Origin of the sequence: Pseudoalteromonas sp. NC201 (assembly GCF_002850255.1) — a bacterium.
In the GTDB taxonomy this organism is placed as follows: Bacteria; Pseudomonadota; Gammaproteobacteria; order Enterobacterales; family Alteromonadaceae; genus Pseudoalteromonas.
Genome location: NZ_CP022522.1, coordinates 804,557 through 919,899 on the forward strand (window position 1 = coordinate 804,557; position 115,343 = coordinate 919,899).

The 115,343-nt window shown below is 45.1% G+C and carries 47 protein-coding genes (2 of these 47 running past the window's edge); 29 read left to right on the forward strand and 18 right to left on the reverse strand.

The window, feature by feature from the left end; genetic code table 11:
• The 4 genes from parE to PNC201_RS03510 form a co-directional block, all read left to right on the forward strand.
• A protein-coding gene (parE, locus tag PNC201_RS03495; protein ID WP_010607699.1) for a DNA topoisomerase IV subunit B crosses the window boundary here: on the forward strand, positions 1-115 show its 3' portion. The gene continues 1,775 nt to the left of window position 1, outside the view; the window shows 115 of its 1,890 coding nt (coding positions 1,776-1,890); the start codon falls outside the window, past its left edge; it ends in the stop codon at positions 113-115.
• Position 116: 1 nt separating this feature from the next.
• Positions 117-1,226 (forward strand): PQQ-dependent sugar dehydrogenase, encoded by a 1,110-nt coding sequence (locus tag PNC201_RS03500; RefSeq protein ID WP_102056183.1) that lies wholly within the window; start codon positions 117-119, stop codon positions 1,224-1,226.
• 8 nt (positions 1,227-1,234) lie between these two features.
• Positions 1,235-3,538, forward strand: a complete 2,304-nt coding sequence (gene parC, locus PNC201_RS03505) for a DNA topoisomerase IV subunit A (protein WP_102056184.1) — start codon at positions 1,235-1,237, stop codon at positions 3,536-3,538.
• A 345-nt stretch (positions 3,539-3,883) separates the two neighbouring features.
• A complete protein-coding gene (locus PNC201_RS03510) occupies positions 3,884-4,447 on the forward strand; it encodes a phosphoribosyltransferase (protein ID WP_010607696.1) in 564 nt (187 codons plus the stop codon).
• A 58-nt stretch (positions 4,448-4,505) separates the two neighbouring features.
• Here the strand turns inward: PNC201_RS03510 and PNC201_RS03515 are convergent, their stop codons facing one another.
• Positions 4,506-5,162: a Crp/Fnr family transcriptional regulator gene (locus tag PNC201_RS03515; RefSeq protein WP_010607695.1), complete on the reverse strand. Its 657-nt coding sequence runs from the start codon at positions 5,160-5,162 to the stop codon at positions 4,506-4,508.
• A gap of 284 nt (positions 5,163-5,446) precedes the next feature.
• Between PNC201_RS03515 and PNC201_RS03520 the strand changes: the two genes are divergently transcribed.
• Positions 5,447-5,665 (forward strand): YgjV family protein, encoded by a 219-nt coding sequence (locus PNC201_RS03520; protein ID WP_010379202.1) that lies wholly within the window; start codon positions 5,447-5,449, stop codon positions 5,663-5,665.
• Here PNC201_RS03520 and PNC201_RS03525 read toward each other — a convergent pair.
• Complete coding sequence (locus tag PNC201_RS03525; protein ID WP_102056185.1) at positions 5,656-7,296, reverse strand: amidohydrolase; 1,641 nt, start codon at positions 7,294-7,296, stop codon at positions 5,656-5,658. The genes PNC201_RS03520 and PNC201_RS03525 overlap by 10 nt on opposite strands.
• A 108-nt stretch (positions 7,297-7,404) precedes the next feature.
• On the opposite strand from PNC201_RS03525, the gene PNC201_RS03530 reads away from it, so the two are divergent.
• Complete coding sequence (locus PNC201_RS03530; RefSeq protein WP_010607693.1) at positions 7,405-7,905, forward strand: DUF1543 domain-containing protein; 501 nt, start codon at positions 7,405-7,407, stop codon at positions 7,903-7,905.
• A 17-nt stretch (positions 7,906-7,922) separates the two neighbouring features.
• Here the strand turns inward: PNC201_RS03530 and PNC201_RS03535 are convergent, their stop codons facing one another.
• Positions 7,923-8,150, reverse strand: a complete 228-nt coding sequence (locus PNC201_RS03535; RefSeq protein WP_010379194.1) for a hypothetical protein — start codon at positions 8,148-8,150, stop codon at positions 7,923-7,925.
• Between the two features lie 220 nt (positions 8,151-8,370).
• On the opposite strand from PNC201_RS03535, the gene proB reads away from it, so the two are divergent.
• The 4 genes from proB to gltX all read left to right on the forward strand — a co-directional run bounded on the left by proB (position 8,371) and on the right by gltX (position 12,573).
• Positions 8,371-9,510: a glutamate 5-kinase gene (gene proB / locus PNC201_RS03540; protein ID WP_102056186.1), complete on the forward strand. Its 1,140-nt coding sequence runs from the start codon at positions 8,371-8,373 to the stop codon at positions 9,508-9,510.
• A gap of 71 nt (positions 9,511-9,581) precedes the next feature.
• Positions 9,582-10,550 (forward strand): GGDEF domain-containing protein, encoded by a 969-nt coding sequence (locus tag PNC201_RS03545; protein WP_102056187.1) that lies wholly within the window; start codon positions 9,582-9,584, stop codon positions 10,548-10,550.
• An 86-nt stretch (positions 10,551-10,636) separates the two neighbouring features.
• Positions 10,637-11,002 (forward strand): glutaredoxin family protein, encoded by a 366-nt coding sequence (locus PNC201_RS03550; RefSeq protein WP_026000901.1) that lies wholly within the window; start codon positions 10,637-10,639, stop codon positions 11,000-11,002.
• Between the two features lie 83 nt (positions 11,003-11,085).
• On the forward strand, positions 11,086-12,573 hold the full coding sequence (gene gltX, locus PNC201_RS03555) for a glutamate--tRNA ligase (protein WP_010607688.1): 1,488 nt from the start codon (positions 11,086-11,088) through the stop codon (positions 12,571-12,573).
• Positions 12,574-12,638: 65 nt separating this feature from the next.
• Here gltX and PNC201_RS03560 read toward each other — a convergent pair whose 3' ends face one another.
• From PNC201_RS03560 to PNC201_RS03570, 3 genes are all read right to left on the reverse strand, one after another.
• Positions 12,639-13,076 (reverse strand): MarR family winged helix-turn-helix transcriptional regulator, encoded by a 438-nt coding sequence (locus PNC201_RS03560; RefSeq protein ID WP_102056188.1) that lies wholly within the window; start codon positions 13,074-13,076, stop codon positions 12,639-12,641.
• Positions 13,063-13,551: a glutathione peroxidase gene (locus PNC201_RS03565; RefSeq protein ID WP_010379179.1), complete on the reverse strand. Its 489-nt coding sequence runs from the start codon at positions 13,549-13,551 to the stop codon at positions 13,063-13,065. The genes PNC201_RS03560 and PNC201_RS03565 overlap by 14 nt, the downstream gene beginning before the upstream one ends.
• A gap of 75 nt (positions 13,552-13,626) precedes the next feature.
• Entirely contained in the window at positions 13,627-14,484 is an 858-nt protein-coding gene (locus tag PNC201_RS03570) for a transporter substrate-binding domain-containing protein (RefSeq protein ID WP_102056189.1), read from the reverse strand.
• A 238-nt stretch (positions 14,485-14,722) separates the two neighbouring features.
• Here PNC201_RS03570 and PNC201_RS03575 point away from each other — a divergent pair, with 238 nt between their 5' ends.
• The 4 genes from PNC201_RS03575 (at position 14,723) to PNC201_RS03590 (ending at position 18,104) form a co-directional block, all read left to right on the forward strand.
• Positions 14,723-15,361 (forward strand): cytochrome b/b6 domain-containing protein, encoded by a 639-nt coding sequence (locus PNC201_RS03575; protein ID WP_102056190.1) that lies wholly within the window; start codon positions 14,723-14,725, stop codon positions 15,359-15,361.
• Between the two features lie 177 nt (positions 15,362-15,538).
• Positions 15,539-16,237: a DUF3581 family protein gene (locus PNC201_RS03580; protein ID WP_102056191.1), complete on the forward strand. Its 699-nt coding sequence runs from the start codon at positions 15,539-15,541 to the stop codon at positions 16,235-16,237.
• A gap of 132 nt (positions 16,238-16,369) precedes the next feature.
• Positions 16,370-17,320, forward strand: coding sequence for a sensor domain-containing diguanylate cyclase (locus tag PNC201_RS03585; RefSeq protein WP_102056192.1), 951 nt, complete (start codon positions 16,370-16,372; stop codon positions 17,318-17,320).
• Positions 17,321-17,471: 151 nt separating this feature from the next.
• Positions 17,472-18,104 (forward strand): GNAT family N-acetyltransferase, encoded by a 633-nt coding sequence (locus tag PNC201_RS03590; protein ID WP_102056193.1) that lies wholly within the window; start codon positions 17,472-17,474, stop codon positions 18,102-18,104.
• On the opposite strand, the gene PNC201_RS03595 is transcribed toward PNC201_RS03590, so the two are convergent.
• The gene (locus tag PNC201_RS03595; protein WP_102056194.1) at positions 18,069-18,830 is read right to left on the reverse strand and encodes an IucA/IucC family C-terminal-domain containing protein; all 762 of its coding nucleotides are present in this window, start codon (positions 18,828-18,830) and stop codon (positions 18,069-18,071) included. The two genes, PNC201_RS03590 and PNC201_RS03595, sit on opposite strands and share 36 nt — an antisense overlap.
• 320 nt (positions 18,831-19,150) lie before the next feature.
• Here PNC201_RS03595 and dapE point away from each other — a divergent pair, with 320 nt between their 5' ends.
• From dapE to PNC201_RS03635, 8 genes are all read left to right on the forward strand, one after another.
• Positions 19,151-20,347 (forward strand): succinyl-diaminopimelate desuccinylase, encoded by a 1,197-nt coding sequence (gene dapE / locus PNC201_RS03600; RefSeq protein WP_102056195.1) that lies wholly within the window; start codon positions 19,151-19,153, stop codon positions 20,345-20,347.
• Between the two features lie 266 nt (positions 20,348-20,613).
• Positions 20,614-22,230, forward strand: coding sequence for a cyclic peptide export ABC transporter (locus tag PNC201_RS03605; RefSeq protein WP_102056196.1), 1,617 nt, complete (start codon positions 20,614-20,616; stop codon positions 22,228-22,230).
• A gap of 252 nt (positions 22,231-22,482) precedes the next feature.
• Positions 22,483-22,791, forward strand: coding sequence for an MbtH family protein (locus tag PNC201_RS03610; RefSeq protein WP_442793312.1), 309 nt, complete (start codon positions 22,483-22,485; stop codon positions 22,789-22,791).
• Positions 22,788-23,528 (forward strand): thioesterase II family protein, encoded by a 741-nt coding sequence (locus PNC201_RS03615; protein ID WP_102056198.1) that lies wholly within the window; start codon positions 22,788-22,790, stop codon positions 23,526-23,528. The genes PNC201_RS03610 and PNC201_RS03615 overlap by 4 nt, the downstream gene beginning before the upstream one ends.
• Positions 23,529-23,654: 126 nt before the next feature.
• Positions 23,655-29,111, forward strand: coding sequence for a non-ribosomal peptide synthetase (locus PNC201_RS03620; RefSeq protein WP_102056199.1), 5,457 nt, complete (start codon positions 23,655-23,657; stop codon positions 29,109-29,111).
• Between the two features lie 2 nt (positions 29,112-29,113).
• Positions 29,114-33,640, forward strand: a complete 4,527-nt coding sequence (locus tag PNC201_RS03625) for a type I polyketide synthase (protein WP_102056200.1) — start codon at positions 29,114-29,116, stop codon at positions 33,638-33,640.
• A gap of 2 nt (positions 33,641-33,642) precedes the next feature.
• The gene (locus PNC201_RS03630; protein ID WP_102056201.1) at positions 33,643-37,026 is read left to right on the forward strand and encodes a non-ribosomal peptide synthetase; all 3,384 of its coding nucleotides are present in this window, start codon (positions 33,643-33,645) and stop codon (positions 37,024-37,026) included.
• A complete protein-coding gene (locus PNC201_RS03635) occupies positions 37,026-44,459 on the forward strand; it encodes a non-ribosomal peptide synthetase (RefSeq protein ID WP_102056202.1) in 7,434 nt (2,477 codons plus the stop codon). Before PNC201_RS03630 ends, PNC201_RS03635 begins: the two co-directional genes overlap by 1 nt.
• A gap of 142 nt (positions 44,460-44,601) precedes the next feature.
• On the opposite strand, the gene PNC201_RS03640 is transcribed toward PNC201_RS03635, so the two are convergent.
• The 11 genes from PNC201_RS03640 to PNC201_RS03690 all read right to left on the reverse strand — a co-directional run bounded on the left by PNC201_RS03640 (position 44,602) and on the right by PNC201_RS03690 (position 59,450).
• Entirely contained in the window at positions 44,602-46,800 is a 2,199-nt protein-coding gene (locus PNC201_RS03640; RefSeq protein WP_102056203.1) for a TonB-dependent siderophore receptor, read from the reverse strand.
• An 86-nt stretch (positions 46,801-46,886) separates the two neighbouring features.
• Positions 46,887-48,191, reverse strand: coding sequence for a lysine N(6)-hydroxylase/L-ornithine N(5)-oxygenase family protein (locus tag PNC201_RS03645; RefSeq protein ID WP_102056204.1), 1,305 nt, complete (start codon positions 48,189-48,191; stop codon positions 46,887-46,889).
• A 472-nt stretch (positions 48,192-48,663) separates the two neighbouring features.
• Entirely contained in the window at positions 48,664-49,080 is a 417-nt protein-coding gene (locus PNC201_RS03650) for an ExbD/TolR family protein (RefSeq protein ID WP_102056205.1), read from the reverse strand.
• Positions 49,080-49,802, reverse strand: a complete 723-nt coding sequence (locus tag PNC201_RS23645; RefSeq protein WP_010607668.1) for a MotA/TolQ/ExbB proton channel family protein — start codon at positions 49,800-49,802, stop codon at positions 49,080-49,082. Before PNC201_RS23645 ends, PNC201_RS03650 begins: the two co-directional genes overlap by 1 nt.
• A gap of 13 nt (positions 49,803-49,815) precedes the next feature.
• Positions 49,816-50,706: an energy transducer TonB gene (locus tag PNC201_RS23455; protein ID WP_158299102.1), complete on the reverse strand. Its 891-nt coding sequence runs from the start codon at positions 50,704-50,706 to the stop codon at positions 49,816-49,818.
• A gap of 170 nt (positions 50,707-50,876) precedes the next feature.
• The gene (locus PNC201_RS03665; protein ID WP_102056207.1) at positions 50,877-52,169 is read right to left on the reverse strand and encodes a sensor histidine kinase; all 1,293 of its coding nucleotides are present in this window, start codon (positions 52,167-52,169) and stop codon (positions 50,877-50,879) included.
• A gap of 18 nt (positions 52,170-52,187) precedes the next feature.
• Positions 52,188-53,570, reverse strand: a complete 1,383-nt coding sequence (locus PNC201_RS03670; RefSeq protein WP_102056208.1) for a sigma-54-dependent transcriptional regulator — start codon at positions 53,568-53,570, stop codon at positions 52,188-52,190.
• A 390-nt stretch (positions 53,571-53,960) separates the two neighbouring features.
• On the reverse strand, positions 53,961-54,962 hold the full coding sequence (locus tag PNC201_RS03675) for a tetratricopeptide repeat protein (protein WP_102056209.1): 1,002 nt from the start codon (positions 54,960-54,962) through the stop codon (positions 53,961-53,963).
• Positions 54,963-55,030: 68 nt separating this feature from the next.
• Positions 55,031-57,451 (reverse strand): ABC transporter permease, encoded by a 2,421-nt coding sequence (locus tag PNC201_RS03680; RefSeq protein ID WP_102056210.1) that lies wholly within the window; start codon positions 57,449-57,451, stop codon positions 55,031-55,033.
• A 10-nt stretch (positions 57,452-57,461) separates the two neighbouring features.
• Complete coding sequence (locus PNC201_RS03685) at positions 57,462-58,175, reverse strand: ABC transporter ATP-binding protein (RefSeq protein ID WP_010607661.1); 714 nt, start codon at positions 58,173-58,175, stop codon at positions 57,462-57,464.
• 9 nt (positions 58,176-58,184) lie between these two features.
• Positions 58,185-59,450: an efflux RND transporter periplasmic adaptor subunit gene (locus tag PNC201_RS03690; RefSeq protein ID WP_102056211.1), complete on the reverse strand. Its 1,266-nt coding sequence runs from the start codon at positions 59,448-59,450 to the stop codon at positions 58,185-58,187.
• 725 nt (positions 59,451-60,175) lie between these two features.
• Between PNC201_RS03690 and PNC201_RS03695 the strand changes: the two genes are divergently transcribed.
• The 7 genes from PNC201_RS03695 to PNC201_RS03725 form a co-directional block, all read left to right on the forward strand.
• Complete coding sequence (locus tag PNC201_RS03695; protein WP_158299103.1) at positions 60,176-62,470, forward strand: penicillin acylase family protein; 2,295 nt, start codon at positions 60,176-60,178, stop codon at positions 62,468-62,470.
• A gap of 61 nt (positions 62,471-62,531) precedes the next feature.
• Positions 62,532-64,253 (forward strand): cyclic peptide export ABC transporter, encoded by a 1,722-nt coding sequence (locus tag PNC201_RS03700; RefSeq protein WP_010607658.1) that lies wholly within the window; start codon positions 62,532-62,534, stop codon positions 64,251-64,253.
• Between the two features lie 9 nt (positions 64,254-64,262).
• Entirely contained in the window at positions 64,263-80,147 is a 15,885-nt protein-coding gene (locus tag PNC201_RS03705) for a non-ribosomal peptide synthetase (RefSeq protein ID WP_102056213.1), read from the forward strand.
• Positions 80,147-90,427, forward strand: coding sequence for a non-ribosomal peptide synthetase (locus PNC201_RS03710; RefSeq protein WP_102056214.1), 10,281 nt, complete (start codon positions 80,147-80,149; stop codon positions 90,425-90,427). The genes PNC201_RS03705 and PNC201_RS03710 overlap by 1 nt, the downstream gene beginning before the upstream one ends.
• Positions 90,427-101,505 (forward strand): non-ribosomal peptide synthetase, encoded by an 11,079-nt coding sequence (locus PNC201_RS03715; RefSeq protein ID WP_102056215.1) that lies wholly within the window; start codon positions 90,427-90,429, stop codon positions 101,503-101,505. Before PNC201_RS03710 ends, PNC201_RS03715 begins: the two co-directional genes overlap by 1 nt.
• Before the next feature lie 279 nt (positions 101,506-101,784).
• The gene (locus PNC201_RS03720) at positions 101,785-112,806 is read left to right on the forward strand and encodes a non-ribosomal peptide synthetase (RefSeq protein WP_102056216.1); all 11,022 of its coding nucleotides are present in this window, start codon (positions 101,785-101,787) and stop codon (positions 112,804-112,806) included.
• Between the two features lie 279 nt (positions 112,807-113,085).
• Positions 113,086-115,343, forward strand: partial view of a non-ribosomal peptide synthetase gene (locus tag PNC201_RS03725; protein WP_102056217.1) — the start only. The gene runs 5,680 nt beyond the window's last position; only the first 2,258 of its 7,938 coding nucleotides appear in the window; its start codon is at positions 113,086-113,088; its stop codon lies off the right edge, out of view.

Here is a 115,343-nt window from a genome sequence, read left to right on the forward strand (position 1 = left end):
GACATTAGATGAGCCTGAACAAACCCTCGAAATGATGGATATGCTGTTAGCTAAAAAGCGCTCTAGCGACCGTAAAATTTGGCTTGAGCAGCACGGAGATAAGGCAGAGGTTTAACATGAAAATACATAGTAAATTGACCACGATAGCGACGACGCTGGCAGTAGCGTTATTAAGCTCACCTGCGCTGGCAAATGATATGCTTTCGCGCCTTTCAGTACCTAAAGGGTATGAGCTGAGCTATTTTGCGAAAGATGTTGAAAATGCGAGACAAATGGCGGTGGGCAAAGATGGCACTGTGTATGTTGGCTCTCGTAAAGCGGGTAAAGTTCACGCACTCATTGACAACAACCGTGATGGCGTAGCCGACAAGAAAATCTTGGTTGCAGAAGGGCTGAATATGCCCTCCGGTATCGCCCTAAAAGACGGTGACTTATATGTTGCTGAAGTTGAGCGTATTGTGCGTTTTAAGCAAATCGCAAAAAACCTCAAGGCACCGGTAAAAGAAGTGGTGTTCGATGATTTGCCTGACAAACGTCACCACGGCTGGAAGTACCTGACAGTATCGCCGGAAGGCGAACTGATCATTCCAGTTGGCGTGCCTTGTAATATTTGTGCCGAAGACCCTAAGTTTGGCCGTATATTTTCACTAAATCTTGAGACGAAAAAGCTTTCGACGATTGCCAAAGGCGTGCGTAACTCAGTGGGTTTTGATTATCACCCAGTAACTGGAAAGTTATGGTTCAGCGACAACGGTCGTGACATGATGGGAGATGACATTCCACCATGTGAAATCAACCGTGTTGACGAAATTGGTCAGCATTTTGGCTTCCCCTATGTTCATGGCGGCAGCGTGCTAGACCCTGAATTTGGCGAGGGTAAATCGGTGACTGACTACGCCATGCCAGCACTTGCACTACAAGCGCACGTTGCACCGCTGGGCATTCACTTTTACCGTGGCGAGCAATTTCCAAAGGCAATGAAGCATCAGCTTTTTGTTGCTGAACATGGTTCTTGGAACCGCAGCAAAAAAGTGGGCTATCGAGTAATGCGAGCAAATGTGCAAGATGGCCAAATTAGAGGCTATGAGCCTTTCCTTACCGGCTTTATGGAAAACGAAACAACCCATGGTCGACCAGCCGCAATTGCAGAACTCGACGACGGTAGCCTGCTCGTTTCCGATGATTACGCCAATGCGATATATCGCATCAGCTACAACAACAAGTAAGGTGTAACATGACAGATCCTCAAGCCTTGTCCTTGCAAGGCATTGAACAACTTCCGATGGGGCGTTTTACTGAAGATGCCTATCTGAACTATTCCATGTATGTGATCATGGATAGGGCGTTACCACATATTGGTGACGGCCTGAAGCCTGTACAACGTCGTATTGTATATGCGATGAGTGAGCTGGGCTTATCTGCTCAAGCAAAATACAAAAAATCTGCCCGTACCGTTGGTGACGTACTGGGTAAATATCACCCTCATGGCGACAGTGCTTGTTATGAGGCCATGGTACTCATGGCGCAGCCGTTTTCTTATCGCTATCCGCTGGTGGATGGCCAAGGTAACTGGGGTGCTGCGGATGATCCTAAATCATTTGCTGCGATGCGTTATACTGAGGCGCGTTTATCTAAGTTCTCAGAAGTACTGCTGAAAGAGCTTGGCCAAGGTACGGTCGATTGGACCGCTAACTTTGATGGCACCTTAGATGAGCCGCAAGTGTTACCCGCGCGTTTACCACATATCTTGCTGAATGGGGTGACGGGTATTGCGGTGGGGATGGCAACCGATATTCCGCCGCATAACGTACGTGAAGTTGCTGAAGCTTGTTGTTTGTTATTGGATAAGCCTAAAACCGAACTAGAAGAAATTCTAGAATTGGTCAAAGCGCCAGACTATCCAACCGATGCGGAAATCATTACGCCGCAAGAAGAGATCAAAAAGCTTTACACCACAGGTCGTGGCTCAATCAAGATGCGTGCTGTGTACACCGAAGAGCAAGGCGAAGTGGTGATCACCGCGTTGCCACATCAATGTTCGGGTGCCAAGGTGCTAGAGCAAATAGCAGCACAAATGACAGCGAAGAAACTCCCTATGGTAGCGGATTTACGTGACGAATCGGATCATGAAAATCCGACGCGTATCGTCATCGTACCGCGCTCAAATCGAGTTAAGGTCGAGCCATTAATGGCGCACCTATTTGCCACGACGGATCTTGAAAAGAACTACCGTGTTAACATCAACATGATTGGTTTAGACGGGCGTCCACAAGTTAAAGACTTGCGTCAGATTTTATCTGAGTGGTTAGTATTCCGTCGTGAAACGGTGCGTAGACGTTTGCAGTATCGTTTAGACAAAGTGCTTGCGCGTTTGCATATTCTTGAAGGTTTGATGATTGCATTTTTGAATATCGATGAAGTCATCGAAATCATTCGCAACGAAGACAAACCAAAAGAAGAGTTAATAGCGCGTTTTGGTCTTTCAGATAAGCAGGCAGAAGCAATTCTAGACCTGAAATTACGCCACCTTGCAAAGCTTGAAGAAATGAAGATCCGTGGTGAGCAGGATGAGCTTGAAAAAGAGCGTGATGGATTGGAAAAAACCTTAGGCTCTGAGCGTCGTATGTCGACGTTGATGAAAAAAGAAATCCAAGAAGCTGCTGAATTGTATGGCGATGATAGACGCTCACCGGTAGTTGAGCGTGGTGAAGCCAAAGCGCTTAGCGAAAAAGATTTGATCCCATCAGAGTCTGTAACTGTTGTGCTATCTGAAAAAGGCTGGGCGCGTTTTGCGAAGGGCCATGATATCGATGCCGAAGGGCTAAGCTACCGCTCAGGAGACTGTTATAAAGCCTCTGCGAAAGGCAAGAGTAATCAGCCTGCGGTGTTCTTAGATACTTCAGGGCGAGCCTTTGCAACCGATGCGCATAGCTTACCTTCAGCCCGGAGTCAGGGTGAACCGATGACGGGACGCTTTAACTTAGCGTCAGGATGTAACTTTGAACATGTGGTCATGGGCGAAGAGAAATCGACTTATCTGATGGCGACCGATGGCGGTTACGGTTTTATCAGTGACTTTGCTGATATGGTGAGCAAAAACAAAAATGGTAAAGCGTTCGTTAGCGTGCCAAAAGGTGCGCATTTGATGGCTCCTATCCAGGTATTTGATGTTGCCACCGATATGTGTATGGCGATTTCGAGCGAAGGCAGAATGCTACTATTCCCATTACGTGATTTACCTAAGCTTGGTAAAGGTAAGGGGAATAAGATTATCTCTATCCCTAGCGCGAAAGTGCAAAGCCGCGAAGAGTTTGTCAAAGTGTTAGCGGTAGTACCTGAAGGCGTTTCTGTTACCTTACATGCAGGTAAGCGCAAGCTAACCTTAAAGCCGAGTGATTTAGAGCACTATTACGGTGAGCGAGGGCGCAGAGGTAATAAGTTACCGCGCGGATTACAGCGCGTAGATAGCTATGATCTGGAGCACAATGGTGTTGAGACACCAGAAGACAATGACGCCAGCGTAGATACCGAAGAATAACCGATACAGGCCGCCCACCGCGGCCTTATTTTTATCTGTTGAAAACCATCGCGAGGTGAACTCGCTCCCACCAGATTAACCACTCTGTGTAGGTGTCTGTTCAACCATTGAACTTTGCGTAGGAGCCGGTTCACCCGGCGATCCTTAACTTTAGAATATGGCTCCTCAAATCAAAAAATGAAAATAAAAAGACACTATTATTGCAGCATTTTATTGCGCTTTACGTTAAAATATTCGGTTATACCAATCACACAAGTGCCTATGGCTTGCAAACAATTGTAATTGGTATCAATTGGCAGCGCTTGCTGCTTGTCACCATCACACGGGCTTCCTAACGGGGTATTTATGTCAGATAAGTGCTATATCACAGCGCAACAATTGCTAGAAGATTCATTTCGCTTAGCCGCTAAAGTTTATGAAGACGGGTTTAGACCTGACTTTATTATCGGTATTTGGCGTGGTGGTGCGCCTATTGGTATCGCAGTTCAAGAATACTACGATTACAAAGGTATAGAGACTGATCATATCGCAGTACGCACTTCTTCTTACTATGGCATTGGTAAGCAATCTAAAGAAATCAAAGTTCACGGTTTGCATTACATTGTGGAAAATGCAAACGCTGACGATTCATTGCTAATCGTTGATGACGTGTTTGATTCTGGCCGCAGTATCTTTGCGTTGAAAGAAAAGCTTGCAGAGCTAATGCGCCTGAACTTGCCTCGCGATATTCGTGTTGCTTGCCCATACTACAAGCCAGCAAACAAAAAAGTACCAATGACACCAGATTATTTTATTCATGAGTCTGATGAGTGGTTGGTATTCCCTCACGAGCTGTCAGGCTTAACACCGGAAGAATTAGTGGAAGGAAAGTCTGACTTAGCAAATATTAAACACCTATTTGCAAAATAAGTTAATCAGTACTCAAGGGCGAGAAAGTACTCGCCCTAGTTATTCTAACCGCGAAAAATTAAGCTTGCGCGAAGCTATCAACAAAATCCTCAAGCGCGTCAACATCGACTGGCTTTAAGCCTTCACTACTACGTACTATCAAGCCCTTTTCTACCAATTCACTTACCACCCGACGATATGCACGCTCAGTGGTCGCAAACCTTTCGGCTTCAGCACTTACCGTTGAATAGGCACGAAGTAATGTTGGATTCGAATTCTCGGCACGTAATAAGCAGTCTTTAGCAATGTTGTAGCTCAGCGGCAACAGCAACTTGTCTAAGTTTATCTTTTGGTTTTCAGTAAACTTAGCAGCGATGGTTTGCGCGGTATATAGGCTCAGCTCTGGCTGCTCAAGCAGTAATTTTCGCCAATATTTTAGCTCAATGAGGTGATAGGTTACATCGCTCAAGCAAGTCACGGTATAAATACAAGGCTGATGATTCAGCGCTTCGATTTCGCCAATTAGCGTGTTGTTACAGTCCAGTTGTCCGAGTAATAGACGACGACCGTTACCGACATCATAACTAAAAGACACAGTGCCACTGGTCACCAATATGAGTTTACTCAATGGTTCATCTTGGTGGATCAAGACTTCTTTTTTGCTGTGCTGAAAACTATTACCAGCAAAAGCGAGTAACTGTTCGACCAAATTGGTTGAAAAATGATATTGAAACATCTAGATGGCTCTTCGGACAAATGTCCTATTTATTAAACTATAATGACGTTAGCATGAATTTTTCAGTTTTACGCTAACTCACACCGTTTAAGTAGTATCGGTTTTATCTCAGCGCTGTGGCGAAGAATTTAATAAACGATATTACCATTAAACCCCCACTTCCCGTGTTAGAGCTAATTTATTGGTGCTAATTTCTAGGGGCTTGTGGGTTAGCCTTTTTATTCTGCTCGATACGTAAATTCGAGCATAAACTATATGCTAACGCAACTTAGGGGAGAGGACAAATGAGTTGGGAATATTTAGGCTATTTAGCCTCTGCTTTTTTGGTCGTTTCTTTGATGATGAGCGATGTTGCTAAGTTGCGTTGGTTCAATTTAATGGGCTGTATTTGTTTTACCGCCTATGGTGCACTTATCCAAGCTTGGCCGGTGGCGTTAACTAATGGTCTACTGGCACTAGTTAACACCTACCACTTGGTGAAATTACAAAAAGATCAACGCTGATATTTAAGTTCACCTGCAATCCAGGTCTGCTCGACTTTAATATCATCAATTTTATCTTCGCTTACGGTAAAGTAATCTTGGTCTATTAAGATAAAATCGGCCCACTTTCCTTGTTCTAAACTTCCCAGTTTATACTCTTGAAATGCGGCATACGCAGCATCAACAGTAAATGCCTGGAGTGCTTGTTCTCTGGTTAGCTTTTCTGTTGGGCGCCAGCCATCCTTGGGTAAATCTTGATGGTCTTGTCTGGTGATAGCGGCATGCAGACCATGGAAAGGGTTTGCGAGCTCCACTGGAAAGTCAGAACCCGCCGCCACTCTACTTCCTTGCTTTAAGAATGTTTGCCATGCGTAAGCGCCGCTAAGCTGTTTGTCGTCTAGGCGCTTTTCGGCCATATGCATATCAGATGTGGCATGAACAGGCTGCATTGATGGAATAATATCTAGCGTCTTAAAGCGGGGGATATCATCCGGATGGACAATCTGTGCGTGCTCAATGCGATTTCTGAGCAGTCTACCACCTGCTTTTTTAAAAACGTGTTGATATGAATCTAGCACGATGCGATTCGCTCTATCGCCAATGGCGTGAGTGTGTGCACTGTAGCCGCTGCGTATGGCTTGGGTGATCAATGCTTCAAGCGTCGCTTGGTTTTCGAGCATTAACCCTTTGTGACCTTTGCGGTCATGATAGTCGCGAATAAGTGCCGCACCTCGACTGCCAAGTGCACCATCAGCATAGATTTTTACACTACGAATAGAGAGTTGATCTCGTGTATCTTTGATCACTCCCACGTCCAACATCTCTGCGAGTTTGGGGGAGCTTGCACTGAGCATAGCGTAGACGCGTAGCGGCATCGTGTGTTCCTTGGCGCGTGCTTGGTAAACCTGCCATGTGGTGTAGTCAATCCCGGCATCATGGGCTGAGGTAATGCCTAAACTCAGCAAGTGTTCTCCGGCTTTATTCAGCGCCTTGTTTACCTGTGCATCTGACTGAGCTGGGACATGAGTGCGAATAAGGTCTTCTGCCTTGTCGATAAAAATCCCGCTCGGCATACCGCTATTCAATGTAATGATTTCACCGCCTTCCGGCGTCTTTGTTGATTTCGAAATGTTGGCAAGCGCCATCGCTTTTGAGTTTACCCAAATAGCGTGACCATCTACTCGAGTGAGTATGACGGGCTTATCTTTTACGTATTTGTCGAGATCGGCTGCGGTTGGGAATTGTCCGCCGGGCCATAAGGTTTGATCCCAGCCTCGACCTATTATCCATTCACCTTCATGGGCTTTTGCGTAGTGGCTAAGCCGTTTTCCTACTTCTGCAATGGTTTTGCTACCGCGCACGTCGAGTGTGAGTAAATTATTGCCAAGGCCAATGATATGACCGTGCGCATCAATTAAACCAGGTAATAGGGTTTTTCCCTCACCATCAAATTTGGTTGCACTCGGGTATTGGGTACTCAGATCCTTTGCACTTGTTTTTACGACTTTACCGTCTTTAATTACCAAAGAAGAAAAGCGCTCAATTTGCTGCGATTTAGTGGGCGTATAGCCATTTACATTGTGGATTAAGGTTACTTGAGCTGTTGTTGACAGGCTAAAGCTAGCCAAAAGCGCGAGGAATGTTTTTTTCATTATATTGTCCTTCACTGAGAGTATTTATTCAGAATAATCATCTAACTCAATAAAGCCAAGTCTTTGCGTTGAGAGTATACTTGGGTTTTAAAGGAGTGGAGTGTCAAAGTGAAGTTGTTTGTTGTATACCTAGGCGGCCGTATTCAAGGTTGCCATATTGAAATGCATGATGTGCGCTTTGTCGCGGCAAATACAATTGAAGAAGCTTATCCCAAATTAAAGCAGCAATGGGTTGGTGATAAAAACTCGGTGCATATGGATAGCTACACAATCATTGAACATGCCGATGGCTATGCCATTGAACTTACCGAAGAGCGTGTTGAGCAAGCTGAGCATTTGTATTTTGTGAACTTGGGAGGATATAAGCCAGATAGTTTAGCTGAGGCGCATGACTTTGGGCTGTTCGTTGCAACGAATGCCGATGAAGCAAAAGAGAAGGCAAAAGCGTTTTTGCTTAACGGTTTTAGCCATATTCATAAAGACGATTTACATGATGTAGATGACTGTTTTGCCATCGATTTATTTGATCAAAACTTAAATATCAAGCTCACCCACAGTGGCCAATCAACACCGCTTACCCCTTTGTGGTTTGGTTATCATCCTCTATAACCAATGTGAGGGATACTTTAGCCCTCACCCTCATTGTTTTCATCGTTATCTGCTTTTATGGCTATTTTGATAGCGACAATCACGACGGCAAACATTAAAAACGGCAGTGCAGCTAGAGAGTATTCGACAATGTGGCTGTCTTTGTAGCTAGGTTGCAAAATAAAATGGCCACCCACACACATTAAGATCACTACAAACAGCAAAGGTAGCATCATAATCTCTTTGTTCTTTTTGTGTTTTTTCATTCTGAACTCAGCTAATTATTCTTTCATTGAATGGTGAACACTCTCTCACACGCGGTGCAAAAAAGCCTTGATCGAAATCAGTGCGGCGGATTATACCAATTCACTCTGAGTTAGAAATAAAATTCATTAGTTTATACCAATGCAATTGGTATTATTACTTGGGAGGGGGGAAGGTCCGTGGTATAACGAAGCTCTATCGCTGTAAAAACCAACAAATACTATGACCAAAAACAATAAACAAACCATTGTTATCAAGCTCGGCACAAGTGTCTTAACTGCAGGCAGCCAGACCTTAAACAAGCCCAGACTTGTTGAGCTGGTAAGGCAGTGTGTAACGTTGCGTCAAGCTGGTCATCAGGTCATTGTTGTATCTAGCGGTGCTGTTGCTGCTGGGCGCGGTGTATTGCAGCAACAAATTGGTCATTCACTCGCTGAAAAACAGATGTTGGCTGCGATTGGGCAAGGTCAATTAATCCATTTATGGCAGTCATTGTTTAGTATTTACGACGTTAATGTGGCACAAATGCTACTGACACGAGCCGATCTTGAGCACCGCGAACGTTATCTAACGGCACGGGACATGCTCACTAAGCTTTTAGAGCATCATGTCGTGCCGATCATCAACGAAAACGATGCGGTGGCAACGTCTGAAATCAAAGTTGGCGATAACGATAACCTCTCGGCTTACGTCGCAATTTTAGCAAATGCCGATAAATTGGTATTACTCACCGATCAGCATGGTCTTTTTACCGCAGATCCCAGAGCCAATCCAGATGCGCAGTTGATAGAGCAAGTAACACATATAAACGACGAACTTAGAGCTCTTGCTGGTGGTAGTGGCACACAACTTGGCACGGGTGGTATGGCGACTAAGTTGCAAGCCGCCGACATCGCACAACGAGCAGGCGTTGATGTCGTGATTGCAAAAGGTAGTGAATACGACATTTTACCGCAAGTACTTACGCAAACCGCACCAAGCACGACGTTTTTGAAGTTTGACGCTCCGGTTGGAGGGCGCAAGCGCTGGTTGCTGTCTGGCCCTAAATCAACCGGTAAAATAATTTGTGATAGTGGTGCAATCAATGCGGTATGTAATCAAGGAGCAAGTTTACTAGCAAAAGGTATCGTGTCGATTGAAGGGCAATTTAAACGTGGTGAGCTGGTTCAAGTGTTTTGCCAACAAGGCACGCTACAGGCACAAGGTTTAACTAGCTTAAGTAATCAAGAACTTGGTTTGGTAATTGGCCGTCATAGTAGTGAATTTGCGCAGTGTCTTGGCTTTGAAAGTGCAGAGGAGATCATCCATCGCGATAATTTGGTGCTCTTAAATCAACATAGCCAACAAGAAGTATTAAATTAGCCTATAAATTACTGTAAATTCAGAGAGCTGTTCTACACTTATCAAGAGTCAACTTTATTGAGAGGCCTTGAATGTCGATTAGCTATTCACCCTGTGGTCACGAACTTACTTTAGAGCTCTTGGCGCAAAAGAGTGAACTGGTGCTAATGCAGGCCCTTGAGCGGGTTATCTCTGATGTTTGTGGGGAAAGCTATGCATTTTATTTCAGTAAAAGCTTATCGGAAAAAGAAGTCCCAAAATCTATATTTGTGAGCCATCGCGACTTTTGTGTTGTGGTGGGACCGGTAGATGCCGTGGTAGATAAATTACAGCAGCGCCAAGATGACAAACACCTCATTCAATACCACGGCGATAGTGTTATCCCGTTTTATCACCAAGCTCAGCTCGTTGGTTTTTTATATATAGAAGGTCAAGTAAATCTCACCACTGCGACTTTAATGAAGCACTTACTCACTGTTTTTGCGCATCAAATGGCAACATTGCACTTTGCTCGTATCGATCCGCTTTCCGAGCTACTCAATCGCCAAACGTTTGATGAAAAAGTCATGGAAATAACCAATGGGGACGGGTTTACGGTATGCCGTGATGACAGTGAAGACCGCAAGTGGTATTTAGCGATGGTAGATATCGATCACTTTAAACAGGTAAACGACAATTTTGGTCATGTGATTGGCGATGAAGTGATCCTGTTGGTAGCACAAAAGATCAAAGCTAACTTTAGAGCAGAAGACTATGTGTTTCGCTACGGCGGAGAGGAGTTTGCGGCGCTATTTCAAAGTCGCAATGATGACTCTGCTGCAGTAGCACTTGAGCGCTTGAGAAGTACAATAGCTTCCAGCCGATTTCCGCAAGTAGAGCATGTTTCTGTGAGCCTAGGTTTTACTGAAGTGGTCGATACACTACAAGTTTCTGAGCAAGTTCATAAAGCCGATCTTGCGCTTTATCACTCAAAAGAAAATGGCAGAAACCAAGTTACAAACTACCTCGCTTTAGGGTTAGCTGAATCACAATACGCATGTGCAGAAATAGAGTTGTTTTAAGCTCCGCTTATATATAGCGCTTAAAGATTATGCTAAACTCCCCAACCTATTTTTTAGCGAATGTAGCAAAAGGTTTGGGAAACGTTATGCAATTTGTAAGATGGTTTTTAGGACGTCTGATTTTACTTTTTGATTTTATTTTTACCCCGCGCAGTAAAAAACGTGCCGCAGAACAACAGCAAAAGCTAGATGCTATGACGGCAAACTTAAAGTTATACCAATTTAAGGCATGTCCATTTTGCGTTAAAGTGCGCCGCGCTGCCAAGCGTGAAGGGCTTAAGCTCGAAACCCGTGATGCCAAAAATGATGAGCAATATCGCCAAGAGTTGCTAGAGCAGGGGGGTAAAGTGAAGGTGCCATGCTTGCGAATCGAAGAGCAAGGCGAAGTCACTTGGCTGTACGAATCCAATGACATTGTTGCTTATCTAGAAAAGCTGGAAAAAGCAGCTTAATTCACGCGCCTTACTATGCGCTAATCAGGCGCTATGCTAGCATAGCGCCATTAATCGACTAATCCATTTTTAAGAGAATTTTGATGACTATCCGTACTCGTGTCGCACCCTCTCCAACAGGTGATCCGCATTTAGGAACGGCTTATATTGCCTTATTCAACTATTGCTTTGCCAAGCAGCAAGGTGGTGAGTTTGTATTACGAATTGAAGATACCGATCAGGTACGTAGTACTGTTGAATCTGAGCAAGCTATCATGGACAGCCTACGTTGGTTAGGGCTTGACTGGGATCATGGTCCGGATGTGGGTGGCGAGTTTGGTCCATACCGTCAATCAGAGCGTTCTGACTTATACAAAAAGTTTGCACAGCAGCTTGTAGATGATGGTAAAGCGTTTTACTGCTTTGCGACGGCTGAAGAGCTAGACCAAATGCGTGAAGAGCAGATGGCAGAAGGCTTACGCCCTAAATATGATGGCCGTGGCTTACGTTTATCTGAAGAACAAGTAAAGGCAAACCTTGAAGCTGGCAAGCCTTACGTAATTCGCATGAAAATCCCAGAAGAAGGCACGTTTAAGTTTAACGATTACCTACGCGGTGAAATTGAGATCCCATGGGAAAACGTAGACATGCAAGTTTTGTTGAAAGCCGACGGCTTCCCAACTTACTTCCTTGCAAACGTAGTAGATGACCATCACATGGAGATTAGCCATATCTTCCGTGGTGAAGAGTGGATCAACTCTGCGCCTAAACTACTAAAATTGTACGAAGACTTCGGCTGGGAAGCACCTGTACTTGGTCACTTACCGCTACTTCGTAACCCTGATAAGTCTAAGCTGTCAAAGCGTAAAAACCCAACTTCAATTAACTACTACAAAGAAATGGGTTTCTTACCAGAAGCACTACTTAACTATTTAGGTCGTATGGGTTGGTCAATGCCGGATGAGCGTGAAAAGTTCACTTTGGCTGAGATGATTGAACACTTTGATATGAAGCGCGTATCGCTTGGTGGACCTATCTTTGATATTGACAAGCTTAACTGGTTAAACGGTCTGTGGATCCGTGAAAACCTAACCGATGCAGAACTTATCCAGCGCTTTGTCGACTGGAAGTTTAACGGTGATATGTTGGCTCGCGTACTTCCTGAAGCCAAGGCGCGTATTAACACGTTATCTGATTTGGTGGGGCTAGCAGGCCACTTTGTGGCGGGCTTACCTGAATACGATCCAGCGTTATTAACGGCTGGTAAAGCGGACGAAGAAGTGGTTCGTCAAGCTCTGCAGTTCTTTATTTGGGAATTGGAAAAGCTGCGTACGTGGAACAAGTCTGAGATCTTCTCTATTGCAAAGGCTGTGGCGACACACCATGAGTTAAAGATCAAAGAGTTCTTAGAGCCTATCTTCGTTGCTATTACAGGCAAAACCTCATCGACCTCAGTAGTAGATGCGATGGAAGTGTTAGGTTCAGACCTTTCTCGTGCGCGTTTAAGAGTGGCACTAGAGCATATTGGTGTATCTAAAAAGCAAGCGAAAAAGCTTGAAAAAGCATACCGTGAGTACCCGTCTATTGCATAATAGCGAGACCGTATTGTAAAAGCCGCTGATGTAGCGGCTTTTTTATTGTCCGAAATGTATCGTGTTTACCGCTTTCCTTGTGCCATCAACACATCAAGAGACTGCCTTAACAGTTGAATTTGCTCCATACTTAAGCCCGCTTTTGCCATCATTTGTGCTGGGATACAAGCGCATGATTGCTCGAGGATTTTACCTGCTTGAGTTAAGTGAATGAAGGTTTGTCGTTCATCATCAGGATTTTTGCTACGGGTAACGAGACCACGCTCTGCTAAGCGCTTAAGGAGCGGTGTTAGGGTGTTGCTATTGAGTTCAGCTCGTTCGCCTATTTCTTTCACGAGCTGTCCGTCCTGCTCCCATAAAATCAATAACACTATGTATTGCGGATACGTGAGCCCAACCTCTTTGAGTAACGGCTGATAGAGTCGTGTAACCTGTCTTGATGCACTATATAGCCGAAAACAGATCTGGTTATCGAGATTGAGCTGCGGGTTAGATTGACTCATTTAGTAACTTTTCAATATCTTTGGCTATTTGTTCAGGCTTGGTGATTGGGGCATAGCGCTTAACGGGTTCACCCTGCTGGTTAAATAAAAACTTAGTGAAGTTCCATTTGATTTTATTACCAAATAGCCCTGGAAGCGCGGACTTTAGGTATTGATACAGTGGGTGTGCTTTATCGCCATTAACCTCAATCTTTTCCATCATCTGAAAATCAACACCGTAGTTAATTAAGCAGCCTTCTTGAATTTGTTTTGCATCTCCGGGTTCTTGTTTACCAAACTGATTGCAGGGAAAGCCGATGATCACAAGTCCCTGATCCGCGTATTTTTGGTGTAGCTCTTGGAGTCCTTCATATTGTGGTGTTAATCCACACTCACTAGCCGTGTTAACAATAAGCACAGCTTTGCCTTGTAAGTCGGTAAAATGATATGCCTGACCTTGTAACGTGTTTGCTTCAAACTGATAGAGTGTCGTCATTTTTAGTCTCTTGTGATTTAATCGTGCACGATTTAATTTAGACTAAGTATGACCCTTGTGCAACCGCAGTTGAAATTATTTTGCAGGAGTATGTTGATATTTGGCGCTTAGCATCGCAAGCCGCCTGGTGATCAATGCGTGATCTTGCTTGGGGAGATATTTTAAGTGTGTGGTTAGGTAGGTACTGGTGGAATATAGTGCACGGATCATCTGGTTGGCCTTGTCGATAAATGCTCGTGTTTCTTGGGTGTGGCTACAAGCAATATGGCCTTCAAGATGAGGGAGGTTATTTGCAATCGGTAATGAGCCCACTAGATGGGCTTTGTCCTTTGGAAAGCTTTGCTGAAAAATAGCGGGGTAGGCTAATATAAAGTCGACTTTACCTGCATTAAACTGCTCCATAATGGTTTGTGCTGAGGTTTTATACGGTCTAATGGCAACATTTTTGGGCTCAAGTAGCGCTAATGCAGAGTCAATGGTATTGCCATAAGATTTGCCGACCTCTTTGATGATAGTGGTCTGTGGATAGTAAGCCATTAAACTTGCAAGCGACTTTAGCTTACCCGTGGCGTTCACAAGGCTGGCATCCATCGGGGTGTGCTGTTTGAAGTAATATAATCTATGGCTCGGATATAGGTGGATGGGGATGGTAAACAAGAAGGCTTGCTGGCGACTTGGGGTTTTTAGGCGAGACACCGCGCACACAGGCTCTTCGCTTGCTAGTAATTGGTTAAGCTTGGTTGGGGTGACAATGTTAAAGTCAAAGTAATCTCGGCCAAACTGGTTTAAAAGCAAGTTGTTGGTATCTGACTCTAAACTATGGGCTTGTCTGGTAAAAAGTCTTTGCTCATCGGCAGGTTCATTCGAGATCAGCAATATTTTTGCGTTGCAGCACGCACCAAATAACAGCAGCATTAGCAGTAAATATTTCATTATTGCTCCAACCCAGTAAAGCAAACACCAGTTTACTATAGAACATTATTACTCGGAGCTGCGAAGTTTGCTGCAAAAACATGTCTAAAAGCCTAACAAACATCAGACAGATGTATATAAATTGGACGCAAAATACGGTGCCAAATCAAGATAAGTGGTTATTTAACCTTAACTCTTTGTGCTGAGTTTTATAACCTGTCATCATTGCAATGATTTTTACCTATGGGGCAAATAAACAATGACCAAAGTGTGGGATGGATTTATCCGCGGGTTTCACTGGCTGCTCGTAGCAGGACTAGTAACCTTATATATTACCGGTGAAGAAGGCATGATGGATCTTCACTTTGTTACTGGCTATTTATTGTTAGCACTGATGGCAGCGCGATTAATTTGGGGTGTCATTGGTAGCCAAACCGCTAAATTAAGCGCGTTATTTCATTCACCTAAAGCAATTTTATCGGCCATTAAATCAAAACAAAGCCATGTAGGACATAATCCTGCGGGAAGTTTGATGGTGCTGCTATTTTTTGTGCTGATCATTGTCCAGCTTGTTTCTGGCTTGATGACAACAGATGATATTTTGGTGGAAGGCCCACTTGCACAATATGTATCTTACGACTTAGTTGAATTAGCAGGTGATATACATCACACCAATATTGAGCTGTTAATTGCGGCCATTGCACTGCATATATTTGCTATTGTGGTGTATCGCCTAAAAGGTCAAAACCTAGTAAAGACATTAGTTACTGGTAAGCAAGAACATGCAGTCAGCACGCCTGTCATGAAATCGGGTGTTGTTGCATACCTTATCTTTATTGCACTTTCAGCTTTGTTACTCTTTACGTGGGGCGCTGAGCCATTACAAGGGTTAATGTAACTTAACTCTAAACAGAGGTTAGCGAGGTCATTGTTTTCAATAACTTCGCTAACTTTTAGTGCCAAGTCCGGTCAATGTAATATTTGTTAACAGATTATCGTAACAGATATGACCTCTATTTCAGAAAATTCTGGTAACATGGCGCAGTTTTATCATAGAGGTTAGAGAAAAGTAGCGATGTTAGAGCCGTATTATCAACAACAAGCAAATGAGATCACCATTACCAGAGAGCAGGGGAGTTTATTTGCAAAAGGAGTCGCGGACGACTACAACCCACTGCACGACATCGATGCAAAGAAGTTTTGTGTACCGGGTGATCTACTTTTCTCCTTAGTGTTAAAGCACTACGGCTTAAGCGAGAATATGGAGTTTAGCTTTGTGGGCATGGTTGATGAAACAACAACCCTTACATTGCCAGAAGGTGCTGCGCAATTTGATATTACCGCAAATGATAAAGTGATGCTGTCAGTGTCGCGCGCTGGCGAAACCAGCACGTGCCCAACGCTCATCAATAGTTTGACGAGAAATTACGTAGAATTTTCAGGCACTACCTTTCCTCATGTGATCATCCCATTGATGGGTGAGCAAGAGGTAATGATAAACCCAGCAAGGCCAATGGTGATATACGAATCTATGTCTATTCATATGGATGATATATCGGTAACGGAAGTAACATTGGAAGCGGCTAAACCTGAGTTTAGCCATGAAGGCAAACGTGGCAAAATCAACCTGCGTTTTAACTTGCTGTCGAACGGCACTAAAGTCGGTTATGGTGAAAAGCACATGTTAGTTTCTGGGATCCGTGAGTATTGTCAGCAAACCGTTGATGATTTGATTGCCTATTACAACGATAGAAAAGTAGCATTAAAGCCGTAACCTCCCAATACACGCTGACGCACCTGTCAGCGTGTTGCCCACACCGTTTTCCTTTGAAACAATAATTCATCCACTCTTCAGCTGTCCGCTATACTGTTTAGATAAAATGTAATTGAATTAAATGGTATTACTGTGCCGTATGCTGACTTGCTCAAACCAGAAGCCTCACAACAAACATTATTAAAATGGCAAAAAACAGTCGATTTGATGGCGAAGATTTTTTCGGCGCCTGCTGCGTTTGTGGTACAAAAAAAAGAAGACGGTTTTGCAGTGATGATTGCAAGTGACCAAGAAGAAAACCCGTATCCTGCAGGTGGTTTTATACCGCAAGAAACCAATATCTTTTGTAAGCATGTTGTCGCTAATAATCACAATCTATATGAGCAGCACGCCAGCGTAAACTATCAATGGGACGATAACCCTGAGGTTGCCAATGATGGCTTTGAGTCTTATTTGGGTGTACCAATCCACTGGCCCAATGGAAAATCGTTTGGCACATTGTGTGTGATGGATTTTAAGCCTACAAATTACAACGCTTCGTTGGTTGAATTTATAGAGCACTTACGCGATATGCTAGAAGACGATTTGGTGATGATTGAGCGCTATAGCAAAATCAAAGCGATAGCGATGCAAGATCCGTTGACTGAAGTACTAAATCGCCGCGCGACTGAAATACTCGGTGAACATAAGCGTGATATTGCCTTAAAACTGGGTGGTGCGCTTTACTGTGTCTTTCTTGATTTAGATGGTTTTAAACCGATAAATGACAGCTATGGTCATGAAGTTGGAGATCAGGTGTTACAAAGTTTGGCTGAAGCCTTGAAAGCCGCAAGTAGCGAAGATGATATTATTGGGCGCTATGGCGGCGATGAGTTTCTGGCTATTGTACAACGAGATAATGAAGAAGCAGTAAACGACTTTATTTTTCAAAGTGAGGCTAATTTCTATCAGGCGTTAAAAAAGAAAAAGCTCCCCAAGTGTGGTTTTTCTGCGGGATTTGCCAAGAGCGACAGTAAGTTTGAAAGCATGACCAGTTTATTCTCTCGAGCAGACAAACACATGTATCAGAAAAAAATGAACTAGCGTGCCTACAAATCGCGCTTTCCTTAAATTAATTCCCTTAGTCACCGTCTACTAAACAGAGTGCATGTAACCTCATGACTCGGTTACTAAATCTTTCAAACGGGCTTTGTCGCTTCAATGACAGTCGTTTGTGTAATTTAAGTGGAAAAGTATGTATTCAATTCACCCTTTGTGGCAGCAATTCCCTTGTGCCGACAAAACCGCGCTGCAAGGTACAGAGCTCGCCTCGTATCACAACCCGCAGATCAATAAGACAGTGCGCTTTAAGCTGATCTCAAAAGCGGATTTACCACTATTTTGTCAGTGGATGAACGATCCTCGAGTTGCACATTTTTGGCAGCAGGCGTGGTCAGAAGAAAAGCAGTGGCAGTATCTCAGCGAACGTTTAGCAGACAACTTTAGTTTGCCGCTCGTCATGTATTTTGATGAGCAGCCATTTGGCTATGTTGAAGTTTATTGGGCTGAGTTAGATAAGTTAGCGGGATATTATGAGTGGCAGCCCAAAGATAGAGGCGTCCATTTATTAGTTGGCGAGCAATCATGTAGAGGTCCCGAAAATTTTCGTGCTTGGATGACCAGTTTAAGTCACCTTATTTATTTAGGGCATGAAGATACTCAGCGTATTGTGCTAGAGCCTCGCCATGATAATACGCGGCTACTCACTCGCATTGCAGAGCTTGGTTATCATAGCCAGTTTGAGTTTGACTTTCCTCATAAGCGTGCTGCGTTAGTGATGGCTGAGAAAGCTTCATTCTATCGAGACGTTTTTCCTCAGTTTGCTTAGGTTACTTAGCGCGGCTTTTCTTTGCACCATATTGTGCTTGTGTTTGGGACAGTCGCGGCAGTAATTGCCATTTTCTCGGTCGTGGAGAAGGCAGCATTCAGGGCGGATTTGATATTTGCCACTCGGATCATGTGCGGTTATTTCGGTAAACTTAAGCGGATTCTTTAGCGCCCCTAAGTGGGCGGATGTAGTCAGTATTTGTTTATCTTCAAGCAATGTTGGATGCGCACCCACAAGCCCCATAATAATGTCGAAAAAGTCGTTCAAGCGATAAAAGCAATTACTCCATAACGTCCGCTCTTTTACGCCAAAAGCTTGGTGTAGCAGGTCGTGAAGCGGTGATAAGTGATTGAACAATAAGTCGTGATAGCGTGTTTCTGTGTCAGTGTTTTTAAGTGCTTTACCTTGATGCGGCAGCAAAATGCTGAGCTGCTCAGGGTTGTAGCTCAATTCGCAAAGCTTTAGTGGCAAGGGTGTTAGCAATAATGAATGGCTCACGATGATGCTTGGAAAAATATTGAAGGTGTAATACATATGCCACACGGAGGCTTGAGCCCTTGATTTCGTTACGCCTCTCTCTAAGCTAAAGCGAGTTATATGGTCGATAAAATGTGGTGACTCTAATAACTCAGAAAAAGTCGCTGTAGATCGTAAGGGGGTGAGGTCAACACCTTGCGCATACGTATCATAAGGAGGTTTAAAAAAAGGCACTAAATTCGGCAGCATTGAAACGAACAGCTATAGAGGTTTATGGTTAATGACGAAGCGCAACTTCATTAATTTAATACCGCCTTTTAGTCTCAAACTCCCACATTACTTTAGTGCTTATGTTTGTTTGGCTGTTATCTGCCAAAAACGGCACTAGAAAATGCAGTTAATGGTCAAATTACATGTTTTGGCGGGGTAAAAAATACCGAACACCGACAAATCAATAATCTTATGTAAAAAAATTTAGTTTAGTTTCGTCACTAGTCTGAGTGTCGTGGTTGCTGCCTAAAAGTGGTGTGCAACAAAAACAAATATTCGGCTTGGGAACTAGGCTCTACATGCAAGAACTAACTAAAAAAATAACCCAAATAAGTACCTCTATAAGTCTTCTACAGGAGTTCATCGCGGCGCCGTCTGTGACGCCTTGTGATGCCGGGTTGATCTTAACAATCGCCCAATATCTTGAGGAACTCGGGTTTGAAACCTCATGGTTTGAAGAAAATGGAGTGCGTAACCTTATAGCCAAGCAGGTTTTTTCTGAAGGTCCAAGTTTTGCATTTTCTGGTCATGTTGATGTTGTCCCCGCTGAGCAGGAGCATTGGCATTCCGATCCATTTAAAGCGACTGTCGTAAACGATGTTATTTATGGCAGGGGCGTGTCCGATATGAAAGGGGGCATTGCTGCCATGCTGAGTGCCACACGAGTCTTACTGGCTTCGAAGCAAAAGCTTAAAGGCACTTTCTATTGGTTGCTGACATCCGATGAAGAGGGGGAAGCTGAATTTGGTACCAAGCGAATCGTCGAGCGACTCAGTCAAGATGGTGTAACGATTGACGCTTGCCTTGTTGGAGAGCCTACCTCACACAATCGAGTGGGTGATGTGATCCGAAATGGTCGCCGCGGCTCAATCTCAGGTGCCATAAAAATTGAAGGGAAAGCAGGCCATGTCGCTTATCCCGAACAAACGGTCAATGCAGCACATATCGCGGGTAAAGTAGTGGCGATACTATGCAGTTTACAGTGGCAAAAAGACCAACCAGATGTCAAAACAACCCTTCAAGTCACGGGCGTCAATACGACGACTGATGTGGATAATATCGTACCTGAAGCGTGTCAGGTTAATTTCAATATTAGATACAGCCATGGGTATTGTAATCAAGAGATCATCGGCATTATCGAAAATCACTTAGCAAGATTTAAAGACAACCTGAGCCTAGATTGGTCAAGGGCATGTAACCCCTATTATACCAGTGCAGATATGGAAAATTCGTTCTTAAACTTAGTGGAAAACGCCATCGTGCGGTGTACTGCGAGATATCCCATAGTAAACACCGCTGGAGGCACGTCTGATGGGCGTTTTTTTGCCAATGGCCACACCCAAACGATTGAATGTGGTGTTAAAAACGACACGATACACCAAGCCAATGAGTGTTTACCCATAAGTGATTTACTGGAAATCGAGCAGATTTATTTAACGGTGCTCAGTGATTTTTTTGGCGCAAAGCAACACCTTAACTTGCCCGCTGGTGAATAAGTTGCACGCCGTCAGGCAGACAATACCAGTTTGACTTCATACTTGCTCAATTTGAGGGATTAAATCTGACGCGAGCTGTGTTAAAAATTTATCAGTTAGAACAACTAAATAGCAAAATTTTTGCCGGGCTAAAGACAAGATTTTCTGGCCTCAACATTTAGGTAAATTGGTATAAATCTAGTTTTTTTTAGACTTTCATTAAACAACTTTAGAAGTGCTTCGTCTTGTTGCTATCAGACTCAGTAATTGAATTATGAGGAAATCGTGTGCTTGGGTATTTAATTCGTCAATCAAAATGGTTGTTAGGTGCGGCTGTGTTCACGAGTGCAATCTGCGGTGTGTGTGCCGTATTGTTACTCACGCAAATTAATAAGGTATTGAATTCATCACAACAAGAAGCCAATCAATTTTTTGGTATTTTTGTGGCTTTGGTGGTGGCTGTGCTGTTTTTTCAGGTGGTGGCTTCAACATTGTTTGAGCGATTGAGTCAACAGGCACATGCTGTGCTGAGAAGGCATATTTCAGATAAGGTGCTGCAAGCAGATTATCGTCAACTTGAAGAAGTAGGCGGAGCCAAGGTGCAATCAGCGCTGTCTGAACACTGTTTAAAAGTTGCTGAGTTTTTCGTCCGGTTACCGGTGATCGTCGTCAATGGTATTATTGTAATTGGTTGTATGGCTTACATCGCTTGGTTATCGCTGGATGTATTTGTGATGGCGCTGGTGGTCTTGGGTTTAGGCTCTATTGGCTATCATTTGGTTCATCTCAAAGCCATCGGCTATTTAAATGGTGCAGCAAAAGAGCAAGATCGCTTGTTTGGACACTTTAGTGCTTTGGTTGATGGTGCCAAAGAGCTACGCTTGCATGCTGGTAAAAGACAGCGATTTGCAGATAACGTGCTTGGAGATTCCATTGAATCGGTTCGTAAGCAACGGACGGTGGGCATGTCTGTCTTTGTTATTTCTACCGCTTGGGGAAATTTCTTAATCTACGCATTTATTGGCGCGGTTTTGTTCGCGCTGGTAGCAGATTCAGCGCAGCGTACCCAAATACTAACGGGCTTTGCGTTGGTCTTTATATATATGATTGCGCCCTTAGAGAACTTACTAAAGGCTCTGCCCGCGGCCAATATAGCGAAAGCATCAGCTGCACGCATTGAAGCTGTTACCGCGCATTTATCCGAAGGAGCGAAAGAAAAGCACTTACCGAATGCGCCTTCCTCGTTTAAACAGCTTGAATTAAGCGGGTTAACACATCAGTTTTATCATGAACCTTCTGATGATTTATTCACACTTGGACCTATCGATTTATCGTTTAAACCGGGGGAAATTGTCTTTTTGGTTGGCGGTAATGGCAGTGGCAAAACCACGCTGGCTAAGATGTTGGTCGGATTATACAAGAGTAATACTGGTCAACTTCGCTTAGATGGCAAAACCATTAACCCTGAAGATCTAGATGAGTATAGACAGCTTTTCACCGCAATTTTCTCTGACTTTTATCTGTTTGAAGAATTGCTGGATATCCCTTCGGCTGAATTAGATGCGGCCGCAAACTCACTGTTAGAAAAGCTCCAACTTAATCGTAAAGTGCATGTTGCCAATGGTGCATTTTCAACGCGTGCGTTATCTCAAGGGCAAAGAAAGCGACTAGCCATGGTGGTAGCCCATTTAGAGCAGCGTCCGTTTTTAGTCTTTGATGAATGGGCGGCGGACCAAGATCCTATATTTAAAGAGGTGTTTTATCGCCAGTTATTACCAGAGCTTAAAGCGCAGGGTAAAACGCTGTTGGTTATCTCTCATGACGATAAGTATTTTGACTGCGCCGATCGACTGTTGCGAATGGAGCACGGCCAACTTTATCAGCGTGAAGAGGCAGCTGCATAAATAACCTGAGTGGTTAAAGTTGAGCGCAGTGCAAGCCAACACTATCACTGCGTTTAACTTGATAACCGCTTAGCGGCTAAGCATATTTAGGCCGCGATATCCCTACCCATATGCTTTCAATTATCTGCACTGGTAAAAAATCAGAATATAGACGCTTTTTTCTTTAAACAATTCGCATTTCTATTCGTCTACAGAGGCAATATCGCCAAATTTATTGGCATGTTGAGAAGGTAGCACGGAGATACATACCTCATGGCTACCCAACCTCATCAGAATGTAAACCGACTGCCTATAGTAGCAGTGCAATATTTATCAGGAGATGTCATGTCAGTGAGCTGTTTTGACCGCGAAGATGAAACCTTCATCGTGCTTATTAATCAAGAAGAACAATATTCAATTTGGCCCGAGTGGAAAGCGGTACCAGTGGGTTGGCAAGCTGTAGCTGGTGTTCAGGGCGATAAGGCCCACGTGCAAAGCTACATTAACGAGCACTGGACTGATATGCGTCCTGCTTCTTTGCGTCAGTGGATGGCTGAGCAAGCGCAACAAGGTGACGCGTGAGTACATCAAGCATTAAGCTGTTGTGCCTGCCTTGTGCTGGGGCGAGTGCCTCAATGTACTTACGTTGGAGTCGGCAATTGCCTAGCTGGATAAAGCTAGTGCCCATTGAGCTTGCAGGAAGAGGCCCTAGGTTAGATGAAGAGAAAGTCGAAAACTACCACGAGCAAGTGAGTGCGATACTTCAGTGTTATCAGCATGAGATGACCGGTGATTATGCTTTTTTTGGTCATAGCATGGGAGCTTTGCTTGCCTATGGCGTAACACTGCAGTTGCAACAGCGCAATTTACCTTTGCCTAACACTTTGATGCTATCGGCGTGTCCTGCGCCACAGTTTATTCATCCTGAGCGCTATCCAGAACCTAATGATCGGCAAGCGCTCATTGCTGAATTGCGAGCGCAGGGAGGAACGCCAGACATGCTATTTGACAATGCTGATTTATTGGAAATGACGCTTGAGGTGCTGGCCGCTGACTATCACGCATTGCGCTCGTTTACGCCACCGAGCTCTTCGCAAATAACCGTGCCGGTAACCACTTTTTATGGTCACGATGACTTAATCAGTGTTAGCGAAGTACTGGCCTGGCAGCAACACGCCCGTCAACCATTATCGCAACAAGGGTTCGCTGGTGGGCATTTTTATATTCACAGTGCCCAAGCTTCAGTGTTGTCTGCACTTGAGCAAACACTGAGTCGCCATAATACATCAGCGGCTGCTTTGGTCAGTAGTTGTGAGTAAAACCAAGCGCTGCACTTGAGGACTTGGGTTATCACACAGCATTAAACACTTGGTATTAGTCGGTTCGCTTTTTAATCTTGTCTCTAGTCGCGAGCCCATTTAGAAAAATTGAGGTAGAGCTGCAATATGCAACACAAGCCATTACAACTAAACCCGTATCTCACGGGCGAGACGCCCCACAGCATGGTTGAGCGTTTACAACACCTTGCCCAGATCCAAGCAGATAAAACCGCGCTGGTGGTCGTTAGTGACAAAGAAGGTGTGCTGGATGAGCGCTCATTTACCTATGGTGAATTAGATATACAGATTAAAAGACTAGCGGCCGAGCTGCAGCTACAGTGTCGTCAAGGTGATCGCGTGCTGTTGATGCTAGATAACAATGAACACTATGTTATCAGTTTCTTCGCATGCCTTTATGCCGGTCTCATCGCGGTTCCTTTATTTGTTCCCGAATCTTCACGTTCTCAGCATATTCAGCGCGTTGTTGGGATTGCGTTAAATTGTCAAGCAACCGCTATTTTAGCGCATTCTGCAGATCATCAGTTAGTTGAACTAGCCAAACAAGAAATGCACAACAGCGGCCTAAGTGCTGCAAGTTTACTGTTTGTTGACCAGTTAAATTATCAAGAGAATACCTGCTGGCAAGCGCATACGCCACAACCACAAGAGTTGGCATTTTTACAATATACCTCAGGCTCAACGGCAGCACCAAAGGGTGTTATGGTGAGTCACGGTAATTTGATTGCAAATGAAATTGCCATCAGCGAAGGGAGTGGGGTGATAGCAGACGAGGTTGTGGTGTCTTGGTTGCCTCTGTACCACGATATGGGATTAATGGCCGGCTTGATTTTGCCTTTATTCAATGGCTCAAAATGTGTCTTGATGTCGCCTCGCTACTTCCTTGAAAAACCAATCCGCTGGCTTGAAGCAATTGCTAGACACCGAGGTACGTCAAGCGGTGGTCCAGATTTTGGTTATCGCTTGTGTGTTGAAAGGATAAGGCCAAGCGCAATGGCGAACTTGGATCTGTCTTCTTGGCAAGTGGCCTTTAGTGGCGCAGAGCCTGTAAGGGTTGATACGCTTGATAGCTTTTTTGCACAAGCCACGCCAGCAGGTTTTAATCCTCAAGCCATATACCCGTGTTATGGATTGGCTGAAGCAACCTTATTTGTTACTGGGCCAAAAAGACAATCTGGCCTAGTGGTACAGTCATTTTCTGCTGCCTCACTTGCACAAGGTATCGCACAACAAGCTGAGCACGGCGTAAAGCAGGTAGCCTGTGGCGTACCAGCTTCACATCATAGTATACGGATCACAGACAACACGACCAAGGCGGCATTGCCGGCAGGACATGTGGGTGAAATTTGGGTATCGGGGCCGAGTATTGCTCAGGGCTATTGGCAAAACCCAGCTGCAACGGCAGACACCTTTGTAGAACATGAGCAAGCGCGTTGGCTGCGCACTGGGGACTTAGGGGTTTGGCAAGATAATCAACTATACATTGTTGGCCGCATCAAGGATTTGATCATTTCTCATGGTCGCAATATCTATCCTCAGGATATTGAAAAAATTATCGAAACGGAATTTGAGTTCGCCCGTAAAGGTCGGATCGCGGTATTTGCAGCCACGGATAACCATAGCGAAGGCGTTGGTGTAGCCCTAGAAATTGCGCGCAAGGTTCAGCGCCAAGTGAGTCCGCAGTTGTTGGTCAATCGCTTAAAGGAAATCGTTGCAGAATATTGTGATGAGTCCGTCACAGGCGTTTTGATGATGCAACCTGCAAGCTTGCCAAAAACGTCCAGTGGCAAATTACAGCGTAGCGCCTGCAAGCAAATGTGGACGCAAGCCGCTGAACTGAGTGTCGCTGCGCCACTGTCAGACGATAATGTTGATAAGGCTTATGCGATTTATGCACATAATCAGCTGGTGCGTGGTCAAACACTGGCAGATACTTTGGCCCCAGCACCTTTATCAGAACACGAGCAAGCACTGGCCGATATCTGGCAAGCCGTGCTCAATCGTAAGAGTGATTTTAGTCGTGACGCACACTTTCTAGCAGAGGGCGGTAACTCGCTAAAAGCGGTGCAGTTAATTCACGCCATTGAGCAACATTGGCAAGTGAAGTTTGACCCCACAGAAATATTTCATTGTTTGCGCTTAGGCGAGCAAGCCGATGCTATTTTGGCCGCGTCACAACGTCAACAGTTGGTGGCTAAAGAAGCTTCCAGCGTGTCATCAATAAATTCCATTATTGCCAACGAGTATGGAATTGAGCAGGCCGTTCCAATGTCTCATGCGCAAGCGAGACTATGGTTTTTATGGCAACTAGAACCCCATAGCAGTGCTTACAATATTGGTGCGCGCATCAACCTACACTCAGATATAGACGCTACGCGCTTGCAAAACGCGTTAAATACTCTGGTGGCTGAACACCAAGCCCTGCGCACACGCTTTGATACCGATGAACTTGGTACGGCAATCCAAGTGGTTGCGCAAACGGGTCATTGGCCGCTGCAACAATTTGACTTAAGTAATGTTGCAGCGTCGCAGCAAGCTTCGGCATTGGCTGAATTGGTTGCCACAGTGAGTCAATACGCATTTGATTTAACTAAAGGGGATGTCGTCAACGCGGCGCTAATTAATCTAGGTGAGCAAGGCTATCAGCTGATTATAGTGATGCATCACATCGTTTCCGATGGCGTATCGATGCAAATATTACTAGACCAACTTGCGCATATTTATTTGGGAACCTTGAGTGCGAGTAAAGTGCGAGAGGGCACAATCACCTATCAAGACTTTTCTTTGTGGCAGCGGTCGTATCTCACCTCCGATGCAGCGCAAGCACAATTAACGTGGTGGCAAGCACAGCTCGCCTGCGATGAGCAACCTATTTTGCAGTTGTGCACGGATTTCCCTCGAGTCAATAAAGCGCACTCTCCTGAAAATAATAAGCAACTGTTAGGTGCAAATCACAGTGTCGTCTTACCGGCTCAACTGGTTAAGCAACTTCGTCGCCAAGCGGCCAAACAAAACGCCAGCTTATTTATGGTGATGTTAGCCAGTTTTCATGCATTGCTTTATCGTCATACTGGGCAACATGACATTCGAGTGGGGATACCAGTTGCGAACCGCCATTTGCCTCAACTCCAAGAGTTAGTAGGCTTTTTTGTAAATACCCAAGTGATCCCTGCGAAGTTTTCGGGTCAGACTTGTTTGCAAGATATTGTGGCGCAAGTCAAAACTGCCGTCTTGGGCGCACAAGCAAATCAAGATGTTCCTTTTGAGTATCTAGTCGAAGCGCTAGCGCCGGAACGGAGCGTCGATACGCATCCGCTTTTCCAGGTAATGTTTAGCCATACGGAGCATGATACTCGTGCATGGCAGCCGTTGGTCGCAAAGGATACTAACTTATCAGCCCGCGCTTGGCAGCCGCTAGAAGTGGCGCCGCAATTTGACTTAACGCTCGAAACTTACGAGCTAGAAGAGGATCAAGTAGCGCTAGAGTTTGTTTATCCCAGAGCACTATTTTTGCCACAAACGATAGCGCGTATGGCTGAGCAATATGTTGCTCTGCTACATGCCCAGCTTGAGTCTGGCGCAACGCCACTTGCGCAGCTATGTGTGCAAACCTCGGCAGAGCAAGCGTGGTTGACTCAGGTTGCCAAAGGGCCTGCGGTTGCAACGGATGACTCTACCATTTATCAATTGTTTGAGGAGCAAGTGAAGCGCACGCCAGATGCGCCCGCACTTATCTTCAACCAACAAACCGTGAGTTATAACGCATTAAATCAACGAGCCAACCAGCTCGCGCACTATTTAAAAAGTCGAGGTATTGGGCCTGAAGATTGTGTCGGTATGGCGCTTGAGCGCGGTATTGAGATGTATGTCACCCTATTTGCGATTTGGAAAGCGGGAGCCGCCTATGTGCCACTCGATCCGACGTACCCTGAGGACAGGCTTGTTCACATGGTGAAGGATAGCGGGGTTAAGTTGGTGCTGACCAATGCTGCGCTCGTGGCGCATATTCCAAACGCTGAAAACGCCATCTCTGTGCTTGCATACGAGCATATAGCGCTTGGCGACTTTGCAACGACTAATCCTGCGATTGCATCACACTCCCAGCACTTGGCGTATGTTATTTACACCTCAGGCTCGACCGGGTTGCCCAAAGGGGTCGCCGTTACGCATGGCCCATTGTCCATGCATATTCAAAATATGGTTGACGTATATGGAGTGGATAGCGATCACACGGAGCTGCAGTTCTTTTCGATTAACTTTGATGCCGCAGGTGAGCAGTGGATGACACCACTGATCAAAGGTGGTGCGTTAGTGCTGGCGACTAAGGCGCAGCTCAATGTGGAGGCCGTCAGTGAGTTAATAAACGTGCACAAGGTGACGGCACTGCATTTACCGCCCGCCTATTTACGCCTTTTGACGCCGCATTTGCACGACTGTAAGCAAATTCGCACCTGTATTGTCGGCGGTGAAGAATTTAGCCGCACAGATTATCAAGACGCTCATCGGGCGTTTTCTGCGCCTCGGATTGTCAACGCCTATGGGCCAACTGAAACCATTATTACACCAACGGCATGGATCAGTTTACCGGGTGAGCTACATGAGGTTAGCACTGTACCAATTGGCAAGCCGATAGGTGCGCGTGAGGCCTATATTTTAGACGCCGATCTGAATCCTGTACCACAAGGAGCAAGCGGTGAACTTTACGTGGGTGGTCGTGGTGTTGCTCGTGGTTATTTGGGGCGTCCAGCCCTGACCGCAGAGCGTTTTGTTGCCAACCCATTTAGTAGCGATGGCGAAGTCTTATATCGAACGGGAGACTTGGTTCGTTGGAATCAACGCGATGAACTGGAATATTTAGGGCGCATCGATCATCAAGTCAAAATTCGTGGTTTTCGGATAGAGCTCGGTGAAGTTGAAGCGCAATTAATGGCACTTCCACACATTAAAGAAGCGGTTGTATTGGCCAAAGACGGTGATGGCCAACATGGTCATTCTGGGACACATTTGGTGGCTTATGTTGGCGCTGAGGAGAATGGCCAAGGCGTATTACCTAGCGCGCAAACACTGAAGCAAAGTTTACTGCAAAAACTACCAGACTACATGGTCCCGAGTTGTATCACCGTATTGGCAAACTTGCCTGTGACGGCCAATGGCAAAATTGACCGTCATCACTTACCCGAACCTCAGTGGGGGAGTGGTGAAAGCCATCAAGTACCAACAGGCGGCTTAGCAAATAAAGTCGCTGCGATTTGGGCGGAAGTGCTAGGTCTAGATGCGAAACAAATTGGCCTGCATGACAACTTCTTTGACTTGGGCGGTCACTCCCTATTGTTTGGTCAAATTCAGCAACGTCTTGAAGCCGAATTTAGCTGTAAATTGACCATGTTAGAACTGTTTCATATGACAACCGTAAGTGCCATGGCCACTTACTTTGAACAACGTACACCTGAAGGCGCTGCGAATGCACAGCAAGCAGTTGCCAAAGAAATGAAAAAAGCATCGGCGCGTGGTCAACGCCAGCGCCAAGCCTTCTTGAAAAAAACACGCACAAAAGTGGAAAGCTAAGCATGACTACAGAAACTTATTCAAGCACAGATATTGCCATTGTCGGCCTAGCAGGTCGTTTCCCAGGAGCTGAGAACGTAGATGCCCTGTGGGAAAACCTAAAAAACGGGGTGGAATCAATCAAAACCTTCACAGAGGCAGAATTACGTGAACTTGGGGTGTCGGAAGCGACTATTGCTGACCCCAACTTTGTCCCTCGGTGTGCGTTGTTGCCTGATCAAGACAAGTTTGACGCGTCATTTTTTGGCTATTCACCGCGTGAAGCAGAAGAGCTTGACCCGCAGCAACGTCTCTTTTTAGAAACCGCTTGGCAGGCGCTGGAAAATGCTGGCTACGATGGTGACAAGTGTGACTTTCCAATAGGTGTCTATGGCGGCTGTGGCGTAAACACTTATCTAATCTCTAATTTGATGCAAAGTGGCCGTTTTAGCGATCTTGGTAATATCTCGCAGCTACAAGCGCTGATGAACGGTAATAACAAAGATGCCATGACCATGACACTGGCCTACAAACTAAACCTAAAGGGCCCTGCGGTAACGGTACAAACGGCGTGCTCAACTTCCTTGGCTGCAGTTCACATGGCGACACGCTCATTATTGAATTATGAGTCAGATATGACCTTGGCTGGCGGCTCATGGTTGAACTTTTTGCATCAGGGCGGTTATGTATATCAACCCGGCGCAATTTTGTCTTCAGATGGTCACTGTCGTCCGTTTGACGCAGATTCTCAAGGGACGGTAATTGGTTCTGGCTCTGGTGTCGTGGTACTTAAACGCCTTGAAGATGCAATGGCTGATGGCGATACAATTTATGCCGTGATCAAGGGCTCTGCAATGAATAATGATGGTAATACTAAAGCAGGTTACACCGCACCTAGTGTGGATGGGCAGGCTGAAGTTATCGCCGCAGCACTGGAAATGGCTGATACCCCGGCAGAGAGCATTGGTTACGTTGAAGCGCATGGTACCGGCACGGTGATTGGCGACCCCATTGAAATTGCTGCGCTCACCCGCGCCTACCGAATGGATACTGAGCAAACGCAATATTGTGCCGTAGGTTCAGTCAAATCGAATGTCGGCCACCTAGATGCAGCCGCAGGGGTTACCGGGTTAATAAAGGCCGCGCTGACAGTGAAGCACGGACAAATCCCGCCGAGTTTGCACTACAAGCAAGCTAACCCAGAAATTGACTTTGCCAATAGCCCGTTCTATGTCGCGGATAAGCTGACGCCTTGGTCAAATGAAACAGGCCCACGCCGTGCTGGGGTGAGTTCATTCGGTATTGGTGGCACCAATGTGCATGTGGTCCTTGAGGAGCCACCAGTTCAACGTGCGACGCAGTCGCAGCGCAACTGGCAAATCCTACCGCTGTCGGGCCACACCAAAACTGCACTGGCCAGTCGCCGCGAGCAGTTAGCAACTTGGTTTAAGCAAGCAAGCACTCAGCCTTTGTGGCAAGACAGTGCTTACACTTTGCAAGTGGGTAGGAAAGGCCTAACCCATCGTGCCGTCGTGGTGGCGCAAAATAGTGAGCAAGCGATTGCAGCACTGGCTGACGATACCAGCACATTAAGAGCGCAAGGGCAGTTAACGGTTTCAGGTGACAGGCCCGTTACCTTTATGTTCCCAGGGCAAGGTTCGCAGCATATCAATATGGCCCGCGCACTGTATGAGTCAGAAAGCGTGTTTAGAGATGCATTTGACCGCTGTCGGGAGGGCCTGATAGCGCATGTTGGGCAAGATATTAAAGACCTTATTTTTGTTGATGAAGCGGACGTTGAGCACGGTGCGGCGCAACTAAAACAAACATCAGTCACTCAGCCGGTATTATTTGCTGTGGAATATGCATTGGCGCAGCAGTGGTTGGCGTGGGGAGTGAAGCCTAGCGCTATGATTGGCCACAGTATCGGCGAATACGTCGCCGCGTGTATTGCGGGGGTGTTTAGTTTAGAGGATGCATTATACCTGGTCGCCAAGCGGGGCGAATTTATTCAGGCGCAAGCACCAGGCTGTATGTTATCGGTGGCGCTCTCAGAAGCCGCTTTAGCTCCTTATCTTGATACCGACAATCTTGGGCATAAAGTTGAGCTGGCAGCGGTGAATAGCCCTGAAAACTGTGTTGTATCGGGCTCAGAGCAAGCGATAGCGGCACTATCAAATAGGCTCACTGAGCAAGGGGTCGTAGTACAGCCTTTACATGTTTCCCATGCGTTCCATTCGTCCTTGGTGAGTGATGCAGGTGATCAACTGGCTAAGTTGATTGCTCAGGTTCAGCGCAATGCCCCAAGCATTCCATTTGTATCGAATGTAACAGGCACTTGGATAACCGACCAACAAGCGACCGACCCTCAATATTGGGCGCAGCATTTAGCACAAGCGGTGCGCTTTAATCAAGGTCTGCGCACTATCGTCAATCTTGACAATCCAGAGTCAGAAAATGGCTTAGAACAAACTGTGCTACTCGAAGTGGGACCAAGTAATACGCTAAGTCAACTTGCTGGACGGGATGCAGAAGTAAAAGCGCAAACGAGTATTGTCACTTCGCTACCACACCCAAGAAAAGCGCAAGAGACAGAGCAACACTTTGCCTTAGCCTTGGGACGTTTATGGATTGAAGGCGTAGAGATTGATTGGGATGCCTTGTATGAGCAGACACCTCATCGCGTCGCCTTACCTGTTTACCCGTTTGAGCGAAAACGTTTTTGGATTGAAGCTGATGCAAATATTGTGGCGCAAAACAACCATAACGCCTTGGCACCAAAACCGATTGAACAGTGGTGTTACATCCCTTCATATAAGCGCTCGGTTCCTGATTTAACTCAGCCGGTTGAACTGGGTTGTACTTTGCTATTTGAAACACAGCATAAGGCCTGCGACCTGCTCCTTGATAAGCTACACACGCAGAGCGATAAGCTAATTCGGGTCAAATTAGGGCAAGCATTTCAGCAAGAATCGGATAATGAGTTTGTGATCCGCGCGGCTCAGTTGAGCGACTATCAGCAACTTATTGCAAGCGTGAATCAAATTCATGGTCCTGTATCGCATATATTCCATTTGTGGAGCTTGCCGACCAGCGAGCCTGCTGATTTAAGCCAAACTCAACAACAGGGCATGATGAGTCTAATCGCACTTGCTCAAGCACTTGAATCGCAACAGTTAGGTCAGCCGGTTAATTTGAGCGTAGTGAGCCAAGGGTTGGCCGATGTGTCGGGTAATGATGAGATTTCACCCGCTCAGTCGATGTTACTTGGCCCATGTAAAGTCATCCCGCAGGAGTTCCCACACATTCAATGTCAATTGGTTGATTTTGGTGCACAACTTCACGGTGACTGGATAGATTGGTTGTTGTCAGAGCAACATGGCGAAGCGGGCGAGGTGGTTGCTTATCGGTCTTATCATCGTTGGCTGATGGGCTTTGAAGCGACGGCCAAACCTAAGCAAAATGAAGCGATTTATCGCCAAGGTGGGGTGTACTTAATTACCGGCGGTTTAGGTGGCGTTGGTTTGGTAATGGCTGAGCATTTGGCGGAGCACTACCAGGCTAAATTAGTCTTGCTTGGTCGCAGCACGCCTTCAGAGGCACAACAGCAAAAATTAGCACAATTGCAATCTTTTGGTGCGCAGGTACTGGTTAAACAAGCGGATGTGGCGGACTTTGAACAAATGGCAGAGGTTGTCGCACAAGCACATCAGCAGTTTGGGCAGATCAATGGGGTGATCCACGCAGCAGGGAGTGGTGCAACGTCCTTAATTAGTTCGACGGATGCAGCGTTTATCGAGCAGATGTTTGCTGCCAAAGTTGTGGGAACGCAACATTTGTTGGCTTTATTTAACGAGCAGCCACTGGACTTTATGGTGTTGTGCTCATCGCTTGCTAGCATTGCAGGTGGTTTATCTAAGGCCGCCTACGCGTCAGCGAATGCCTATCTAGATGCTATTGCACAGCAATACGCTCAGCAATCGGTGCAAACAGGCGGCTATCCAATACTGGCTGTTAACTGGGACAGTTGGCGAGAAGTCGGCATGGCTGGTGATATGGATATGCCTGACGGAGTCGGTATCGCGCCTCAGCAAGGGGTTGAAGTTATGGCGCGCATACTCAGCGCACCAATATTGCCGCAAGTTGCGGTCTCAACGCTCGACCTTCCGGCACGATTAGAAGCCACCAAAGGTAACCTGTTAGATGCAGAATTGACTATGGCAGATGCGACACCTCGCAGTGGTGGCTATGAGCGTCCTGAGTTATCAACGCCATATGTTGCGCCAGAAGATGATTTACAAGTTGGTATTGCGCAAGTCTGGAGCGCCATGTTGGGGATAGAGCAAATAGGCATTCACGATAATTTGTTTGAGCTGGGCGGTGACTCCTTAATGGGGGTACAAATCATGTCGCAACTAAGCAATAAATTTGAAGTGACCTTGTCACCAGCTTCCTTTTTTAAAGATCCAACCATTTTGGGGCTTGCTCGAGTAATAGAAGCCATTCTAATACAAGAGCTACAGCAAGAGCTGGCTGAGGGAGCGAAATAAGCATGTCGATCAATGCACTATTGGCAGCGCGCAAAGGCAATATGACACTGGCGCAGAAAAAAGCCATGCTTAAACAGCTCGAGGATAAACAGCCGGTTCAGTCGAGTGCGCCAGTAATTAAAAAACTTGGCAAACTTCAAGCGCCGTTATCGGCGGCGCAGCAAAGGCTGTGGTTTGAGTGGTTGATCAACCCTGAAAATACCGCATACCACCTTGGTGGGGGGATGTGTTTAAGTGGCCATCTAGACAAAGACGCGCTGCGTGCAAGCTTAGATCACTTAGCCGAGCGCCATGCTGGGCTTCGTACTCAGTTTGTTGAAGGGGAAGGCGCCAAACCTGCGCAAGTGGTTTTGCCGACACTGCGCTTACCGCTGGAATCGGTAGAGCAACACGAATTAGCCGCTGAAGTCGCAGCACTGCAAGCACATGATACAGAGCTGAGTCGCGAACAAGCGCAGGAACAGGTTTATAAAGCAAGGTTAGCGCGCTTCGCTGCAACGCCCTTTGATTTACGGACAGGTCCTTTGATGCGAATGCAGTGGTTGCAGTTTGCTCCAGAACAGCATGTACTCTTAGTCGTGATGCACCACATAATTAGTGATGCGTGGTCGAAGAGTTTGATTATTAAAGACTTCGTTGAAATTTATCAAAAAGCGAGTCTCGCTCAACCCATCACCCATGACGCGAACCGGTTAGATTATACTGACTTTGCTCAGTGGCAAAATGATTGGCTTAACAGTGATGCTGAGCAAGTGCAGCAGCAGTGGCAATTTTGGCAGCAACAACTCACAGGTCACTTGCCTGTGGTTGAACTCGGTGTGACAAACTCAGCAAATAGTGTACCTAAGGCAGAGCAACTCGTTACTCAGTTACCCGCGCAATTGGCAGCACAAGTCACACAATTTGCGCGTGAACAAGGGGTCTCGCTATTCGTCGTGTTATTGACTGCGTATCAAGCTTTGCTGCATAGATACACAAACGAAGATGAGCTGCTGACGGCGGTTCCGGTGGCAAATCGGAACCAGTTTGCTACCCATAGTGTGGTTGGCTTTTTTGTTAATATACAGCTGATGCGCTTGCCTGTTGCTGGTGAATTAACGCTACAGCAGCTATTGCGTAACTGTGCCAAACAGGCATTAGCAATCCAAGCGCAACAAGACATCCCCATAGACTCACTGATGAAGCGTTTTCAACCTAACTTGCAGGGCGCAACGCCTTATCAAGTGATGTTCAATCACCTCAAAGATAGCAGCAGTGGTTTAGCACAATTGCATGGTGCCTCGTTGACCAATTACTTTAGTTTGACTCAGGGCATAATGTGTGACCTTGCGCTAGATACAACCGAGCTAAGTGATGGTGGCGTGCAATTACAATGGCGTGTTGATAGCAATAAACTTTCAGCGGCTTGGATCTCCACATTTGACGAGCAATATCAGTCGCTCCTGCGCACCTTTTGCCAAGCTCCAGAGACTCAAATTCGCGATCTTTTACTGATGAGTGCCGAGCGGAAGGCGGCTTTAGCGGCGCTTGAATCTGGCGGTAAAACTTCAGCAAGCTTGCTTAGCGTACCTCAAGCATTTGCGCTTCAGGCACAGAAAACCCCAGACGCGATTGCGTTAAGGTTTATGGGCGAGTCTGTCACCTATGCTGAATTACAGCAACGGGTAAATCAATTAGCACAGTATTTGGTGGCGCAAAATATCAGCCATGAGTCGAAAGTGGCATTGCTATTTGAGCGCAGCATTGAGATGGTGGTGGCGATGCTGGCTACGCTTCAAGCGGGCGCGGCTTACGTACCAATCGAGCCTCAACTGCCCGAGGCACGCTTACACTATATTATTGAGCAAAGCGCCTGTGCTTGTATCTTGAGTCATGCTTCAGTAAAAGCACAGCTGGCAGAGAATATCAGCGCTCAAGTAACATGGCTTGAGCACTTAGAGTTAAGCGCTTATCCAACCACAGCACCCAATGTGACAATCCATTTAGATAACTTAGCCTATGTGATTTATACCTCAGGCTCGACGGGCAAGCCCAAAGGGGTTGCATGTGTACATCGTGGCGTCGCAAATCGCTTGGCTTGGGGGCAAACTCGCTATCAGCTTCAAGGCAGTGATAGGGTGTTGCAAAAAACGCCATTTGGTTTTGATGTATCTATTTGGGAGTTCTTCTGGCCATTAACGCAAGGTGCAAGCCTAGTATTAGCAGCGCCAGAACAACACAAAGAACCGTCACAAATTCGGCAACTTATTGAAACAGAAGCGGTGACGGTTTGTCACTTTGTTCCCTCCATGTTGCAAGCATTTATGACGGGGATAAGCAGCTCACGCGATGCGCTGGGCGGAAAAGCCTTATGCCCAAGTTTACGCCAAGTATTTACGAGCGGTGAAATGCTTACCTTGCAAACCCAACAGCAATTTTTTAGCTACTTTGAACAAACGGCACTGCACAATCTTTATGGACCGACAGAAACGGCGATAGAGGTGACAAGCTGGCAGTGTCACCAGCAAGATGACGTAATTCCAATTGGTAAACCTATCTCTGGCATACAAGCTTATGTATTGGATGGTGCACTCAATCAAGTGCCGATAGGGGTGGCAGGAGAGTTATATCTTGCCGGTGAGTGCTTGGCGCGTGGTTACTTATCTAGACCGGATCTCAGTGCCGATCGTTTTGTCGCGAATCCATTTGCCGGTAGCAACAGCCAAGGCGCTAGAATGTATCGCACTGGCGACAAGGTAGTTTGGAATGATGAAGGTCAACTTGAGTTTTTAGGCCGCTTAGATCAGCAAGTGAAGATCCGTGGTTTGCGGATTGAATTGGGCGAAATAGAGAGCCAATTAAGGCAATTAGCCAATGTAGTTGATGCTGCGGTGTTAGTGAAAAGTAGCGCTGGTGGCGAGCAACTAGTGGCATATTTGGTGTTGGTAAATGACGCTGAGCTTGAGCCTGATACGCTTAACTCGCAACTCACTACTCAGTTGCCGCAATATATGATCCCTAGTGTGTTTGTGCAGCTTGAAAAATTGCCGCTCACCGTGAATGGCAAGCTAGACCGTAAAGCTTTACCTGAGCCATCGCTACAGCAATTTTCAACGTTTGCGGCACCACAAGGTGAAATCGAAAGTGGACTGGCCGAGATATGGCAGCAAGTACTGCAGCTTGAAAAAGTCGGACGTGACGACAACTTTTTTGCACTTGGCGGACATTCTTTACTTGCGGTGGAAACCCTGAGTCAAATCCAAGCACAATTTGGTGTAGACATTGCGGTGCGCGACGCCTTTGCGAATCCAATACTAAAAGACTTAGCTGCAATTATTTCAGCACAAACAAATCCAGAGCAAGAAGATGCCTTGCTCGACTTAGAAGCATTTCTGGAGAACCTATAATGAGCAGTGAGGTCATCCAACGCATTGCTGAGCGCTTTCATCAGTTACCTCAAGAAAAACGTCAGCTGGTATATCAAAAGGTGCAAGCCGATGGGCTGAGCATGCGTCAGTTTCCCGTTTTACCTTTTCATCACTCAGCTGAGGCTGCTGAGCTGTCTTATGCACAGCAACGTCAGTGGTTTTTATGGCATTTAGACCCAGACAGTGCAGCGTATCACATCACTGGGGGATTACAGCTTGAAGGTGAGATAAACCTGAGTGCGTTGACACGTGCTTTTCAGCTATTAATTGCTCGTCACAGTTCGCTTCGCACGCAATTTGTACAAGTTGATGCTGAGGTAAAGCAGCAGGTGCAACCAATCGAGATTGCCAATGATTTTCAGGTAGAGGTAGGAGCGGGTGATAACATTGATGCGGTGCGTCAGCAATGGTTAAACACACCGTTCAATCTCACCCAAGGCAACTTAATCCGTGTGGGGTTACTCACGCTTGCGCCAAACCAATATCAACTGGTGGTGGTACTGCATCATATTATTGCCGATGGTGGTTCCTTACAGATTTTAGTGGGAGAATTTGCCGCGCTGTATAGCCAATTGCTTAGCGCTGAAATTGCATCGGGAGATTTATCGAGCCAGCTGGCCCAATCAGCGCTACCAGCACTGAATATTGCCTATGGTGATTATGCTAAATGGCAAAAAGACTGGATGACGGCCGGTGAGCTTGAGCGTCAGTTAGCGTATTGGCAGCAAAAGCTCGGTGACGAACAGCCAGTGTTACAGCTTAAGGTGGATAATGGTTTAGCTCAACACTCAGAGCATGGCAGCGCTCGCGGTGCCTCACACGCTTGGCAATTACCACAGAGCTTAACGCAGCAGCTAGGTACTTTTGCCACCAGCCATCAGGTTTCTCATTACATGATATTGCTGACGGCATTTCAGGTATTGCTACAGCGCTATACCGGGATGGAGCAGATCCGTGTCGGTACGCCAATCGCGAATCGACAACGGGCTGAAGTCGCTAATTTGGTCGGCTTATTCGTCAATACCCAAGTGCAGGATAACCGCTTTGACAGCCGCACTTCATTGCAACAGGTTTTAGCACAGGTAAAGGCTTCCACACTTGGAGCACAAGAATATCAAGATTTACCTTTTGAGCAATTAGTTGAAGCCTTGCAACCTGAGCGAAGTAGCGAAGTGCATCCGTTATTTCAGATATTGTTTAACTATCAGTTTGGTGATTTAAGCCAGTTACAACAGTTGCCTGGGCTCAAAGTGGGTGAATTGCCCGCAACCACAGGAGAAGTGCAGTTTGAGTTGGTGTTAGATGCTCATGAAAACCGAGCAGGCGCTTGCTTGTTGACCTTTACTTACGATCAAAAGGCCATCTCCACACAACGCATTGTTCGCATGAGTCAGCACTTTGAGCGAGTGCTTGCTGCCTTGCTCACTGAGCCGACTATGGCCCTTGGTGACATTAACTTGCTAGACGATAGTGAAACGCAGCAATGGCAGCGTTGGGGGTTAAATCCACAACTAGAAGACACCACCCCAGTGCAGCAAAAGTTTAGCCGTTTGGCTGACACCCAGCCAGATGCAGTGGCAGCGGTATTTGCAGATTTAACGTTGAGCTATAAACAACTGGATGAACGTTCAAATCAGCTTGCGCAGCACCTTCAAAGCCTAAATATTGGTCGCGAAGATAGAGTCGGTGTAGCGCTACAGCGCAGTATGGATACGGTAGTGACGTTATTAGGCGTGTTAAAAACTGGCGCTGCCTTTGTGCCTATGGACCAAGATTATCCGCCAGAGCGACTGGCTTACATCGCAGAAAATAGTCAACTCACAGCCATTATCACTCACCCTGACGCACAGTCGAAATTAACCGAGGTGCTGAAAGATACGCAGATCACACACCATTTGGCTTCTCTGCCAGTCGTCAACTTAGCACAATTGCCTTGGCAAACGTTGTCAGCCCAATCGCTCGACGTGGCTATTCATCCCGAGCAATTGGCTTATATGATTTATACTTCGGGCTCAACGGGTCGCCCGAAAGGGGCTGCGATCAGCCATCGTGCACTGAGTAACTGCATGGCATGGATGGCAAGACAATACTCTCCACAACCTGAGGAAGCGGTATTGCACAAAGCCGCTTTTGGGTTTGACGTGTCTTGCTGGGAGATTTTCTTCCCTCTGAGTGAAGGGATGTCTGTGGTGGTTGCAAAACCTGGTGACCAACGCGATCCACTCGAACTGAAGCGACTTATCCAACAGCAAAGAGTCGCAATTACCTCGTTTCCTCCGGCTTTATTACAGGCCTTTATCGAGCTACCTGATGTGGCTGAATGCACCTCGCTGCGGCATATCATGTGTGGTGGTGAAGCCGTGCCTGCTGAATTATTCCGTGATACATACAAGGCACTGCCTGATGTTGTGATGAACAACCTGTATGGGCCAACAGAAACCACAATTCATGTAACCCACTGGCCTTTTATTAACGACAATAGAAGCTTGGCGCCTATTGGCCAAGGTATTTCACAAACCCATACCTATATTTTAGATGCCAGTTTAAATCCCGTGCCAGAGGGCGTTACTGGAGAGTTATACATAGGAGGCATCCAGCTGGCCAGAGGGTATTTTGCCCGACCAGATTTAACCGCCGAACGCTTTGTTGCAGACAGCGTGTTAGGTAATGGCCAAAGGATGTATCGTACTGGTGATTTGGCGCGCTGGAATCAAAACGGTGAGATTGAATACCTAGGTCGTAGCGATGACCAAGTACAGATCAGAGGGTTTAGAATAGAGCTGGGTGAAATTGCCGAGCAGTTAAGACGCTTACCTCAAGTGCGTGAAGCCAAAGTCTTAGTTAAACACTTGGCTACTGGCGATAAATTGGTCGCTTACGTAACTGGTAGTATTCAAGATGAGCAGCAATTAGCTCAAGCGCTTGGTGAAAATGTTCCGGATTATATGGTGCCCAATGCGTTTGTGGTGTTAGATAAAATGCCACTGACAGCCAATGGTAAAGTCGATAGCAAAGCTTTGCCTGAGCCGCAATGGGCCAAAGCGCAAGAATACAGCGCACCGATAGGTGAGGCTGAAACCATGGCTGCACACCTATGGGCAGATTTACTCGGCCTTGAGCGAGTGGGCAGGGATGACAACTTCTTCTCGTTAGGTGGCCACTCACTGCTGGCGATTAAGCTGGTGGAGCGTGCCCGCCAAGCTGGCTGGCAAGCACAAGTGAAAACCCTATTTAGTCAGCCAGTGCTCAAACACTTCGCTGCTGCCCTTACGCCTTACCGCCAAGATACGGCACCAGAAACCGCATGGTCAGGGATTGCGACGGATACCGCTGTTATCACCAGTGAAATGCTGCCATTGGTCAGTCTGGATAATGACCAGATAGCTAAAGTCGTCGAGCAAGTAGATGGGGGCGTACAAAATGTCCAAGATATTTATCCGCTGGCACCGCTGCAGTCGGGAATTTTATTCCATCATACTTTGCAAGAAAAAGGCGACGCTTACATTACGCCTAATCTATTACGTTTTGAAAGCCGCGCGCAGCTAAGTGCATTTGTTGATGCGCTTAACCTTGTTATTGCCCGTCATGATATTCTGCGGACAGCCATTTTTTGGCAGGGCCTGCCTGAGCCTGTGCAAGTTGTGCAGCGTCAGGCCAAAGTGGAAATCAAGTGGTTAGATTATGCCTGTGATGCGCCATTAGCTGCTGATGAAGCGGGCTTAACGGCAGCAGCAAGACGCTTAAATGAAGCCGTAGATCCAACCCACTTTAGACTAAATACACAGTGTGCACCTTTAATTGCCGCCATCGCTATTGCCGAAGTGCAAGACGAGACCTGCTGGTTGCAACTGCCGAGTCATCATTTAGTGATGGATCACACCAGCTTAGAAGTACTCGTTGAAGAAGTGCAGATGATTTTAGCGGGTAATGTAGCGCTACTGCCAGAGCCTGTGCCGTTTAGACATTTTGTGGCGCTAGCGCAGCAAAACCCAGAGGCCGAAGCGGAGCAAAATACGTTCTTTAGCGAATTATTAGGGGATATAGAAACGCCAACTGCGCCATTTGGGTTGTTAGATATTAAGGGCACAGGTGAGGACATTCTAACGCACGAAACTGCCGTGCCTGAAGCACTGGCCGCCCAAGTGCGCCACCTTGCCGTAAAGCAAAACACCAGTGCTGCGGCGGTATTCCACCTAGCTTGGGCGATGGTGCTACAAAAGCTGACCGGACTAAATGATCCGGTATTTGGCACGGTGATGTTTGGCCGTTCACAAGGTGGAGAAGGCGCCGATAGGGCTGTTGGCATGTTTATCAATACATTGCCGATCCGTTTTCGATTGCGCCAAGCAGATCTTAAATCAGGATTGCAACAAGCGCAGCAGCTGTTAACTGCGCTTATTTGCCATGAAAGTGCGAGCTTATCCAAAGCACAATCTTGCAGCAACGTAGCGAAAGGAACGCCGCTGTTTTCGACGCTGTTGAACTATCGCTATAGCCCAAATGCGCACAAACATGGTGATTCGAAAAAGCTCTATGTTACCGATGATGGCTGGCAAGTATTTGGCGGTGAGGAACGCACCAATTACCCTATTGGAGTTTCTATTGACGATGCTGGCGATGGCTTTAACATCGTAGCGCAAACACTACCGAGTGTTGAACCTGCGCAGTTGTGTGGCTATTTACTGAATGCGTTGACTCAGCTTGTCGCAGAGCCTGCACTAAGACAGCTAGGTGATTGGCAAGCGTTGACTGACAATGCGTGGCAAACTCAGCGCTTGTGGAGCGAAAACACCACCAAAGAGAACACCCAGCAAGCGATCTACCGCTTATTTGAAGCACAGGTGCAAAAACAGCCTGACGCTATTGCCGTCACATTTAAAAACAATCACGTGCGTTACGCTGAGCTTAACCAACAAGCGAATCAGCTCGCGCATTATCTACAATCACGAGGCGTGGGTATAGAGAGCCGAGTCGCTGTGGGCATGTGGCGTAGTGTTGAAACCGTGATAAGTCTGTTGGCAATCATGAAAGTGGGCGCCTCGTACGTACCACTAGATTTAGATTATCCAGCGGAGCGTTTGCAATATATTGTGGCGTCAAGTGGCGTACAGTTGCTATTGACTCATGCTGAAGGGGTAGATGCACTGCCGCCATTCCCTGAGCAGCTCACGCAGTGTGTATGGCAACAGATAGACTTAGCGCCATACAGCCAAGATAATCTCATTGTCGATGCTCACCCAGAGCAACTGGCTTATGTGATTTATACCTCAGGCTCGACGGGACGACCTAAAGGCGTGGCTATTAGTCACCGCTCACTGGTTAGCTGTATGCAGTGGATGCAGCGCGAGTATCAACTCACACGGGAAGATGCGGTGTTACATAAGGCACCATTTGGCTTTGATGTGTCTTGTTGGGAGCTATTTTTCCCACTGAGTCAAGGCGGCCGCATTGTAGTATCTGAACCCGGAGATCATAAAGATCCAGACAAATTAATTGCACTTATCAAGGCGCAACAAGTTACAACAGCAAGTTTTGTACCGACGATGCTACAAGCCTTTATTGAGCAAACTAACCCCAATGAAGAGAACTATTTACGTAACATTATGGTAGGAGGAGAGGCTGCGCCACCGGAACTTCGTCAACGTATGTTCGCCGCACTACCAAATGCTAAGGTGCATAATTTATATGGACCAACAGAAACCACAATTCATGTGACCAACTGGGAGTTTACGCAAGCGCCACGAACCACAATTCCAATCGGTCGTGCTATCTCAAACACCAGTTGCTACGTACTCGATGAATACTTGACGCCAGTTCCTCAAGGGGTAGTAGGTGAGCTCTATTTAGGTGGAGTAGGGTTGAGCCGGGGTTATCTTAACCGCCCTGACTTAACCGCAGAGCGATTTGTTGCCGATCCGATATCCGCATCAGGTGGTCGTCTTTACCGTACCGGTGATTTGGTGCGTTGGAATAAAGAAGGACTGATTGAATACATGGGCCGACTTGATCACCAAGTTAAGATCCGAGGCCTACGTATTGAACTTGAAGAAATTGAAGCTCAGCTTGCAAGTATTAGCGGTATTCAAAAAGCCGTTGTATTGGCAAAGCCTTCGCCGTCAGGCGACCGTTTAGTCGGCTATGTGCAGTCTCAACAAGTACAGTCAAGTGATGAGCTAAAAAGCATCTTAGCTAAAGTCTTACCTGACTATATGGTGCCAAACAGCATTTTGAGTCTTGAGCGCTTGCCACTTAGCCCGAATGGGAAAATTGACCGCGACGCTTTACCGGAACCGGTTTGGCAAGATAGCGGAGAGTTTGTTGCGCCAATAAACGACATGGAGCAAAGTGTGGCGCAAGTCTGGTCTGAGGTTTTAGGAATCAATTATATCAGTCGTTTTGCTAATTTCTTTACGCTTGGCGGCGATTCTATCGCATGTCTAAAAGTGGTGTCATTGATGCGCCAACGTGGTTTTGACATGGCGGTAAAACACATGTTTGAAACCGCAGATCTGAGTCAGTTAGCCTTGCAGTTGACTGAGTTGCAAGGCGCTACCGGCTCTGGAAATACACTTTGTAGCGAGCCTATTATCGCACTGAATCAAAAATCAGCTGCTGCAAGTGCGCTATTTTGCTTACATGATGGTTTTGGTAAAGTGTTGGACTACACCACTTTGGCAAGGCATCTCGATGGCAAGCGTACGGTGTACGGACTGACTTATCAGCCTGGTTCTTTAACTGGACAAGCTGCTGATTTATCTGCACTGGTGGCATCGCATCTGAGCGAAATTCGCAAAGTGCAAGCTCGCGGACCTTACCGTTTATGTGGCTGGTCTTTAGGTGGCGTGTTGGCGCACGCTATTGCCGCTGAGTTAGAACAACAAGGTGAGCAAGTAGAGCAGCTGCTTTTACTTGACCCTTACTCGCCACCTAATGCAAGTGCACAGCGCTCAACACTGGCAGAGCAAATAGGCCCAATGATGCAGCTACAAACTTTCTTCAGCTTATTACTGAGCGAAGAAAGTGGGTTTGCCTTGATGCAAGACGTTGAAATACAAAGTACGCTGGCTGAATGTTCTGCTCAACAGCAGATATCAAGTGATGACATTCAAAGGTTGATGCAGCAAGTGTTTGAGCACCCAAGGACGGAGTTTATGACGGGTTACGGACAGTTAACGGCTCAAGACTTATACCATTTATATCTGGCCTTCCAACCGCTATTTTTGGCTGCTGTCAATATTGAGACGCTGCCTGTTTACACCGGTAAGGCTGAACTATTTTGGATGAAAGGTCGAGAGCAAGCGCATAAAGCATGGTGGTACGAGTGGTTGAATAGCCAAAGTGTTTCGTCTCACGACTTGGATGTTGGACATTTCGCGGTGGTTAAAGATTGCACTATATTAGAACGTGTCTAGCGAAGTTTAAAGTTAAAGTATAAAGCGGCTCTAAGTCGCTTTATTTTTATCTTTAGGGTTGTCTTTGGAAGGTTTGTCTTTGGAAATAAAAACGGCGCTGAGTAGCGCCGTTTTTGTGAGAGTTAACTCTAGTTGCTAGCACTTACCATTGGTAAGTTGCAGTTAATGCGATGTTTCGGCGACTGCCATAGGAGCAGGATGTTTCACCACATGAAGCGATAACCTTTTTGTCAGTTAGGTTACGTACGTTCAGTGCAAAGCGCCATTGTGCCAGATCATAGCTTGCCATGGCATCAAACAGGGTGTAACCCTCAACGGTTTTAGGTGCTTTTTCACCAGTACCTTTGTTACTACCCGTGTAACGTGCGCCTAAACCTACAGTGAAGTCGTCAGTAAGTTGATAGTCACTCCAGATATTAAACTGATGCTTTGAAACTGCTTTATCCTGTTTGCCGACTTCGTCAGCAAGTCTTGGATCAAGACCACTCTCAGTGACATCCGCTTTAGGAATATAAGCGTAAGAAGCGGTTAAGTTCATTTTTTCAGTTGGTTGTACAAAGGTATCAAACTCTAAACCGCGCACAACGACGGCACCCGTTTGTTTGTAGCCAGCAGGTTCGGTTGTCCATACCCACTGAGTGAAGTCACTACGTTCAATCTCAAATACCGCTGCACTATAGCTTGAAGTTGAGTCCTTTGGTTGATAGCGCACACCGGTTTCGTATTGTTTACCTGTTTCAGGTGAGAAAGGACGAGCGGTAGCAGGGTCAACATTGGTTGTCGGTGCAAAAGATTCAGAGTAGCTAAAGTAAGGTGCTAAGCCGTTGTCAGCTAAATAAACAACCCCGGCGCGAGCACTAAATTCTCTGTCTGTACGCACTGATGTCGGGTCTACTTGACCTTCTAGCGTCTCATTTTTTAGCTTTGCTTCATCCCAACGACCAGCCAAAGAAATGATGATCTTCTCATTAATTTTGATTTGGTCTTGGATATAAATACCAAATTGCTCTAGCTTGGAAACACCCTTGATATTAGGTTCAGGTTGGATCACACTTGAGCCGTAAGTCGGGTTAAAGATATCAAGATCAGCTAACACACCGCCGTAGCGCGCTCTCACTTCAATCTCTGTATCTTGATAATCGGCACCAATGAGTAATGTGTGTTCTACGTTGCCGTGTGAAAACTGACCGATCAAATGCGTGTCGATAGTAGCGCCGCTGACTTTCTCTTTACTTGATAGTGGAGTACGGGCTAAGTAACGGAAGTTTTCTGGGTCACTTGGGTTATCAGCATTTTTTTGCGCCCATTTACCCCAAATGACGCCATAGTCAACGTCAAATTCCGCATAGCGCGCGTGTTGCTTGATTTGCCAGTTGTCATTGAAATGATATTCGCCTTTATAACCTACTACCCACTGCTCTTGGTTGTAGCGGTTGAAATCAGGCTCACCAATCAATGTTGAAAACGGGATTTGGCCGTTAGGGTTAGGTAAAATAGTACCTGTTGTTGGGTAGGCGTGCCAAGCAGCGCCAGACTCAATGTCGTAGTATTGTGAATAAAAGGTGATTTTCCCTTGGCTACTTGGTTGCCAAGTCATTGACAGTGCTAGGTAGTCGCGATCGTTTTCTAGTGGATCGGTACTCAAATCAGATTTTTTGGTTAAGCCTGTCACGCGATATAAATACTCGCTGTCGTCGTCAATTGGACCTGACATATCAACGGCTAGTTGTTTGAGGCTGTTATTGCCAAGTTTGATCTGCAGCTCATTTTGCGAAAATGGCGTTGGCATTTTACTAACTAGGTTAACGACGCCACCTGGACCATTTTGACCATATAATACTGAAGAGGGGCCTTTAAGAATTTCTATACGCTCCATACCGTAGCTTTCGGTCTGCCATAAACCCCAGTTACCACTGTTACGGATCTGTAGACCATCTTGGTAGAAACCAGGTGCATAAGCATCAAAGCCACGAATGTATAACCAATCGTATTGTGGTAAGTCACCCCAAGGTGCGGTATTTACACCTGCGGTATATGATAATGCTTCTGTTACACGCGTTGCGCCGATGGCTTCAATTTTGTCTGCGGTGACAACATTGATGGTTTGTGGCACCTCAATTATTGCAACATCGATTTTTGAGCCAGTTGCACTGCGGCGTGCATTGTAACCTTCAACCGGACCTGTTGCCGTTTCTTGGTCGGCATCAGCATTGACGGTAACCGCTTTTAGTTTGCTTGGCGAGTTACCTTCAGCATGTGCAGTTGATACCAGTGTTAAACCTAAAATGGCGGCAGCAATTGGTGATAGGGTTAACAATGGGGTTGAGCGTTGTTGTTTCACAAAGACTCCTTATTATTTTTGAGAAGCAGATTTATTTATGAGGTGATTGAGCAGAGCTTTTCTCAATCACCCGTTTTAGTTCGAGGCTAGTCCACTAGCGCCGTGTTATCAGTAACTTGAGGCGTTGATGTTTGTTTTAGTTGTTTAAGTACCTCACCAATTTCTTGGCTACGGACTGCCAAAATTGATAACAAGGTATCGCTCAGTCCATGGGAACTTTCGCATGCGCCTTGCAAGAAAATATTCGGTTTAAAGTCTTCCGTGCTTTGAATGCGGTAGTCGCGTCCCACAGTAAAGTCACCTAAGTATTTTGATAAAGGTGCCAATAGCGTTTTGTGCTGATCTCGTACATAGCCTGTTGCCAACACTACCGCATCGTAGCTACACACTTTAGTGTCGCCAGTTTTGCGGTTTGTGAGGGTTAGATGAATACCGTTTTCGTCCGCGTCAACCGCTGCGACCTCTGTGCTAGAAAGGAAGCGATGGCGATAGTGGCTGCGTACTTTTTGTTCGTAAAATACGCCGTAAATTTGTTCGATAAGGGGTAAGTCAGGACAAGCGTAATTGGTCTGGCGGTATTCTTTTAAGAAGGCTTCGCGTTCGATATCGGATTTGGAGAAAACTTTATCAGTATATTCTGCATTGAAGATTTCATTTACAAATGGACTGTCGTCCGATGGCTTAATAGAGTTTGCACGAATAACAAAATCGACTTGGTTATCATCTGCGCGGCCGTGTAAATCCATAAATATTTCGGCGGCACTTTGGCCTGCGCCAATGACGGCAATTTTCTTAGCTGTGTTATTTGCTTCAATAGCAACTTTGTAATCATTGCTGTGGAATACGCGGGTGTCGCCCGCCAGCTTTCTAAATTGTTTTGGTATATATCCACCACCACCAATACTGATGACTAGGTTATCTGTTTCAACGACTTTTTCACTGCCATCAACACCTCTGGAATGCACTTGTAGCGCAACAACTTGCTCGTTTGCTAAAATCGGTTGGACATCAAATACTGTTTCGCCATAGCTGGTTTGATCTTTAAAATGCGAAGCCGCCCATGCTAAGTAGTCGTTAAACTCATGTCGGCTTGGGAAAAATGTTTGAAGGTTGATAAAGTCTGCTAAGCGATTTTTTTGGTGTAAATAGTTAATAAACGTAAATTCACTTTTAGGATTACGAATAGTGACAAGGTCTTTCAAAAAGGAAATTTGCATGTGCGTGTTTTCGAGCATCATATTTTTATGCCATGAAAACTCTGGCTGACGTTCCATAAACAAGGCATGGTTAGCCCAATCTGTTAGGCCTTGCTCACGAAGTGCGATTGCTAGTGCAATATTAGAAGGTCCGAAGCCAATACCTACTAATGAAAAGCGAGATGTGTTGTTCATACTTAATCCTCACAGTTACGGTTAGCTACTGCTATTGTCCTAGGGCCTGCTGAGCGTCAAGACCGACAGGGCACTATTAATACCAATTAGTCTTAATAGTTGCTCAATTTGAAGGAGCAAATCTGACGCTAACCGCGTTAAAAATTTCTCATTTAGAACAACTAAATAGCAAAATTTTCGCCTTGTTATCGACAAGATTTGCTCGCCTCAAAATAGATCACTTAATTAAGCGAATTGGTATGACTATCAGAAGCTCAACTAAAATTATGTTTTGGATTAGACGAGTGAGAATTTAATTTATTTAAATATTTATGAAATTAATTCGTATTTAAACTGTCTAACGAGATCCTTCGTCGTTTAGTGCCTAATCTCTGCCCGTTGCACTGTGTTAAAAAAGCTAAGTTCTATCTATTTATCAATCTTCATAGCGCTATAACAAGGCGACACCCCGCTTAGCGCTATCTTGCTTTTATTACTTGGTTTGTGTCACAAAGTTCAGCGAGTTAACGCCCGATTGCTGCGCCAGTGCCATAACCTCGACTATTTTTTCATAGGGAACTTTGGCAGCCCCTTGTAATTGGATCGGAGGCTGCGGTGATTGTGCGGCAACTTCCACTAAACGTTGTTTAAGTTGCGCGAGCGTGATGGCTTGTTGTTGCCACTGAATATCACCATTCGCTTGTACTATCAAAGAAACGCTGTCGGGCAATATCTCTGCGCTGGTTTCTTGCAAGGCTGCTTTGGGCAGCTCTACTTCAATGGACTGAGTGATCACAGGCATGGTGATAATAAAAATGATCAGCAATACCAACATCACATCCACAAGTGGTGTCATGTTTATTTCAGCCATGACCTCTTCGTCATCTTCAAACCCTTGGCCAAACGCCATTATTTACCTCCGACCGATTTAAATACTGGGCGCTTAGCGTTTGCATTTGGTGCAGAGCCCATCAGTAAGAATGCGTGTAATTCGTGAGCAAAGTGGTTCAGGCGGTTTACAACGCGTTTGTTTCCCCGAGTGAGTGCGTTGTAACCCAGTACTGCGGGGATAGCGACGGCAAGGCCAAAAGCAGTCATAATTAATGCTTCACCCACAGGACCTGCTACTTTGTCGATACTTGCTTGGCCACTAACGCCAATGCTTATCAGGGCATGGTAAATTCCCCATACCGTGCCAAACAAGCCGATAAAAGGAGCGGTGGCACCAATGGAAGCTAGTATCGCTAAGTTACTCTGTAGTTCCGATTTACTTTCGTCAATAGAAGTTCGTAAGCTGGCAGTTAACCATTCCGCGATAGGTAAATTACCATGCAAATCTTCTTTGTGTTGCTCATGATGCGCCTTGGCATGCATGCCTTCGTTGACCAGTGAACTAAAGGGCGTTGCTTGGCCCGTTGGAGTTTCGAGTAATAAAATACCTGACTGTACATCTTGTGCGTGCCAAAACTGCTTGGAGCCAACAAGTGGCTGTTTTAATTTATAAAGCTTAATGCCTTTGATTAATATGACGCACCAAGTTGCGATTGACATAAACAGCAAACTAAACGCTACTGCTTTAATGACGATATCGCTTTGTGCCCACATGGCGGCGATTCCGTATGGGTTCTCCATGACTGTTCCTTATTTAATTTAATGCAAAATTGACAGGCTGTAGGTACCAATAACCGATCGCTTGTCCGTCTTGAGTTGCCGGTTGGTATTGCCAGTGCTTTACAGTTGCTTTTGCAGACTGATCTAGGCGACCGTGGCCACTCGACTCATGTATTTCTATCTCAGAGACGCTGCCGTCCGCTTCAATATAAATTTTTAATAAGACTGTCCCTTGTTCTTTAAATTTACGGGATAATCTTGGGTAAATAGGTGCCGGATTGTTTAATGCATTAGCGTCACTCATGTGCGGCAATACAAGTCCTGGCGGTAAACTCGGATCCTGAGAAGTGGTGGCCGCCTCAGCTGTGTTACTAACATCTTTTTGTTCTGGTTGGACTGCGGAGCTGACTGGAGCAGGCTCTACAACAGGCTCAGGCTCTACAACAGGTTCAGGCTCTACAACAGGTTCAGGCTCCACAACAGGTTCAGGCTCCACAACAGGCTCAGGCTCTACAACAGGCTCAGGCTCTACAACAGGCTCAGGCTCTACAACAGGCTCAGGCTCTACAACAGGCTCAGGCTCTACAACAGGTTCAGGCTCTACAACAGGCTCAGGCTCTACAACAGGCTCAGGCTCTACAATAGGCTCAGGCTCTACAATAGGTTCAGGCTCTACAATAGGTTCAGGCTCTACAATAGGTTCAGGTTGTTGAACTGTGGTTTCCTTTGTTTGCGCTGGTAAGTTGATAAACTTGCCCTTAATGCTCGAGTGCTGAGAAGATATTTCCACTGGCTCAGGTGTTGAGGTAGTTGTCCACGCAAAAGCAATGCCTCCGATATGAATAGCAATAACAAGGAAACATGAACTTAAGGACGCGACGTCTGGGGTTTGCTGTCGCAAAGCTTTTGTGTGTGAGGTAGGCACAACTACGTACATCCGTTACTAATTTAAATGCAAATCGTTATTACTTTATTTTGTTTGTTACAAAAATACAAGAACGATCCCGCTAATTGATGGATATTTTGTTTATGAATGATTCATCTACTGCAATAAGGTGTATACCTAAAAATAGTAATATAACGCTGTAGCAATTGTTACGATTGCAACCTTGGAAGAGAAACTATTGCAACAGCTCCTTTTTTATCGTTTCTATTTTGAATTTGTAAATCACCTAAATGGTTGAAAAGTATTTGCCGGCTAAACACTAGACCTATACCGCTGCCAGACACTTTGGTAGAAAAAAACGGAATAAAGAGGTTGTCAGTATTACTAATGCCGACACCCTCATCAATTATCTTTATACTGCAATATTTGTCGCTTTGTTCAAACTCAATGGTAATCTCTCCTGTTGTTGTACTCATGGCTTCTTGAGCGTTTTTTAAAAGATTCACAAAGACTTGTTCTAATTGGTGTGGATCAGCATATAGCTGGCATTTCGTTGGATTTAGTAGTGATATTTTGCTATCGGGAAATAGTAAAATACATTTTTCGATAAGTTCACAGATGTCGAGCGGTTGCTTATTAGGTTGAGGTAGCTTACTAATTTTCTGAAAGTTGCTAATAAATTTGTAGAGCGAAGTTGAGCGATTATGGATCACCGTAAGACCCTGCTCAAGAGCCGGTGTAGCACTTTCTAGTTTCTGAAGCTGTTTCAGTAACGTGGCACTAATAGAAGAGATCGGAGCTAAACTATTGTTAACTTCATGACTGAGTACTCGATGTAAGCGTTGCCAACTCTCTCGCTCTTTATCTATTAATAACCATTGTACGTCGCTGATAAAAAATAGATAGTTGAGCTGCTGATGATGAATGTATTTTACTACCGCAATTCGATAGGTTTTACTAACAGCACCATCTTTAATGGTAAAGCTTTGTGGCTGTCTTGTAACTTGTTCTACAGGGATTGTAGTGCAGCTTAAGTTTGCGCCTTGTTGTGACGATTGAAGGCCTAGTAACTCATTAGCTGCGGGGTTTGCAAAGGTTATGTCGTAGTTAACATCCGTGGCAATTATTCCTACATCAATGTGAGTGATCACTTTTTCCAGTAAAAGTTGGCTTTCTTTTATGGCAACATTTTGTTGTGCTAGTCTTTGTGAAAGTGTATTGAGGAGCTGTTTTATTTCTAGCATCTCATCATCTTCAGCACGGATGGCTGACCGTATGTTGTAGTCTTCGTCCACCAGTGCTTCTAGTAATACAGCAATGTTTCTAGTTTGGTTGTAATAGCTCGCTTTTATGTGGTTAGTTAAAAACAGGCAGGCTGGAAGTAGAAATAGCCCTGTCAACGCTATGATATATTTAGATACCGATAGTAAGCTTAATAAATAACAAAAGGCTAAACTCAATACTATGAGCATTCCAGTTGTGGTTTTAAGTGTGGTAGACAAGGTCAAAGCTGCTATGTTTTAAAGGTTGTACTTTTCAATTCTACGATAGTAGCCGCTTCGGCTAAGGCCTAATGATGCTGCTGTCTTTTTCACATTTCCTGCATAATGTTCAAGTCTTTCGATGATGGCTTGTCGTTCGAGTTCATCCAAAGTCAGGTTTAATGGTACCGCTGCGGTAACCGCAGCGTTTGCTGTTGTAGCTGCAGGCTCAGTAACTAAGTGCAAATGATGTGCATCTATGACACCGTTTTGACACATAAATACTGCCCGTTCAATACAATGGTTAAGTTCTCGAATATTGCCTGGCCATGAATGTGCTTTAAGTTTCTCCATGGCGCAATTCGTAAGCCTTATTGGTGCGAAGCTATACTCAGCGATGAGCTTATCTAACATATGATCTACTAAAAGAGGAATATCTTCCAGACGCTCCCTAAGTGACGGTACACGAAGTTCGATAGTGTTTAGACGATAAAATAGATCTTGGCGAAATGTTCCTTCCATTATCGCTCTGACTAAATCCATATTAGTGGCGCTAATGACTCTGACGTCAGCGTGATATACCTGTGTGCTCCCAACAGGTGTATACATTTTCTCTTCAATCACGCTAAGTATTTTAGCTTGTTGAGAAAGGGGAGTGTTCCCTATTTCATCTAAAAATAATGTGCCACATTGAGCCTGTTTGACAAGACCTTCTCGACTAGTAATTGCTCCTGTAAACGCTCCTTTTTTATGGCCAAAAAATTCACTTTCAAACACACCATCAGCGATAGCTCCCATATTTACGGAGATAAAAGGCTGCTGACTTCGTTGTGAGTCATTATGTATATAGCGAGCGAGTAGCGTTTTTCCTGTGCCGTTTTCACCGGTAAGTAAAATGCTCGATTGGCTTTCTCGTAATCGATCTATTTCTGCAATTAATTTCTGCATCGCAGGTGAGTCTGCGATTAGAGTGCAGTGATTATTACTGAGTTGCGTACGTAACTGATTGTTTTCGGCACTTAGTTTTTTGCTTAACCTTTGGCTATCGCTTAAGGCTAATTGGGTTTTAATGCTGTTTGCGAGGTGTTCGTTCTGCCAAGGTTTTTGGATAAAATCATTAGCACCTTGTTGGAGAGCCGTTATTGCTAACTCTACAGTAGCCCATCCGGTCATGACTATTACGGGGATGTCCCATTTGGCTCGAATATTAGCTAATAACTCTAGACCTTCCATACCTGAGGTGCTGTCTAAGTGATAATTAAGGTCCATGAGTATTAGATCGAAGTGCTTTGTTTCCAGTGCATTAAGTAGCTCTGTTGGGGTAGTAGCACTGAATACCTGATAGTCAAACTCAGCAAGCAGTAGTTGTACAGAGGTGATGATGTCTGGATTATCATCTGCTACAAGAATCGATTCACTCATCGTGATTTCCTAATTAACAGGCAGCAATTCGTAGAGCATATCTTGCCATTTTTGTCATTTTACTACTCCTCTGGTGGTGACAATGCAACCCGTAAGACTATCTATATCATATATTTGCTTAGCTGAAGCGGCGTTATTAGTATTTAACGCCTGCTATATTAAAACGGTAATTTGATATTACAACAACAACTGCTTCACAAACATTACGCTTGCTGCTTCGAGGTATCATGTGTATCAAGGAAAAAATCTTTATCTATATGATTTACATTATAAAAATTTAATCTTTACTCATGATCTTTGCTAGGATAAATAATAGCAATAACTCCATCTTGCTGAATTACTTGTGTTTTTTCAAGTCAATTTTTACCTTCTCTATATTACTAATGTCGCTTATTGGCTTACTTTATCGAGTGCACGGCGAATATCTCGCTTTGTTGAACTGTCATTGCTAAGTGTTAGCGCTTGTTGATAAGCACTTTTAGCTTTATTGTTGTCCTTTACTGCTCGACTTAGTTCACCTAACAGCATTAAGTATTCTATGTGCTGCTCATCTTCTACTTGTTCTTTGCTTATTAAGTGCTCCATGGCATCAACTGCTAATTGCTTATCCCCGTGTTCCTGTAATGCTAAATAAGCGGCAGACACACAAGTATCTCGCCAAGTAGGTAACAACCCAGTGGCTACATTATTAATTTGGCACCCTTTAGCGAACAGATTCTGTGCTTGTTTTTTGGCCGAAAAAGTCCAAAGCAAATTAGCGGCTCGGTTTACTAAGGCAATATCATGAGGGTAGTGCTGATTCACAAAATCAACAGTTTGTAACGCGAGGCTTTCATTTTGAGTGTTTTGAAGGTAATCCATGAGAGCCAAATAATAATAATGTTTATCCATGTCTTTCAGTCGTTCGACGATAGCTTTCGATGCTTTCTTTTCTGAGTCCCAAAAGCCGCTTTCAATAGCTAAAGCTTTTGCAGCAGCAACTAAATATTTAGGATTGTTTGGTGCTAACTCAGCAGCTCTAATTGAATGCTTATTAGATTTTTCCACCAGACCAAGTTTATTAAAGAGGTTCGATTGCTCCTTAATTTGATACCATAATTCGCCAGCTACAAAATGCACTTCGGCATTTTCTGGATGCCGCTTGATCAAGGCATTTAGCATCGCTTCTTTATCGTCGCTATCTTGTGCTACTGCAACGGATACAGCCATTATTTCCGAGTTAAGATCTTTGTTTTTTTGGGCCGCTAATGCTTCAGCGACTTGCTCATATTGTCGATTGTAAAATGCCGATTCAAGCGAAGTGGTTTGTGGGGCGGGTTGTTGTGCTTGCGACGTCGCGCAGAGCATAACAAGTGCTGTAAAGCCGACGCGTATGACAGTAGTTGTAAACATTTCCTTCTCCTTAGGGTCTGATTTTAGGACCTAGCTGACAAAGATCGTCAGCTAGGAGGTTTGCTACATCAGTCTTCACAGCGCAGTGTTTCACTCGGCTCTAATTGAATTGAGCGGCGCGCAGGAAGGTAAATGGCGCTTAACACAGCCGTGCTTGTTATTACAATTACAACCAAGGCGCTAATCGCGTAGAGATAGATATCTAACGCGATGATCTGCCAAGTGGCAAAGCTGAGTATGGCTGACAAAACTAAACCAATACTTAGACCCTTTAACATCGGTCTTGCTCCGAGTTTAACGAGCCAGCGGATGATGTTTTGATCGTTTGCACCTAATGCCCTGCGGATCCCAATTTCATGTTGGCGTTGGGTAACTGAATTGGCCGTGAGGCCATAAATACCTGTCACTCCCAATGCCAAGGCAAATAAGCCGCATTTCAAAAATAGTTGGGTTGCAGAGTGAGTGAGATCCCTTAGCATTACGAGTAATTCTTCCATACTTTTAAGTGCACTGATACGTACTTCTGAGTCTATTGCGTATAGCGTTTCATAAATCACTGAGCGAGCTTGTTGCTCTGAACCAATAAACTTGTATTCTATATTGATATTACCGCTATCTAGTTGACTTATTGGACGATAAATTGTCATTAGATTTTTAGGATCGCTAACTGGAGTGCCTTCAACACGATCTGAAACTACGCCGACAATTGTTGCCCAAGTACTAGCTGTTTCTACTTCGTCACTTATTTTAAGTTGTTTACCTATGGCCGATCCTTCAGGCCAATAAGTCTGTGCTAAAGTTTTACTGATCATTGCTGCAGGCATGGTGTTCCCTTGGTCCCTTGAATCTATATAGCGGCCTGTGAGTAGCTGGACACCTGTGAATTGAATGTTGCCTGATACACTTCTAATCACAGCTTGTGGTTTATCTTGCTCCAGCTGGTATTTTATACCTTGTTGCATGAAGGTATTTTTACCAAAGCTAGTAGTGACAACTGCATCAGACACACTTGACTGTTGCTGTAGCCTAGATGCGATATTTTGGTAGAGTGCATTGCGGCGAGGGTGGGAGTCGTAACGTTCTGCTGGCAGAGAAACTTGGGCAGACAAGATGTTTTTGGTGTTTAAGCCAATATCTAAATTGATCAGCTGATTGGCAAAAAAACTAGAGACAATACCTAGGTACATTAATACCGTAACAACAGTAATTTCGGTAGTGAGTAGCATTCTAGTAACTTTGTTTCCTTTGCTGCTAGCCGCGCCTCTGGTACCACCTCGCAAAATGGCGTTGAAGTCGCCACCTGTTACATGTAGCGCAGGTAATACACCCGTCATGATAATAGCGACAAAAATGAAGATGATAGTCGCAAAGATAGTATTCAGGTCAAGTCCCCAGTGCCACCAATAGGCCAATCCGTCAGCTAGATTCATGTTAATCCAAAACTGATTAACTTGTTGCAGTGCCCAGCCTGATAAAAGTAAAGCAATAACGCCACCAGCTACGCAGATAATAATACTTTCCCACATCATTTGGACGATAAGCCGTTTCTGCGGCGCACCAAGGGCGACTCGGATAGATATCTCTTTGGTTCTTGCATTCATGCGGGCTAACAGTAAATTCCCCACATTAATTGCTGCTAGCAGAAAAATAAATCCGGTGACTATGTTTAGAATGGTGAAAACGATAATACCATCAGCGCCATTGGTTTGCGCGGCTTGAAAAGTCGTGATGTAAATGTCATCGATTGCAGTATCACTATTTTGACGACGCATCTCATAAGTGTTTTTGGCGATGCGAGATAGTGCGTCATTAGCAACGTTTTGTGCTATATCGGGCTTTATCCGAGCGTATACATCTACATAAACTTGATCCCTGTTTTGAGTCGTAAACAAGGGCTCAGGAATCGGCAGCCATAATTTTGAAGCAACAGGGAAACCATATCCCTGAGGCATAACGCCAACGACTCGGGTATTTTTACCATTGATTTTAATTGTGGAGTCAAGAATATCCGGCGTGCCGAAGAACTTACTTTGCCAAAGGTCATAGCCTATCACGGCAACTTTTTCTGACCGAGGGGAGCTGTCATCAGGTCTAAAAGCTCGACCCATTAGCGGTTGGACGCGGGAGAATTGGAACAAGTTCCATTCGCTAAAAGTAGCATTGTGAGACTGAGCTTGACCATTAATATCCAACAGCACTGAAGTTGAATAATACATGCCATATTCACTTAGCGTTGATATTTGTGGCCGAATGGCAGCAAAGTCAACGGCATCAAACATACGGTCATAGCCCTGTTCTGTCGCTTGTAGTTTCACTATCGACTCGCCTTCGGGTAATGGTAAATCAGAAAAGACGAAGGTATGCAAAAAAGAGTAGCTGAATATACTGACCGCAAGACCGCCAGCCAATACGATGGTTGTCAAAATAGTAAAAAGCGGAGACTTTGCCAAAAGTCGAAAAGCGTATTTTATATCTAATAAATAATTCATAGTGCACACCTTAAGCGGCAGAGTTTTTTGCGCTTACGACTTGATCCGCAACGATTTTACCATCAAACATCTCAACTTGGCGGTTGGCTTGTCCAGCTGAGCGCGGGTCATGTGTCACCATAACAATCGTCGTACCTTCATTGTGTAACTTTTTTAGTAATTCTAAAACCGCATCAGTGTTTTTAGAATCAAGGTTACCAGTTGGTTCATCAGCTAAAATTAAAGCTGGCTTTCCTGCAATCGCTCGGGCAATGGCAACACGTTGCTGCTGGCCCCCTGATAGCTGACTTGGGAAATGCTTACGGCGATGTTGCATATCAACCTTTTCTAGTGCGAAGTCAATAAGATGACTAATCTGTTTTTGGTCGATGTTGTTTCGATAACTTAGTGGTAGAGCAATATTTTCCTCAACAGTCATATCGCTAATTAAATTAAAAGACTGAAATACAAATCCAATATGTTCATTACGGATGGCGGCTCGCTCATCTCGACTGATTTGGCTGACATCATGCCCACTTAGTACGTATTTACCTGCTGACGGCACATCAAGTAAGCCAATGAGCGATAGCAGTGTCGATTTACCACAACCAGAAGGGCCTGTAATTGCAATATAATCGCCAGAGTTAATAGTGAGACTGATCTGACTTAATGCATAAGTTTCAACATCTTCCGTTGAGAATTTTTTCTCGATATTGTCCAGTTGAATAATTGTTTTATTTGTCATAAGGCTTCCCTAATTGAGGATAATTTCCGCATGCTGCTCCCAAGCAGATTGGTCTGAAATGATAATTCTGTCACCTGCTTTGAGCCCAGACAGTATTTCAACGGTGTTTGTTGATACTTGGCCAAACTCAACTTTAACGCGCTGGGCTGTTTTTGAATTGTTATCTACACGATAGACATATGCTTGTGTATTTTCTGAGGCAAATACTGGGCGTTTAACAAATAGAGTGTCCTTTTTATCTGCGATCGCAATAGTTCCTTCGACACTTAAGTCCGGTCGAGCCTCAGGTGGAAGTTCTCCTTGCAAATTGACTTCCACTTTAACTGTTCCTTCAACAACATTGGGATCGATCCGTTCAACAACTCCATTAACTGTCGAAGTCCTTGTGTCTATTTTTACTTTTTGTCCTTGTTGAATATTTTGTACTTGAAGCTCTTGTACTTTTAACTCGGCCTGAAAGTCATTTAAGCGGGCTATCTTGGCTACGCCATCGCCACTAGTCAATTGTTGCCCGAGTTCCAGCTCCATCTCTTGTACAACACCATCGGAGGTCGCCACTATATCTAATGCGTCGACTTGACCTTGAACTTGTTGTAACGTCTTTCGCATTTTATTTAAGCGCGCTTTAGCACCAGCAATATGAGCTTCGAGATTCTCTTCCATTTTTTTATATTGCTGAGCTTGTAAGTTTTGACGCAGCTCAATGTTTTTCATGGTCAATTTAGTTTTCGAGTGGTCAAGTGCTGAAATAGTTGAGTTACCAGCTTTTATAAGGGCTTCTTGGGCATCCAGTACCAGTTTGGTGGATTCAAACTCGGCATCGGTCTCCAGTAGCGTTGTTTTGAGTTGGAATAATTGCGATTCTAATGCCACGCGTTCAGCCTTTTTCTCGGCAATCAATGCCTCGAGCTCCCATGTGGTTTCTTCCTTTTTTTGTATTAACTGGGGGTTTTGCAAAGAAACTAAAATGTCACCACGCTTTACGCTATCTCCAGGTTTAACCCACAGTTGTTTAACTCTGCCGTTAATATCAGTAGAAATCCAATGGATCTCTTTAGGGACTAATGCACCATAGCCTCTCACGTTAATAGTGAATTGGCCTTGCTGAACGTTAGCAAAAAGTAAACTACGATTATTGGCTATATAAGAAGCGTTGGAGTATCCGCTATTAAAGAATAAATAAAACACAATAATGACCATTGCACTGGCTGTGATAATTAACCACATTTTTTTGCTGACGTTTTTCTTACTCTTTTTATTAATAGTTATATCCATGAACTCTACCGTATATCTTCTGATGTAAGCTTGGTTAGCAGATTTAATACCAACTTCTACTTTTGTTTTATTTGTCAATTGGAATCAATTGGTTATGTATTTTTAAAAGACTTTACTTACAGCAGGCAAAAGTCCCACTTTCGATACATTTGCAATTTTTTGTTCCGGAATTGATATATCTCGCGATTAACATCTTGGGTTACATGTTTTATGAAGTAGACCACTACTGGCAAGACCACATACCCTCTAGCTGTTTTTCCTTTACTTATAAAGCTGATGTTAAAACAGATGAAAAATTAGCCATTAGTTTGTTTTGTTTCACGAATGGTTGCAAGTGTTATTTTTTTGTTTTCTTGGTTGATTTTGTGTTTTCTAAAGGTTAAGTTTGATTGTGGTTATATTTTACCCTAGTCAGCGACTTAGCCAATTTCAACAGATTAAGTCTCGCTCATTCATGAACACGATTTCGTTTTAACAGCCCGAGTGACTGGAGGCAGTCGTCACTGGGAGTTCAGGGGATCTTAGGGGTTGTTGGGTTTAGCAGTACAGGTGCTAGAAATAAATTATAATAAAAAAGGATTAGTTCGCTCGTGTTTAAGAGTTACCCATTGATTTCAAGAGTAATTTTAGTGGTCTTACTACCTTTACTCGTTATTCTGATATACGGAGTTAACCATCTTCAGGCAAGCCTCCCGCCACTCAAAGGGCAGCTAAAGGCTCCATGGTTGAGCGCTAATGTAAAAGTTTATCGTGACCAAAATGGCGTTGTTTATCTCGACGGTAGTGATGATCAAGATATTTTCTTTGCAACAGGGGTTGTCCATGCTCAAGATAGAATGTGGCAGCTTGAACTTCAAAAACGCATGGCTCAAGGACGCTTGAGCGAAGTACTCGGTCGAGATGCTCTAGGAAGTGACATTTGGATACGAAGCCTTGGAATTTATGGCGCTGCAGAGCAAGCTTGGCAAAACCTTTCTCCCGAAGCTAAAAAGTCAGTTACAGCGTATGTTGCTGGGATTAACTATTGGATTGCGCAACAGACTGTTTATCCAGCTGAGTTTACTTTACTAGATATAAAACCACAGCGATGGCGAGAAATAGATACTATTGCTTGGGTTAAAATGTTTGCGCTAAATTTGGCTGGCAATATGAATGATGAGATTCGAAACTATATTGCCGCTCAGTCTTTGCCAGAAAAGCAGCTTACTCAGTTATTTGGTGGCATCACCAGTAAGTTTAGTATTGCTCAATACTCCGAATTTAATCAACAACCTACTTTAGTCGCACTTGAAAATGTGATGCGACGTAACTCGCAGTTACAAAAACAATTTAACTTTGGTGGTCAATATGTTGGTAGTAATGCGTGGGTTATAAGTGGCAAGCATAGCAAAGATAATATGCCTATTCTGGCAAATGATCCGCACTTAGGACTGCAAATCCCCTCATATTGGTATGCACTTTCGCAACAAGGTGAGCATCTATCAGCTAAAGGAATGGGCTTGGTTGGTACCCCGTTGATTATCTTTGGTCAAAACGATCATATCAGCTGGGGGGGGACTAATATGATGGCTGATGTGCAAGACCTATATTTCGAAACTTTAAACATTAACCAAAAAGGCCTATATGAGTCAGGGAGTTCATGGCAACCACTTGGTGAACGAATTGAGATCATAGAGGTTAGAGCTGACACTCCAGAATTACTGAATAAACGTATAAAGCCAGTAAAAATCAATGTTCGAACTACTGAGCGTGGTCCCTTGATCAGTGATATCAAGCAGTCAATGATGCACCCTGTTTCCCTAAGGTGGACGGGATTAGACCCTGATGATACGTCTTATGAGGCTTTTTTTAAGCTTAACTATGCCAACAATTGGTCATCATTTGAAAATGCCCTCAGCTTTTTAGTCGCGCCAGCACTGAATATGCTTTATGCCGATACCGAAGGGAATATTGGTTACGCTGGAGCAGGACGCATACCTATAAGGGCTGTTGGTGAGGGGGTAATCCCATTGCCTGCTGGTCGGGTTAATACCGATTGGGCTGGTTATATTCCGTATCAACAAATGCCTAAGCTATATAACCCGGAAAGTGGCATTATCGTGTCAGCCAATGATGGTTTGTTATTTGATTCTTATCCATATTTTATCAGTCATGCATTTGCCCCTAGCTATCGCAGTCAGCGGATTAGCTATTTAATAAAAAATCCAGAAAGGCTGCTCACAGCAAAGGACATGATGAGCATACAAGGGGACACATTAGATCTTGAAGTGAAAAAATTGCTGCCGCTGGCGCAGCAAATTCAACCGCAGAATGAGCATCAACGTCAAGCGCTAGAGCTGCTGAAAAGTTGGTCCGGCAATATGTCAGCGGATAGTCAGGCGCCAAGCATTTTTATTGTGTGGCAGCGTGAGATAAGAAAGTTGCTATTAAAGGACGAGCTGGCTGGCTTTTGGAATCAGCAAGGGCAGCTAGATATTTTGCAGGACATTGCATCTACTTTACCGCTGACGACTGTTGTTGAGTTGCTGCAGCATCCGCAATGGTGTGTGGATAGTGCAGCAAACTCCTCTAGTGATAATTGTCAACAACTTATAAATAAAGCGTTTAAAAAAGCCTTGCAGGTGTTATCAAATCAACTAGGTGAAGACATTGCTGGATGGAATTGGGGAGAATTGCAACATACTGAATATGCTCATACTCCCTTTAGTCATATAAGAGTATTGGATGGCTTATTTGAGCGCAGGGCTCCTGCTGGCGGCTCAATACACTCGGTCAATGTTGCAGCCTCATATTACGACAAATCACAAGGGTTTGTGCAAAACTTTGGTGCCGGTATGAGGCAAATTATAGTGATGGGCGATCCTGAGCAGCACTTCTACATGAACTCAACTGGGCAGTCTGGCAACCCGATCAGTGAGCATTACGATGACATGGTTATGAAGTTTAGTCGAGTAGAGTTCGAAAGGTTTGATGCAGAACCATCGCAGCTTGCTTACGTTGAATTGATTGCGGGTGATTAGGCACGTCATGGAAATGAAAAACGACGCTATTTTCTTGGCATTAGTCTAACTAAGGATAACTATGAAGCTGTTTGATGTATTTACAAAAAAGGCGCCTAACAAGGTATTTTGTGCCATCTTTCTCGGAGCGCTGGCGGGCATCGCTTATTCACTTCTTATTCCATTGGTCCTAAAAGCGCTTCAGCCGTCGTTGGGAGGGTTGGCAACAGAGTCAGATCAATTAGAACTCTTTGGTTGGCAGGTAAGCAGTGCCAAATTTGCAATTGCGTTTGCTATTTTATGTGCCCTTATTTTTGTAACACGTTCACTTTCACAAGTATTACTGACTCGTGTTGCGCTTGAGGTCACGACGCAGATGCGTAAGGACATGTACGATCGCATCCGTAAAGCACCAATAGTGGCGTTGGAAAAAGTAGGTTCAGCTAAATTGATTGCAGCGCTAACGACTGATGTTCAGAGGATCGTGATGGGAGCGAGAGTGTTACCTGATTTATTAACAAATGGTGTAACGCTACTGGGCATGATGATCTTTCTCTACTATCTCAATAGAGATGTTTTTCTGTTTGTCGCTTACTGCATTGTATTTGGTGTGGTGACTTATCAATTACCCATGTATGTGAGCCGAGTATATATAACAAAGTCCCGCAAGCACGTTGATAATTTACAAGAAGGTATCCGCGGTATTATTAATGGTGCGAAGGAGCTCAAACTAAACAGAGCCAAAAGTGACGATTACTTTGATTATGCATTGCATCAGCAAGAAAGCCATATCCTAGCCTCCGATAAAATAGCGCAAAGCGTACTGCGAGTTGCTGTGAATTACGGTGATATTTTGAGTTTTATGGTGATTGGAATGATCAGCTTTGTCTTTGTCAATTATCACCAAATATCTTCATCTGAGTTGATTGGTGTAGTGATGGTGTTGTTGTATATCGCAGGTCCAGTATCGGTGATTTTGAACGCTATTCCCCAGATTGCGATTGCTAAAGTCTCAGTTAGGAAAGTTAACACCCTGCTAGAAACATTACCCGAAGAGCAATTTATCGAGAAAATTTCTCCACTTCCAGAATGGCAAAGTATTCGTTTTGATGACGTAAGTTTTCGATATTTGAGTGTTGATGATAAACCCGGATTTAAAGTAGGACCGTTGAGTTTCGAAATTCGCAAAGGTGAGGTTGTTTTTATTGTCGGAGGGAATGGTTCTGGGAAATCCACGCTAAGTAAATTGATGACACTGCATTATCAAGCAACAGAAGGCGATATTTACTTTGGTGACACAAAAGTAACAATGGAAAGCCTAGCTAGTTGCCGTGAAGAAGTTGCAGCCATTTACTCTGATTATCACTTATTTAAGCGTCTTTTTGGTTTGAAAGTGGATCCGGAAAGAATTACTCAATTGCTTCGTGCATTGGATCTTAATGAAAAAGTGAAGGTTGTAGATAACGCATTTTCAACGACTTCGTTATCGGATGGGCAGAGAAAGAGATTAGCACTTTTGGTTAGTGTCCTTGAAGATAAAAGCTTATACCTTTTTGATGAATGGGCAGCCGATCAAGACCCCGAGTTTAAAGAAATATTTTATACGGAAATTCTTCCGCAATTAAAGTCAGCAAATAAAGCCGTAGTAGTTATAAGCCACGATGACAGGTACTTCAAAATCGCTGATAAGGTGATCCGAATGGAGCAAGGTCAGCTATCAATCTTGCAACCAATCGCTACCGACTCCTCTCCCACAACAGAACTTAAACAACTAAGTGGCCAGTTGAACGCGATAATCCAATGAGCTAGGAAGATGATGATGGATGGACAAAAGCAAGGCTCAACCTGCTACTTAGCGTTGAGTTTAACGCAGCGCGACATTTACTTGGACCAACAACAGTATCTTGAGCACCCACTATATAATGTTGGTGGCTATATTAAGTTGGGAGCGATTGACGAAAGTCGGATTAAAGCAGCTCATGAAAAGCTAGTCATAAATCATGAAATATTTGGAATGAGAGTGCGCCAGAGTGAAAGCGGCATATCTCAGTATTTTAGTGACTCTAGACTTACTAATTTAGAAGTACTCGACTTTTCGGCTTACTCAACTCCTCTTGAGCATGCCACAGTTTGGCTGCAGCAGCGTTTTGCAGAAGCGTTTCAGCTTGAAGAGCAGCCGTTATACGATGCCTATTTGGTCAAGCTTTCCGTGAATGAATACTGGTATGTAGCGATTGCTCATCATGTCATGATGGACGGTTGGGGATTTGCAAACTGGGCTGATTTATTGAGCCAGTATTATCGTGGTCAAGACCCACAACATCAATCAAAGATGGGGCTCTGGGCTGAAATTGTCGCAGACGACGAAAATTATGTAGCAAGTTTAAAGTATCAAAGAGATAGAGAATTTTGGCTTGAACAGGGAATAACGCCTCAAGCACGAGTTTTTAACCGTACTCATAAAGAAAGCTGGCGTCAACAACATACACCGAGTAACCGAATACAACTTGATATTCCTACGCAGTTACACAAAAGCATGGTTGCTCGAGCTAAAGCATGGGGAGTGAGTGTTGCTCAATTGGTATTAGCTGGAGTAAGCATCTATTTTTCCAAAGCTTACCAATTAACGGAATTGAACATAGGGTTATCTTTTCATAACCGTAACGGTGCTAAACAAAAGCGGATGCTGGGGGCTTTTACCAGTATCAGTCCAACAACACTTAATTGCGCAGGTGAGAAGTCGTTGCTGGAGTTAGTCAAAGATATCGCAAATCGGCAGAAAAAGTGCTTTCGACATCAGCGTTTTCCCTTCGGGCACTTGGTCAATGCATTGGGTAGCTCAGGCAAAGAAAATCAACTATTTGATATTGCCTTTAACTATTTAAAATTGGATAGCTCCCTGAATTTTGAAAATGGTACCGAGTCTCTTGAGTATGTATCACATCTACATGAAATAACTCCAGTTACGGTGACTTATTGGGAGTATGGTGAGGAACTATCACCAGCGTTAATGCTTGATCATAACCTTGCTTATTTCAATGAAATTGAAGGCATTCAGTTGTTAGAAAGGCTAATGGTCGTGATGCAAGAGATCACCTTACAAAGTGCTGAAACTCCAGTTTCTGATATTGAGATTCTCTCTGCTGAAGATCAGCAAAGGTTCGCGCTGCTAAAAAATACACCGATTGACGAGTTAGATACCGAGCAAGCCTTACTACATCAGCAAATCGCTTTGCATAGCAACAACCTTGCTGCGCGGACGGCTGTGATTGCAGCAGATCAAACGATTAGCTACGCCGAACTTGAGCGTCGTGCAGATGCAATGGCCCAACACTTGTTAATGTTAGGTGTGAAAAGACAAGACCGAGTGTTAGTTTACCAGCAACGCAGTATAGCACTTATTGTCAATATACTGGCGATTATGAAGGTGGCAGCTGTCTATGTACCATGTGATATGGCCCTTCCTCTAGCGCGTCTTCAAGTTATGGTTGCTGATGCCGACCCTGTGTTGTGCTTATCCGACAATGCAGGGCTTACTAACTTAAAAAATCAAAATAACCAAAGCCTTGGTTGCACCGTCATCAACAGCGATGATCTGACGCTTGAACAATACGAATATCAGCAAGTCTCTATCCCTACTAAGTCAGACGATTTAGCTTATCTCATGTATACCTCAGGCTCCACCGGCAAACCAAAAGGGGTGATGGTTGAATATCGCCAGCTAGCAGCATTTATCCTGCCATTACAGCACAAATATTCCATGACTGCGGGTAAGCGAGTATTACAATTTGCTTCATTGAGCTTTGATACAGCAATAGAAGAAATCTTTGTCGCCTTGGTACATGGTGGAACTTTAGTGTTACGTAGTGAAACCTGCTTGGGAAGTGCTGATGCTTTTTGGCAATTTTGTCAAAAGTACGAAATTAACTTGCTTAGTTTACCGACCGCGTTTTGGCATCGACTTGCAGTCGAGCTTGATGGTCAGATACCGAGTTGTATTGAGCTTATTATTTTAGGTGGTGAAGCGTTAGCGGTAGATAAAGTCAGAAAATGGCTAAATGAAACGAATACTACAGCTAGGCTAATCAATTCCTATGGGCCCACTGAAACAACGGTTTCAGCCTGTTGTTTTGAGATTGAGAAAAATGGAGATATCCAAGATAGGGTACCAATAGGTCGTGCAGATCCCAACACTCAACTGTACATTCTAGACTCAAAGCAACGTCCGCTTCCATTTGGAGTACCTGGAGAAATATACATTGGAGGAAGTAAAGTTACTCGCGGATACTGGCAACGTCCGGATCTAACGGCACGAACGTTTTTCGCAGATCCTTGGCAAAATCAACCCGACGCAAGAATGTATAAATCCGGAGATATAGGTCGTTTTAGAAGTGATGGGAACATTGAATATTTAGGGCGTAATAATAAGCAAGTTAAAATCCGTGGTCACCGAGTTGAACTTGGAGAAATTGAAAATCATATCAAACAGATAAGTGGTGTCGACTCGGTTATCGTCGTACTCGATTCCTCAGGCTCTGAAGCTCAGCTTAATGCCTATGTTAAAGCTGTGGATAACAAAACCGAAGAATTATTGGCGCAGATTAAACGCGCATTAGCATTGGAACTACCCAGCTATATGATACCAAGTGGTTTTATGTTGCTGGAACAGTGGCCGATTTCAGCAAATGGCAAAATAGATCTGAAAGCGCTCCCACAAATCGCCTTGTGTGATGGTGTTAACTCAAAGATGAGCCTGAGCGAAATGGAGTTGCGTGTGGCTTCGATATGGTCAGAGCTGTTAAACGTTTCTATTGCCAAGTTAGCGCCAGAAAGCGACTTTTTTGCTTTGGGTGGGCATTCCTTGCTGGCGGTCAGCATGCTCTCGGGATTAAAGCGCGAGTTTAAAGTTGATATTAACTTGGCGACTTTATTCAGAGCCTCAACGATTGCCGCTTTAACTGAGCAGCTAAATGCTGCGAGTCAAGCGACTGAAAACCTCACAACAATATTGCCTCAACCTTCTGCTGAGCGTTACCCCCTGTCAATGGCCCAGTTAAGGCTGTGGTCACTGGATCAGCTACAAGGTGGTAGTTGTGAATACAACATGCTAGCTGCTTTTGAGTTTTCTGAACATATCGATATTCATAGCTTGAATAAAGCCTTGATTGCTTTGGCGACGCAGCATGAGATCCTACGTACTAACCTAGTTCAAGATGGCTCCTCTGTAGTTCAAGTTATTTCTGCTCCCCGAGATGACTACATAAGAGTGATTGATTACTCCCAGCTTACAGCGCGAGATTATCAATTAGCTCGACAAAGGTATATTCAAGAACAACAGGAATATAATTTTGAACTCGGCCGTGACACACTTTTTAACGTGGATGTATTGCTGCAAAGTGGTGTTGGTGATGACAAAGTAAAGTCAGGCACTTTAGTGATAAATTTACATCACATTATCGCTGACGGTTGGTCAGTGGAGATTTTTTGTCAAGCACTTGCAACTGCATACCAGTTAGCATTGCAGAAAAAAGAAGTAAAACTACCAGAGCTGCCAATTCAATATAAAGATTACGCATTGTGGCAACGAGATAGAGAAAATAGCGACGAATTGGCTCAGCAATATAATTATTGGCAAAGTCAGCTTGCCCACTTGCCAACAACTGCATATCTAAACGTTTCCAAACGAGCAGAGCAACGAGGTCAGCAAGGTCAATATTCTAGTCGTATTTCTGACGCTTTAAAGCGACCTTTGGAAGCGCAATTAAAAGATAATCAAATGACCCCATTTATGCTAGTTCATGGGGTTCTGGCTTTGTTATTAGCACGTCATAGCAATAGCACAGACATTGTTGTGGGTACGGCGGCTGCAAATCGTCTTACCATAGAAACTCAAGGTCTAATAGGTTTCTTTGTCAATATCTTGGTGTTGAGAACTCAGGTAGAGGATACGTTACTTACCGATTTCTTCGCCCAAATAAAAGATGTTAACAGGCAAGCGCAAGCCAACCAAGAGGCCTCTTACGAGGAACTGGTGAGACGTTTAGCTCCAGAGCAAGGGCGTAATTTATTTCAAATAATGCTGACGCAACAACAAGATTTTGAGCAGGGGATTGCTCCTGAGCAGCTGTTCTTATCTGGAACAAACTTATCCTTACTTCAGCTACATCAAAGTAAAGCAAAGTTTGATCTGCACTTAGAGTTTAGCTTTGATCACAAAACGCTATACCTTAATTGGTATTACGATCAGAACTGTTTTGACCATGCCTTAATTGAGAGCTTAGATCAACACTTTTGGCAGCTTTTGAGAAGCGTGCTAAGCAACCGTGAGGGCAGTACTGCTCAGCTTGAAATGTTAACTCAGTCCGAGCAAGACTATTTAATCCATACTTTAAACCAAGCCCAAATCCCTTACCCAATAAATCAATCAGTATCACAACGCTTTGAATCCATTGCGCTGAAATATGCGGATAAAGTGGCTGTCATTGCAAAGAATAAAAAATATAGTTATGAAGAGTTAAACCACCTAGCAAATCAGTTCGCTCACACTCTAGTTGAAAAGTATAACGTTACATCAGGAATGCTAGTTGGCTTACATGTATCTCGTAGCGTAGAAATGCTAGTTTCGATGTTGGCAATACTGAAAGTTGGAGGCGCCTATGTACCTCTTGATAGTAATCAACCACAACAGCGACTTGAGAATATTGTAACTGATGCTCAGTTGTCGCTTGTGATAACTGAACCAAGTCTTAGCAGTACACTCACATTTTTCCAAGGTACTAAGCTGCTACTCTGTGATGGTTATTTGGAAAGATTGATTGATACCGCTAAGCTGCTGAGCAAGCCCGCAATATCTACTCCTCCTGAGCAAGTAGCTTATGTTATTTACACATCTGGGTCGACAGGTAAGCCAAAAGGTGTTTTAACCTCACAGCAAGGGATTTTACGCTTAGTTTGTGACGCCGAGTATTTTCCTCTTAATTCAATGACACAGGTATTGCACTGTGCAAACATTGCTTTTGACGCAGCAACATTCGAAATTTGGGGACCGCTACTTAACGGTGGAACCTGCGTTGTTTACCCTGAAAAATTTGTCACTCCTGAGCAAATAAATCAACAGTTAGCGCTTTGGCAGATCAATACGTTGTGGTTGACCGCTGGTTTGTTCAGCCAATGGGCTCAGTCTCTTCCCGAACATCACGCTCTTGAGAATGTTATCGCGGGTGGTGATGTGTTAGATGTTGCTGCTGTAAAGTTATGTCAACAGAAGTTGCCTGAAGTTCAGCTCTGGAATGGTTATGGCCCAACAGAAAATACGACATTTACAACATGTCATTTGATTAATGAAGTAGCTCCTACCTCAATTCCTATCGGCAAGGCTTTACCTGGAGATCATGTCTATATTTTGCAGGGGGATAGACTCGCTCCTTTTGGTGCGGAAGGAGAACTATGTGTTGGTGGGCATGGACTTGCGCTCGGATACTTAAATCAGGATGAGATGACTCGTGAACGGTTTGTGGAGAATCCATTTTATTCTGAGGGTAGCACTCTTCCACGAATGATCTACCGCACGGGCGATTATGTTCGCTATATTAGCCCAGGCGTAATGGCATTTATTGGGCGTGTAGATCAGCAAGTTAAAATTCGTGGATTCCGCGTAGAGCTGGATGAAGTCCGAAGTTGTCTTAACCAATTCAACGGTGTAGCGAGTAGTTTGGTGGTGTTACAGCAAGGCGCTATTGATAAACAGCTTGTTGCATATGTTCAGCCCATCAACGACACCGATAAACAATTAGTAGAGTTACTTCGGGTACACTTGCAGCAACAATTGCCCAGTTATATGGTGCCTGAAGCTATCGTTATTGTTGCTGATTGGCCTTTAACTCAAAATGGCAAGATAGATCGTGAGCGATTACCAAAGCCAAAACCACAGATACAGACTACACAACCGCCAATAACACCTACAGAAATTGCGTTAGCTGAATTATGGGCTGATAAGCTAGGTATTGTGTGTGAAGCTGTTGGCCGAGATAGCAGCTTTTTCGGTTTGGGTGGGCACTCACTTTCTTTGATAAAAATGGCAACAGCCGTTGCTACCTACTTTAATATTGACTTCTCTGCAGCTCAAGCATATCAATTCAGCACGCTTAGCTCGTTAGCCCAGTTTATTGATAGCGCAGCCCTTGGTGTTAATAAAGCCATAATAATTGAGCCCAGAGATAGTTCAGAGCCGGCGGCTTTGTCATATGCACAACAGCGTTTGTGGTTTATTGAACAGATGCAACCTGGCAGTGCGCATTATGTGATGAGTTCAACATTACAGCTGCGAGGAGTAATAGCAGCTGACTATATAGAGCAGGCATTACAAGGCATTATTGCACGGCATGATATATTGCGAAGCCGTTTCATAAGCCATGAAGGTGAGCCTAGGCAAGTCGTGGAAAGTGAGGTCAGGTTTGTCTTACAGCATTACGATTTAACATCACTAGCGCCTGCAACACAGCAGCATAAGATACGGGCACTACAAGCAGAAGAAGGACAGCGAGGTTTTGACCTAACAGCAGGGCAATTATTTAGAGCGAGTTTGGTCAGGCAAAGTGCAACGGAAGCGGTGCTGATGATCAGTCTTCACCACATCATCGCAGATGGTTGGTCGGTAGAGATATTGCATCGAGAGTTTGCGGCACTTTATCAAGGATTGCAAAGAGGGGAGGCCGCGGTACTTCCTCCTTTAGCAATTCAGTATAGTGATTATGCTGATTGGCAGCAGCAACAGGGTAAAGAAGTACTACAACCCAGTGTCGATTACTGGTTGGAACAATTAACTGACTTACCCCAGCGCCATGACTTACCTTGTGACGGAGCACGCCCGACAAGTCAATCCTTTGCCTGCAAACAGGTTGGCACTGTGCTTTTGGCACAACAGGCAGAGCAGCTCAAAACCTTTGCACAGCAGCAAGAAATGACGCTATTTATGCTGTTACATGGCGCCTTGGGAATGCTATTGAGCCGCCACAGTAACAATCGCGATATCGTTATCGGTAGCCCAGTGGCCAATCGTTTATCATCCCAAGTAGAGCCATTAATTGGATGCTTTATTAATAATGTTGTTCTGCGGCTAGATTGTCATGGGGAGCAGTCGGTAGCTGATTTTTGTCAGCAAATCCGAGCCGTAAATCAGGATGCACAAGCACATCAGGCTGTGCCTTTTGAGAAGTTGGTTGAGCAATTGCAAACTGAGCGTAGTCAAGCGCACGCGCCGTTGTTCCAAATCATGTTGAATTTACACAGCCAACGTCAGGCGAGTTTGGATCTTGCTGACATCACTATAACTGAGTGCCAGCCAGAAGCACTCTTTAGTGAATATGATTTAACCTTTAATGCCTTTTGGCAAGACTCCGAGCTGGTTATTAATCTTGTTTATAACCAACAACTCTTTAGTGAGTCACGTGCGAATACCTTGTTGGTGCACTTAGCGCGATTGCTCATGGCTTTAGTCCACGCCCCTGTGGAGCAAAATATTGGCCTGTTGTCATTATTAACAGAGCACGAGCAAGCTGATCTTATCCGGCAAGGACAAGGACCTTGTAGTCACATTCCACAGCAGACGGTAATAACCCTGCTACAGCAGGCTGGGCAATGCCACCCAAATGCAATAGCGGTACGCTGCCTTGAGCAACAGCTTGACTATAAGCAATTGTTTGAACATGCGAAACATATTGCACAAGGGCTTCGGCAGGTTGGTGTGAAACGAGGTCAACGGGTGGGGGTTTGTTTACCACGCACCATCATGTTATTGCCCACTTTACTTGGGGTGTGGCAAGTTGGCGCAGCCTATGTTCCATTAGACCCAGAGTATCCGAGTGCACGCTTAACGCACATGATTAACGATAGCGGAGCATGCCTTGTAATTAGTGAGCCTTCGGTCTGTGAACAACTGCCAAGCACAGTGCCTTATTATGATGTTGAACAGCTACTTAGCTGTGCAGGGTCGTTAGAGTGGGAAGCGGAGCGTCTTGAAAGTGGAGCATGCGCTTATGTTATTTATACGTCAGGCTCCACAGGCCAACCTAAAGGAGTGATGGTAAGCCATCATAATGTCGTGAATTTTTTAACGGCAATGGCAGAGTTATTGAACGCGAGTTCAGATACTAAGTTACTTGCGGTGACTCCCATTAGCTTTGATATTCATGTACTAGAGTTGTTTCTACCTTTGTTAGTTGGGGGGACGGTACACTTAGCGGATAATGCGATGCGGCGGAACCCGGGAGCGTTGATTTCACGCTTACACCGAGGTGATATCAATATGATGCAGGCAACCCCCGCAAGCTGGAAAATGTTACTGGCGGAAGGGCGCTGGCAGCCCATATCAGGTTTAACAATTTTATGTGGCGGAGAAGCACTTGATAATCACCTCAGTAAAGCATTGCAGGCGCAAGGTGAGGTTTTATGGAACTTATATGGGCCGACGGAAACGACAGTTTGGTCAGCAGCCAGTAAAGTAACTTCCGAGCAGGTGACAGTTGGTCGGGCAATTGCAAACACTCAACTTTATGTGCTGAGTGATAGTTATCAACTACAACCGCATGGCTGTACTGGAGAATTATATATAGGTGGAGAGGGAGTCAGCTTAGGTTATCTCGGCCAAGAGGCGTTAACTGCGACTCGCTTTATTACAGGAATTGCCCCAGACGGCACAGCACGACCATTATATCGGACGGGAGACTTGGCCAGATTGACGGTGTCAGGTGAGTTTGAAGTGATTGGTCGGGCCGATCACCAGGTTAAAGTGCGTGGTCACCGCATTGAATTAGGGGAAATAGAGCAGCAATTATTAGCGCTACCAAGTGTTAGAGAAGCGGTGGTGCTGGTAGTGGGCGAAGAGGAGCAGAGCCGTTTAGTTGCCTATATTGTCAGTGACAAAGAAGACAGTCATGGTGACATACAGCAGCAATTGGCGACTGTCTTACCGGAATACATGGTACCAAAACAGGTCGTGACATTACCGCGTTTACCATTGACGCCAAACGGTAAAGTGGACCGCAGTGCGCTACCTAGTCCACATCAGCAAGCAACGAAACGAATAACTGCGACAAGTCAAACAGAGCGACGATTGGTACAAATATGTGCTGAATTGTTGGGGATAGAAGCGGGGGATATTGGTCTAGAACAACACTTTTTTGCGCTAGGTGGGCATTCCTTATTAAGTGTAAAGCTACAAGCTGAGATCCGCTCAACGTTTGCAGTAGAGCTAGGTTTAGGCGACATATTTGCTCAGCCAGACTTAGTTAGCCTAGCGGCAACAATAGACGCAGCGGAACACTCACAACAAACATTGATCACAAAACGAAGCAGTTCAGAGCCGGCGGCTTTGTCATATGCACAACAGCGTTTGTGGTTTATTGAACAGATGCAACCTAGCAGTGCGCATTATGTGATGAGTTCAACATTACAGCTGCGAGGAGTAATAGCAGCTGACTATATAGAGCAGGCATTACAAGGCATTATTGCACGGCATGATATATTGCGAAGCCGTTTCATAAGCCATGAAGGTGAGCCTAGGCAAGTCGTGGAAAGTGAGGTCAGGTTTGTCTTACAGCATTACGATTTAACATCACTAGCGCCTGCAACACAGCAGCATAAGATACAGGCACTACAAGCAGAAGAAGGACAGCGAGGTTTTGACCTAACAGCAGGGCAACTATTTAGAGCGAGTTTGGTCAGGCAAAGTGCAACGGAAGCGGTGCTGATGATCAGTCTTCATCACATCATCGCAGATGGTTGGTCGGTAGAGATATTGCATCGAGAGTTTGCGGCACTTTATCAAGGGTTGCAAAGAGGGGAGGCTGCGGTACTTCCTCCTTTAGCAATTCAGTATAGTGATTATGCTGATTGGCAGCAGCAACAGGGTAAAGAAGTACTACAACCCAGTGTCGATTACTGGTTGGAACAATTAACTGACTTACCCCAGCGCCATGACTTGCCTTGTGACGGAGCACGCCCGACAAGTCAATCCTTTGCCTGCAAACAGGTTGGCACTGTGCTTTTGGCACAACAGGCAGAGCAGCTCAAAACCTTTGCACAGCAGCAAGAAATGACGCTATTTATGCTGTTACATGGCGCCTTGGGAATGCTATTGAGCCGCCACAGTAACAATCGCGATATCGTTATCGGTAGCCCAGTGGCCAATCGTTTATCATCCCAAGTAGAGCCATTAATTGGATGCTTTATTAATAATGTTGTTCTGCGGCTAGATTGTCATGGGGAGCAGTCGGTAGCTGATTTTTGTCAGCAAATCCGAGCCGTAAATCAGGATGCACAAGCACATCAGGCTGTGCCTTTTGAGAAGTTGGTTGAGCAATTGCAAACTGAGCGTAGTCAAGCGCACGCGCCGTTGTTCCAAATCATGTTGAATTTACACAGCCAACGTCAGGCGAGTTTGGATCTTGCTGACATCACTATAACTGAGTGCCAGCCAGAAGCACTCTTTAGTGAATATGATTTAACCTTTAATGCCTTTTGGCAAGACTCCGAGCTGGTTATTAATCTTGTTTATAACCAACAACTCTTTAGTGAGTCACGTGCGAATACCTTGTTGGTGCACTTAGCGCGATTGCTCATGGCTTTAGTCCACGCCCCTGTGGAGCAAAATATTGGCCTGTTGTCATTATTAACAGAGCACGAGCAAGCTGATCTTATCCGGCAAGGACAAGGACCTTGTAGTCACATTCCACAGCAGACGGTAATAACCCTGCTACAGCAGGCTGGGCAATGCCACCCAAATGCAATAGCGGTACGCTGCCTTGAGCAACAGCTTGACTATAAGCAATTGTTTGAACATGCGAAACATATTGCACAAGGGCTTCGGCAGGTTGGTGTGAAACGAGGTCAACGGGTGGGGGTTTGTTTACCACGCACCATCATGTTATTGCCCACTTTACTTGGGGTGTGGCAAGTTGGCGCAGCCTATGTTCCATTAGACCCAGAGTATCCGAGTGCACGCTTAACGCACATGATTAACGATAGCGGAGCATGCCTTGTAATTAGTGAGCCTTCGGTCTGTGAACAACTGCCAAGCACAGTGCCTTATTATGATGTTGAACAGCTACTTAGCTGTGCAGGGTCGTTAGAGTGGGAAGCGGAGCGTCTTGAAAGTGGAGCATGCGCTTATGTTATTTATACGTCAGGCTCCACAGGCCAACCTAAAGGAGTGATGGTAAGCCATCATAATGTCGTGAATTTTTTAACGGCAATGGCAGAGTTATTGAACGCGAGTTCAGATACTAAGTTACTTGCGGTGACTCCCATTAGCTTTGATATTCATGTACTAGAGTTGTTTCTACCTTTGTTAGTTGGGGGGACGGTACACTTAGCGGATAATGCGATGCGGCGGGACCCGGGAGCGTTGATTTCACGCTTACACCGAGGTGATATCAATATGATGCAGGCAACCCCCGCAAGCTGGAAAATGTTACTGGCGGAAGGGCGCTGGCAGCCCATATCAGGTTTAACAATTTTATGTGGCGGAGAAGCACTTGATAATCACCTCAGTAAAGCATTGCAGGCGCAAGGTGAGGTTTTATGGAACTTATATGGGCCGACGGAAACGACAGTTTGGTCAGCAGCCAGTAAAGTAACTTCCGAGCAGGTGACAGTTGGTCGGGCAATTGCAAACACTCAACTTTATGTGCTGAGTGATAGTTATCAACTACAACCGCATGGCTGTACTGGAGAATTATATATAGGTGGAGAGGGAGTCAGCTTAGGTTATCTCGGCCAAGAGGCGTTAACTGCGACTCGCTTTATTACAGGAATTGCCCCAGACGGCACAGCACGACCATTATATCGGACGGGAGACTTGGCCAGATTGACGGTGTCAGGTGAGTTTGAAGTGATTGGTCGGGCCGATCACCAGGTTAAAGTGCGTGGTCACCGCATTGAATTAGGGGAAATAGAGCAGCAATTATTAGCGCTACCAAGTGTTAGAGAAGCGGTGGTGCTGGTAGTGGGCGAAGAGGAGCAGAGCCGTTTAGTTGCCTATATTGTCAGTGACAAAGAAGACAGTCATGGTGACATACAGCAGCAATTGGCGACTGTCTTACCGGAATACATGGTACCAAAACAGGTCGTGACATTACCGCGTTTACCATTGACGCCAAACGGTAAAGTGGACCGCAGTGCGCTACCTAGTCCACATCAGCAAGCAACGAAACGAATAACTGCGACAAGTCAAACAGAGCGACGATTGGTACAAATATGTGCTGAATTGTTGGGGATAGAAGCGGGGGATATTGGTCTAGAACAACACTTTTTTGCGCTAGGTGGGCATTCCTTATTAAGTGTAAAGCTACAAGCTGAGATCCGCTCAACGTTTGCAGTAGAGCTAGGTTTAGGCGACATATTTGCTCAGCCAGACTTAGTTAGCCTAGCGGCAACAATAGACGCAGCGGAACACTCACAACAAACATTGATCACAAAACGAAGCAGTTCAGAGCCGGCGGCTTTGTCATATGCACAACAGCGTTTGTGGTTTATTGAACAGATGCAACCTAGCAGTGCGCATTATGTGATGAGTTCAACATTACAGCTGCGAGGAGTAATAGCAGCTGACTATATAGAGCAGGCATTACAAGGCATTATTGCACGGCATGATATATTGCGAAGCCGTTTCATAAGCCATGAAGGTGAGCCTAGGCAAGTCGTGGAAAGTGAGGTCAGGTTTGTCTTACAGCATTACGATTTAACATCACTAGCGCCTGCAACACAGCAGCATAAGATACAGGCACTACAAGCAGAAGAAGGACAGCGAGGTTTTGACCTAACAGCAGGGCAACTATTTAGAGCGAGTTTGGTCAGGCAAAGTGCAACGGAAGCGGTGCTGATGATCAGTCTTCATCACATCATCGCAGATGGTTGGTCGGTAGAGATATTGCATCGAGAGTTTGCGGCACTTTATCAAGGGTTGCAAAGAGGGGAGGCTGCGGTACTTCCTCCTTTAGCAATTCAGTATAGTGATTATGCTGATTGGCAGCTGGCAAGTCAGCAGCAACAAAAGCTCAAGTCACAGCTAGACTACTGGGTTACTGAGTTAGCCGAGCGTGGTGAAGATTTAAAACTGCCTAGCGACACCGGGACAATAGAAAAACTTAGGGGTAGTACCAGCAAAGTCAGTTTTTCTTTATTGCCTTCTTTTAGCTCTGAATTAGAACTGATAGCAAAAGATCAAAAGATAACACTCAATATGCTGTTAAGTTCAGCATGGGCTATTTTGCTAGCTAAGCTTACCGGCAGCTCGTCATTACAGATAGGACTCCCTGTTGCTGGGAGGCAGCATGCGGCTTGCTTTGATCTAATTGGACTGTTCGTCAATACCGTTGTCTTGAAAGTTGAATTACAGTCGGAGATGACTATTATCGAGTTGTTTTCTCATGTGAGTGAGAAAAGCACTTCTGCTTTTGCCAATCAAGATGCTCCGTTGGAGCAAATAATTGAGCGTTTGAACCCGCCAAGAAGTTCATATCAGCATCCCGTATTCCAAACATTGTTAGCACTTCACAATAAGTATGAGGCTGCGCAGATACCTGCTCTCGAAATGAATGAACTGATACGGACGAATGGTCATTCAGAATTTGATTTAGTGCTAACTGCAGAGCAAACAGAACATGGCTTAGATTGCCATATAGAGTTTCTAAATGAGCTTTACCACTCTAGTGATGTTGCCAAATGGAGCGAGTATTTCTTAAATATCTTAAAGGCTTTTGTAACGCAACCTAATGCAACCATTGCCGAGTTATCACTTATGTCTAATGATGATAAGAGGCGTTTACTTGGTCGGCCTCAAAGCGTATTGCAAGCTACTCCAACTTTGTTGATGCCTCAGCGGTTATCGAATAATGCTGTTCGGTTCCCCGATAATATTGCCATAGTAGATAATGGCAAGGAGTATACTTATGCTTGGTTAGAATCCCACTCAAATCAGCTCGCAAATTATCTCTTACAAGAGGGAATTACAACAGAAGATCGAGTAGCAATCTGCCTGCCAAGATCGGCAATGTTTATGGTCGCTATTTTCGCGGTTATGAAAGCTGGTGCGACATATGTGCCGCTGGATAGAGCGCAGCCAAAAGCTAGGTCTCTTTATGTTTTGGCCGATAGTAAACCAAAGCTTTTGTTATTACCTGAGGGTGATGACCATGAGAGTTACAAACAAGCAGAATCCGATTATGTGATACAGAATTTAAGTGAAGATCACGCAATATTCCAAGATCATGAACCGAATGCGCCCCAAATCTGCATCGCCCCACAGCAACTGGTGTACCTAATATATACATCAGGATCCACCGGTAACCCTAAAGGCGTGATGGTGGAGCACCAAAATTTAGCTGCTTTTGTCGAAGGCTTTATAGACCGCTACCGACTCGACTCGACTAAACGCATACTGCAATTTAGTGCTGTAAATTTTGATATGTCCATTGAGGAGATATTTGGCAGCTTAATGACAGGTGGGACGTTGGTACTACGAGACGATACCTGGCTATCGAGTACGGCAACATTTTGGGCGCTTTGTGAACAGCAACGTATCAATCTAATCACTTTGCCAACGGCATTTTTCCATCAACTTATGCAGGCGCCTACTATGTCATTACCTAATATGCTGGAAACAGTCATTATTGGTGGTGAAGGGTTACAGGCTGGCTGTGTTGAGCGCTGGTTTGCACATCAAGGGAAGCTTCCAAAGTTAGTTAACTCTTATGGTCCAACTGAAACCACCGTCACTGTTTCGCACTTAGAGATAAAGCCTGATGGCTATTATGGTGAAATTTTGGCTATTGGCAAAGCGGATGCGAATAACCGTATTTATATACTCGATAATCAGCAACAACTACAGCTTCCTGGTGTAAAAGGAGAGATTTATATTGGTGGAAATCAAGTCAGCCGAGGCTATTGGAACAAAGATGAGTTAACGGCAAAGGTATTTTTTGCAGATTTGCTGGAGCAAGATCTTGGTTCAAGAATGTATCGCACTGGAGATATTGCTCGATATCGTAATGACGGAAACATTGAGTTTTTAGGTCGCAGAGACGCTCAAGTCAAATATAAAGGTTACCGTGTTGAGTTGCCTGAAGTGGAGCAAAACTTAGCTCAGCATGAGCGGTTGGATAGCGCGGTAGTGCTGCTTAATACCACTAAACAGCATCAGCACCTTGACGCTTGGTTGGTTAGTCACAGTTGCCAAGATCATAGTGACCTTATCAGTGATGTGAAAGGGTGGCTCAAGCATAGGTTGCCTCATTATATGCAGCCTAGTCGGTGGGCTGTGCTCAACGTATTGCCGTTAACAAATAATGGCAAGATTGACAAAGCTAATTTACCCACCCCCATTGCGCATAGTGATAGTCGCTATATGGCGCCGAGCAATGAACTAGAAGAGAAGCTTGTGGATATATTGCAACTGACTTTGGGGTTACAAACTTCCCCAGGAGTGCATGATAGCTTCTTCGAGCTTGGAGGTAGTTCTATTTCACTGGTCGCGTTTAAAAATGCGATAGAAAACGGTTTCGGTGTACAGCTGGAACTGCTGTTTTTATTCACGTATCCAACCGTAGCTGAGATTGCATTAGCTGTTGAACTGGCTAACAAAAACACTGGCGCAAATACCGAGGCTGAGCTTGCGGAAGATATGGAATCTGGAGAATTTTAATGGTTCAAAAAATAATAAAAAAAGCGCTAGCTGCAGGGATCGAACTTTATCTTGAAGAGCAAAAGCTAAAATTTACGGCGCCAAAAGGAGCGTTGACCTCTGAGCTAAAGAATGAAATTTCTGCACACAAAGACGATATTATCCAGTATCTACAACATAGTATCCAACGTCCTAAAGTTAGTGCTATCACTCCTCGTCCTGACAGTAAGTATCTACCTTTGTCTTTGGCGCAAGCGAGATTGTGGTTTATACACCAGCTTGGTGGTGGCGAGAGTAGCGAATATAATATTTTTGCAGCATTCGAGTTAGAAGGTGAGTTGCGAGTTGATAAGGTTAGTCAGGCTTTGGCTGAAATAATCAACCGTCACGACGTGCTCCGGTGTGGTTACGTTGAGCAGCAAAATCAAACGCTGCAGTTTTTACATCAAGACTTTGAGATACCTCTGTTTCAAGAAGACTATAGCCTGCTTTCTGCCGCAGAATATGAGACTAAACTACAACAGTTGATAACTAAAGAGTCACGTTACTCATTCGACTTGAGTGCTGAATTAGTATTGCGGGTAACGCTTGTTAAACGTCATGCCAAACAGCATTGCTTACTTTTCGCTGTTCACCATATTGCAGCAGACGGCTGGTCAGTGGAAGTGCTGTCATCAGAATTTGTGACCAGTTATCACCAGTTAGCGACTGGCCAGTCAGTGCAGTTAACTGCTTTACCAATACAGTATGCTGACTATGCCTATTGGCAAAAGCAACATTTAGATCAGCCAGTACTTGAACAGAAATTAGAGTTTTGGCATGACTATTTAGCCGAAGCTCCAGAGGTACATAGCCTACCACTCGATAGACCACGCCCTAAACAGCAAAATTTTACATCTAAACAAATGCAAGTTCCTTTGAGCAAGAAACTGAGCGAGCAGTTAGTCAAGCTGGCAAAAAGCCACAATGTGACGCTCTTTACCTTATTACAGTCTGCATTTGCTTTTGTTTTAGGCCGATTTAGTGGTAGTGATGATATTGTGATGGCGACACCTGTGGCGGGAAGAGAACGAGAGGAAGTTCAGTCCTTGATCGGCTGCTTTCTCAATACAATAGTGCTGCGTTCGGAGATCCCTGAAGATGGTGATTTTTGGCAATTTTTAGCTAAAAATAAAAGCCGAGTACAGCAGGCTTTTGGTCATCAAGAGGTACCTTTTGACCAAGTCGTAGAGGCTGTGCAGCCTTCCCGCAATTTAGCCTACAACCCTTTAGCCCAAATCAAGTTTGTACTACAAAATTATCAACAATCTCAATTTGAATTGACGGACTTGATTGTTCGCGCTTTACCGTTGCGAGAGGGAGCTGTGCGTTATGACTTGGACCTTAGCATATTTGAAGAGCAAGGAAGCCTAATCCTTGACTGGAATTATAAAAGTGAATTATTCGACCAAGTGACAGTGGAGCGGTTATCAACAGCTATGGTGCAATTGCTAACTGCGTTGCCTGAACACCAATCTAATCAATCATTACCTTCGTTGTTGAGTGAAGAAACAAGACAATCGCTCCTATCAATGGGAACAGGTGAGCAGCAAGTTACTGATACAGAACTTCCCATTGTACAGCAGATATTAATTCAGGCTCAGAGTGCACCGGAACGAATCGCAGCTCGAGCAGGTGATACGACACTAAGTTATGGCGAATTAATTGCCAAAGCGAAAAATTTAGCTGGCTGCTTATCAGAACAAGAAATAGGTCATGGTGATCATGTTGCGCTATTACTGCCTAAAAGTGTGGAGCTATTAGTCGCCCTTATCGGAGTACAGCTGGCGGGAGCCGTATATATCCCATTAGATAAATCGAGTGGTAAGACAAGGTTGGAATATGTATTAAAAGATGTTGATGCCGAACTATTGATAACCCAAAGTGCACTTCTCGAAACAGTATCTAGCGAAGGGTATGATGTAATGTTGATGGATGACTGCTTAACGCCAGACTGGCTAAGTGAGTTTACACCATCTTCGCTACCGCCAACTCAGTTAAGTGATAGTGCTTATCTAATTTATACATCAGGCTCTACTGGTCAACCCAAGGGAGTTGAAATTACTCATTTGGGATTACAGCAGTATTGCGCCTTTGCCAGTGATTTTTATTACCAAGACCATCTCGTGGGCTCTCTACTCGTTACTGAGCCGGCATTTGACATCAGTGTACCTAGTCTTTACTTACCCTTATTACATGGGGGATGTGTGACATTATTGCCACAAGATGATGTGATTTTTGCTTTGCTGAACGAATTACAGCAACTTGAGCTTGAAGGGGTATTATTGCGATTAACTCCTAGCCATTGTCAGGCCTTACTCGATGCGCTCAAGGGCCAAGTGATCACTGCCCCTTGTGTATTGGTGATAGGTGGTGAGGCCCTATCGCAAAGAGTAGCTTTAGCATTAGGTGATACGTTTCCTAACAGTTTGTTATATAACCATTACGGTCCAACAGAGACTGTCGTGGGTTGCTGCATACATGCATTCAATGATTTACCATTGTCAGGAAACGGCACTGTACCGATAGGTCTGCCAATGACCAATACTCAGTTGCTGGTATTAAACGAACAACAGCAACTTCAAGTACCCGGAGGCATCGGCGAATTGTGGATTGCAGGTACCGGTGTGGCGAAGGGATATTGGCAACGGCCAGAGTTAACCTCTAGGTGTTTTGTTGTAGATGTTTTAAAGAGCGGCTCGTCCGAACGTTACTACAAAACAGGGGATTTAGTTCGTTGGAATAGTCAAGGGCGGTTGGAGTTTATTGGTCGTAATGATCAACAAGTTAAAATTCGTGGGCATCGAGTTGAACTTGGCGAGATTGAAACGCTTTTGGAGGGCTGTGATGGTGTTCAACGATTAATCGCACACGTTAATAGAAACCAAGAAAATGAGTATCTTGTGTGTTATTTCGTGCCTCAACATGAAGATGTTGAGGCCGTGCGCAACCAGCTAGAAGGTCTTGCCGCTGCTAGGCTACCTATGTACATGAGACCGCATTGCTATATTGCGCTTGATGACTTTCCGCTAAGTCGTAATGGCAAAGTTAACCGACGGGCATTACCTGATCCCAAAACGTTGCAACAAACTTCACGACTTGCTCCGGAGAGCTTGGTTGAGATGCAGTTGCTGGATATTTGCACGCAGCTGTTATCACGAACAGATATTGCGCCTAACAGTGACTTTTTTGCAATGGGGGGGCATTCACTGTTAGCGGTTAGGTTGATCAACCATGTGAGTACACAGCTGGGTAAGAAACTACAGTTAAAAGATATTTTTAATCACCCAATTATTCGTGACTTGGCTAAGTTTATACAGAAAAGTGAAGATCTAGCGCTTGAACCAATTAAGCGACTGGAGACGGATATGGTTAAACCGCTTTCTGTAGCGCAGCAGCGGTTGTGGTTACTGTCGCAGATTGAAAGCAACCAGGCTCAGTATAATATGCCATTTGCGTTGGATATCTGCGGCCAGTTTGATGTCGATATTGCTGAGTATGCCTTGACTCAGTTACTAGAGCGTCATCAGGCATTACTTATGAATTTTGTCACAATAGATGCTCAACCACAGCTACAGTTAACGCAAGAAGCTTTTCAACTAGTATTACTAGATGTGACTGGAAAGTCTATCGCTGAGCAGCAGTATCAACTTGAGACTGTGCGATTAGAAAATGCAACCATACCATTCGATCTAAGTCGAGATTGTCTGTTGCGCGGGACTTATGTCAAGCGAGGTGAGCAGCACGGCACGTTACTCCTCACTACACATCACATCGCGACAGATGCTTGGTCGATGAATATTCTATTACGCGACTTTATTACTATTTATAAACAAAAGCTGGGTGTTGACACTGAAGCGCTTCCTGTGATCGATATTCAATACAGTGATTATGCCGCGTGGCACCATGAACAACTTGCATCGAATGAGCATAAAGCGCACCTAGATTATTGGCTTACACAGCTTGCAGATATTGATGCTGTCCATCAGTTACCCATTTATCAAGCGAGAAGTAATCAGCAAACGTTTGCTGGAAACAATCTGCAATGGCTATTGAATCAGAAACAGTTGAATGGTTTAAAGCAACTTGCGGGCAAACACAATGCGACGCTTTTTATGGTATTGCATGGTTTATTGAGTCTGTTAATTTGCCGTCATACTCAGCATTCGCAAGTGGTTATTGGAACCCCGGTTGCAAATCGTAGTCACCCGCAGTTGGATAACGTTGTGGGCTTTTTTATAAATAACCTAGTGTTAAAAGTGGAGTGCTCTCTTAAGCAGAGTTTTGGGACGTTCTTAGAACAAGTAAAGCAAGTTAACCTAGAGGCATTGTCCCGCCAAGCTACGCCATTTGAACAACTGGTCGAAATGCTAGCTCCTGAACGCAGTTTGAATTATTCCCCGTTGTTTCAAATCATGTTGATTCTGGACAATACGGCGAACGAAGCGTTACCTCTTGGCGATTTGCCGTTTTCCATGACACCACAGTTACATTCAGAATCGGTAGCTAAGTATGAATTGACTTGGCATGCACGTGAACAATCAGAGGGTCTGCAGCTTACCGTCGAATACCGTACTGAGTTGTTTCATCAGCAATATATCGAGCAGATGATGGCGCAATTTGCACAATTGGTTGATGGCGTCATCGATTCTGAACAACAAGCTTGTTATCACTACAACTTGTTACCAGAATCTCAACGTGACTATTTGTTGCAACAGCTAAATTGTACCTCGCAAGCGTTTGATAGTGAGGGGTTACTGCAACATGCCATCGAATACCAAAGTGTTACGCAGCCCGATAAAGTAGCTGTCTGTTTTAACAATGAAAACTTAACGTTTGCAGAGTTAAATGCGCAATCTGAATGTGTTGCTAAACAGTTGTATCAAAGAGGGATCCGGCCTGGAGATTTAGTTGGGATTTGTCAACCGCGCTCTTTATCTATGCTGATTAATATGTTGGCTATTTTAAAAGTTGGTGGTGCTTATTTGCCTTTAGATCCCAGCTACCCACCACAGCGGCTGAATTATATTGTTCAAGATAGCGAATTAAAGCACTTAATTTTGACGCAATCGTTACAACCATTATTCAGTAACAATGTATCAGCTGCACTTCACTTGGTTGAATACCTAGACTTACAGGCGTCGACAAACCCCGTTTCTTATACTAATCAACTCACCTCAGATAGCTTGGCATATGTGATCTATACGAGTGGCTCCACGGGCAAGCCAAAGGGCGTCAAAGTGAGCCACAGAAACGTACTTAACTTTTTTACCGCGATGAGCACATCGCTACCAAGCAACTCGTCAGATATAACCTGGTTAGCTAGCACGAGTATTAGCTTTGATATTTCTGTGCTCGAGCTATTCTGGAGCTTAGCCTCTGGAGCTAAGGTAATCATCCAGCCAGAGCGACCACAGAGTATCGCAAGTGAAAAGCTCGCACAGGTGCATTTATGCAAATCAGATATGGCATTACTCGATGCAAAAGAGTTATCTGTTGCGAAGTTTTCAAGCTATGTTGGTGATCGAGTTTCTTGCTTACATTCTGATACTGAAAACCTCGGCTTAAACTGTCGCGCCACAGAGCAAGAATATGAGCAGGCGGCGCGAAGCGGAGCTGGACTTTCGGTGCTATATCAAGGAAGCGAGCTTTCAGAACTAGCAACAAAAGTTGCGGCATTTAACACTATTCAGCAAGCGGCTAGCAGCAGAGTACTCTATCTGCCCGTTAGCGAATGCAATGAACAAACGGGAGCGCTTTGCACGCTTGAAGATATTGATATGGCTCTGGCGCAGTTAGCTCTCTTTGGCAAGATGGGCTTTAATGCAGTTGTAGTTATTTACACGTCTCAACAACATGCCTCCATCACACCGCAGCAGTTATCTTGTGTAGCAACAATTCAAGAACGCTTTATACAGCACGATTGTCAAACGAATATGTTGGCACAACGTTTTGAGAACGATTGGGATCCTGCTCAGTTAATCCTTCAACACCAAGTTTCACACTTTCAAGCGACGCCTAGCTATATACGTGAATTACTACACAGTGACTCGGGTCGAGATGCATTACAGCAGCTGGAATTGCTACTGGTTGGTGGAGAGGCTCTGAGTGATGACCTTGCTCAGCAACTTTGTGCGCTTCTGCCTGAGCGAGTGTTTAATATGTACGGGCCAACGGAATGTACGGTGTGGTCTTGTGCGGCTAAAGTGAAGCCACAAGCTGTCACGATAGGTGCCCCTGTCGCGAACACTCAAGTTTACGTTGTGGATGAATTTCAACAGCTAATGCCACATGGTGCTGTGGGTGAACTATTAATTGCTGGTGAAGGAGTGACACCAGGCTATTTAAATCGTCCGGAGCTAACGCAGCAACGATTTGTGGAAGTGTCCTTTTTAACGACACCTATTAGGGCATACAAAACCGGCGATTTGGTTCGTTGGCAGGACACGGGTGAGCTTATCTATGTTGGCCGTAACGACGATCAGGTCAAAATAAAAGGACATCGTATTGAACTTGGAGAAGTTGAACGACTAATTCGCGAGTTCGCGGGTTGTCAGCAAGTGGCGGTGGTTAAACAATGTCGCAGTCACACCGAATTATTGGTCGCATTTGTTGTGTGTTCATCCACATGCAAAGATAAACAGCAGAGCGTATCACAGTGGCGCCATATACTCGCTATGCGTGCCCCAAGTTATCTTATCCCTGACCGTATAGAGTGTGTCTCTGCTTTACCTCTAACTCCAAATGGCAAAGTGGATAAGTCAGCGCTAGCTAACTTGAATGTGGTTGCAGATATTGATTTTGTACCAGCTGAGTCGGAGAGTGAACACAGTGTGATGGAGAGTTGGCAACAAATACTCGGGCTTAACTCTGATATTTCAGTTCATGACAGCTTTTTTAATATTGGTGGTCACTCATTATTAAGTTTACGGTTAGTAAATGAATTAAACGCTAAATTCAATTCCACTTTGTCGCTTCGAGATATTTTTGAACATAATACTATCGCGGCGTTGAGTCGGTTGATTGATGAAAAGCAAACAAGTCAGCAGCACGTTATTCCGAGACGTAAAAAATCACAACAGTCATTGCCATTATCATTACAACAGCGCCGTTTATGGTTTATCGATCAGCTTCACGATGGTAAAAGTACGCACTACAACATGCATTTGCTTTTCCAAGTTGGCAAACAGTTTAACCTTGCGCTGGCTACTCAAGTTATGAATGAGTTGATAGAGCGTCACCAAGCATTACGCACGATTTACCGTACTCAGGAAGAAGAAATAACGCAAGTCGTGGTCTCACGACCTAAGTTTACTATTACCGAGCTAAATGAACAGCAGCTATGCGCCCAAAGCGCAGTCGACGAGCGACTAAAAGCATTAGCGCAACTCCCCTTCGAACTTGCTACATCCATTCCGATCAGAGCAACTTATGTTACGACAGGGCTAAGTTGTTACTTGCTAATTTGTGTCCACCATATTGCGACAGATGCTTGGTCTATGGAGGTCCTTGCTCAAGAGTTTTATTCGCTGTATCAGGCTTATCAGCAGGGGAAAGCGCATCAACTAGTTGCACCCACAGTCGATTACGCTGACTATGCATTATGGCAGCACAGTGAAGCTCAGCAGCAGCGGTTAGCGCGACAAAATCAATATTGGTTAGAGCAGCTAAGTGATATGCCCATGCTAAGTTCATTGCCACTGAATAAGCCCCGTGGGAAGTTTGCTGCACATAAAAGCCAAACCATGACTATAGAGGTCGAGGGTGAATTATTCGAATTAATGAAAAAAGCAACATCAGCGACTAATACGACAGCATTTATGTACTTACACGCTGTTTTGAGCATCGTACTATGCCGCTATAACAACAGTGATGATTATGCTATTGCAACGCCAGTGGCTAATCGACCGCACAAAGATTTTGACAGCGTGGTTGGTTTATTTGTTAACACCTTGGTGCTGCGTACTCATTATCAATCTGAGTGCTGCTTTAGTGATTACCTACAACAAGTAAAAAGTACTGATGTTGCCGCCTTAGACAATCAAGAGACGCCCTTTGAGTGGCTAGTTGAGCAGCTTACGACACAGCGCACTACGAGCTATAACCCCTTGGTGCAGGTTCTGTTTACGTATCAAAAGGCGCTAGTCTCAGATGAAAGCACCTTTACCGAACACCTTAAGCCCATCGAGTTTAGTGATCAGCAAAGTAAGTTTGAATTTTCATTGCGTGTTATAGAGCACGAGCGAAAGCTGTTATTGCAGTTTGATTATGATACGAGTCTATTTGAAGCGGTAGCGATACAAAACGTTGTGAATAGCGTAAAGCACGTACTGGCTCAAACGCTGACCAACCCTGAAGTCGCACTTGGGCAATTACAGTTAACTACGAAACAAAGTGAGCGTTCGCAGCAGTGTGGTGTTGTTAACCTTAAAGGTCGCGATACATCCTTATTAGCATTATTTTATCAGCAAGTAGCTGCTCACCCTAAGGCTATCGCTACGCGCTATAATGAGCAGGAGTTCAGTTATGAAGTGTTGGCCCAAAAAGTAGAACAGCTGGCCAACTACTTGCGTCAACAACAAGTCGGGGAAAGTAGCCGAATTGGCTTATACCTTGATCGTGGTCCTGAAATATTGGTCGCAATTCTCGCTGCTTTGAAAATTAATGCTTGTTTTGTTCCGATTGATTTGTCAAACCGAGGGGAGCGTCTCAATAGCATAGTTAACGATGCAAAGCTTGATATGGCACTCATTTCACAAGCCTATTGGGCGCGCTGGCAAAGTCAACCATGCCAGGTGACGGATCTAACACTTAGCGATTGGTTGTTTCACGAGTATAGTAGTCTGCCAAGCAGTTCAGTTTACCAAGCTCAAACCCCCGCTTATGTTATTTATACATCAGGTTCAACAGGTAAACCTAAAGGGGTTGAGGTTTCGCATCGGGCATTGCTTGATTACTGCCAGTTTGCTTTGCAGAATTATTATGACGTTGAGTTAGTAGGCTCGTTCTTGGTGACGTCTTACGGCTTTGATATTAGTTTGCCTGCATTACTTCTACCATTATTGTGCGGTGGTACGGTCGACCTAAGTGGTCACCATGATGAGGTTTTAACCGAGCTTGCCAAGCGACTTGCGCGACCAAGTACTCAGCCTTTGTTGTTGCGATTAACACCTATGCATGCCAGAGCGTTAATGTTCATTATGGGTGATGAGGTATGTCAAAGTCAGCATGTCTTTGTGATTGGCGGTGAGTTGTTTCCGGTATCGCTTTTCGCCCAATTAACTCATACCTTTCCAAATGCCACCATATACAATCATTATGGACCAAGCGAAGCCGTTGTGGGTTGTTGTATCGCGCGGCTAAATGATTTTGAGCTAGGACAGGCTGATTCGCTCCCTATTGGCTACGCTATGGAAAATACCCAGCTATATGTATTAGACAAAGCAATGCAGATAGTACCAACTGGTGTTGTAGGTGAATTGCACATTGGAGGGCGCTGTCTCGCGAATGGCTATCTTAACCAACCGGAGTTGACTACTCAGCGTTTTGTTCACAACCCATTTCAGCCTGGAGAGCGATTATACCGTACCGGTGATCTTGTTCGGCAACAGTATGACGGCAGCTTATACTATGTGGGTCGCATTGATGATCAAGTGAAACTACATGGTTTTCGTATCGAATTGGGAGAAGTAAACCAGCAGTTGCTTATGCTACCTCAGGTTAAGGCAGGTGTTACCGTAATGGCAGGAGAGGAAGAGCATAGGCGCTTAGTCTCATATGTTGTGCTTAACCAGTCCAATATAGACCCAGATATCACTTTGTCACAGATATTGCTGACGCTACAACAAAACCTTCCTAGTTACCTTTGCCCTGCGCAATTGATTGACTTGCCTGAGCTACCATTGAGTGCAAACGGTAAAATTAATGTCAAAGCGCTACCCGAGGCACCCATGCTGGACTCAAAAGAGTTTGTTGCGGCCAATACCGATCTTGAATTGCAATTGGTAGCTATCTGGCAACAGGTACTTCGACTTGAGCAACCACCGAGTATAGATTGTAACTTTTTCGCAGCTGGAGGTAACTCTCTGCTTGTCATGTCATTAAGCGCTGCTCTACAGAAGCAGTTTGCGTGCGTAACACAAATGAACCAATTATTTCAATATCAGACTATCCGCCAACAAGCAGAGTTGATTGAGCAACTATTCGCATTACAAGCAGTCGATGCAGAGAATGACGAATTTGAAGATGAGGGAGTATTATAATGGTGCTAGAAATTCTAAAGAAAGCGCGCCTACAAGGTGTCACATTATTTCTCGACGAGCAGGGACAGCTGCGTTTTAAAAAGAAGTCAGGCAAGTTAAGTGCTGAGTTAAAAGCTGAATTAACAGCAAACAAACAAGAATTAATAGCGCTACTCCGTGCCCAGCAAGAGAAATTGGTTGCTATTACCAGTATAGATCGCAGTGGTGCAATCCCAGCGTCATTTTCACAACAACGGCTGTGGTTAATCGATAAGCTAGAAGGCAGTCAACATTATAATGTTGCAGCAGCACTGGCCTGTGATGGGGTACTGGATATTGCAGCCATAGAAGCCAGTCTAACCCAAATAGTTGCCCGCCACGAGGCGTTAAGAACCTGTTTCGAAGCCCACGATGGAGTGTGTATGCAGCGGGTAATGCCAGCCCGAGCGGTGACGGTAGAAGTGGTGAATTTGGTTGATTGTGGTGAAGATGAAGTGCAGCGGCAAGTGGATGATGCGGCACGAGAAGTTTTTGACCTAAGCCAAGATTTAATGTTGCGTACAAAAATCATCAAACAGTCTCAAACACGGCATATTTTGTTGTTCACGTTGCATCACATCGCATCGGATGGTTGGTCAATGCAGCTATTAATAAAAGAGTTTAATGCATTTTACCAAGCTGCGATAACAGGCGGGGAAGCGGATGTGCCTGAATTACCGGTCCAATATGGAGATTACGCGTACTGGCAACAGCAACAGTTAACGGAGCAAAACAAAGCACAGTTGTTAAGGTATTGGCAGGCTAGGTTGTCGGGCATGCCGAGCTTACACGGATTGCCATTAGATAAGCCGCGACCAGCCAAGCAAGAATTTACCTCTGGATATGTGCGTAGTCGGATAGGCAAAGAGACATTGGCAGGGTTACAAGCGCTAACGCAAAGCGCAGGTGTCACGTTATTTATGGTACTGCAAGGTGCTTTTGCGGTGTTATTGAGCCGCTTAAGCGGTGAGTCGGACATCGTCTTAGGCGTACCGACAGCGGGGCGTAGTGAGAGTGAATTGTCGCCATTAATAGGGTTTTTTATCAATACCTTGGTGAGTCGAACACAGGTTGATTTAGCGCAGCCATTTACGGCGTTATTGGCGCAGATAAAGGCAGATACGCTGGCAGATTATCAGCATCAAGGGCTCCCTTTTGAGCTGTTGGTAGAGGCATTAAACCCAGATAGAAGCTTAGCATATAACCCCTTGTGTCAGGTTAAGTTGGTGCTACAGAACCATCGCAGCAGTGACGATGAAGGGTTGAGTTTGGGAGAGGCGAGGCTGAAACCACTCCAACAAAGTCAAGAGCAGGTACGGTTTGATTTGGATTTGACTTGCTCGGAGGGAGAAGGCGAGTTGCTATGCCATTGGCGGTATCAACAGAGCTTGTTTACAGAAGCGACGATAGCGGCGTATGCCCGTAGCTTTGAGTATCTATTGGAGAGTATCGCGAAGGGAGCCCAAGGTAGCTGCAAAAGTTTAGCCTTGTATGACGATGAAATGCGTCAAAGCTTGATAGAAGAGAGCGTAGGTGCGGCCTGTGATTATCGGCGGGGAGAAAGTGTAGTAGAGCAGTTTGCGAGACAAGCCCAGCAGACGCCGGAGAGAATAGCGGTACGGGATGAATCACACGCACTGAGCTATGGAGAGTTGTACAGTCGTGTGAATCAGTTGGCACATTACCTTCAAGAGCAGGATATAGGGGTGGGAGAGCGAGTTGCGTTGGTGATGACGCGAGATGTCACGCTCTTGGTGGCGATGCTAGGGGTGATGGCGACGGGTGCGAGCTATATCCCATTGAGCCCGGATAATCAGACGGCACGTTTAGCAGATATATTTAACGATGCGGATGTGACTCAGGTTTTGGTATCGACATGTTTATTAGAAATTTTACCGGTTTCAGGGGTAGATGTGTTAATGCTGGATGAGGATGAGTGGGGCTTATCGGGTTATGACAGCCATCCGGTGGGAGTGACACATACCTTAGCGGATAGCGCCTATGTGATTTATACGTCAGGGTCGACGGGTAAGCCAAAGGGGGTGGAGGTAAGTCACAGAGGATTAATAGATTACTGTGGCTATGGTCTAAAAGCGTACTATCAAGAGCAGTTGACAGGAAGCTATGTGTTGACGTCGCATGCATTTGATATAGGCGTTCCGAGTTTATATTTGCCTCTTTTGGTGGGAGGGTGCGTGAACTTAGCGCCTTGGGGAGAGGAGTTGGAGGGATTAGTCGAGCGGTTACGAGGGAGCTCAGAGGCGAGTTTATATCGTTTGACGCCGATGCATTGTGAGGCATTACTTGAATTGCTGAATGGGGATAAGGTCAGCGGAGCGCATGTTCTGGTGATAGGAGGGGAGACGCTAACGGAGGGGCTGGCTGCGCGGTTGCAAGATACCTTTAGTGAAAGTCAACTTTACAACCACTATGGTCCGACGGAAACGGTGGTAGGTTGTAGCTTATATGATGCAAGCGCGCATTTAAGGGCAGGGGATTCAACGCGAGAAGAGATACCGATAGGGTATGCGATGGCGAACACAGGGCTGTATGTCGTTGATGCAGGGGGTGAGCTGCAAGCGAAAGGAGGCGTAGGAGAGCTTTATGTTGGAGGGCCTTGCGTAGCGAAAGGATATGTTGGAGATCCGGACAGGACGGCGGCGTCATTTGTGTATGTTCCTTGGTTGGCGGATACGAGGTTGTATAGAACAGGAGACAGGGTACGGCGCTTGGAGTCGGGAGCGTTGGTATTTTTGGGAAGGAAGGATGAGCAAGTCAAGCTGCGGGGATATCGTATAGAGCTTGGAGAGATAAGGAGTGTTTTGGCACAGCAAGCAGCGGTGAAACAGGCGGCGGTGTTGGTGCAAGGAGAGGGTGCGGATGCGACGTTGGTGGGTTATGTTGTTGCAGAGGGAGAGGTAGTAGATGAAGGTATTTTTATAGCGGAGTTAGAGCGTGCGTTATCGGCGCGTTTAGCCAGTTATATGTGTCCGAGTCGTTGGTGTTTGCTAGATGCTTTGCCGTTGACGGCGAATGGTAAGCTGGATAGGGGTGCGCTACCGAGCGAGATTGGGGAGATAGGGCAGGAATATGAAGCGGCGGAGAATAGTGTAGAGCGAGCGCTGGTAGAGATATGGGCAGAGGTACTGCGACAACCACTAGAGGAGTTAAGTGTAACGGGTGATTTCTTTAGGTTAGGGGGAAATTCTCTGTTAGCGGTGAAGCTTAGTGCGTTAATTAAGCGGCATTTCGACATTGAAGTAACTTTGGGTGATTTATTCTCACATCCCAATATTCGTCAGTTTGGTATGTGGTTGCAAAGCCACCAGGAAATTCAAGCAAAGCACACATATGAGAAGATTAAGGCACAAGATAATTTAGACAGTGCTCCACTGACTTTTGCACAACAGCGTTTGTGGTTTATCGATGCTTTGCAAGGTGGCACATATGCCTACAATATCACTCGGGCTTTAACGTTAAGTGGTGCAGTTGATATTTCAGCATTGCAACGTGTTTTCGTTGCTTTGATTGAGCGCCATGCAATTTTCAGAACTACATATCAAGCACATGTCAATGAGCAAGCGCTGCAAATCATTCACGCGGCACACACAGTCAATTTTAACATCGAACAGGTAGATTTGACGCATTTAGAGAGTGAAGAACAAGAGACGGAAATCACTCAGAGGCTTGAAGAGCAGCAGAAGTACACATTTAACCTTGCAGATGATGTAATGCTTAAAGTGAGTCTACTGCTATGCCAAGTCGATAAGAGCATTTTAATAATTAATATGCCGCATATCGCCACTGACGGTTGGTCGATGGATATTTTGACCCGCGAATGTTGGGCGCTCTATGAAGCTTTTACTCAAGGCCAACAAAACCCACTTACAGCTTTACCCCTACAATATGCGGACTACGCTCTTTGGCAAAGTAAACAGCTAACGCCTGATACTCTAGATACGCATTGGCAGTATTGGCAGCAACAGTTAGCTGCAATGCCACAAGTCCATAGCTTACCGTTAGACTTTAAACGTCCAGCGGATAAGAACTACGTGGGAGAGCAAGTGTCAAGTCGACTCAGCAGTGAAGTAGCGAGTAAGCTTTGTCGCTTGGCAAAGCATTATGCCTTGACGCCGTTTATGCTGTCTCATGCCTTGTGTGCCTTAGTTTTATCGCGTCACAGTGGTAGTCATGACATCGTGATGGGTATGCCGATTGCCAACCGACTACAAGGCGAGTTGAATGGGGTTGTTGGTCTGTTCGTGAATACTTTAGTATTAAGAGTAAATACCAATTACAACGATCTGAGCGATTATTTTAAGCATGTGAAGAAAGTGCACCTTGAAGCCCAGCAGCATCAGGATATGCCGTTTGAAAAGTTAGTTGATAAACTAGCAAGTGAACGTTCTGCTTCACATACTCCGTTATTTCAAATTTTACTAGCAACACAAAACGACTTTTCATCGAAGCCTGTACCGCAAAATCAAGCTCTCATTGTTGAGCGACGGGAGCAAAAAGTTAAAGTAGCTAAGTTCGATTTAGATATTAATATTTGTATCAATAAAGATGAAGTGACAATCAACTGGACCTATGACACTGCAATATTTTCTCACCAGCATATCACTACTCTAGACCGACATCTGTGTAACTTACTGAGTACGTTAGCCGCTCATCATGAAGATCAAGATATTGCCATTAAGCAATTAAATATACTAGATGCTCAAGAGTTTACTCGATTACTCACTAGGGCGGCAGGTAATACAAATTACCCCGCTGCAAATTGCGGTTTACATGAATTGTTCGAACGACAGGTTGAACGACAGCCAGAAGCGTTAGCTATTACGTCAGCAGGAAGAAGTTTAAGTTATGCACAATTAAATGCGCGAGCAAATGCAATGGCTTGGTATTTAATCGAACAATATCAGCTTACGCCAGAACAAACAGTCGCTATTTGTTTACCACGTTCTGAACTACTGCTTGTGAGTGTTCTTGCGGTATTAAAAGCAGGAGGTGCTTACCTGACTATTGATCCAAGTTACCCCGATGGCAGGGTGTCTTACATCCTTAATGATTCTGAAGCATCATTATTACTCACCAGTAGTGAACTTGAAAAAAGACTTGTGGAACTCAGAGGTACTTTTAGCTGTGTTATGGCTGACACCTCGCTGACAAACTATAGCCAAGACAATCCACCGAGCCCTATTTTAAATAGTGATGTGGCAAGTGCATATATAGTGTATACGTCTGGTACCAGTGGCAAACCTAAAGGGGTTAAAATAGCACATAAAGGAGCTGTCAACTTTGCGGCATACTTAGGGAGACAATTCCAAGTAGATAACAGTAGTAAAGTGTTGCAACTAGCTTCTACTAGCTTTGATGCCTTTACCCTAGAATGGATGTGGGGGTTGACGAACGGAGGATCGCTATGTATCTGTAGCGAAGCTGATAAATATCATCCTCAGCAAATGGCAGATTACTTGGTTGATCAAGGTATCACTCATGCACTCATAACCCCAGCATACTTACAGCATCTACCTTGTCATCAAAACTACCATTTTCGCGCTTTATTGGTGGGTGGTGAAGCCTGTAGTACCGCACTGGCGCAGCAGTGGTCAAAGCACTATCCAATGTATAACGCTTACGGTCCCTCAGAGGCCACTATTTGTGCCACTGTAGCTAAGCTCCATCCCGATACGTCTGTAACAATAGGCACTGCTATTGATAATGTTACAACTTATATTCTTGATGATCAGCAGCAACTGCTGCCTGAGGGGGCGGTTGGAGAGTTATATATTGGTGGTGTAGGTGTGGCACAAGGTTATATCAAGCGTCCAGAGCTAGATGCTGAACGTTTTGTAAGTAACCCATTTGTAACGAATGAGCATGAGAAATTATACCGTACAGGCGATCTTGTACGACAATCTGATACTGGCCAATTAGTTTACTTAGGCCGGATCGATGAACAGGTAAAAATTCGTGGCTATCGTATTGAGTTGGCTGAAATTGAGCAATTGTTGAATGAATCTTTCGGTGTTAAGCAAGCCGCAGTATTGTGTTGGGGGGAAGGAAGTCAAAAATACCTGATTGCTTACGTGATGCTATCTGGTGAGATGTCTGAGGATAGCGCTACTCGTATTTTGAGCGAAGCGCTCGCCGAACAATTACCAGAATATATGGTGCCGAGCCAGTTTGTGGTGTTGGAGCAATTTCCACTTACAGTCAATGGTAAGGTTGATAAACGCGCTTTGCCACAACCGGAGTTGACGACAGCACATTACCGAGGACCACAAAATAAAACAGAAGCGCAATTGCAGCAATTATGGTCGAGTTTATTAAAGATACCGCAAGCGTCACTGAGCTGTGAGGCAAACTTCTTTGCCCTAGGTGGCGACTCAATATTATCAATTCAGCTAGTCTCACGGGCAGCGGAGCAAGGCCTGTATTTTAGTGTTAAAGACCTGTTTCGTCATCAACACATCGTGGCATTAGCACGGTGTGTAAAGCAGAGCAAAGGATACACGATAGCACAAGAGGCGGTGATAGGAGAGATGCCATTGCTGCCTATTCAGCAGGCATTTTTCAAAAACGAAACGGCGTTAGCCCACTTTAACCAGTCGGTTCTATTAAGTACCCCAGAGGATTTTGACACCCAATGCCTGATACCGATGTTGCAAGCTTTGGTCACGAGACATGACGCACTGAGGCTCAGTTTTGATAAATCACAGGGGCAGTGGCGAGGTTGGTATCAAGCCTTGGAAGCATTGGCGCTATCAAACTGCATAGAGCAGCATGAGTGGGATGGAGAGGCAGAGAGTTTAACGGCTATTGCAGAGCGAGCGCAGCGCAGCTTATCACCGATAGATGGTGAGTTATTACGATTGGTCTATTTGGCGAACAAAGCGGGTACAGGACGCTTGCTGTTGGTGATACATCACTTAGTTGTGGATGGGGTTTCTTGGCGTATTTTGCTGTCAGACATAGCACAGCTCTATCAACAATACCAAGCGGGAGAAGCATTGCAGCTTGGTGATAAGACACATAGTTATCAACAGTGGGGAAGACACTTACAGTGCTATAGCGAGAGTGAAGGGCTTCAGCAGCAACGTTCATATTGGCGAGAACTAGAGGCAGATAATAGTTGGCAACAGCATTATGGTCATGAGCAAGTACAAGCAGGTGTACGGCGACAATTACAAATCCAATTGAGTGAGGGTGAGACACAGGCTTTGCTCACGATGGTGCCACAGAGTTATCGAACTCAGGTGAATGAAGTACTCTTGGCGGCTTTGTGGTTAGCTCATCAACGTTGTAGTGGTGCTCAAACGCTATCGGTGACACTAGAAGGGCATGGGCGTGAGGGAGTTGCGGGGGTAATAGATTTAAGTCAAACCGTAGGCTGGTTTACCAGTATGTATCCATTGCAGCTAAGCGTGCAAGCGGCGGAGGATGTCGGTGGTATTTTGATGGCGGTAAAAGAGCAATACCGTCAGGTTCCGGATACGGGGATAGGCTATGGCGTATTAAAGTACCTGTGCGGTGATAGCGAGCTTGCGGATAAGACGATGCCGGCTTTGCAGTTTAATTACCTAGGGCAGTTTGACCAAACGGTAAAACAGACGGGCGCCTTTAACATAGCAGAGGAAAATAGAGGGCAACATATAAGTGCAGCTCGGATAGCACAAGAAGAGTTGGTGTTAAATGGGAAGGTGGTATTTGGCAGTTTAGGTTTTACGCTGAATTATGACACAGGGTGTTATTGCGAGGGAGCGTTATCGACGTTGATGAAGGCTTATGAGCAGGCCTTAAGAGACGTTATTACGCATTGTAAGGCGGTGGGCGTTGGGCCTTATACACCGAGTGATTTTCCATTGGCGAGGGTAACTACGGAAGAGTTAGAGCGATGGGATATTGGGTCGGATATTGCAGATTTATATCCAGCGACGGGGATGCAACAGGGGTTGTTATTCCATGGTTTGTTGGAAGCAGGGAGTTATGTCACGCAGACTCGGATAAGCTTCAAGGATTTGGATGCAAGCGCATTTAAAGCTGCATGGTTAGCGGTAATAGAGCGGCACAATATTTTTAGAACGGCATTTGTAGGAATAGAGCAAGGGAATGCGCATCAAAGGGTGAGCGCACATGCGGTACTGCCTTGGAAGGAAGAAGATTTAAGGGAGATGTCACAGGCGCAGCAGCAACATTATTTAGACGATTATCAGCGTATGGATAAGCGCAAAGCCTTTGCGATAGATGCAGCACCACTGATGCGCTTTAGCTTATTTAATGTAGGAGATGAACATACGTTGCTCTGGAGTTACCACCATGCGCTACTGGATGGGTGGTGTATTCCGTTGGTATTTAAGGAGATAAAGCAATGTTATGAAGCGCTGTGTGCGGGTATACCGTTAGCAAGTGGAGCGCCAGAATACAGCTATAGAGATTATGCTCAGTGGCTGAGTGAGCAAGACAAGGAGGAGACGGTAGCGTTTTGGCGAGACACGTTAGCACCGCTGAGTAGCCATACTCAGTTGCCAGCGGAGCAAGGAGAGGTGGGAGTAGGAGAGGGCGAGTATCGCATTGAGTTTAGTGTATCAGAGACGGCGGCGTTACAACTGTTGGCGGCGGAAGCGAGAACGACGTTAAATATAGTCGTACAAACGGCATGGGGTGTGTTGTTGCAGCGCTATGGCAACCAAGGTGCGGTGGTGTTTGGTTCGGTGACGTCAGGGCGGCCGGCAAGTCTTGCGGGTGTCGAGTCGATATTAGGTTTGTTTATCAATACAGTACCGGTGGTCGTAGAGAGCGGTGCAGAAGATACGGTGCTTGGGCTATTGCAGGCGCAGCACGAACAGCAAGTGGCGCGAGAAGGGCATAGCTACTATCCGTTGTATGAAATACAAAAACAGTCGCCGTTGGGAGAGCCTCTGTTTAATAGCGTATTTGTATTTGAGAACTATCCGGTTGATGCGCAGTTAAGTGAAGCGGATGAGCAGTCGGGGCTAGAGGTTACGACAGCGGAGACAACGGAAGGGACGAACTACGACTTAACGGTAGTGGCGCATGTATCGGAAGGGTTGAGTATTCGCTTAGAAGGCGGGGCGGGGCACTATAACTCGGCGAGTTTGGCACGTTTAGGCGGACATTATAAGCGTTTGCTATTGGGGTTGACGAAGGCCTTGAAGGTTGCGGAGGTTGAGCTTTTAAGTGAGCGAGAGCGGTCTTATTTGCTCACGGAGTTGAATAGTACAGCTCAGGATGTTGAGGTGCCGAGCTGTTTATTGCATGAGTTGTTTGAGCGTCAAGCAAAGAGCCACCCAGATGCGGTGGCGGTAGAAACCGCCAATGAAAGTATCAGCTATGGTCAGCTCAACCAACGTGCGGAAGCTGTCAGCCAGCATTTGTGCGCAAATTCAATATACCAAGTTGGGGATACCGTAGGCGTATATGTTGGGCGTTCGACAGATATGATGGTGGCAATACTGGCCATTTTAAAAGCGGGAGGTACGTACTTACCTTTAGAGCCCAGCTACCCAATTTCTCGAACTGAGTATATGTTGCAAGATTCGGAGGCGACTTGTGTACTTACCGACTCACCCCTTGAGTCTGATCTTAAGCATTTAGCCTTGGAACGTATTTGTGTTGCAAATGCTGTACAGACAGTCGTGGGAGAGGGTTGTAGTCAAAGTAGAGGAAAGTTAAGCGATACAGCTTATATTATCTATACCTCAGGTACGACAGGCAATCCAAAAGGAGTGGCTATTGCGCATCAAAGTGTGACTGAACTTGCGGTAGCCTTGAAAAAACGCTTACCTACAGGTCGAAATGCTCGTGTATTGCAGTTTTCAACCCCCTGTTTTGACGCTTCTGTTTTGGAGTGGGTGTGGGCATTGACGCAGGGCGCAAGTCTTCACATTTGTGGCGAGCAGGAAAGAGCAAACCCAGATCTTATGGCACGCTATCTCGTGCAGCAGAAAATTACGCACACATTACTAACTCCATCTTATCTTGCTCATCTACCATTTCGAGAGGATTATCACTTTGCAGCCTTGGCTGTAGGTGGAGAGGCTTGTGATGAGGAGCTAGGCTGGCGTTGGGCATGTCATTATCCAGTTTTTAATCTCTACGGCCCAACCGAAATCACCGTGTGCGCCAGTATTGCTGAAATTTATGAGAACGAACAGATCACTATTGGGCGGGCAATGCCAAATACTGAGCTATATATCTTGGATCAATCACAGCAGCTTTGCCCTTTTGGTGTTGCAGGAGAGTTGTACATTGGTGGTAATGGTGTAGCCAAAGGTTACATCAATAGAGCAGAGCTTACTGCTGAAAGGTTTGTAACATTGCCTAACTTAGCCCCTTGTAAACGTCTTTACCGGACTGGAGATTTAGTGCGTTACCTTGAAAGTGGTGAGCTTGAATATTTAGGCCGAGCTGACGAACAAATAAAAATTCGAGGATATCGCATTGAGCCTAGAGAGGTTGAACGTCAATTAGCGCTATTAGAGCAAGTTAACAAAGCGGTGATCAAGATAGATAAAGATGGTCAAGGTCACAATCGAATGCTTGCTTATATAGAGCCGATAACAACGGTGGGCCCTGATTTTGTTAGCCACATTAAGTCGCAATTACGCACTAACTTACCTGCTTTTATGGTGCCAGCAGCCATCATTACAGTTGAGCAATGGCCGTTACTTCCAAGCGGTAAAGTTAATAAGGCAGCTCTGAGCTATGAAATTGATAACGTGGAATCTGCGGTTAAAGCTCCCCGTGATGAGATTGAGCAAGCGCTAGCTGGTATTTGGCAACGTCTTTTGAGTATTCCCTACGAACAAATTAGTGTTGATGCTCACTTTATGGAGCTTGGAGGGCATTCATTACTTCTGATCCAATTACTGGCTGAAATCAACGATTATTGGTCACTAGAATTAAGCTTAGCAGAGCTGATCGCTCATCCAGAGATCGCTACATTAGCTGAGAAAGTACGGCAACTTCTGACGATACGAGACCTTAACAGACAAGCCAGTTTAGCCACTGTGATAGAGGAAGGGACGTTGTAATTCGTCCCTCTTTCCCTAATGCAATGGGTTAAAGTTTGCCCAAATAATGATATTGTGTTAAATATTGGTTGTTTTAAATTAACATGCTAGTATCTAAGTGTTATTAAAGTTAATATTTTGTCCGGATTCCCCTTGTTGACAGAGTAGCCGCCAAAATAAGTGTGAAAACAGCTCATGTAGTGGAGGTTGTCTAAATTTTCTGCGCAGTCACACGTGCGTAAGACAGGCCTTATTTGATGCTCAATAATAAGAATGAAAGCCTATTAGGGAAAATAATCTATGAGTATCAGTCAGCTAGTTGCAAGTGCCACGTCTTCAGGTGTGTACCTATATACAGAAGGCGGGCAGCTGAAATATAAATTATCGGTTGCTTCATTTCCTGAAAATCTCAAGCAAGAAATACTGGCAAACAAACAAGAAATTATTCATTTTTTAACAAAGAATGAGATTAATCCTAAGTCAACTATATCTGCGCTGGCATCTCATGACGGTCATTTCCCTCTCTCTTTTGCTCAGCAGCGCCTGTGGTTTATCGATCGCTTTGAAGGGCAGAGTGCACAATACAACATACCTAAGGTGATTAAAGTCGCAGGTGATTTCTCGGTTGATATTGCAGAACGAGCCATTAAGAAATTGATTTGGCGGCATAAAGTATTGCGAACCACTTACGGAGAGGTTGAAGGGGAACCCTTTCAGCAGATAAATCAAGAATTCAAATTTAAGATCAACCGCATTGATCTTTCTGCACTTGAGGCACAGTATCAACAACGTAAATTAGCTGAGTTGATCCGATATGATGCAGAAAAGAGTTTTGACTTGGCAACTGAGCTAATGCTACGGGTGAGTTATATTATAGCTGGCCCAGATAACCAAAATACTCTGTTATTTAATATGCATCACATCGCCTCTGACGGCTGGTCGATGAATATATTTGTACGTGAGTTTGTTGCTGAGTATCAAGCGCTGCAAATGGGACAAGAAACCAGACTTACTCCATTGGCTATCCAATATATTGACTTTGCTGTGTGGCAACGGCAGTGGCTAACAGAAAGTCGCTTAGCGGAGCAGTTACGTTACTGGCGACAGCAGTTATCAGGTGCTCCGTTATTGCATCGTTTACCTTTGGATTATCCTCGCCCAGAGCGCAAAGGTAATGAGGGAGCCAGAGTGTTCAGTCGCTATTCTACTGCGGCTATAGAGGCTTTTGCCATGCGCCATGGAATGACCCCCTTTATGGTTTTTCATGCAGCCCTGAGTATTGTACTTTGCCGTCACAGTAACCAATCAGAGTTTATTGTTGGGACTCCGTTTGCAAATAGACAAAACACAGCACTGGCACCGCTAATTGGCTTTTTTGTCAATACCCTAATTTTAAAGTCATCTATCAAACATGATACTGTCGCTGCATTTTTAACTCATATTCGTGATACCAATTTAGCCGCGCAAAGCTATCAAGACTTACCGTTTGAGCAGATTGTAGAGCATTGCCAAGTTGAGCGTAGCGTGCAGCATACTCCTATTTTCCAAGTGATGCTGAGTATGTTTCAGGGTGAGTCGTCAAGCAAGCCGAGCCTATCCCTTCAGGGAGTGGAGTTCGAGGAAGTCTTATCAGATAACATTACTACCAAGTATGACTTAGACATCAGCATTTCCCTGTCCGAATCTGGCTGCAAACTCACTTGGGTCTATGATACCGAGTTATTTAATGAAGAAACCATAACTCAATTTGATAGGCACTTCGGTAATGTTTTGGACAACCTTCTAACGCAACCTGTGGAGCAGCCCTTAGTAGAGTTGGAACTCTTAAGTGAGCGAGAGCGGTCTTATTTGCTCACGGAGTTGAATAGTACAGCTCAGGATGTTGAGGTGCCGAGCTGTTTATTGCATGAGTTGTTTGAGCGTCAAGCAAAGAGCCAACCGGATGCGGTGGCGGTAGAAACCGCCAGTGAAAGTATCAGCTATGGTCAGCTCAACCAACGTGCAAACCAATTGGCACGACAACTACAGCATCAAGCAGTGCAGCTAGGAGATGCGGTGGGGATATTGCTAACGCGCTCGGTGAATATGGTTGTGGCAGTGTTGGCAGTATTAAAAGCTGGAGGACGCTATGTCCCACTGGACCCTAATTATCCCAAACAGCGACTAGAGTATATTGTTGCAGATACGCAGTTGCAGCATGTTATTTGTAACGAGCATACTCAAGGGCTGTTGGATATCGCAGGTGTCACTCTGTGGCAGCTAGACGCCACTAAACTACAGCAGGACTTAGCACAACAGTGTAGAGACAACTTAGGCCGTCATCCGCAAGCTACGAGCGACCAGCCAAGTTACCTTATTTATACATCAGGCTCGACAGGTAAGCCAAAAGGGGTAGTGATAGCGCACAGGAATGCGTTGGCGATGGTGCAGTGGGCAGGAGAGTTTTATCAGCCGGAAGAGTTAGCGGGGGTGTTGGCAAGCACGTCACTTAACTTCGACTTATCGGTGTTTGAGTTATTCGTTCCACTGAGCTTTGGTGGCAAAGTAATCTTAGTGGAAAACATTCTGACTCTGCTAAACGAAGACATAGCGGGTATTAGTCTAATTAATACAGTGCCGTCGGGAATAGATGCATTGCTGGCGGCGCAGCGGCTTCCTAGCTCGGTTCTGAGTGTCAACTTGGCAGGAGAGCCACTGGCACAGACAGTAGTAGAGAAGTTATTTAGTGGGCGAGAGTTACGGCGAGTTGTGAACTTGTATGGACCGTCAGAGGATACGACGTACTCCACTTACTATGAAATGACAGCGGCACCGGAGCAGGCCCCAAGAATAGGTCGTCCGGTGTCCAATACGCAGGCTTACGTACTGGGAGAACAAGGAGAGCTGTTACCGTTTGGAGTAACGGGTGAGTTGTATTTAGGTGGTGCGGGCGTGGCTTGTGGTTATCTTAATCAGCCACAGCTAACGGCACAGCGTTTTATTCCAGACCGCTTTAGTCACAACACAGATGCACGACTTTATCGTACAGGAGACTTAGTTCGATATGACCAACAAGGAGAGTTGTGTTTTATAGGGCGCGTTGACGAGCAGGTGAAGTTACGAGGTTTTCGTATTGAGCTTGGGGAAATAGAGCATCACCTAAATAGCCATGATGCAGTAATAGAATCGCTAGTGTTAGTGGTAGAAGAGGCAGGAGAGGCGCAGTTACAGGCTTACGTTCGAACAGAAGAAGCGACGGGTTTGGCACAGCAGCTACGTGAGTATCTACGGGCATTACTACCAGAGTACATGCTGCCAAGTCGCTACATTGCGGTATCACAGTGGCCGCTATCCCCGAACGGTAAAATTGACAAAAATGCGCTAAAAGCGAAAGTTAATCAGCCTATAGCTGAACAAATAATGCAGCCTCAGTCAGAGACTGAGGTTAAGTTGTTAAATATTTGGTCTAGCATATTAAATACTCCGGTTACTGAAATAGACCTAAATAGTAGCTTTTTTAGTCAAGGCGGGCATTCCCTACGGGCGGTAAAAATGCAAGCTGCAATACAAGCAGAATTTGCAAAGTCACTGTCCTTACAAACCATTTTTAAGGCCCAAAGCATTAGAAATATAGCTCACTGTCTTGATGAGCAAGCTGACTATATTCTTGGCGCGACGATTCAAGCTAAGGCAGATAAGTCACAATTACACCCGCTGTCTTATGCACAAAAGCGGTTGTGGTTTATAGATAACCTGAATCAAGGTAGTTCTGAATACCATATTACTTCAGCGGTACAACTAAGCGGGAAATTTGATTTAGCGAGCGCGCAGCAATCCTTTACTTTGCTTATTGAGCGTCATGAGACTTTAAGAACCGTCTTTATTAAATCGGCTGATGGCGTTGTGATGCAGAAAGTTAATCATACTAAGCCTTTTCAGATAAAGCACTTATCATTGACTCACTTAACGGGAGATGCGCAAAAGCTGGCTTTAGAACGGTTGATACATGAGCAAAACAGTCAGCCTTTTGATCTGAGTTTAGACCAAATGCTACGTGTTTCGGCGGTAAGTTTAGCGGAAGATGAGCTTGCGATTATTTTTACAGTACATCATATTGCTTCAGACGCTTGGTCAATGGGGGTCTTGGTTAATGAGTTTTGTAGTATCTATCAGGTGCAGGTGACTCAACAGCCACAAGACTTACCTCCTCTCAGTATACAATATAGTGATTATGCACATTGGCAGCAACAGAGTGACACCCAAGCGAGAATAAGTAGTCAGTTGCATTATTGGCAGCAGCAGTTGCAAGGGCTGCCCTCTGTGCACCAAATACCGTTAGATCACGCTAGGCCGAGTGCTAAGTTAAGTAATGGTAAACGCCTACAACGAAAATTACCCTCAGCGTTGGCTGAGAAATTACAAAGGCTTGCTACCGCTGCCAATATAACCCCTTTTATGCTCTACCATGGGGCATTAAGCCTATTAATATCAAAATATAGCTATGAACACGACGTTGTGATTGGCACCCCTGTAGCAAATCGATGTCAAACAGAGCTGGAGCCGTTGATCGGCTTCTTTGTCAACACACTAGTGCTTCGTAGTGATACTCAAGAGCGTACTTTATCTGCATTCTTTCAGCATATTCGCGACGTGAACCTTGCAGCGCAAGAACATCAGGAAGTACCGTTTGAACAAGTGGTAGATGCTTGTTGTAACTCTCGTACAACTCAATATACACCGCTATTTCAGATCATGTTGAACATGAATAATACGGAGTCTTCATCGTTCACGCTTAGTGGTGTAGAAGCAAATCTTATCCCAGTGGCAGCTGATAGATGCAAATATGACTTAGAGTTTGCGGTACAGCTAAGTAGCAGTTGCCCTGTGTTGATGTTGCAATACGATACTAGCTTATTTTTACCCAGTAGTATGGAGTTAATGCTGGCCGATTTCGCCGCATTGCTAACAAGCTTAAGTGAATGTACTTTTGAAACGACGATGCTTAGTGAGCTTACGCTTTCCTCATCAGAACGGGGATATATTGGGCGAGAAGCACCACAAGAATTAAGGTTACAAGAGTCGTTTCAACAGCAGGTCAATAGAAAACCAAAACAGGCAGCACTGCAGTTTTCTAACAGCACGATGACTTATGCGGATTTGGCAGCACAAGTTCAAGATCTCGCTTGCTACTTAGTAACTCATTTCCCACCTCATGCTCGAATTGGTATTTGTCTCGGCCGTTGTGAGTCTTTGTTGGTTTCAGTATTAGCAATATTGCGTGCTGATATGACCTATGTTCCTATGGATCCGAGTCACCCAGAGCAACGTTTGTTAAGAATAGCCGAGCATGCGGAGCTGGCAGCCATTATAACAAAGCCTGAGTGGCAGTCGAAGCTACAAGGCGTCTCAATTGCTACTGTCGTCGATATCAACACCTATGAGAAAACGGCTAAAACTAAGTTAGCTGAGGTGTACAGCAACCCTGTCGCGTATGTTATTTATACATCTGGTTCAACTGGCACACCGAAAGGAATTGAGGTACTACATAAAGGCTTAAGTAACTATCTTGATTATGCAGCAAAGCATTATCTCCGTGCAGGTATATTACGGTCAGTAGTTAGTTCAACACTGAGTTTTGATGCAACGTTAACTTCGTTATTGGCACCACTTATCAGCGCTAAAACAATCACGATACTGCCAGAAGAAGATACTTTAGCTGATCTGTATCAGTGTTTGCGCAGTGGCCCTGCTAGTTTGTTTAAACTTACACCATCCCACCTGAAGGCGCTTTGCGCTATTCACCATGGTGAGAGTATTACAACACCTCATACGATAGTGGTGGGTGGGGAACAGTTTACAGGCCAGCTGTTGGGACAGTGTCAGCGATGGCTCAATGGCGCGACCTTTGTGAACGAATATGGCCCTTCGGAAACCGTCGTTGGCTGTTGTGATTATGTTGTACTTCCTGGCCAGAAAGAGCCCGCTAGTGCAGCGGTTTCAATAGGTCGTGCGATTGCAAATACCCAACTTTATGTGCTTGACCCATATCTTCAGGTGGCACCTAAAGGTGGGGTCGGTGAGCTATGTATTGCCGGCTTTGGAGTTGCTAAAGGATATGTACAGCAGCCCCAACTCACAGCCGAAAAGTTTCTGAATTGGCAAGGGGAGCGGATCTATCGCAGTGGGGATCTTGTCCGTCAACGCAAAGATGGCAACTTAGTTTACGTAGGCCGGATCGATGAACAGGTAAAAATTCGTGGCTATCGTATTGAGTTGGCTGAAATTGAGGCGCTTGCAGTAGCGTTTACTGGCGTTGAACAAGCCGTAGCCCATGTTATCGAAGGAAAAAATAACAGTGCTCAGTTATTACTTTATATAACGTTAAAACCAACTTTGTGTGGCAATGAGCAGACTTCATTGTTGAAGCGTTACCTCGCCGAACAATTACCAGAATATATGGTGCCGAGCCAGTTTGTGGTGTTGGAGCAATTTCCACTTACAGTCAATGGTAAGGTTGATAAACGCGCTTTGCCACAACCGGAATTGACGACAGCACATTACCGAGGACCACAAAATAAAACAGAAGCGCAATTGCAGCAATTATGGTCGAGTTTATTAAAGATACCGCAAGCGTCACTGAGCTGTGAGGCAAACTTCTTTGCCCTAGGTGGCGACTCAATATTATCAATTCAGCTAGTCTCACGGGCAGCGGAGCAAGGCCTGTATTTTAGTGTTAAAGACCTGTTTCGTCATCAACACATCGTGGCATTAGCACGGTGTGTAAAGCAGAGCAAAGGATACACGATAGCACAAGAGGCGGTGATAGGAGAGATGCCATTGCTGCCTATTCAGCAGGCATTTTTCAAAAACGAAACGGCGTTAGCCCACTTTAACCAGTCGGTTCTATTAAGTACCCCAGAGGATTTTGACACCCAATGCCTGATACCGATGTTGCAAGCTTTGGTCACGAGACATGACGCACTGAGGCTCAGTTTTGATAAATCACAGGGGCAGTGGCGAGGTTGGTATCAAGCCTTGGAAGCATTGGCGCTATCAAACTGCATAGAGCAGCATGAGTGGGATGGAGAGGCAGAGAGTTTAACGGCTATTGCAGAGCGAGCGCAGCGCAGCTTATCACCGATAGATGGTGAGTTATTACGATTGGTCTATTTGGCGAACAAAGCGGGTACAGGACGCTTGCTGTTGGTGATACATCACTTAGTTGTGGATGGGGTTTCTTGGCGTATTTTGCTGTCAGACATAGCACAGCTCTATCAACAATACCAAGCGGGAGAAGCATTGCAGCTTGGTGATAAGACACATAGTTATCAACAGTGGGGAAGACACTTACAGCGCTATAGCGAGAGTGAAGGGCTTCAGCAGCAACGCTCATATTGGCGGGAACTAGAGGCAGATAATAGTTGGCAACAGCATTATGGTCATGAGCAAGTACAAGCAGGTGTACGGCGACAATTACAAATCCAATTGAGTGAGGGTGAGACACAGGCTTTGCTCACGATGGTGCCACAGAGTTATCGAACTCAGGTGAATGAAGTACTCTTGGCGGCTTTGTGGTTAGCTCATCAACGTTGTAGTGGTGCTCAAACGCTATCGGTGACACTAGAAGGGCATGGGCGTGAGGGAGTTGCGGGGGTAATAGATTTAAGTCAAACCGTAGGCTGGTTTACCAGTATGTATCCATTGCAGCTAAGCGTGCAAGCGGCGGAGGATGTCGGTGGTATTTTGATGGCGGTAAAAGAGCAATACCGTCAGGTTCCGGATACGGGGATAGGCTATGGCGTATTAAAGTACCTGTGCGGTGATAGCGAGCTTGCGGATAAGATGATGCCGGCTTTGCAGTTTAATTACCTAGGACAGTTTGACCAAACGGTAAAACAGACAGGCGCCTTTAACATAGCAGAGGAAAATAGAGGGCAACATATAAGTGCAGCTCGGATAGCACAAGAAGAGTTGGTGTTAAATGGGAAGGTGGTATTTGGCAGTTTAGGCTTTACGCTGAATTATGACACAGGGTGTTATTGCGAGGGAGCGCTATCGACGTTGATGAAGGCTTATGAGCAGGCCTTAAGAGACGTTATTACGCATTGTAAGGCGGTGGGCGTTGGGCCTTATACACCGAGTGATTTTCCATTGGCGAGGGTGACTACGGAAGAGTTAGAGCGATGGGATATTGGGTCGGATATTGCAGATTTATATCCAGCGACGGGGATGCAACAGGGGTTGTTATTCCATGGTTTGTTGGAAGCAGGGAGTTATGTCACGCAGACTCGGATAAGCTTCAAGGATTTGGATGCAAGCGCATTTAAAGCTGCATGGTTAGCGGTAATAGAGCGGCACAATATTTTTAGAACGGCATTTGTAGGAATAGAGCAAGGGAATGCGCATCAAAGGGTGAGCGCACATGCGGTACTGCCTTGGAAGGAAGAAGATTTAAGGGAGATGTCACAGGCGCAGCAGCAACATTATTTAGACGATTATCAGCGTATGGATAAGCGCAAAGCCTTTGCGATAGATGCAGCACCACTGATGCGCTTTAGCTTATTTAATGTAGGAGATGAACATACGTTGCTCTGGAGTTACCACCATGCGCTACTGGATGGGTGGTGTATTCCGTTGGTATTTAAGGAGATAAAGCAATGTTATGAAGCGCTGTGTGCGGGTATACCGTTAGCAAGTGGAGCGCCAGAATACAGCTATAGAGATTATGCTCAGTGGCTGAGTGAGCAAGACAAGGAGGAGACGGTAGCGTTTTGGCGAGACACGTTAGCACCGCTGAGTAGCCATACTCAGTTGCCAGCGGAGCAAGGAGAGGTGGGAGCAGGAGAGGGCGAGTATCGCATTGAGTTTAGTGTATCAGAGACGGCGGCGTTACAACGGTTGGCGGCGGAAGCGAGAACGACGTTAAATATAGTCGTACAAACGGCATGGGGTGTGTTGTTGCAGCGCTATGGCAACCAAGGTGCGGTGGTGTTTGGTTCGGTGACGTCAGGGCGGCCGGCAAGTCTTGCGGGTGTCGAGTCGATATTAGGTTTGTTTATCAATACAGTACCGGTGGTCGTAGAGAGCGGTGCAGAAGATACGGTGCTTGGGCTATTGCAGGCGCAGCACGAACAGCAAGTGGCGCGAGAAGGGCATAGCTACTATCCGTTGTATGAAATACAAAAACAGTCGCCGTTGGGAGAGCCTCTGTTTAATAGCGTATTTGTATTTGAGAACTATCCGGTTGATGCGCAGTTAAGTGAAGCGGATGAGCAGTCGGGGCTAGAGGTTACGACAGCGGAGACAACGGAAGGGACGAACTACGACTTAACGGTAGTGGCGCATGTATCGGAAGGGTTGAGTATTCGCTTAGAAGGCGGGGCGGGGCACTATAACTCGGCGAGTTTGGCACGTTTAGGCGGACATTATAAGCGTTTGCTATTGGGGTTGACGAAGGCCTTGAAGGTTGCGGAGGTTGAGCTTTTAAGTGAGCGAGAGCGGTCTTATTTGCTCACGGAGTTGAATAGTACAGCTCAGGATGTTGAGGTGCCGAGCTGTTTATTGCATGAGTTGTTTGAGCGTCAAGCAAAGAGCCACCCAGATGCGGTGGCGGTAGAAACCGCCAATGAAAGTATCAGCTATGGTCAGCTCAACCAACGTGCGGAAGCTGTCAGCCAGCATTTGTGCGCAAATTCAATATACCAAGTTGGGGATACCGTAGGCGTATATGTTGGGCGTTCGACAGATATGATGGTGGCAATACTGGCCATTTTAAAAGCGGGAGGTACGTACTTACCTTTAGAGCCCAGCTACCCAATTTCTCGAACTGAGTATATGTTGCAAGATTCGGAGGCGACTTGTGTACTTACCGACTCACCCCTTGAGTCTGATCTTAAGCATTTAGCCTTGGAACGTATTTGTGTTGCAAATGCTGTACAGACAGTCGTGGGAGAGGGTTGTAGTCAAAGTAGAGGAAAGTTAAGCGATACAGCTTATATTATCTATACCTCAGGTACGACAGGCAATCCAAAAGGAGTGGCTATTGCGCATCAAAGTGTGACTGAACTTGCGGTAGCCTTGAAAAAACGCTTACCTACAGGTCGAAATGCTCGTGTATTGCAGTTTTCAACCCCCTGTTTTGACGCTTCTGTTTTGGAGTGGGTGTGGGCATTGACGCAGGGCGCAAGTCTTCACATTTGTGGCGAGCAGGAAAGAGCAAACCCAGATCTTATGGCACGCTATCTCGTGCAGCAGAAAATTACGCACACATTACTAACTCCATCTTATCTTGCTCATCTACCATTTCGAGAGGATTATCACTTTGCAGCCTTGGCTGTAGGTGGAGAGGCTTGTGATGAGGAGCTAGGCTGGCGTTGGGCATGTCATTATCCAGTTTTTAATCTCTACGGCCCAACCGAAATCACCGTGTGCGCCAGTATTGCTGAAATTTATGAGAACGAACAGATCACTATTGGGCGGGCAATGCCAAATACTGAGCTATATATCTTGGATCAATCACAGCAGCTTTGCCCTTTTGGTGTTGCAGGAGAGTTGTACATTGGTGGTAATGGTGTAGCCAAAGGTTACATCAATAGAGCAGAGCTTACTGCTGAAAGGTTTGTAACATTGCCTAACTTAGCCCCTTGTAAACGTCTTTACCGGACTGGAGATTTAGTGCGTTACCTTGAAAGTGGTGAGCTTGAATATTTAGGCCGAGCTGACGAACAAATAAAAATTCGAGGATATCGCATTGAGCCTAGAGAGGTTGAACGTCAATTAGCGCTATTAGAGCAAGTTAACAAAGCGGTGATCAAGATAGATAAAGATGGTCAAGGTCACAATCGAATGCTTGCTTATATAGAGCCGATAACAACGGTGGGCCCTGATTTTGTTAGCCACATTAAGTCGCAATTACGCACTAACTTACCTGCTTTTATGGTGCCAGCAGCCATCATTACAGTTGAGCAATGGCCGTTACTTCCAAGCGGTAAAGTTAATAAGGCAGCTCTGAGCTATGAAATTGATAACGTGGAATCTGCGGTTAAAGCTCCCCGTGATGAGATTGAGCAAGCGCTAGCTGGTATTTGGCAACGTCTTTTGAGTATTCCCTACGAACAAATTAGTGTTGATGCTCACTTTATGGAGCTTGGAGGGCATTCATTACTTCTGATCCAATTACTGGCTGAAATCAACGATTATTGGTCACTAGAATTAAGCTTAGCAGAGCTGATCGCTCATCCAGAGATCGCTACATTAGCTGAGAAAGTACGGCAACTTCTGACGATACGAGACCTTAACAGACAAGCCAGTTTAGCCACTGTGATAGAGGAAGGGACGTTGTAATTCGTCCCTCTTTCCCTAATGCAATGGGTTAAAGTTTGCCCAAATAATGATATTGTGTTAAATATTGGTTGTTTTAAATTAACATGCTAGTATCTAAGTGTTATTAAAGTTAATATTTTGTCCGGATTCCCCTTGTTGACAGAGTAGCCGCCAAAATAAGTGTGAAAACAGCTCATGTAGTGGAGGTTGTCTAAATTTTCTGCGCAGTCACACGTGCGTAAGACAGGCCTTATTTGATGCTCAATAATAAGAATGAAAGCCTATTAGGGAAAATAATCTATGAGTATCAGTCAGCTAGTTGCAAGTGCCACGTCTTCAGGTGTGTACCTATATACAGAAGGCGGGCAGCTGAAATATAAATTATCGGTTGCTTCATTTCCTGAAAATCTCAAGCAAGAAATACTGGCAAACAAACAAGAAATTATTCATTTTTTAACAAAGAATGAGATTAATCCTAAGTCAACTATATCTGCGCTGGCATCTCATGACGGTCATTTCCCTCTCTCTTTTGCTCAGCAGCGCCTGTGGTTTATCGATCGCTTTGAAGGGCAGAGTGCACAATACAACATACCTAAGGTGATTAAAGTCGCAGGTGATTTCTCGGTTGATATTGCAGAACGAGCCATTAAGAAATTGATTTGGCGGCATAAAGTATTGCGAACCACTTACGGAGAGGTTGAAGGGGAACCCTTTCAGCAGATAAATCAAGAATTCAAATTTAAGATCAACCGCATTGATCTTTCTGCACTTGAGGCACAGTATCAACAACGTAAATTAGCTGAGTTGATCCGATATGATGCAGAAAAGAGTTTTGACTTGGCAACTGAGCTAATGCTACGGGTGAGTTATATTATAGCTGGCCCAGATAACCAAAATACTCTGTTATTTAATATGCATCACATCGCCTCTGACGGCTGGTCGATGAATATATTTGTACGTGAGTTTGTTGCTGAGTATCAAGCGCTGCAAATGGGACAAGAAACCAGACTTACTCCATTGGCTATCCAATATATTGACTTTGCTGTGTGGCAACGGCAGTGGCTAACAGAAAGTCGCTTAGCGGAGCAGTTACGTTACTGGCGACAGCAGTTATCAGGTGCTCCGTTATTGCATCGTTTACCTTTGGATTATCCTCGCCCAGAGCGCAAAGGTAATGAGGGAGCCAGAGTGTTCAGTCGCTATTCTACTGCGGCTATAGAGGCTTTTGCCATGCGCCATGGAATGACCCCCTTTATGGTTTTTCATGCAGCCCTGAGTATTGTACTTTGCCGTCACAGTAACCAATCAGAGTTTATTGTTGGGACTCCGTTTGCAAATAGACAAAACACAGCACTGGCACCGCTAATTGGCTTTTTTGTCAATACCCTAATTTTAAAGTCATCTATCAAACATGATACTGTCGCTGCATTTTTAACTCATATTCGTGATACCAATTTAGCCGCGCAAAGCTATCAAGACTTACCGTTTGAGCAGATTGTAGAGCATTGCCAAGTTGAGCGTAGCGTGCAGCATACTCCTATTTTCCAAGTGATGCTGAGTATGTTTCAGGGTGAGTCGTCAAGCAAGCCGAGCCTATCCCTTCAGGGAGTGGAGTTCGAGGAAGTCTTATCAGATAACATTACTACCAAGTATGACTTAGACATCAGCATTTCCCTGTCCGAATCTGGCTGCAAACTCACTTGGGTCTATGATACCGAGTTATTTAATGAAGAAACCATAACTCAATTTGATAGGCACTTCGGTAATGTTTTGGACAACCTTCTAACGCAACCTGTGGAGCAGCCCTTAGTAGAGTTGGAACTCTTAAGTGAGCGAGAGCGGTCTTATTTGCTCACGGAGTTGAATAGTACAGCTCAGGATGTTGAGGTGCCGAGCTGTTTATTGCATGAGTTGTTTGAGCGTCAAGTAAAGAGTCAACCGGATGCGGTGGCGGTAGAAACCGCCAGTGAAAGTATCAGCTATGGTCAGCTCAACCAACGTGCAAACCAATTGGCACGACAACTACAGCATCAAGCAGTGCAGCTAGGAGATGCGGTAGGGATATTGCTAACGCGCTCGGTGAATATGGTTGTGGCAGTGTTGGCAGTATTAAAAGCTGGAGGACGCTATGTCCCACTGGACCCTAATTATCCCAAACAGCGACTGGAGTATATTGTTGCAGATACGCAGTTGCAGCATGTTATTTGTAACGAGCATACTCAAGGGCTATTGGATATCGCAGGTGTCACTCTGTGGCAGCTAGACGCAACTAAACTACAGCAGGACTTAGCACAACAGTGTAGAGACAACTTAGGCCGTCATCCGCAAGCTACGAGCGACCAGCCAAGTTACCTTATTTATACATCAGGCTCGACAGGTAAGCCAAAAGGGGTAGTGATAGCGCACAGGAATGCGTTGGCGATGGTGCAGTGGGCAGGAGAGTTTTATCAGCCGGAAGAGTTAGCGGGGGTGTTGGCAAGTACGTCACTTAACTTCGACTTATCGGTGTTTGAGTTATTCGTTCCACTGAGCTTTGGTGGCAAAGTAATCTTAGTGGA

What these genes read in the sequence shown, in the direction of transcription:
- PNC201_RS03515 (WP_010607695.1), bottom strand. Translation starts at nt 5,162, where the DNA reads ATGTTTCAATATCATTTTTCAACCAATTTGGTCGAACAGTTACTCGCT.
- PNC201_RS03565 (WP_010379179.1), bottom strand. Translation starts at nt 13,551, where the DNA reads ATGACGACACTCTATCAGTTTGAAGCAAACACGTTACAAGGTCAGGCA.
- gltX (WP_010607688.1), top strand. Translation starts at nt 11,086, where the DNA reads ATGACTATCCGTACTCGTGTCGCACCCTCTCCAACAGGTGATCCGCAT.
- PNC201_RS03625 (WP_102056200.1), top strand. Translation starts at nt 29,114, where the DNA reads ATGACTACAGAAACTTATTCAAGCACAGATATTGCCATTGTCGGCCTA.
- PNC201_RS03710 (WP_102056214.1), top strand. Translation starts at nt 80,147, where the DNA reads ATGGTTCAAAAAATAATAAAAAAAGCGCTAGCTGCAGGGATCGAACTT.
- PNC201_RS03520 (WP_010379202.1), top strand. Translation starts at nt 5,447, where the DNA reads ATGAGTTGGGAATATTTAGGCTATTTAGCCTCTGCTTTTTTGGTCGTT.
- PNC201_RS03670 (WP_102056208.1), bottom strand. Translation starts at nt 53,570, where the DNA reads ATGAGTGAATCGATTCTTGTAGCAGATGATAATCCAGACATCATCACC.
- PNC201_RS03560 (WP_102056188.1), bottom strand. Translation starts at nt 13,076, where the DNA reads ATGAGTCAATCTAACCCGCAGCTCAATCTCGATAACCAGATCTGTTTT.
- PNC201_RS03720 (WP_102056216.1), top strand. Translation starts at nt 101,785, where the DNA reads ATGAGTATCAGTCAGCTAGTTGCAAGTGCCACGTCTTCAGGTGTGTAC.
- PNC201_RS03715 (WP_102056215.1), top strand. Translation starts at nt 90,427, where the DNA reads ATGGTGCTAGAAATTCTAAAGAAAGCGCGCCTACAAGGTGTCACATTA.
- proB (WP_102056186.1), top strand. Translation starts at nt 8,371, where the DNA reads ATGACCAAAAACAATAAACAAACCATTGTTATCAAGCTCGGCACAAGT.
- parC (WP_102056184.1), top strand. Translation starts at nt 1,235, where the DNA reads ATGACAGATCCTCAAGCCTTGTCCTTGCAAGGCATTGAACAACTTCCG.
- PNC201_RS03595 (WP_102056194.1), bottom strand. Translation starts at nt 18,830, where the DNA reads ATGCTGCCGAATTTAGTGCCTTTTTTTAAACCTCCTTATGATACGTAT.
- PNC201_RS03635 (WP_102056202.1), top strand. Translation starts at nt 37,026, where the DNA reads ATGAGCAGTGAGGTCATCCAACGCATTGCTGAGCGCTTTCATCAGTTA.
- PNC201_RS03535 (WP_010379194.1), bottom strand. Translation starts at nt 8,150, where the DNA reads ATGAAAAAACACAAAAAGAACAAAGAGATTATGATGCTACCTTTGCTG.
- PNC201_RS03610 (WP_442793312.1), top strand. Translation starts at nt 22,483, where the DNA reads ATGGCTACCCAACCTCATCAGAATGTAAACCGACTGCCTATAGTAGCA.
- PNC201_RS03650 (WP_102056205.1), bottom strand. Translation starts at nt 49,080, where the DNA reads ATGGCGTTTGGCCAAGGGTTTGAAGATGACGAAGAGGTCATGGCTGAA.
- PNC201_RS03685 (WP_010607661.1), bottom strand. Translation starts at nt 58,175, where the DNA reads ATGACAAATAAAACAATTATTCAACTGGACAATATCGAGAAAAAATTC.
- PNC201_RS03550 (WP_026000901.1), top strand. Translation starts at nt 10,637, where the DNA reads ATGCAATTTGTAAGATGGTTTTTAGGACGTCTGATTTTACTTTTTGAT.
- PNC201_RS03590 (WP_102056193.1), top strand. Translation starts at nt 17,472, where the DNA reads ATGTATTCAATTCACCCTTTGTGGCAGCAATTCCCTTGTGCCGACAAA.
- PNC201_RS03700 (WP_010607658.1), top strand. Translation starts at nt 62,532, where the DNA reads ATGAAGCTGTTTGATGTATTTACAAAAAAGGCGCCTAACAAGGTATTT.
- PNC201_RS03690 (WP_102056211.1), bottom strand. Translation starts at nt 59,450, where the DNA reads ATGGATATAACTATTAATAAAAAGAGTAAGAAAAACGTCAGCAAAAAA.
- PNC201_RS03630 (WP_102056201.1), top strand. Translation starts at nt 33,643, where the DNA reads ATGTCGATCAATGCACTATTGGCAGCGCGCAAAGGCAATATGACACTG.
- PNC201_RS03525 (WP_102056185.1), bottom strand. Translation starts at nt 7,296, where the DNA reads ATGAAAAAAACATTCCTCGCGCTTTTGGCTAGCTTTAGCCTGTCAACA.
- PNC201_RS03645 (WP_102056204.1), bottom strand. Translation starts at nt 48,191, where the DNA reads ATGAACAACACATCTCGCTTTTCATTAGTAGGTATTGGCTTCGGACCT.
- PNC201_RS03680 (WP_102056210.1), bottom strand. Translation starts at nt 57,451, where the DNA reads ATGAATTATTTATTAGATATAAAATACGCTTTTCGACTTTTGGCAAAG.
- PNC201_RS03575 (WP_102056190.1), top strand. Translation starts at nt 14,723, where the DNA reads ATGACCAAAGTGTGGGATGGATTTATCCGCGGGTTTCACTGGCTGCTC.
- PNC201_RS23645 (WP_010607668.1), bottom strand. Translation starts at nt 49,802, where the DNA reads ATGGAGAACCCATACGGAATCGCCGCCATGTGGGCACAAAGCGATATC.
- PNC201_RS03580 (WP_102056191.1), top strand. Translation starts at nt 15,539, where the DNA reads ATGTTAGAGCCGTATTATCAACAACAAGCAAATGAGATCACCATTACC.
- PNC201_RS03510 (WP_010607696.1), top strand. Translation starts at nt 3,884, where the DNA reads ATGTCAGATAAGTGCTATATCACAGCGCAACAATTGCTAGAAGATTCA.
- PNC201_RS03675 (WP_102056209.1), bottom strand. Translation starts at nt 54,962, where the DNA reads ATGTTTACAACTACTGTCATACGCGTCGGCTTTACAGCACTTGTTATG.
- PNC201_RS03705 (WP_102056213.1), top strand. Translation starts at nt 64,263, where the DNA reads ATGATGATGGATGGACAAAAGCAAGGCTCAACCTGCTACTTAGCGTTG.
- PNC201_RS03545 (WP_102056187.1), top strand. Translation starts at nt 9,582, where the DNA reads ATGTCGATTAGCTATTCACCCTGTGGTCACGAACTTACTTTAGAGCTC.
- PNC201_RS03620 (WP_102056199.1), top strand. Translation starts at nt 23,655, where the DNA reads ATGCAACACAAGCCATTACAACTAAACCCGTATCTCACGGGCGAGACG.
- PNC201_RS03500 (WP_102056183.1), top strand. Translation starts at nt 117, where the DNA reads ATGAAAATACATAGTAAATTGACCACGATAGCGACGACGCTGGCAGTA.
- PNC201_RS03570 (WP_102056189.1), bottom strand. Translation starts at nt 14,484, where the DNA reads ATGAAATATTTACTGCTAATGCTGCTGTTATTTGGTGCGTGCTGCAAC.
- dapE (WP_102056195.1), top strand. Translation starts at nt 19,151, where the DNA reads ATGCAAGAACTAACTAAAAAAATAACCCAAATAAGTACCTCTATAAGT.